Consider the following 83,528-nt stretch of genomic DNA (forward strand, 5'->3'; position numbering starts at 1 on the left):
GTCATCTACCGCGGCCTGACCGGTGAGCGCTCCGTCCACCTGGCGGACTTCCCCAAGGTCGAGGACTACCCCGCGGATGTGGACCTGGTTTCTGCCATGGACGCCACCCGCGCGGTGGCATCGGCTGCGTCCTCGGTGCGCAAGGCCAATAAGCTGCGCAACCGCCTGCCGTTGCCGAAGCTCACAGTTGCCTTCGCGGGCTCGCAGAGCCTGGCGGACTTCGCAGACATCATCCGCGACGAGGTCAACGTCAAAGAGGTTGAGCTTACTGATGATGTCGATTCCGTCGGCACCTTCCAGGTGGTCTGCAACGCCAAGGTTGCCGGTCCGCACTTGGGCAAGGATGTCCAGCGCGCCATCAAGAACCTCAAGGCGGGCAACTACGAGCGCCGCGGCGATGAGGTCGTGGTTGACGGGGACATCGTCTTGAGCCCTGAGGAATATACCGAGCGTTTGCAGGCGGCGAACCCGGACTCCACGGCTCGCATCGAGGGCTTGGATGGCCTCGTCGTTCTGGACACTGAGGTCACCGAGGAGCTCGAGGCAGAAGGCTGGGCCGCCGATGTCATCCGCGGCCTGCAGGATGCCCGCAAGAACTCCGGCTTCGACGTATCTGACCGCATCTCCGTGGTCCTTTGCGTTGCCGAAGATAAGAAGGAGTGGGCGCAGCGTCATGCTGACACCATCGCAGGCGAAGTGCTGGCTACGGAGTTCTCCGTGGTCACCGAGCCGCTTGCCGATGCCCACGATATCCTCACCGGAGTCACCGCCACCGTAGCCAAGAACTAAGAGCGCACAAAGCTTAAACGTTAAGCGGCCCTGCCTGATGCTATCTACAGCGTCCGGCCGGGCCGCTTTGCGCTTATCAATCAGTGCGTCCAATATGCGCAAGAATGAAAATAAAACAAGAGATGGGGCTGTGCACTTTGTTTTTAGGGGGCTGGAGAAGCTGAAGTAATCGTGGTCTTAGTTTAGCGAGGACGCCATTGCCAACCTTGACAGCATGCATGAAAGCCGTGTTCATTAAGTGATCTCGCACACTTTTTCGGTTTGCCACTTTTGAGTGAAAAATCAATATGGTTTACTAATCCTGCGTTTAAAAACGTAAATAACACGATAGGGGTCGTGTTATCCCGCTTTCTGCGGTGTCCGCCTCCCATGCTTTGCATTCTTTGAAAGTAAATCGTGGTGTGTAGAGGACCCGTAGCTTGTTGTACCCCTTGGAGGGCTCGTATGAAACTCAATAAGCGTGTTCTCGCTTCTGCAGCTATCTCTGCATCTCTCATGGCTACCGCTGTTACTCCAGTCGCCTGGGCTGCTGGTGAGCATCTTAACTGCGTACAGAACTTTCGGGCCGGCGTTGATGCTGATATCAATGCCAACGTTGCGCAACATTTGCGGCGTAGCTGTAATTTGAGCGTGGACCAGATCGTTCGGCTGAATGTTGAAGATATGAAACAGGTCGTTAGGGAGTTTAAGAAGGGCGGTGCTCCTCTTTATTCCGAAGAAGAGTTGAACCGTCTGTCGCCTTCTTACGTCGTCGCTTTAGCAAAGGATATCGACGTTTCTTCCGGTGATACCGGCAAGGGGCCCGCTGATGGCGAGCAGCAGTCCGGGCCTCCTCTTTCGGTGAACGAAGTCAAAGCAGGGGACAGGGAAGTTACTGGCTCGGTGTATTTGCTCCCAGGTCAGCAGAAGACAATTCAGGCACATTTTCCAAGCCGGATCGTTTCGACTAAAGTGCTAAAATCTGACGAAAAGCCTGGTGAAGGGGGCAAAACCGCTGAAGGTAAAGTTGTCACCTTTAAATTCGGTGTTCCTGAAGAAATTCAATTAAACGCCGGAGATGAAATAATGGTTACTCGGTTCCTTGCTGCCGCAGAAGAGGCCACTAACAAGGACTTACCCGTTAAAGTTATTGTTAAGCCTGCAGAAAGTGGTAAGTCTCCGGGCGATGGTGTCCCTGGCTCTGGAGGGGGCAGTTCTAATTTTGGCAATATCTTTGGCGGAATTGGTGGCTTTGCTAGTTTGGCTGCTGTGATGGCAGGGGTTGCTAAAATTTTCAACCAGAACTCAAGTCTCGGTCGTCTCTTGCAGCCACTCCGTGACCTTTTGTCGCAGTTTAATATCAAGTTCTAATCCCGTCTGGATTAGCGGATATACGGATGCTCGATGCCCTGACTAATGCTTCAGGCATTAAATAAAACCGGAGCACCTCTTTGCAGGGTGCTCCGGTTTCTATTTGACGAATAGGGTCAGGAAAGCGGGTTTTGATTGTTTAATTTAAATCTCGTGCTACCTGAACGGCCTTATGTTTTGCAGCGATTATGCGACCCAAGCTGAGTTTGATCCTGCATGTGTCGTAGGAGTCGAAGTAAAAGGTGTCGGCCTCTGTTGAGTAGTACCCATCTCCTGCGATTGTTTTGTTGCACTAAAGGCGTGGTCATAAAGTGATCTCGCACACTTTTTCGGTTTGCCACTTTTGAGTGAAAAATCAATATGGTTTACTAATCCTGCGTTTAAAAACGTAAATAACACGATAGAGGTCGTGTTATCCCGCTTTCTGCGGTGTCCGCCTCCCATGCTTTGCATTCTTTGAAAGTAAATCGTGGTGTGTATAGGACCCGTAGCTTGTAGTACCCCTTGGAGGGCTCGTATGAAACTCAATAAGCGTGTTCTCGCTTCTGCAGCTATCTCTGCATCTCTCATGGCTACCGCTGTTACCCCAGTTGCTTGGGCTGCTGGTGAGCATCTTAACTGCGCACAGAACTTCCGAGCCGGCGTCGATTTTGATGCTCGCATCAATGCCAACGTTGCGGAGCATCTGCAGCGTAACTGCAAGTTGAGTGTGGGTCAGATAACTGAGCTAAGTGTTGGCGAAATGACACAGACAGCTAAGGAGCTCCTGGGGAAGGACAACACTCCTCTTTATTCTGAAGAAGAGTTGAAGCGTTTGTCACATTCTGAGGTTGTCAGGGAAGCGCGGATCAATGGCGCTTCCGACGATGATGGCAAAGGGCCTACTGAAGGCGGACAGCAGTCTGAGGCTCCTCTAATGGTGAATGATGTCAAGGCAGGGGACAGGGAAATCACTGGCTCGGTGTTTTTGCTCCCAGGTCAACAGAAGACAGTTGAAGCTGTTTTCCCAAGCTTCAGGACTTTAACTACGGACGTACAGCTTGAGGAAAACTCTGTTGAAGAGGGTGGAGCCTCTAATGGTAAGGCTGTCACCTTTAAATTCGACGTCCCTGAAGGAATTACCTTAAAGGCAGGTGAAACACTATTCTTTAGTTCGCTATATGATTCCTTCGCTCCGGACGATCGTAAGAGCAAATCCATACCAGTAGTTGTTAAGCCTGCGGATGTGGCTGAGGAAGAGCGTCCAGATTCTGGGGACTCTGAAGGCGAATTCCCGTTTGCTGTTACCGCGGAAGTAAATGACATCAAGGCAGGAGACAAAAAGGTTACCGGTAAGGTTCGTTTGTACCCAGGCCAAGAGGTGGAAATTGAGGCTTCTTTCCCCAGCGGAAAGATTCAGACGACTGTCGTCAAGCTAGAGAAAAAGTCTGCACAGAAGGGCCAAGTTCCTGAAGGTGAGTTTGTCTCGTTCGAAATCGATGTACCTGCGGACGTCAAGCTAATGGCAGGTGACAAGGTAACTGTTTCCCCAGTTCCTCACGTCACGGATCCGAAAACCGGTGAAAGCAACAGCGTAGAGCTCATCGTGAAGACTGCTGATAAGGGCAGCGAGTCGCAACCCGAGCAGGCCCCTGGTAACGGTAATGGCAAGGGCAAGGAGGGAGGCAGCGGTTCCACAAAGCCGGCACAGCCATCGGTTCCGGGCGCTGAAGGCACCCCTGGTGCTGGAGAGGGTAGCTCTAAGTTCGGCAAGGTCTTTGAAGTAATTCCTGGTTTGGCTGCTTTGGTTGAAGGTGTTGCCAAGTTCTTCAACAAGAACTCGGGCCTCGCTCGTCTCTTGCAACCACTGCGTAACTTCTTTTCACTGTTCAAGTTCTAATCTTGTTTGAATAAGCAGATGGGCGGATTAGTGTGAGCTTGATGCTCAGACTCGGCTACTGGCAGTGACTAAACCGGAGCCCTCCATGAGGAGGTGCTCCGGTTTCTGCGTTTTCTGGCCGAATGTTGCGGGTCTTGGCTTAGCGCACTGGGCCGGGAAGGTGGGCGCGCCAGCCGTGAATCACATTGATGAGGCAGCACATGGCCAGCAGGGAGCCGATGAGGAATAGTGCAGTGAAGCCTATGTAGGGCGCGAGCGCGCTAAAGGCCATGGGGATAAAGAAGCCGGTATAGGACACGGAATAGAACACGGCGGTAAGGCCGGCGAGGTCATCTTTTCCGGCGATACGCTGGACCTCGGAAAGACCGGCGACAAGTGCTAGGCCATAGCCAGCGCCCATGACGGCGGCGCTGGTGATGCCGAGCGGGAGGGAAAGCGTGCGTGCGGCGATGGCGCCGAAAATGGTACCGACGGTAATGACGGCCATGGCAACGGCGGAGGCCCGGGCGGAGCGGTGGGTGTCAATGACCTTGCCAAACATTTGGATGCCAACCCCGCAGCCCAGCGTAATGACGGTCATGAGGCCGGAAAAGGCGATGGGGGCATCGCCGGCGGAATCGGAAAGCAGTTGCGGCAACAGGGCATAGGCCGCACCCGCGCAGCCGAATACCCAAGGGGCGACGGGAAGGACGATGCGGGAAAAGCGGCGGTGCGCAGCGGATGGAATGTGCAGCATGTGCAGCATATCGCGGATGCTTAATTCCAAGAATGTGTCTTTGACCGTCTCGCCGCGGGGTGGACGGGTTTCGGGGGTTCTCAATAGCCAGACCGCGGTGATGACGGTGAGCAGGATGTGCAGGACATAGGCAAGGTGCGTGGGCCACGGTCCCCATTGGGCTAGTACCGAGGCCAAGGCGGCGCCAATGAGGAATCCGACGGTAAGGCACATTGATGCCCGGCGCGGTCCTGCGGCGGGGTCACCGCCGGACCGGGTGATGAGCTCGGAAATCCAGGTGGAACCGACCACCATGACGATGCCCAGGGCGAGGCCGCACAGTACGCGGCCGGCGGCAATGATGAGGGGTTCTTCGGGAGCGATGGATAGCAGGAACGACCCGGCCAGGGAGAGCGGTGCCGCGGGCAGCATCGTGGGCCGGCGGCCGATGTAGTCCGAGAGTGGTCCGGAGATGAGCAGTGCGGGCACGATACCGATGACGTAGGCCGCTAGAAGGCCGTTGACGGTGACCTGTGAGAAGTGGGATTGCTCGCGGTACATCACGAGCAGAGGAGTAAATTCATTGCCGCCCCAGGCAACGGCGACCATGCTGCCGGCGACGGGTAACCAATCGCGATTGGCGGTGTCTTGACTCATAGTTGATCCTTCGAATTCTTCAGGTGCGAGCGGAGTGCGGAGAGGTAGTCGGGCAGGTTGGCGGTGAGGAGGGCATCGGCAAGCGTGCGGTGCTGGTCGACGAACGCGCGGGCCCGTGCCACATTGCGCCCGATGGCGGTGGCGGTAAAGCGCTGCTGGCGCTCGCGCAGCTGGTGGCCCACGTTGGCCAGCAGGCTATTGCCGGCGCTGTCCATGATGATTTGGTGGAATTGGGCATCTAGGCGCGTGTATTCGCGGAGGTCCTCGGCATCCAGTGCGGCGTCTTGGGCCGCGATGTTTTCGTGCAGGCGCTTGGCGATGCCCCCGCGTTCTTCCTCGCCCAGCTGGCAGATCTTCTCGGCACTGTGGGCATCGACAAGCAGGCGGGCCTCGTAGACCTCCCGGATTTCTTGGGGGCTAATCGGCACGACCAACGCGCCGCGCTTGGGATAAAGCTGCAAAAAGCCCTCGAGCTCCAGGCGCAGGAAAGCCTCGTGGGCTGGGGTGCGGCTGACTCCTACCTCGGCTGCGAGTGCGGCCTCTGACAGCATCTGCGAGGAATCGATGGTGCCGTCGATGATCCTTTCTTTGACTAATTCATAAACCCGCTCCGCGGCAGGCTGCATGCTTGTATCGCTCATGCATACATCTTGCATACAAGATAGTTTAAGCGTCAACCTATTCCCAATTCTGGGGCTGGAGTGTCTTAGACTGGAAGGCATGCAGCGTTGGGTCTTACACATCGATATGGATGCGTTTTTTGCCTCCGTCGAGCAAATGACCCGACCGACTTTGCAGGGCCGGCCGGTGCTCGTCGGTGGGGTCGGCGGCCGCGGGGTCGTCGCCGGGGCATCCTATGAGGCGCGCGAATACGGTGCGCACTCGGCGATGCCGATGTATCGCGCCCAACAATTGGTGGGCCTGCGCGCGGTGGTGGTAAGCCCGCGCCGGGCGGTGTATTCGGCGGCCTCGCGCCGGGTATTTGAGATCATCTCCCAGCACGTGGAGGTGATTGAGCAGCTCTCCATCGATGAAGCCTTTATGGAGCCAGAGGCATTGGTGGGTGCGACGGCGGACGAGGTGCAACAGTGGGCGGATGGCCTGCGCGCGCTCATCCGAGAGGAAACGGGCCTGCCGTGCTCCATCGGGGCGGGCTCCGGCAAGCAATTTGCCAAGATTGGCTCCGGTGAAGCCAAGCCCGATGGCACCTATGTCATCCCAGCGGAAAAGCAGCTGGAGATGCTGCATCCGCTCCCGGTGGGAAAGCTGTGGGGTGTGGGGCCTGTCACGGAGGCCAAGCTCAAGGGCATCGGCGTGGAGACCATCGGTGCGCTGGCCGCCATGACCCAAAAGGAGGTGGAAATCTCCATCGGCAGCGTCGTCGGCGTGCAGCTGTGGCAGCTCGCGCAAGGCATTGACGATAGGGAAGTGGCACCGCGCGCGATATCCAAACAGATTTCCACGGAGCACACCTACCCCAAGGACCTGCTCACGGTTGCCGATGTCGATGCGGCAATTACCCGCGCGGCCGAGGGCGCACACCGCCGCCTGCTCAAGGATGGCCGCGGGGCGCGCACGGTGACGGTAAAGCTGCGGATGGCAGACTTCCATATCGAATCGCGCTCGACCACCCTGGCCTATGTCACCGATGACCTGGAGGTATTGACCGCAGCCGCCTTCAAGCTGGCGCGCTACCCGGATGAATTGGGCCCCATCCGCTTGGTGGGGGTGAGCTATTCCGGCCTGGAAGCCGCGCGCCAAGACGTGCTATTTCCGGAGCTCGACCGCGAAATCGTGCGGCCCGTGCTGCCGGATAGTGACTATGAAACGGGCGTGAGCGATGACTCCCCGCCACCGGCGCCGACCACCGTGGTGGTCGAAGACGATGTGGAGGATCAGTGGCACGCCACCCAGGACGTCTACCACCCGGAATTTGGCCACGGTTGGATCCAAGGCACCGGGCACGGGGTGGTCAGCGTGCGTTTTGAAACACGTGCCACCGGACCCGGCCGCACGAAATCCTTTGCCGCCAGCGACCCCGATTTGGTGCCAGCCGATCCGCTCGATTCCTTAGACTGGCACGACTGGCTGGAAACCCAAGATTAGATAGCAACATAGCGCTTGGGGTCAGGGTTTTGCCGGAATACCTCGGCGGGGTCCGTGCCGGTGGCCAGCGCCGCGGCCAATAAGATGCGCGCCTGGCTGGGGCGGAAGGCCCACGCGTTGATCGCGCCCAGGCTATGCAGGTTCGCCCCGCCGCCGTCGCCGCCATAGGATAACGCGGTTTCCCCATACGGGGTGCGGGTGGAAATGACGACGGGGAGGCCGTCGCAGAGGGCATCGGCAACCGCGCGGCCCATGTCCCCACTCATATTGCCCGCGCCCATGGCCTCAATGACGAGGCCGACGGCGGAAGTGCGGGCGGCATCGACAAGCACGCGCCCCGCACCCGGGTAGGCAGGGATGATTTCTACTGGGTGCGGCGCTAAGGGGCGCGGCTGCAGCCGCGGGGTGGTATCCGGTACCCGAAGGGACTCAAAAGCGCGTAGGTCAGAGGTGTGCTGCTTGCGGGCCCCGCGCGCCGGGATGGTCATGCCGCCAAAACAGATGAAGACGCCGGGCCGCCCGCTAAGGGCGAGCTCGCGCGCATCGCGGAGATTGCGCGGGCCATCCGGGTGCGGGTGATCGTAGGAGCGCTGCGCGCCGGTGAGCACGATGGGCGTATTGCTTGCGCAAAAAATTTCTAGCGCCATCGCCGTCTCTTCCATCGAATCAGTGCCATGGGTAATGATGACGCCGTCAATGTCTGCGCGGGCGGTCTGCTCGTTGACCACCGCAATGAGCTCATCGAGGTCTGCGAGCGTAATAGAAGAGGAATCAAGCTGGCGAAATTCCACCACTTCGGCGTCAATATCGGCCGCGAGCTGCGCGCCGGTGACGGTGGGAACGAGGGAACCATCCTGCATCGTGGTGCAGGCAATCGTGCCGCCGGTGGCGATGAGGGCGAGATGAGTCATGCATTCCATAATAAAAGAAGACGCGCCGAGGCGGCAGGCGCGAACCAGAACAGCTGGGGCAAATGTAAACTGATGGGAGTTTATATCCCAGACGTGAGGAGTGAGAAGTGAAATTCCGCAAATTTGGTGCCGCGTGCCTCGCATTGAGCGCGGCGGCCGCCCTGTCCGCCTGCTCTTCTGATGACGAGCAAGAAGATACCACCAAGAACAGTGAATCCAGCGAATCCGCGTCCGCTGACGGCGATTCCGCGGCCCCCGCGCTGCCGTCCGCCGCTGACTTGAACGCCATCCTGGCAAAGGCCACGGACCCGGCGGCATCGCAGGAAGAAAAGACCGCCACGGTAGAAGGCGGCGAATCCGCCCCAGAGATCTTTGACACCATGGCGCGCTCCAAGGAAGAATCCGGCGCGGAATTTGCGGTCGTGGATCCCGTCCTGCCCGGCTATGACCCGCAATCCGTGCTGACCACGGTGAATTTCACCACCGCCGATGGCCAGGAGCAGACCGCGGACCAGGTGGAATTCATTTATCAGGATGGCACCTGGAAGCTGTCGAAGACCTGGGCCTGCACGCTGATTCAAAACACGGTGCCGCCTGAGCAGGTTCCGGAGATGTGTGCCGATACCGGTGCGGGCGCGCTGCCTGCCGATGAAGGCGACGCTGCCCCTGCCCAGGGCGATGCCCCCGCAGCCGGCGCAGAGCAGGCGCCTGCCGAGGCCCCCGTAGAGGCCCCCGCCGAGTAAATCCTGTTACTCAGAAAACGCCAGCTCCGTCAGGCTTGATTGCACGACGCGCAGGTCTGAATCGGCGGTGCCGTAGGTTACCTTCGTATCGAAGGACACGTCACCGCCCACGGGGAGCGGCTTGGTCAGATCCACCGTGACGTTGCCCGAGGAATTGGTAGAAGAATCCAGCACGTCGAGTTCCTTATCCTCCAACTCCGTGCCCGCGGCCTGACCTTCGAAGGATAAAGCGCCCAGGGTGGGGCGTTGTTCCACCTCGACGGATAGCGTGACGCGGTCACCATCGATGGACTTGACCGTATAGCGTGTCGTTTGCAGGAGCGTGGATTCCCCCGTGACGCGCGAATCCACCGTCCACGTCGCGCCGGTGCCCACCTCTTCCTCTGGGAAGACGATGGGCAGCGCGGTCAGCTTCATGATGGCCTGTTCGACGGTGCCGCGCGCCTCATCGCTCGCGTCCTGCGGGGCGGCCAAGCGCAGGGAATTCATCTGGCCGTTGTCTTGGCCGCGCCAGCCAAATTGGAACCCAGAAGCAGAAGAGATATCGGTATCGCCGGAATAATCCGGATCCCCCGCGGTGACAAACGCGTTGCGCGAGGCCGGCAATTGATCCTCGACGTCCTCGGTGGCTTTATCCACGGACGCCGAAAGCGGCAGGGTAGTGGTCTCCTTATCCACATCGGCGGCCTGGAAATCGGCGGCGGCGGATTTATTCAGCAAGTCCTGCGAAAATCCCTCCGTGGCGCGGTACGTTACCTCCTGCGAGGAGTCGATGTCGTGATATTCCAGCAGTTTCTTCTCACCGGTTCCGGCCTCTTCGACGGTCAGGCGAGGGGCATCGATAGTCAGGCCGACTGGCTGCTCCACGGCGGGGCCGGGGGTCTCATAAGAACAGGCGCTTAGCGCTACGGCGACGGCGGAAAGGGCTGTAAAAACTTTGACTCGAAACACGCTTACCAAAATACCGGACGCTCCGGATTAGAATGATGTGGGTGAGTCAAAAACGAAGGAGTAAGACAGGACTTATCGCCGCGTTGGTCATCGCCGTGGCGGTTGTGGATCAAGCCGTAAAACAACTCATGCTTACCGTCCTGACGGAGGGCGAGCCGCATTATTTCATCGGGGACTGGTTCAGGTTTAACCTGCTCTTTAACCCCGGCGCGGCGTTTTCCATCGGTGGCGAGGGATCGACCTGGCTGTTTACCACCATTCAATTGGCGTTCGTCTTAGGCGTTGCCATCGCCGCCCCGCGCATCCACAATACGGGCCAGGCGCTGGGGCTGGCGCTCATTGCCGGCGGGGCATTGGGCAATTTTGCAGACCGCATCTTCCGCGACCCCGGCTTCTGGTTCGGGCACGTTGTGGACTACATCTCGGTCGGCTCGTTCGCGGTCTTTAATATCGCAGATGCGGCCATTACCTGCGGCGTCGTCATCTTCATCGGTGCCATGCTAATTGCGGAACGGAGGGCGGAAAATGAATAGGCAATTGCGCAGTTTCCCCATTCCAGAAGGCTTGGAAGGTATGCGTGCCGATGCCGCGCTTGCCAAGCTCCTCGGCCTCTCCCGCTCGGCTACTGCCCAGCTGTGCGCCGAGGGCGGGGTCACCGTGGATTCGCAGGAGCTGGGTAAATCCGAGCGACTGGCATCCGGCCAGGTGGTCTCGGTCCTGCTTCCGGAGCCGGAAAAGCCCCTGCTGCCGCGCGAGGAGCTGGTGGAGGGCATGGACGTTTTATATAGCGATGCCGATATCATCTGCGTGCACAAACCCGTGGGCGTCGCCGCGCACCCGAGCGTGGGCTGGGATGGGCCGACGGTCATCGGCGGGCTGCGCGCGGCAGGGTACAACGTGGCCTCGCTTGGCCCCACCGAGCGGCAGGGCATCGTCCACCGCCTGGACGTGGGCACATCCGGGGTCATGGTAGTGGCCTCTTCCGGGCGCGCCTACTCGGCGCTCAAGCAGGCATTTAAGTCCCGCACCGTGAAAAAGACCTATCACGCGGTGGTTCAGGGCCTGCCCGATCCGATCGAAGGCACCATCGATGCTCCCATCGGCAGGCACCCGAAATCGGGCTGGAAATTCGCAGTGCTTGACGATGGCAAGGCCGCGGTCACCCACTACCGCCTCATCGAGGCCTTTCGCGAGGCCAGCCTCATCGAGGTGCACTTGGAAACCGGCCGCACCCACCAGATCCGCGTCCACATGTCCGCCACCGGGCATCCCTGCGTCGGCGATCCCATGTACGGCTCGAACCCGCAGCTTTCCGCCCGCCTGGGCCTGGAGCGCCAGTGGCTGCATGCGGTGCAGCTAGGCTTTACCCACCCCGGCACCGGGAAGTGGTTCGAGGCCCGCGCGCCCTACCCCGATGACCTGCAGCATGCCCTGGAGCGACTGCAGGGATGAGGAAGTTTTATTGGCGGCGCCGCCTAGCGGCACTGGTGCTGGTGCTGGTGGCGGGCGTGGTGGCTCTGGTGCTTTTTGGCACGCTGGGCACGCAGGCATCCACGCGTGTGCAAGGCGACCAGCTGGGCCCGGACGGGGAATCGCGCGCGGAGTATATTGAGCGCGTTAATTCCATGGACATCGATCCGGATGCCGCCACGTATGCACTGGTCACCTTCGATACCGAGCTGCCCCCTGTCGCCGTCGCCGCCGCGCTGACTGATATTCCGCGCATGGACGCCATCCTGATGGGCTCGACCGCGCCTATCGCGGTGCCGGAGCCTGTTGCCGGCGAGGACCGCGCCGCGGTGATTAACCGCACCTTCGACCGCATCGGTGCCTCCTACGGCCAGCGCCCCAGCGCCGTCAGCGCCGCCGTGGTGTGGGGGACGGGCGCCCAGCTTGCCGATGTCGCCTCCCTCCCCGCCGTCGCCGCCGTCGAGCCCGCGCCTGCCGATGCCGCCTGGGGTAGTTTCGCCGTGCGCCCACCCAGCTAAATTTGCCATCCTGAACGCTTCGCCGCGCGGGGTGCGGGGTGCAGGCTTAGCATCGGGGGCATGGAACACATTCGGGCATATATTGCGGCTTTAAACTCGGCGATGGATATCCTCGCCGAGGCCGCTGATATGCCCGCCTCCGAGCTGACCGCCGCCGGCATGCCGGATGCCGCCGCCGCGTCGATAGCCCACCTCTCTCAGATCTATTTCGGGCCGACCAGTTTCACGCGCCGCCAGCGTCGGGCGGTCGAGGGAGCGCGGCGCAATGGGCATTCGCTGCCGACGTTGGAGGTCATCGAAAAGCACGCCCGCCGCGCGCCCACCCAAGCCCGCGCCTGGGCCCTGCGCGCGGAGCTTACCCAGGTATCCGCCGATACCCAGGCGATGGACAAGCTCGCCCGCAAGAAGGTGCGCGCGCTGCGCCCGCCGCGCGAGCCTAAACCAGGGGTGAGGCTGCGCCGCCGCGCCGCGGGCAAACCATGGACGCTAACGATTACAGGTAGCTCCAGCCTCGTCGCGGAGCTGCATAACCAAGCAGGCACGCTTGCCGATGTCGCCGCCCTCTTCCACTCCGGCGCCTCCATCTCCACTGTGCGCACCAACGTGGTAATCCCGCTGGATAAGTTGAGCGCCATCGCGCAGGGCGATAAAGACGTCACGGTCACCATGACCAACGGAGCGCAAATTAGCGGCGCCGAGCTGGCCCAGCGCGCAATGGCGGAGGAAGGCTTTATCACTCTTCTCCACCCCGTGGAGGGGCCGGTGAACCTGTACCGCATGCAGCGCGGGGCAACGTGGAAGCAATTTATGATGGCCGCCGCCGAAAACCCCGTCTGCCCGGCGCGCGGGTGCCACCGCCCAGCCGATGAGTGCCAAGTCCACCACATTTATAGCTGGGCCGGCGGCGGGTGGACCAATGCCAAGAACCTCACCGTCGCGTGCCCGCATCACAACGGCCGCAATGACGACGACCGCGCCGCCCGTCCCCGCAATGGCCGCTTCGAACGCGTGCACAGCGGCGTGCGGTGGATTAAACCCTGGCAGCCGCCACCGCCGGACCTCGTCGATACCGGACCCAGTTAGCTCACAACGTTGAGCCGGGCCCCAACCCTCAGCGGCGACTTTCCCGCCCGCGAATTCCTAAGCGCCGAGCTCATCCACAGCGCATTTCTGCGTGCCGTTTTTCGCGCTGCGCACTCCTGTGCGCAGCGCCCCGTTGCCGCGCGCTTTTGCACACCCCTCTTCCACACCGCTAACTTTTGCGTGCCGTTTTCTCGCGCCGTGCACTACTGCGCGCGGCTCACGCACCGTCTTTCGCGCTGCGAATTTCTGCGCGCAGGTTTACCTGCGCCGCGCACTCTTGCGCGGCGCGTTGTGGCGAACGCGGATGAGATCTGCAATGTAGATGCTGACTGCTACGCCTATGATGCCGAAGCCAATCCACCGGTGTGTGGAGAAGTGCTCTTGGGTGACAAAGAGTGCCCACAGCATCTGCATGATGGGGGTGAGGTATTGGAGCATGCCGATCGTCGACAAGCGCAGCGTCTGCGCGCCCTGGGCAAAGCACAATAGTGGCAGCGCGGTAATAAGGCCGGCGCTGATTAAGAGCAGCATGTGTGGCGTGCCTTCCGTGACGAAGGTGCCTCGGCCTGCCTGTTCAATCCACACGATATAGGCAATGGCAACGGGGGAGACCACCAAAGACTCTGCCGCGACCGAGACCGCCGCCGATACCCGCACCTGTTTCTTGATAAGCCCGTAGATGCCAAACGATGCCGCCAACAACAGCGAGATATACGGCGCCTGTCCGGTAAAGAAGGTCAGATACAGCACCGCGATTGCCGCCACGGCGACGGCGGTCGCCTGCCATGGGCGCAGCTGCTCCTTTAAGAGGATCATGCCGAGCGCCACCGATACCAGGGGATTGATGAAATATCCTAAAGCGGCATCGGCTACGTGATCGGTATTAATCGCCAGCACATAGGTCCCCCAATTGACCGTGATGAATACGCCCCCGGCGGCAAGCCAGCCCCATGTGCGCTTGGACAAGCGCACCATTTCGCGCCAGCCGCCGTTGCAGATTAAAAATGCCGTGACGATAACCGCGGTCCACAACACGCGGTGGGCGAGGATTTCCAGCGGCGTGGCCGGCAGCAGGAGCGGGAAGAACGCGGGGAAAAATCCCCACATGATGTATGCGGCAAGCGTGTAGATCATCCCCGCATAATATCGTCATCTTGACCGCCCCGCTAAGATGACCGCATGGCCAAAAATTCCTCCTTCGTCCACCTGCATAACCATACCGAGTTCTCCATGCTGGACGGCATGGCCAAGGTCGATATGTTGGCTGATGAGGTGGTCAAGCAAAACATGCCCGCCGTGGGCATGACAGACCACGGCAATATGTATGGATCCGATGCCTTTTACAAGCGCATGACCAGAGCCGGGGTGAAACCCATCATCGGCATCGAGGCCTACATGGCCCCGGAATCGCGCTTTAATAAAAAACGCGTGTTGTGGGGCACTCCGGATCAAAAGCGCGACGATGTCTCCGCCTCGGGTGCGTATTTGCACCAGACGATGATCGCGGAAAACGCCACCGGGCTGCGCAACCTGTTCACGTTGTCCTCGCTCGCCTCCTACGAAGGCCAGCTGGGCAAGTGGCCGCGCATGGATGCGGAGCTCATCGCTGAGCATGCTGATGGCATCATCGCCACCACCGGCTGCCCATCCGGCGATGTACAGACCCGCCTGCGCCTCGGTCAATTCAATGAGGCCCTCGAGGCCGCGGCCATGTGGCAAGACATCTATGGCAAGGACAACTTCTTCTTGGAGTTGATGGACCATGGGCTGGACATCGAAAAGCGCACGCGCGATGGGTTGCTCGAAATCGGCCGCAAGCTGGACCTGCCGCCGCTGGTGACCAATGACTGCCACTACGTGCTGGAATCCCAGGCGCCGGCGCACGAGGCCATGCTGTGCGTGCAGACCGGTAAGACGTTTATGGACCCAGACCGCTTCAAGTTCGGCGGTACCGGCTACTACATCAAGTCCGCCGCGCAGATGCGCGATACCTGGGACGACCTGATTCCGGATGGCTGCGATAACACCCTGTGGATTGCCGAGCGCGTGCAGGACTACAGCGAGGTGTGGGAGGAACACACCCACGACCGCATGCCCATTGCCGATGTCCCCGAGGGCCACACGCCCACCTCCTGGCTGACCCACGAGGTGATGGAGGGGCTGCAGCGGCGGTTCCCCGGGCGCGAGGTGCCGGAGGACTACATTGAGCGCGCCAAGTACGAGATTTCCGTGATTGAGATGAAGGGCTACCCGTCCTACTTCCTCATCGTGGCGGAGCTTATTAAGTACGCGCGTTCTGTAGGCATCCGTGTGGGGCCCGGCCGTGGTTCTGCGGCGGGCGCGCTCGTGGCCTACGCGCTGACCATTACCAATATTGATCCGCTGGAACACGACCTGCTCTTCGAGCGCTTTTTGAACCCCGAGCGCCCGTCCGCCCCCGATATCGATATCGACTTCGACGATCGCCGCCGCGGCGAGATGATTACCTACGCCGCCGAGCGCTGGGGAGAGGATAAGGTAGCCCAGGTCATTACCTTCGGCACGGTGAAAACCAAGCAGGCCATTAAGGACTCCGCCAAGGTGCACTTTGGCCAGCCCGGCTTCCAGATGGCCGACCGCATCAACGGCGCGCTGCCCCCGGCGATTATGGCGAAGGATATTCCGCTGCGGGGCATTACTGACCCCGACCACGAGCGCTATTCCGAGGCCGCCGAGGTCCGCCAGATGGTGGAAACCGACCCGGATGTGAAAAAGATTTATGACACCGCGCGCGGTTTGGAAGGCGTCGTCCGCCAGGCCGGCGTGCACGCCTGCGCGGTGATTATGGCCTCCGTGCGGTTGATGGACCACATCCCGATGTGGAAGCGGCCTGCCGATGGCGCCTATATCACCGGCTGGGATTATCCCGCCTGCGAGGCCATTGGCCTGCTGAAGATGGACTTTTTGGGCCTGCGCAACCTCACCGTTATTGGTGATGCCATCGAAAACATCAAGCGCAACCGCGGCGAGGAAGTGCAACTCGAGCAGCTGCATGCCGATGACCCCAAGGTCTCCAAGGTCTATGACTTGCTCTCGCGCGGGGATACCTTGGGCGTGTTCCAGCTGGACTCCGGCGGTATGCAGGAGCTGCTCAAGCGCATGAAGCCTACCGGCTTCAAAGACATCGTGGCCTCCTTGGCCCTGTACCGCCCCGGCCCGATGGGCGTGAATGCTCACTGGGACTACGCCGACCGCAAGAACGGGCGTAAGGAAATCACCCCGATTCACCCTGAGCTTGAAGAGCCGCTGAAGGAAATCCTGGATGAGACGTATGGTCTCATCGTCTACCAGGAGCAGATCATGCGCATCTCGCAGAAGGTGGCGAACTACACCGCCGGCGAGGCAGACGGCTTCCGTAAGGCGATGGGTAAGAAAAAGCCCGAGGTCCTAGCCCAGCAGTACGATAAATTTTGGGGCGGCATGCAAGAAAATGGCTACTCCAAATCCGCCATGGATGCCCTGTGGGGGACCATCGAGCCCTTCGCGTCGTACGCGTTTAACAAGTCCCACGCCGCGGGCTACGGGTTGGTCTCGTTCTGGACGGCCTACCTCAAGGCCTACTACGCACCGGAATACATGGCAGCGCTGTTGACCTCTGTGGGCGATAAGAAGGATAAGTCCGCCATCTACCTGTCGGATTGCCGCCACTTGGGCATTAACGTTTTGCCGCCCTCGGTCAATGAATCCGAAGAGGACTTCCAGGCTGTGGGCGAGGATATTCGCTTCGGCATGGGCGCTATCCGCAATGTGGGCTCGGAAGTCGTCGAATCCATCATTGCTTCGCGCAAGGCAAAGGGGGCGTTTACGTCCTTTAGTGATTACCTTGACAAGATCGATTTGGCAGCGTGTTCCAAACGCGTGACCGAGGCGCTGATTAAGGCCGGTGCCTTTGATGATTTCCAGCAGCCGCGCAAGGGCCTCATGCTGATTCACGAGGACGCCGTCGATGCCGTGCAGACCACCAAGAAGGCGGCGGATAAGGGGCAATTCGACCTCTTTGCCGGCTTTGGCGGTGGCGACGATGCCTCCTCGGAGGGCGCCTTTGCCATTGATGTGCCGGACGATTCATGGGATCGCAAGCACGAGTTGGCGCTAGAACGAGAGATGCTGGGGCTCTACGTCTCTGGCCACCCACTCGACGGGTTCGAAGAGGCCCTGGCTGCACAGACCAATACGCCGTTGACCAAGATCCTCAACGATGAGGTGCACAATGGGCAGGAACTCATCATCGGCGGCATCATTTCCGGTGTGGACCGCCGCTTTTCTAAGCGCGATGGTTCCCCGTGGGCGATTGTCACGGTAGAAGACCACAACGGCGCGCAGGTAGAGATCTTGGTCTTTAACAAGGTCTACTCGCTGGCAGCGCCGCATATTGTGGAAGACAACATCATCTTAGCGCGCGTCAACGTGAAGGTGCGCGATGAGCGCCGGTCGCTGTTTTGTTCCGATATTCGCGTTCCCGAGCTGGGGCCAGGCGGTGGCGCGAGCCTGCCACTGCGCCTGACCATGCGTACAGACCAGTGCACGATGGAAAATATCGCCCGACTCAAGCAGGTCTTGGTTAAAAATCACGGTGAGTCCGATGTCTACCTTGAGCTTGTCGAGGGCGACCAATCCACCACCATGGTCCTCGGTGAGCACCTCCGCGTGGAACGATCCGGCAACCTCATGGGAGACCTGAAGGCCACGATGGGCGCAGGTATTTTGGGATAGAAACTCCTCCTGCACCTTTTACATACACTGTTACCGCAGTCCAGGGAAAGCAATATCGCTGCACCTGCGGTGACAGCAGAAAACGCCCGCTTCTGTTTCAGAAGTTGGCGTGCCGTCCATGGGTCGGATTTGTGAAAGCGCACAAGTTCCCGCGCGGTCACCGCTGGCAATGTAGTACAAGAGGAGCAGGCAGGCGGTGGCTGGGGAGCTGATCGCGCGCCCCAAATGCCACCGCTTTAATACCGAAATCTACGGAAGTAGCTGACGGACCGGTTCTGGAAGCATCTTATAGAATTGATCGGCTACCTGCGGCATGAAGTGTAGAACACCGCTCAACATGGCGCCGAGGGCAATGACGCCAGCGATGATTCCAACGCCCTTCGCGATGCTGCTGGAGCCGTCTCCCGGCAGCCATGCCCCGGGAGCATCGTCAGGAGCGTCGCCGTCTTCATCGGAGGCGTTGTCGCCTTCGTCCTCGGAGCCGCCTACGAGATCGGCGACAGAGAAGACCGTGGTGGTGCCGGATACCTCGTTGCCGGCGATCAGGAGGGCATCGTCGGTAGGAGAGTCTTCCTTGCTAACGAATGCTAGCCCCTCGGGGCCCAAGCCGCCGGCCAACCTGGTGGCGGCGGCATTGTCCTCGTCATAGTCCACGGCGAAATCGCGGTTATTGCTATAGGTGACGAACTCGGCATGAGCGGGGTCGGTGACGTCATAGACAAAGATGCCGCCCACGCGCTCCATACCGGTGAAGGCATAGGTTCGGTCACCAACTGTTCCAATCGTCAGAGCTTCCGGTTCGGGGCCTTTATTATTGGAGCGATCGTCAAAGTCGGGATCCTCATTATCGGCATTGAAGTTAAGTCCCTCGATGTCCTTGGTGATTTTCTCGAAGTCGGAGCCGGAATCGAAGACGACGTTGCCCTCGGCATCGTAAATGCTAAAGGAGCGGGACCCGTAGGAATACAGGCCATCGAAGCAGCCCTTTTCCTCGTTCCATCCAGAGGCATTACTCAACTTTAGGTTGCCGGCGTATTTCTTGTCCTCGATGCCTTCTGGCAGGTCGACAGAATCACAGATCTGGCCCTCTTCAACAAGATCTTTCAGCTTGACCTCATCGGTATAGCCGCCCCATTCGCGGGCATCGCCCTCATTGGCGGTGGCGAAGTAGGTCTCGCCGTTGGTCTGGAAGGCGCCAATCGAATCCGGCATGGACAGGCCATGCACAGGGATCGTGCGCAGCTTTGCCGCGCCGTCCTTATTGGAGGGATCAATGGGGACATCTGAATGGTCCGCGATGTGGGCGGGCAACACCTTGTCTACGGTGGCGGAGGCAATATCGACCACTGCGATAGCGTTATTTTCTTGCAAGGTGACATACGCCTTGCCATCGGCGGAGGAAATATACTCCGGCTCAAAGTCAAGCGAAGGCTTGTTGTGGTGGTTTGCTGGGCCGAAGACGCGAATGGACGGGTCAAGTTCTGCATCTGCGCCATCGAAGGCGCGGAAATCGGCGGTGCGAACATCGGCAACAGAGGGGGCCGCAACGCCGTCTGGCAGGGAAATGACGGACACGGTTCCTTCTGGGGCTTTTGCGTATTCGGTGCCGTCGGAGTTGAGCTCATCGGATGGCTCGCCCTCATTAGCGGTCAATGCATAGGCACCGTCTTTGGTGATGTGCACGTTATCTGGCAGCGCGCCGAGCGGCACGCGGCCAAGCTCTTGGTCGGAGGTGGCATCGAAAATCAAGGCTTCGCCGTTTTCGGTCTTGTCTGCCTGCTGCACGGCGGCGACGGCGAGGCCATCAGGGCGCACCGCCACGGAGTTGATCTCCTTATCGCCGCCGGCGGAGACCTCAGCAACCTTATTAGGATTGGTGGGGTCGGAGGCGTCCAGTATATCCACCTTGCCCGATTGCGCATTCACCGTGAGAATACGCTGGGAGGCGGCGTGGTAGGCCACGATTTCGGCTGCTGATTTGCCCATCACCCCGGCTTCATACGAGCCGATGGGGCTTAGCTTTACCGCAGCATTGTCGGCGGAGTGTTCTACAACATTATCGACGATATGCGCGTTGGCAGCAGGGGCGCAGCTGAGCACAAGGCAGGCGGCCATGCCGATGGAGGTGCGCTTAAACATAGAGAGAGTCCTTTCTTGTGGAGCACTCCATTATCTCGATCCCACGTAACCGTTGCGCTAAACCGGAATGAAATATAGGTGAATCGGTCGAGCACTAGGTAGGGCGGGTAGACTCTGCAATCATGACTGAATCGACCATCCACGCATCCGATATCCAGCAGGCGCAGGCACGCATCAGCTCCGAAATCGCGCCGACGCCGTTGCAGTATTGCCCCCGGCTTTCTGCGGAAACGGGCTGTGAGGTCTATTTAAAGCGCGAAGATCTCCAGGACGTGCGCTCGTATAAGATTCGCGGTGCGCTCAATAGCATCTCCAGTCTGTCGCAGCAGGAGCGGGAGCGGGGCATCGTGACGGCATCGGCTGGCAACCATGCACAAGGCGTGGCCTATGCCTGCCGCACCATGGGGATTCCGGGCAAGATTTTCGTCCCAGAGCCCACACCCATGCAAAAGCGCGACCGCATCCACGTGCACGGCGGAGACCAGGTGGAACTCGTCGTCGTGGGTGCCAACTTTGACGAGGCCGCGGCCGCCGCGCATGCCGATGCCGCCGAGCGCCACGCCACCTTCATCGAGCCCTTCGATGCCCGCGATACCATCATCGGCCAAGGCACTGTCGCGGCGGAAGTCTTGGCGCAGCTTTCGGCAAAGGGCGCCTCGGTCGACACCATCGTCGTGCCCGTCGGCGGCGGCGGGCTGATTTCTGGCATCACCTCCTATATGGCGGATATGGCACCGCACGCCAAGGTGGTAGGAGTGGAGCCGGAAGGGGCGGCATCGCTAAGAGCAGCCTTCCGCAACGGCGGGCCGGTGGCACTAGACAGCGTGGATCCGTTTGTCGATGGCGCGGCAGTCAAGCGCCTGGGCTCGCTGCCGTATAAGATTTTGGAGGCCAACCAAGAGCGCCTGCACTGGGACACGGTCTCTGAGGGGGCGGTGTGCACGGACCTGCTCAACCTGTACCAAAATGAGGGGATTATCGCCGAGCCCGCGGGTGCACTGTCCGTGGCTGGGCTGCAGCGGGTGCCGCTGGAGCCGGGTTCGACGGTGGTCTGCGTGATTTCTGGGGGCAATAATGACGTGTTGCGCTACGCCGAAATCATGGAGCGCTCGCTGGTGCACCGCGGCCTGAAGCACTACTTCTTGGTCAATTTCCCGCAGGAACCGGGCCAGCTGCGCCACTTCTTGTCTGAAATCCTGGGGCCCAGCGATGACATCACGCTCTTCGAGTACCTCAAGCGCAATAACCGCGAGACCGGTGCCGCGCTGGTGGGCATTCAGCTTAGCCGCGCCGAAGACTTAGCAGGGCTGAAGGAGCGGATGGCCGAGTCCAAGATTTCGGTGCAGCACCTGCAGCCGAATACCCCCGAGTACGATTTCTTGGTTGCCTAATGCGCGATTCGTATCGGCGTCCCACCGGCCAGGTGGAGCACGAAATTGAGATCAAACGCTCGCGATTTATCACCTTGATCGGCCGGGTGACGAATGAGGAAGAAGCACGGGCGTTTATCGATGCCGCCCGACAGCGCTTTCCCGATGCCCGCCACCACTGCTCCGCATATGTCTACCACGTCGACGATGCGAACCCCGCGGAGCGTTCCTCCGATGATGGCGAGCCTTCCGGGACGGCCGGAAAGCCCATGTTGGATGTGGTAAAGGGCTCTGGAATGCTTGATATTTGTGCGGTGGTCGTGCGCTACTTCGGCGGTATCAAGCTGGGCGCGGGCGGCCTCGTGCATGCCTATGGCGGGGCGGTTAGCGAGGCCATGGAGAAGGTCGAGGCGGTCACCCGGGCACGCCGGGAGCTTTATACGGTGGAATGCCCGCACGCCACGGCTGGGCGTCTCGAGGCGGATTTGCGCGGGCGCGGCATCGATATTACCGACACCGAATACGGCGCAGCCGTGACTTTTACGGTCGCCGTGCGCCCGGGTGGGCTCGATGAGCTCCAGGCGATGCTCGCCGCGCTTTCCCAAGGTGAAATCAGCGCGCGCGAAGCAGGTTCTGCCTGGGTTGAGGTATGATCTGGGTCATGACTATGCAGCAGCGACCGAATAACCCCATTGCGCAGCGTAAGCAGCAGGTGCGCAAGCACTCCCGCAACGCCGTTATTTCCGTTGCCGGTGGTGTCGGCGCAGGAGTCGTTTTAGGTGTGCTTTCTGCTAGTTTTGCCGCTTGGATGATTTTGGGCCTTATCATCGCCGTGGTAGGCGGTGGATATAACTGGTTGAAGATCCGCAAAATCGTCAACGAGAACCACAATAATTATTAATGCCTACCCCGCAGCCAAGCGGCCGCCCCGTCCGCATTGATGCTTGGGTATGGGCGGTGCGCATGTTCAAAACCCGATCCGCCGCAGCCACCGCGGTGCGCGCCGGGCACGTGAAAATAAACGGTGAAGCGGTAAAACCCGCCCAACAAGTCGTACCAGGCGATAGGGTGCGCGTGTGGCGCAACCACCACGAGCACGATTTGGAGGTGCTGGCTACCGTTGCCAAGCGCGTGGGCGCGCCGGTGGCGCGCACCTGCTATACCGATCACGCGCCGTCGCCACCGCCCAAGGAATTCCAGCCCGCGGTGCCGGTTCGCCCCCGCGGCGCGGGCCGGCCGACGAAGAAGGAACGCCGCGATATGGAAAAATTCCGCGGCGGGTTCCGCTAGGAGTTGGCACGCAGCGCCTTAAGGCGCGCGTTCAGGCGGCGCCGACGCCCGGCGCGGTCGCCCGATTCGGCGGTGGCCTCGATGTGCTGCTTGCCGAACTTGTTGAGCAGCAAATCATCGATAAGGCGCACTTGGCCGGGCCGAAAGCGATAGCGCATGGTGTCGTGGACGTGGGCAATGGCGTCATCGTCAAGCAGCTGCTCGAGCTGGTCTAAGGATCGGATATCGTTTTCCTCCAAGATTTCCGCGAGGAAGCGGTAGTGCTCCGAGCGTGAAAGCGGGAAGCGATTGCCCAAAATGATGGCTAGGACGCCAGGTAAGGTTTCCGGGGTAAGCTCCACGTCCGTATCCGCCTCCGTGCGCGGGGCTTTGAGCGCGGCGATCTCATCGAATTGCTGATCAGCCAATTCGATGAGGCCGGCGGCCAGCGTAAATAGGCGGTCCACCTCCGGCGAGGGCGGGGTAGGGCCTTGCTTATAGCGGATATCGTGCTCGAATTCCGCCCATGCGTGCTGCAGAACGGTGCGAATTTGTACCTCAAAGGTCCAGCCCACGAAATCGGCGAGCTCCTCCATCGCCGCCGCACTATCGTCGGTCACGGTGAGCACCAGGTGGTGGGAGCCGTACCCAAAGCCGCCGGAAATGCGGGTCTCGGCCGCCTTATCCACAGAGCGCACGACCTTGAAGGACTCGCCCAGCACGTCTAGCGCATTGGGAATGGTGGTGGAGTGGTACAGGGTGACGCGCACGCCCATGACATCGTGGATATCGTCCCACGGGGTGGGGTAGATGAAATCGCCGCCTTCACCCCGCTTCTTGGCCTTGCGCTTGAGTGAGGACCACGCCTTGACGCGGGTGGATACCCGGTCAAAGATGATGCCGGCGTCATTGAGCAGATCCTCGATGGCGGTGCGAAAATCCTCCGCCGCCGTGGGGTGGCTGCGGGTCCAGGCATGGTACTGATTGCTCAGCCGCGACATCCTGCTTTCCGCCATGGTGCTCCTCTCATAATTCGCGGGGAAATCCGTTAGACCATACTAGCGGGCGCGAATGTAAAACGGTGCGATGGCGGGGAAGTTGTTCGGCGGCGGTGTGGGCGAGGTCGCGGGCATATTCATCGGGTAGGTGGGCGAAGACAAAAACCGTCGCGGAATCCGGCACCAGGTAGGTCAAAGAATGCGAACGCATGAGGCGACGCATGTGTTTATCCAGCACGGTGAAGGTTTCTGGGTGCGCTAACCACGAAGAAATCGGGGCGCCGTGGGAGCGGACTTGCAGGCCGCCATAGGGCGCTGCGGCAGGCAGGGCGCAGTGGGCAGGGCGAGTCCAAAAGCGCAGGCCCTGCGAGTCGAGCGCGGCGCGCTGCAGATTCAGCGAGGCACAATTCCACGCCTGGCGGGTCGAGACATCCAGGTCCGCGAGGCCGCGGTGGCTGAGCCGGCGAAAAGTGCGCTGCCCGGGAAAGACCAGCGCCATCGACAGGTTGGGGGAGAGCTGGATGGTGGCGAGGGAGTCGCAAAAGCCGTCATCGGAAAGCCGCTGGTGCTTAATCCACGACCGTGCGAATAGCGCCGGCAGCAAATTAGTGGTGGTGGGGCGGGGTGCGTCGAGCGTAAGGGTCATGGCGATTTCTCCAAGGTAGTGCGTATCCGCCCTTATAGGACTGGAGAAATGGCCGGGTGGTTCCCTGCGGGTTTAAAAAGGCGGCTCGGCGTCGAGCTCCAGCTCGGAAAAGAGCTGGGCGCCGGTCCACATGGTGATGTCCTGGCCCTTTTCTTGCAGCTCTTCGGCGCGCTTTTCCTTGGAGGTCTTCTTCGCCCATTCGCCGACGACGAGCAGCGTAGTCTTCTTGGTGACGTTTTTGCCCACTTGCCCACCGCGCTTGGCGATGCCCTGCCACAGCAGCCCCTTATCGTATGGATCGAAATCGCCGGTCAGGGTGACGTGCTGGCCGTAGAGTGCGCCTTGAGGATCGGCGTCGGGGTTGGGTTCTGGGATGGTATCCGGGGTGGCAACGGCCTGCCACGGCGCCCGGTTGGGCGAAACGGGTTTCTTGCTACTTCCCGCGGACCGGGTGGAATCGCGGAAATCGGTGCCGGCGCCCAGATCGTCGCCGGAGGTGGGCGCAGTATGCGCGCGCAGGACCGGCAGGATGGCCGAGGATTCGAGGCGGCCGAGGCGAAACTCGCGGCTGGTAAAGAGATCGGTGATGCTTCCGGTATGCCCGAAGCGTTGGGCCAGCGCCGTGATGATGGTGCCGGCGGCGCGGGCGTCCTCGGTGGCATCGTGGTGGGTAAAAGAGGCACCGCCTAGGTGTTTCACCACGGTGGGAAGCTTGTGGTTGGCCACCGAGATAACACCTTGCTTGGAAGCGTCGCGGGACAAAGCGAGCGAACAGGCCAGCGGGATGGTGGGGACATCGGCCCCGGCTGCCAGCAACCCGGAGCGCAGCGCGGATGAGTCGAATTGGACATTGTGCGCGACGATGACATCGCTGCCGATGAAGTCAAAGAGCTCTGCGGCCGCTGTGGCAAAGGGCATTGCTCCTTCGACATCGGCGGCAGTAATCCCGTGGATGGAGATATTGATTTCGGCAAAGTGCTCCAAACCAGGGGGAGGGGTGCACAGCCACGACTGGGACGCGGTTTCTTGGCCATCGCGGTAACGCACGGCACCGATCTGGCAGATGGATCCCCAATTATCATTGGCGGTTTCTACATCTACCGCAACGAAATCAAGCCCTGGGTTTTCTTCGCTAGCGGTTGGGGTTGTAGCTGCTGCGGGTTCGGGAGCGGCTGCTGCTTCCGCCGGTGCGGCGCCCTTTTGTGCCGCCTCAATGGCGCGCGCCACGCGGTGGGGATCCTGGTGCGGCGCGAAGGCAATGCTGCCGGCACTGCCTAGGGACAGCGAACCAAAACCGGTGGCGGTGGGTTCGTGGACGCGCAGGTCATCGATGGCATCGAGCGCGATTTCTGCGGTGGCAGGCGCGCCCAAGCTGCGGGAGAGCAGGCTGCGGTGAAGCACGATTTTTTCCGCAGTGACATCGATGAATACGCCATGCGCGGGATACGACACGAAAATGGCCTTTCTTCTGAGGTGACAATCTAAAGAGGGCTGCTGCACAGAGATCGTACTCGCTTGTGCTGATGGGAAATCCGCCGCGGGGGTGAAGAGTTTTAATCCGCCCCGCTGTGCTGCAAACCGGCATTGATAATCTGCACGCCATGCACCAAATCGGCGCGATAGTCGGCCGCGGTGGTCCCGCCGGTGGTTTCTAGCAGTTGGCGCTGAGATTGCTCGAGCAGCGTGGCGCCTAGGACGAGGTGAACTGCAGAAAGGGCAGCGGCCTTGCGAGCAGTATCATCGAAATCGGGGCAGGTGGCGGAGCTAAACTGCGCGACGAGGTGATCCCATGCCGGGGAATCAGGCTGGGAGAGCCCAGCTATGGCAACCTCCGCTCCATCGCGGCGGGCCAGGAGCAATTCGCGCAGGTGCAGGCTAATCTCTTCCAGCGTGGAGCCGGCGACGGGGGCGATAGTATCTTCGGCAAGAGCGGCAATGAGCGCCTGCTTATTGGCGATATGCCAATACAATGCGCCTGGAGCAACGCCGAGGGAGGAAGCGACGCGGCGCATGGTGACATCGGCAAGCCCATAAGTATTCAATAGGGTCGTGGCGGCCTCGATGATGCTCTCGCGATGTAGTTGCACAGTGGAAATTGTACGTGTTTCAGCGCGGCAAGGAATAGCTCACAGGTACTTTTAAGACTGCAATAATGTCTCTTGCAAACTTGCATTGTTAGGATTGCGGGGACAACAGAACCCGTCGTGAGGCGGCTTCGCATTCGAAAGATTGATTCAGGAGCTCTCCCTTGTCCTTTTTGACCCCTGCAAAGAAGTCCCTTTTCGCGGTCGCTATGGTTGCCCCGCTTGCCTTAGCTGCATGTAGCTCGGACGATGAGGACGATTCGACGAAGACCACGTCGTCTTCGCCTGCTACCACGTCCTCTGAGACCTCCGCGAAGGAATCGGCGAAAAAGTCTGAGGACAAAGACGCCGATAAGGACAAGAAGGAAGAAAAGGACAAGAAAAAGGTCGCCGAGGACCCTAAGGAGAAGGGTGAAGAAGGCGGCAATGCGGGCGCCAACGCAAACCCCATTGAGAATGGGGACGATCCCTTCGCCAACGCCCAGGACATCAAGCCCATTGAAGGTGGGCACGAAGCAAGCGATGGCGATAAGCAGGCCATTGAGCAGTTGGTGCGCGGACAGCATGAGATTGACAATGTCAAGGACTACTTTGGCTACATGCCAGCACATGCCTGCAAGGCCGTGCGCGAAGGCGAGTCCGGGGATTTTCAGCAGTACCTCAACTACGTCGATAGCCTGCCCAACCAGTCCTTTGCGGAATACGCAAACTCCATGCGCCAGCAAAGCCAGGGCAATGCCAAGATTAACGAGTTTGCCAACCAGCTAGAGGCCATCCCTACCTCCACCAAGCTGGAATCGATCAATGACGTTGTGGTCAATGGCGATGATGCCTCCGCTACCGTGAGCGTGTCGAACCCGGAAGGTACCGATACCTCCACCGTTCGTTTCCGCCGCGAGGACGGTAACTGGACCTTCTGTAACTAAATTGTCTTTCCACCAAGCTCGCTTGCCCCGCACTCTCGGTTTCGGTGCGGGGCTCCTGGCGTGTTCCCTGTTCGTTTTCGGCATCTGTGGCGCGCTTTGGGGGTTTATGCGCCCTACGATGACCGGGCATGCTGTTGACGGTGGCGGCTACGCCATTGAAGCGGTGGGCAACGCACAATTCGTCGCGTTTATGACCTTTGCACTCGTCACGGGTTTCTTGGGGCTGTGCCTCGGACTGGCTGCATTTTCCCAGCGCCGCGGGCGCGGTCTCACGATGCTGCTGTGGGTAGGGCTATGCGCGCTTACCGGTGCGGCTTCCTTCTACGTCTTTGGTGGCATCACCGCAACGCACCCGCCGGAGAACCCAGGGGACGTCGTGGAATTTGCGCCGAATTTTTCGCCGGCCGTGGCCTGGGCGGTAGCCCCATTTTTGGCCATGTTTTCCTACTGGTGTACCGCGTTTATTAGCTCCGACGCGGACTGGGAAGCTGCCGGCAATGAGTCCGCTCAAGAGGCCAGTGCGCAACGTGAAGTAGTTACGCCCACTTAACCGGGGAGCTGCCACAGAATTCTCGCGCGATGTCATCGATTGCGTGCAGGATCGCATCGAGGCTGTGGCTTAAAACCCGCAGCAGTTGGCCTTGGTTAAGGCCCGCCCCGGTCAGGGTCGGCACATCGACATGGATATGGAGGCCGTCGTCGGTGGAGCGGCAGTAGGCCGTGGCGCTGTGGTCCGCTCGGTTCCAGTCATTGCAGATCAAAAACAAACGGGTGAAATCGTCCTCATCCGCATTCAGATCCCACCGGCCTGTGATGATGAGGCTTGGCCCAGAGTCGAGGGTAAAGGTGCAAGCGATGGAATTGACTAGGGCAAATAGGCAGATTTCCCCATCGCTATGTAAGCGGTCGATGCCTATTTGTGGCAGAGCGGCGGCAAGGAGATCCAAAGTGAACGCGGGCTGTATAGCGGCATCGTCTGGAGCGAGCACAAGTTCTGGTTCTTGGGCCAGGGTGGGAAACTCGCGCGTCGCCACGCTGATGAGTACCTCTGCGCCGTTGAGTGCGGCGGGCACAAAAGCGGCCAATTGATCGTGCGTTGGTGCAGTTCCAGTACTGAAGTGGCTCTGCCCACTCAGCACTAGCGAACCTGCCTCGTCATAGTCCAGCACGGCGGTGGGGTAGAGGCAATCGGCATTCCACGCGGTGATAAATCGGGACAGCGCGGCGGCCTCGCCCAAGTCAACCGCGCCGCGCAGAGTGGTGTGCAGGTGGATAACCACATCGTCGGCCTGCGATACAAATACCAGCGTGGACCCCTCCTGCCCATGGGAAATGACGAGTTCCCCAGTAGGTAGCGCCCAATAGGAATAATCAAGCTCGCGGACGATGGCGCGCAGGTGCCGCTCAAGACTGGTGGATTCAAATTCGCTCATCATGCACCGCACACTCGCCTTCGCTGAAAGTTGATCTGAGTCTATCGTTCAAGAGGGTGTCCCCGCGGCGCTTTGGGCGATAGTATATTGGTTTGTCTACAGATATAGCCCACGGTGATCAACCAGAAAGTGAGCCAGGAATGCTTCGAACCATCGATCTCCGCGGTCAACAGCTCCGCCCCGCCACGCTGCGCCGCGTCCTTCCGCGCGGTGGCACCGATGTCAATTCCGTTATGGGCACCGTCGTGCCGATGGTGAATAAGGTGCGCGACGAAGGCGTCCAAGCGGCGTTGGATTATGGGGAGCAATTCGATGGGGTGCGCCCGTCGTCCCTGCGCGTGCCCCAGGCGGAACTGGAGCGGGCCGCCGAAGATCTTGATCCCCAGGTGCGCTCGGCCATCGAGGCCTCCATTGCGCGAGTGCGCCGCGTGCATGCTGACCAAAAGCCGGATCCGCACACGACGCAGCTGGCACCCGGCGCCACCGTGACAGAGGTATTCCGCCCCATCGAGCGCGTTGGCCTCTATGTTCCCGGCGGCAAGGCGGTCTACCCGTCTTCAGTCATCATGAATACCGTGCCAGCGCAAGAGGCCGGTGCCTCCAGCTTGGTGGTCGCCTCCCCGCCGCAAAAAGATCACGGAGGATTGCCACACCCTACGGTCTTGGCCACGTGCCACATGCTGGGCGTGGAGGAAGTTTGGGCCGTTGGTGGCGGCCAGGCGGTAGCGCTTTTGGCCTACGGCGATGCGGACGAAGACGTAGAGCCCGTGGACATGATTACCGGGCCGGGCAATATCTTTGTCGCGGCGGCGAAAAGGGCGGTGCGCGGGGTGGTCGGCACCGATGCGGAGGCTGGCCCGACCGAAATCGCCATTTTGGCGGATGAGACCGCGAACCCTGTCTACGTTGCCTATGACCTCATCTCTCAGGCGGAGCATGATCCGATGGCGGCAAGCGTGTTAATTACGGCATCGGAAAGCGTGGCTCAGCAGGTAAATCAGGAGGTTGAGCGCCGCTATACGGCAACGGAGAACTCCGCCCGCGCCGCCGAGGCTTTAACGGGCGAGCAATCCGGCATCGTGCTGGTGGATTCCGTGGACGCGGGCATCGCCGTGGCGAATGCTTATGCCGCCGAACACCTAGAAATCCACACCGCGGAGCCGCACGCGGTGGCAGAGCGCATCAACCACGCCGGCGCCATCTTCGTCGGGGCGTATTCCCCGGTGCCCTTGGGGGACTACTCGGCCGGTTCCAACCACGTGCTGCCTACCTCGGGCACGGCGCGGTTTTCGGCTGGGCTTTCTACCCACACCTTCCTCCGGCCGGTCAATCTCATCGATTATGACCGCGGCGCCCTGGAAGAAATCGCCCCCAACGTCATTGCCTTTGCTAATGCCGAGCGCCTTCCCGCCCACGGGGAGGCCATTCGAGCCCGATTCGAGGAGAAATAAATGGCCCAGCTACATGACCTACCGCTGCGTGAGGAATTGCGCGGCGAGACCGCTTACGGTGCCCCGCAGCTGCGGGTGGCCTACCAACTCAATACTAACGAGAATCCTTTCCCGCCTTCGCCCGCGCTTGTCGATGCCCTCGTGGACGAGGTCCGCCGCTGCGCCAGCTCGCTCAACCGCTATCCAGAGCGCGATGCGGTCGAACTGCGCACCGAGTTAGCCCGCTATGTTTCGCAGCAAACCGGAGTGGATGTCACCTACGAGCAGGTCTGGGCAGCCAACGGTTCCAATGAGATCCTGCAACAGCTTTTGCAGGCCTTCGGCGGGCCTGGGCGCAGCGTGCTGGGATTTACGCCGTCATATTCCATGCACCCGATCCTTTCTGCTGGTACCCACACGCGTTTTATCGAGTGCCCGCGCGATGAGAACTTCACCATCGACATGGAGCGCGCCTTGGCGGCGGTGGCCGAGCACCAGCCCGACGTCATCTTTGTTACTACCCCGAATAACCCCACCGGCGGGGTAACCAGCCTGGAGGATATTGCCGCGCTTATCGATGCCGCCCCCGGCATCGTCATCGTCGACGAAGCCTACGCCGAGTTTTCTTCCTCGCCGTCCGCGACGAGCCTGTTAGAAAAATACCCCACCAAGCTCGTGGTCTCGCGCACGATGTCGAAGGCCTTCGACTTTGCCGGCGGTCGCTTGGGTTACTTCGTGGCGGACCCGGCCTTTGTGGAGGCCATCATGCTGGTGCGCCTGCCGTATCACCTGTCCGTCTTATCCCAGGCAGCGGCCACTGTGGCGCTGCGCCACAGCGCAGATACCCTCGCCACCGTGGCGACCATCGCCGCCGAACGCGACATGGTGGCAGGGCGCCTGCGCGAGATGGGCTATACCGTCATGCCGAGCGAATCGAATTTCCTTTTCTTTGGCAATTTTGCAGACCAACACCGCGTGTGGGAACAGTTCTTGGACGAAGAGGTGCTCATCCGCGATGTAGGGATCGACGGGTACTTGCGTGTGACCATCGGCCTGCCAGAAGAAAATGCGGCCTTTCTGGCTGCGGCGGAAAAGCTAGCGACTACAGTAGGAGCGGATACTTCAAAGGAGTGAGATATGACAAACCGTGTGGGGCGTGCCCAAAGAGCAACATCGGAATCGGATATCACCGTTTCCATCGACCTAGACGGCACCGGGAAAAGCGATATTTCCACTGGGCTGCCGTTCTTTGACCATATGCTTACCGCATTTGCCACACACGGTCTATTTGACCTGCGGGTAAAGGCTACTGGTGACGTGGAGGTTGACGCCCACCACACCGTGGAAGATACCGCCATCGTGCTAGGCCAGGCCCTGCGGGAAGCCGTGGGGGACAAGGCCGGGATTCGCCGCTTCGGCTCCCAATTACTACCCATGGATGAAGCGCTGGTAGAGGCGGTAGTGGACTTTTCGGGCCGTGCATACTTCGTGATGGATGGCGAGCCGGAACACCTGCAGTGGCAGATCATCGGCGGGCACTATGCCACGGTGATTAACCGCCACTTCTTCGAATCCCTGGCCACGCACGCAGCCATTACCCTGCACGTCAACGTGCGCTACGGCCGCGATCCGCACCACGTGACCGAGGCGGAATACAAGGCTGTAGCCCGCGCGCTGCGCGCTGCCGTGGACCAAGATCCGCGCCAGACTGGCATCCCTTCGACGAAGGGAGCCCTGTAGCCCGTGCAGTTTATGATCCTCATCCTGTTTTTGGTGGCAGGCCTCTTGGTAGGAGGGGCTTGGTCCGCGTATCAGCAGGACTCGAAGTTTTTTACGGTCGTCGCCGCGCTTTTAGCCGTTATTACCGTGGCCGCGGCCATCGCCTGGATGGTTGGAGGCTTTAGTAAATGAGCGAGTCCCAAGAGACCAATATTTGGAAGGTGCCCGGCTATACGCCGACGATGGTAGCCATCGCAGCCGCCTTTGGCGCCTGGTCCATCCTGCTTCCCGTGGTGCCGCTGGCCGTCATTGATTCTGGCGGTTCCGCGACCTTGGCGGGTGGATCCACCGGTATCTTCATGGCCTTTACCGTAGCCACGCAGATCATGTCCCCGTGGCTATTGCGCCGCTGGGGTTACCGGCGCGTGATGGCGCTATCCGCTTTTACCCTAGGCGTCCCGGCCTTTGGCCACCTGCTGGGCACCGACGCCTGGATCGTCTTGCTATTTTCCGCCATGCGCGGGGTGGGCTTCGGTGCCCTCACCGTGTCCGAATCCGCGCTGATTGCAGAGCTCTCCCCGGTGCGTCTGCTAGGCAAGGCCACCGGCATGATTGGTGTATTTACAGGCTTGGGGCAGATGATCTTCTTGCCGCTCGGCTTGTTCATGGCGGATTCGCTAGGGTACGCCTCTACCTATATCACCGCCGGTCTCATCGGCTTCTTGGGCTTTGCTATGTGCCTGCGCATTCCCAAGATCAAGGTCACCTTGGCCGAGGATAATGACGAGGAAGTCAATATCATCCGCGTTCCCACCTGGAAGCTGGTATTGGTCCCGGCCCTGGCCTTGACCACTTTCTCCATGAGCTACGGCGCCATTTCCTCTTTCTTGTCCCCCGCAATGCAGGAGCTCGATGCCGCAAAGGGCGCCAGCCTAGCCGGTGTCATGCTTTCCATCGTGGGCGGCGCGGCGATGATCTTCCGGTATTTCGCCGGCGTGGTCGCAGACCGCACGGGGGCCCCAGGTAGCTTGTACATTCCAAGCCAGATCATGGCGATCATCGGCGTCGGGACGATTTCCCTGACCCTGTTTATGGAAAGCTCCATCTGGTGGCTGGTGCTCGGCGCCGTTCTTTTTGGTGGCGCATTCGGTATCGCGCAAAACGAGGCCTTGCTATCCATGTTTGACCGGCTGCCCCGCGAGCGGGTTTCAGAGGCTTCGGCCATTTGGAATATTTTCTACGATAGTGGCACCGGCTTGGGTTCGACCCTGCTCGGTGCCATGGTGGCAGGCTACGGATACGACGGTGCTTTCGGAGCGGGGGTTGCGATCCTCATCGCCGGGTTGCTCTTGACCACGGCGGACTTCATTCTGGGCCGGACTCGCATCAGCGATACCAACGATATCCGCACCCGGTTGCGTCGAATGCGTAAGGTATAGCCCATGACAAAATCAGTGGTGTTATTGGACTACGGCGCGGGCAATATTCGCTCCGCCCAGCGTGCCCTCGAGCGCGTCGGGGCGGAGGTAACCGTCACGGCGGATCCTTATCAGGCCCTCGAGGCGGATGGTCTGCTGGTTCCCGGCGTGGGCGCGTTCGATGCCTGCATGAAAGGGCTTAGGGCAGTGAATGGGCCAAGGGTCATCGGCCAGCGCCTAGCAGGGGAGCGGCCGGTCATGGGCATTTGTGTGGGCATGCAGGTGCTTTTCGATGCCGGCGTCGAGCACGGCATCCACTCCACAGGCTGCGGCGAATGGCCAGGGACAGTCGAGCGCCTGCAGTCCGACGTTTTGCCGCATATGGGCTGGAATACCGTCGAGATGCCGGATGACAGCGCCATGTTTGCTGGACTTAATGCCGACGAGCGATTTTATTTCGTGCATACCTACGGCGTTCGCCGCTGGGAATTAGAAACCGTCATTACCCGCCCGCCGCTGGTGAGCTGGTCCACGCACGCCGGGGATTCTTTCGTGGCGGCGGTGGAAAATGGCGCTCTCTGGGCTACGCAATTCCACCCCGAAAAATCCGGAGATGCGGGCGCGCAGCTATTGGAAAACTGGATGCAGACTCTCTAGGTAGGATGAAACCATGACTTTTACGCTTTTGCCCGCAGTCGATGTCGCCGGCGGAAAAGCCGTGCGCTTGGATCAGGGAGAAGCCGGCACCGAAAAGGTCTACGGCGCCCCGCGGGACGCCGCACTCGAGTGGCAGCGCCAAGGCGCCCAGTGGCTGCACTTTGTTGACCTCGATGCTGCCTTTAATCGCGGTTTCAACCACGAGCAGATGGCGGGGATTACCCAAGAACTCGGCATTAATGTCGAGCTAACCGGCGGCATCCGCGATGATGCCGGGGTAGAGCGCGCGCTGGCCACTGGCGCGAACCGCATCAATATTGGCACCGCCGCCTTAGAAAACCCAGAGTGGATAGAAAAGATCCTGGGGCAGTATGGCGAGAAAGTTGCCGTGGACTTGGCGGTGCGCTTAGAAGATGGCGAGTGGCGCACAAAGGGTAATGGCTGGGTCTCAGATGGCGGGGATCTCTGGGAGGTACTCGAGCGCCTCGATGCCGCTGGGTGTCAACGCTTTGTGGTTACGGACGTGTCAAAGGACGGGACGCTGACTGGGCCCAATGTGGAATTACTGCGCGAGGTAGCTATGGCAACCGATGCCAAGGTGACCGCCTCCGGCGGCATTTCCTCCCTGGCAGATCTTAGCGAGCTGGCCCGGTATGAAAATGAGGGCATCGATTCGGCCATCATTGGCAAGGCGTTATATGAGGGAAACTTCAGCCTGAATGAGGCGCTAGCGGCGGTGGCAGAGGTAGAGCCGCTTCCCGCAGAGGTGCCCATCGATCCTTATGACCCCGAGGAAGAGTAAACAATGATGGATCCGCGCGAGTTGGTGGCCTTCGCGGAGGCGGCCGTTGACCAAGTCGAACCCATCTTTCGATCCGGCATCGGGGCGCCACCGGCCCACTTTAAGAGCCGGGGCGATTTCGCCACAGAGGTGGACTTGGCCATCGAAAAGCAGCTGCGCGAAATCTTGCAGCAGATGACCGGTATCCCGGTCTATGGGGAGGAATCCGGCGGAAGCATCCATGACACCGTGTGGGTGGTCGATCCAATCGATGGGACCGCAAATTATTCCGCGGGCAATCCCATGGCCGGCATCTTGGTTGCCCTAGTTCACGAAGGCCAGCCGGTTGCGGCCATCTCAGATTTTCCTCTTTTAGGCAGGCGCTTGGTTGCCAGCGATGGATCGCCGCTGCGCTCTGCGGGTGGACCATCCGGCGGATTCGGTGGAGGGGAGGAGTCCCCAGAATTCGATGATGCCCGTGGGCACATGGGGTGTTTTTCCAACCTGCCCACCGCGGCGTTCCACGAGCTGCGCGAAACCGGCTTGCGCCCACGCATCACGGGCTCAGTGGGGCTAGATAATGCCTTCGTTGCCCAGGGAGTTTTTGACGGTGCCGTCAATTTCTCGCCACACCCGTGGGATAACGCGGCGGGAGCGCTCCTTATCAAGGCAGCCGGAGGCATCGTCACGGATCCGGAGGGCAATCCGTGGACCGTGAAGTCGCGGGGTATGGTCTCTGGTACCCCGCAGGTGCACGAGACAATCCTGAAAATCCTATCTCACCACACAAATTAATCCCACCCCACCGACCTGTGAAGGAGTAAGCCCCGCATGGCTGTAGCCGTTCGCATAATCCCGTGCCTTGATGTGGATCAAGGCCGCGTAGTCAAGGGCGTGAATTTTGCTCACCTGCGCGATGCAGGAGACCCCGTGGAATTAGCCGCACGCTATGAAGAATTGGGCGCAGACGAACTGACTTTTCTTGATGTCTCCGCATCCAAGCACGGCCGGTCCACCATGCTCGATGTGGTACGCCGCACCGCCGATCAAGTCTTTATCCCCCTCACCGTGGGTGGGGGAGTGCGCAGCGTTGACGATGTTCGCGAGCTCTTGCGCACTGGCGCGGATAAGGTATCGGTCAATACCGCCGCGATAGGCAATCCCGACCTGCTGCGCGAATTGGCAGAAGTCTTTGGCTCGCAGTGCATCGTTTTATCCGTGGACGCACGGCGCACCGACGCGCCGCATGCACCGTCGGGGTTTGAAGTCACGACGCACGGCGGGACGACATCGGCTGGCATCGATGCAGTGGAATGGGCCCGGACCGGCGCCGAGCTGGGCGTAGGGGAGTTCCTTTTAAACTCCATGGACGCTGATGGCACGAAGGCCGGATTCGACCTCGAACTTTTGCGCGTGGTGCGGGAAGCAGTGAATATTCCCGTCATTGCCTCCGGTGGAGCGGGCGCGGCAGCGGATTTTCCACCCGCCGTTGAAGCGGGTGCCGATGCCGTCCTGGCCGCCAGCATTTTCCACTTTGGGGAGGTAGAAATTGGCGAGGTCAAAAAGGCCCTGGCGGAGTCTGGCTACGAGGTGCGCCGATGAGCAATCCCGCAGACTTTGAACTAGACCCACAGATAGCTGCGCTGCTCAAACGCAATGAGCAAGGGCTCGTGCCAGCCATTGCCCAGGCCGATTCCGGCGAAGTGCTGATGCTTGCCTGGATGGATGACCACGCGCTGGCCCACACGCTGGCCACACGCAAAGGCACGTACTTCTCGCGCTCGCGCGGCGAGTATTGGATTAAGGGCGAGACCTCAGGACATACGCAGGACGTACTCGGTGTGCGCCTTGATTGCGATGGCGATACCATCTTGCTGACCGTGCGCCAGCGCGGTGCCGCGTGCCACATCGGTGACCGGACCTGCTTCGATGCGACAGTTCTTTTAGGGGATGATTCCTAATGACGAGGCGACTTGGCCCACTCCTTATCGCGGTGGGCACGGCAGTGCTGTGGTTTTCTTCCCGCAGCACCTGGGTAAAAGCGGTAAGCGAGGACGATAAATCAGGCTCAGCAACCAATGAGATCGTAGGGTCCGCCTGGTCCCTAGAGCTTATGGCCTTGACGCTGGTCCTCCTCGCCGGTGTACTCGCGGGCCTAGCGTTGCGCCGAACGGGGCGCCGCATCGTGGCCATCGTGTGCGCCCTCGCCGCTGCAGGCGCCGCGTGGAGTCCTATTAGCCTGCTGACCAGCGGCGCCGATGCCGAGCGCGCGCAAAAAATATTGCAAGGCGCGTCCGCAAATGAAAACGCGGTGGATTCTGCCGCAATTTCTGATTGGGCGACCGTCATTTCCACGGAAATCACCAAGCTCGGCCCCATCGTCGCCATTATCGGGGCCGCACTGGCATTTTTCGGCGCCGTACTCTTGGCCCAGAACCCAGGCAAGGACAAGGTCAAGGCGTCGAGCAAATACGAAACCCCTGCCGCCCGCCAAGAAAAGCTGGCGGAAGATTTGGAGACCTCATCCGATTCCGGCCGTGTGATGTGGGACGCGCTCGATAGCGATATCGACCCGACTGATGTGAGCCGTAAATAGCCCCGTTCGCGCAGCACAATTTCCGGAAACGCCCCGAATAGCGTTAATCTAAGTGTGATTTTAATCGCGCTTGGAGGGAGGTGCTCATGCCCACACCCATTGCCGTCGATCACCTGGTCGCTGGGGTGTTAGAGGATGTCGCCGCGCGCGAAGCCCGCGTTTCTTTCCAAGATATAAAGGCGCGCTCACGGGACATGGAGCCTCCCCGCGATGCCCGCGCAGCCCTTTTAAAACCCGGTTGTTCAGTCATTACTGAACTTAAACGTGCCGTTCCTTATACCGGGGAAATCGCCCACGTGGGCTCGGCCGAGCAGATGGCCGAATGGGCTCGCACCTTTGAGAACTGCGGCGTGCATTTGATGGCCTGCCAGACGGATACGCGGCGTTTTAATGGATCGCTTGAGGATATGGCGGCCGCGCGCGCTGCCATCGATATCCCGATGATGGCGCGCGATCTCATCGTGGATCCGTACCAGATTCACGAGGCCCGCTGCTTTGGTGCCGATGCGATCCCGCTGCAGGTCGAGCTTTTAGAACAAGCTCGATTGGAAGCCCTCTTGGACCGCGCGGAATCGCTGGGGATGACCGCCATCGTGGAGGTGCGAACCTGCGGGGAGGTCAACCGCGCCATCAAGGCCGGCAGCAGTGTCATCGCGATCAATGCGTGGTCCCTTGCCTCGGATGAGATCAACCGAGAGGCCTTTAACGATATTGCCCCGGGGCTACCGGAATCGATCCTGCGCATCGCCGTGGGCGGGGTGAATAATGCCCGCAACCTTTTCCACTATGCCTCCCGCGGAGCGGATGCGGTACTGGTCGGCGAATCCGTCATGGCGGCTCAGGATCCCACCGCCTTGGCACGCTCTTTGGTGGCTGCGGGCCAACACCCAGCCTGCCCCTCGCGTAAAAGTCCCTAGGAAAAATCACCCCAAACTAGCTCAAGGGCACGCTGATAAGGCACACTATCTACGTGCATACTCAGAATCTTGCAAATATTCCCTCTCCGCCGCAGGGCGTGGTGTGGCATCTTGGCTCCATTCCGATCCATGCGTATGCGCTGTGCATCATCGCCGGCATCCTCGTGGGTATGTGGATGACGTTGAAGAGGTACACAGCCCGGGGCGGCAATCCCGATACCGTGTGGGATGCAACCATCGTCGTTATCCCCGCGGGCATCGTGGGCGGGCGGATCTATCACGTCATCACGGATAACCAGAAGTACTTCTGCGATACCTGCAATCCCGTCGATGCCCTCAAGGTCACCAATGGTGGTCTCGGCATCTGGGGCGCGGTCGCCTTAAGCGCCGTAGCGCTGTGGGTAATGTTTCGGATTAAGAAGATCCCCCTGGCACCGTTTGCGGACGCGGTGGCGCCTGGCCTCATCCTTGCCCAGGGCATTGGCCGGCTGGGTAACTGGTTTAATCAGGAACTCTACGGCCGGCCGACCGACGTTCCGTGGGCGCTGGATATTTACTACCGCGTCGATGAAGCGGGGGAATACGCCCCGGTTTACGGGCACTCTACCGGTGAGGTGATCGCTTCAGTGCACCCAACGTTTTTGTATGAGCTCATCTGGAACGTGCTGGTGTGCCTGTTCCTGTTGTGGGCGCACAAAGCATGGAAGCTGGGCCGCGGACGGGTATTCGCCCTCTACGTCGTGGGCTACACGCTGGGCCGCTTTTTCATCGAAGGCATGCGATCTGACGAAGCCACCGAAATTTTTGGCGTCCGTGTGAACCTCATCGTCTCCGCCGTTGTCTTTATCGCCGGTCTCATCGTCTTCTTCTTGCTGGACAGGCAGCGCAAGGGCCCCGAAACCCCAGCAGAAGTCGACCCGCGTTACCACCGCGAGCAGGCCGAGAGCGCTGCGGAAGATGGCGTCGAAGAAGACGAGAAACGCGTGGGAACCCCGCGTGCTCAAGGCACCTCGGGCACAGCAAGCGGCCGCTAATGACCGGTTATGTGTGATCGTGTCCGATTGCCCTAGTTAAGGCGCCAAAAAATTGTGGCCTGTCGGCGCGCGAGGGAGTAGGTTGGGGGTTGTTCAATTTCCCCGATGGAATAGGCCAATAATGCTGGATAGAAGAACCAAAATTGTCTGTACTCTCGGCCCCGCGGTAGCTAGCGGGGACGGAATTTTGCGCCTTGTAGAAGACGGCATGAACGTCGCGCGCCTTAACATGTCGCACGGCGAGCATGCGGACCACGAAGCCAATTACAAGTGGGTCCGCGAAGCCACCGAAAAGACCGGCCGGAACGTAGGTATCTTGGCCGATCTCCAGGGCCCTAAGATTCGCCTCGGCCGCTTTAAGAACGGCGAAGAGCAGTGGGATAACGGTGAAATCGTCCGCATTACTGTAGACGATGTAGAAGGCACCCACGACCGCGTATCCACCACCTACAAGGGCTTGGCAGAAGACGCAAAGCCTGGCGATCGCTTGCTTATCGATGACGGCAAGGTCGCCGTCGTCTGCAAGGAAGTAGACGGCAATGACGTGGTGTGCGAGGTCACCGAGGGTGGCCCCGTATCCAATAACAAGGGCGTGTCCCTGCCCGGCATGAGCATTTCGGTGCCGGCATTGTCTGAGAAGGACATTGAGGACCTGCGCTTTGCCCTGCAACTCGGTGTGGACTACATTGCGCTGTCCTTCGTGCGTTCGCCTGCCGATGTCGACAAGGTCCACGAGATCATGGACGAGGAAGGCCGCCGCGTGCCGGTCATCGCCAAGCTGGAAAAGCCGGAGGCCGTCGATGCCCTCGAATCCATCATCTTGGCCTTCGACGCCGTGATGATTGCCCGCGGTGACTTGGGCGTTGAGGTTCCGCTGGAAGAGGTGCCACTATTCCAGAAGCGAGCTATCCAGATTTCCCGCGAGAACGCGAAGCCGGTCATCGTGGCCACCCAGATGCTGGATTCCATGATTGAGAACTCCCGCCCGACCCGCGCGGAGGCTTCCGACGTGGCCAACGCTGTGCTCGACGGCGCCGACGCGGTGATGCTGTCCGGCGAGACCTCCGTGGGCGCGGATCCGCACAACGTCGTGCGGACCATGTCGCGCATCGTCAAGCGCTCCGAGACCGATGGCCAGGTCCCGCCGCTGGCGCACGTCCCGCGCACCAAGCGCGGCGTGATGTCCTATTCCGCCCGCGATATTGCAGAGCGCCTGAACGCCAAGGCCATCGTTGCCTTTACCTCTTCCGGCGATACCGCAAAGCGTGTTGCTCGCCTACACTCTGACCTGCCACTGCTGGTATTTACCCCGAATGAAGATGTGCGCTCCCAGCTGGCGCTGACTTGGGGTGCAGAGACCTTCTTGAGCCCCGACGTCAAGTCCACGGATGAGATGATGGAGGCCATCGATAAGTACTTGCTGGACTTGGACGAGTACGACGAGAATGACTTGGTTGTCGTCGTTGCAGGTACCCCTCCGGGAATCTCCGGCAATACCAACATGATTCAGTGCCACATTTTGGGAGAAACCATCAAGGACTAGCGCACTGAAAAATCCTCCGCGCCCCACACTCCAGTGAAAAGGGGGACGCGGCGGATTTTTTATGTTGAGTTAAGCGCCCAGGTACGCCAGCACCGCTGCATGGGCGGCCTGGGTGGAGGCCTTGACCGTGGGCTCGTAATCCGGCAGGAAGTTGGCCTGGTGGTTGACCGGGGGATCGGCCAATTCGGCATCTGGGGTGCACCCTACGTGCCAAAAGACGTACGGCACGCCCCATGCCTGCGGGAGGTAACAAAAGTCTTCAGAAGCGGTCGAGGGCGAGGCGGTAACGGATGATTCTCCGAAGGTGGCAGTAAAGGCCTCGTCGATGGGCGAATACGCGGCGGCATCATTATCGGTGACCTCGCCGTGCGCGTAGTACTCGAAGGTGGGGTCTTTTTCGCAGCCGGAGGCCATGCACTCGGCTTTTACCATGCGCTCTAAGGAGGCATAGACCTTTTCTGCCAGGGCTGGATCATAGAAGCGGGTATTGAGCACGAGCTCGGCGGAATCCGGGATGATGTTATTTTTATCGCCGGAATGCAGCTCGCCTACAGAAATGACGAAGAACTCGTGCGGGGCTACCTCGCGGCCGACGATGGCCTGGAGCCGAGTGACGATCATCGCCGCAATATAGGTTGGGTCGATGGAATTATGCGGCATGGAGGCGTGGGCGGATTTGCCAAAGATGCGGATGCGCAGGGAATCGCAACCGGCCATGATGGGGCCGGCGGTATGGCGCACGGTGCCGGCGCGGCCGGGCATGATGTGTTGGCCCAGGCAAATATCGGGGCGGGGGATGCGCTCGGTGAGGTTATCGGCGATCATGTATTTCGCGCCCATGGATGATTCCTCCGCCGGCTGGAACAGGGCGAGGAAGGTGCCGGACCAAGTGTCGCGGGAGGCATCGAGAAGCGCGCAGGCACCGAGCAGGGCGGTGGTGTGCATGTCGTGCCCGCAGGCGTGCATGTAGTCATTGGTCGAGGAATACTCCACGCCGGTGGCTTCCTTGACCGGCAGGGCATCGAAATCGGCGCGCATGAGCGCGGTGGGTCCATCGCCGTTGCGGAAAATGGCAACCATGCCGTGCCCGCCGATGTTTTCTTCTACTTCGCAATCAAACGCCGCCAACTTTGCGCGGATGCGCGCCGCGGTGCGTTCCTCCTCGTGGGAAAGCTCGGGGTGGCGGTGCAGATCTTCGTAAAAATCCCGTTGCCACGCCAGGTCAGTATCCGCAGAGTGGACCACGGAAGCGATGTTTGTGGAATAAGACATAGTTTTCATCCCTTTGGTTAGGGTAGGGTCAGCTATATGCCGACTATTCAATTCGATGTATTGGTTCCAGATGAGCAAGCGGACCGCGTGGAGGAAATTTTTACCACTGCCACCGATAAGCTGGTAGCGGGCGGATCGCTTGCCTCCGCCGAGGTTACTCGCCCAGCAGATCCCCAATTCCCTGAGGGCTTGGAGGAACAGCTGCAGCAAAATTATCGCGATGAACATGAAGAGCGCGATTTAGAAGGCGCGCACGCTCACCGTTACAACATTGCGGTGGAGGGGGCGACCGGATCTGTGAACCAGTTGGCTATGGTGCTGTCGCGCTTGCTCACGCCGCACGCTGTATTGCCCAAGGACCACGTGCTGCTGGAGGATGAATTGGCACATGAGCGCCCGGCCATCTTTCCGTGGACGGTCGAGATTCGCCCTTAGCCCAGCTGCTTAACGATGTCCCGGGCAGCCCTAGCCAGCTGCTCCGGCATCCCACCTTCTTGGTCTAGCTCCGCGGTGAAGTGCTCGGTGTCCTGATTGATGGCCCCGGCAATGATGCCGACCGGGGTAGAGGACTCCGCCGCCAAGTCCGCGACGGTGCCAACGACCTTGCCGGTTAAGGATTGCTCATCAAAGGCGCCTTCCCCGGTGATGACGAGGTCTGCTTGAGAAATGGCATCAGCGAGGCCGAGGGCCTTCGCCACGTGGGCCCCGCCAGAAACGACGCGGGCGTGCTCATCGGTGCCCCATAGGGCGCGAGAAAGCCAGGTAAGCCCGATAGGAATGCCGCCTGCTGCACCGGTAAATTCCGTCTCTGGATCTGTACCGGTGACCTTGCACAATTGGAGCAGTGCCCCGGCAAGCAGCGCTACTTGTTCGCCTTCCGCGCCTTTTTGGGGTCCGTACATGGTGGCAGCCTGCATGGCCTCAGCCCGGGTATCGGCCAAGAGCGTGAAATCAACCATGCCCGCTTTGATATTTAATTGCGCGGTATCGATGGAATCGAGCTGCACCAGTGGGGCACCGCCCTTGGGTAGGGCATAGCCGCGTGCGTCGTGGGCGGCGGCGCCAAGGGCTGCAAGGATGCCCATACCGCCGTCAATGCTGGCCGTGCCGCCAAGGCCGAGCACGATGGAGGTGGCGCCGCGGGATTGGGCATCGGCAAGCAGCACGCCCGTGCCATAAGAGTCCGCGTGGAGGGGATCGAGCGCGTCGCGGACCGCGGGCAGCCCAGTGGCGGCGGCGACATCGATGAAAGCCGTGTGCCCAGCGAGGAAATACTGCGCCTCGGTCAAGCGCCCCACCGCATCCGTTGTGGGCAGGGTAATGGTCTGGGTTTCCTGCCCGCCCGCCGCGGCGGCCTGGGCCAGCACTTGGGCGGTGCCTTCCCCGCCATCGGCCATCGGCAAGGTGGTGACGGTGGCGGTGGGGTAGTGCTGGCGGATTCCATTGGCTATTCCGGCTGCGGCTTCCGTGGCAGAAGCGGTACCTTTAAAAGAGTCAGGCGCGACAACAATATGCATGCCCGCGATTATAAAGCCCGCGACCCGCGCGGCGGCTTTTTGCTAGGAATCCGAACGTTCTACAGAAAATATTTACCTTTATCGTCGCAGGTAAAAGCGGGTAAGTGGGGGAGTGAGAAATAATTGTACTTGCATTATCGGTAGATTGATAGGAAACTGGTTCCTGCTAGTCAAACTCCACGAGAATGGGATTTATACACTATGTCTGTTGATAGCCAGATTTCTGAGTACTACGACAAGCTACTCAAGCGCAACGCCGGTGAACCGGAATTCCACCAGGCGGTGTCCGAGGTGCTGGATTCGCTCAAGATCGTCCTGGATAAGGACCCACACTACGCAGACTACGGTCTGGTTGAGCGCCTGTGTGAGCCAGAGCGCCAGCTCATCTTCCGCGTCCCATGGGTTGATGACAACGGCGAGGTGCAGGTCAACCGCGGTTTCCGTGTGCAGTTCAACTCCGCACTCGGCCCGTACAAGGGCGGCCTGCGTTTCCACCCCTCGGTAAACCTGGGCATCATTAAGTTCTTGGGCTTTGAGCAGATTTTTAAGAACTCCCTGACCGGCCTGCCCATCGGTGGCGGCAAGGGTGGCTCCGACTTTGACCCGAAGGGCAAGTCTGAGCAGGAAGTTATGCGTTTCTGCCAGTCCTTTATGACCGAGCTGCACCGTCACATCGGCGAGTACCGCGACGTTCCTGCCGGCGATATCGGCGTCGGCGGCCGCGAAATCGGCTTCCTCTTCGGCCAGTTCCGCCGCCTGACCACCCAGCACGAGTCCGGCGTCCTGACCGGCAAGGGCCTGACCTGGGGCGGTTCCTTGGTGCGTACCGAGGCGACCGGTTTCGGTGCCGTCTACATCACCGAAGAAATGATGAAGACCCACGGCGAGTCCTTCGACGGCGCCAAGGTCATCGTGTCTGGCTCCGGTAACGTTGCCATCTACGCCGCCGCAAAGGCGCAGGAATTGGGCGCTACCGTCGTAGCGATGTCTGACTCCTCCGGCTACATCTCCACCCCGAATGGCGTGGACGTTGAACTGCTTCGCGATGTCAAGGAAGTTCGCCGCGAGCGCATCTCCACCTACGCCAAGGAAGCTGGCAACGGCGTGGAGTTCCACGAGGGTGGCAATATCTGGGATGTCCAGGCAGATGTTGCACTTCCGTGTGCAACCCAGAACGAGCTCGACGGCGAATCCGCTAAGAAGCTCGTCGAGGGCGGCGTTCGCTACGTTGCAGAGGGCGCTAACATGCCGTCTACGCCGGATGCAGTACACGTATTCCAGGACTCCAAGATCAACTTCGCACCCGGCAAGGCTGCCAACGCCGGTGGTGTGGCAACCTCCGCACTGGAGATGCAGCAGAACGCATCCCGCGACTCTTGGTCCTTCGATTACACCGATGACCGCCTGCACGGCATCATGAGCAACATCTTCAAAAACATCGACAACACGGCCAAGGAATACGACCGTGAAGGCGACTACGTGGCTGGCTCCAATATCGCCGGCTTCAAGAAAGTGGCTGACGCCATGCTGGCACAAGGTGTTATCTAAACTCCCTTAACCCACGCTCCCCATTTCTCCGCATGCGCGGGGAGGTGGGGAGTTTCTGCATTGTTGCGAGGACACGGCAGCCGTATGCGCCTGTGCCGCGGGTATGTGGAAGGAAAATGGGTTAATCGCACACGGGAAACGGATCGAACTCAGAGGGCTTTGGCCTGCGTTGCACCGGCCTGAGGATCCAAGGCGCGCCCTCCACACAATGCAGGGTGCTGCGTTGTAGAATTCCCAGCATGTACCGTGTCTTTGAATCCCTTGATGAATTAGTTCAGCATTTGGAGCAAGCTTCTGGCTTTCCCATGACCTCCAATTGCTTGGTCCCCCGCCATGAGATGCTGGCGCTTCTCGATGACCTGCGCAACGCGCTGCCCGTAGAAATCGACGACGCGCAGGACGTTTTAGACAAGCAAGACGAGATTATCCGCGGCGCCGAAGAGCGCGCAGATAACACCATTAATGAGGCGTCTGCGGAGGCCACTGACATGGTGAACCAGGCGCGCCAAGAGGCCGATACCACGGTCGCGCAGGCAGAAGAACATGCCCAGCGGCTGGTGGCCGATGCCGAGGCGCGCGCCCAGGCCACAGTTGAGCAAGCCCGCGCAGATGCAGACCGCACCATTGCGCAGGCAAACGAGGAATACGAGCGCTCGGTGGCGGAGGGCCGCCAAGAACAAGAGTGTTTGGTCTCCGAGTCTGAGGTCGTCCGCCGCGCCAACGAAGAAGCCAACCGGATCGTGGAAACCGCATACACCGAATCCAACCGGCTGCGCACGGAGTGCGATGACTTTGTAGATAGCAAGCTCAGCGAATTTGAAAGTTCCCTCAGCGGCCTCCTGCGCACCGTAAACTCTGATCGTTCCGCGCTGCGCGGTGGGGCCGGCGTGCGCTCTCGCGGCGGCGACTCCCTGCCGTCCACTAACGCTGGGTCCCCTCGCGGTGGTGCTACTGGTGGTACCGGTGCTGCACGCTATGGCGGCGACGACGGTTACGAGCGCCGCTATACCGAGCGCTAAAGGCTTAAATTACAAGGCACGACGCTTAAGAAAGTCCTGTTGCACGGGTGATTTGCTCAAATCGCGTCACCGTGTAGCAGGACTCATTGTGCCTGTGGGAGGCTAGACCGAGCTGCGCGAGGTGGAGTAGCGCGGCGTGGGGGATGATGAGGGGGCATCGGCAAGCGTGGCATCAGCAGCATTCGTAGCAGGGTGAGGGCGCTGGTTTTGGACTGCCACGAAGGCCACGATCCCTGCGCTGACCAGGCCGGGGAAGAGGAAGGTGACTAGCGCCGTGGTGAAGTAGGAGGTTAGCGAGGTCATCGAGCCGCTCATAAAGTCTTGGGGGAAGAACATCGCGCTAAGACTAATAACTGCGCCTGCGGTAAGGAACATGGCGCCGACGCTAAGCAGCGTGCAGGCAAGGGCTTCGCGCGAGAGCCAGGTGATGGCGGCGGCGCTGGCGGAAAATACGAGGGCGCCGGTAAGCACCGTGAGGTCGAGGCCGGAGGGGATGACCAAAATCGCGCCGGCAATCAGCCCCGCGCACATGCTGAGGATAAGGGCGGAGGACAGGCGCAGGCCCTTGTCGCCGTAGATGCCAGAGTGGTCAGCCTTGGGCAGGCGGTGGAGGACTGCCCCAGAAATGACCAAGAAGGTGGCGGGAAGGCAGCACAACACTCCGAATCTAGGAGCGATAGCGCTCAAATCTCCTGAGGCCGCGGCCAAGTTGTAAGTCATGCTTTCAGGCTAAGGCCGCCGCGGCCTGCGGGAAAGGGAAAACCGGCAAGCCATAGCGCTTTATGCCCAAACCTTCAGTTTCTTGCCAGAAAATGCGGTCATGCCAGCAACTACGCGGAGTTTGCGAGGCAGGGTAGACTACCAACTGTTATGACATCTCCATTGAAGTTCGATGTGGGCGATTTATTAAACGCCCAAGGCGCTGACGCACTGCCGGAACAACGCACCCAGACGGGCCCTGCACCGGAAAGGATCGGCGTGGAAATGATCGCCATCCCTAAAGGCGAAGATCTCACCGTTGCCGCAACCCTGACCCCGCTGGGCTCAGGGGTGTTGGTTGATGCGGATATCTCCGGTGTTCTCACTGGCGAATGTGCGCGCTGCTTAAAAGAGCTACACCCGCAGCTGGATCTGCACGTGACTCAGGTCTTTGCCGCCGATGAGTCCTTTGTCAGCGGCGATGAAGCCGATTCTGACGATGCCGGTTCGGGCGATGAAATTCCCGAAATCCAAGACGATGAGCTGGATCTACTCCAGGCGGTTATCGATGAAGCCGGCCTGAATCTTCCCTTCGCTCCCGTCTGCGAAGACGGCTGCGATATCCAGACCCCAGAGGGTGTGACCACCGGAATCTCCGGGGAAGAAGAGGAAGCGGAGAAGATAGACCCGCGCTGGGCAGGTCTGGAGAAATTCCTATGAGCCGCAAGAAGAAGCTAACGGGGCAAGAGGCGTGGGAAGCTACCTTTGCGGCGGTCGATCACACCCCGCTCTTGGAATCGCTCGACGTTGCCCTGGAACCGGACAATCTGCGCTTGGCGCTCACGCACCGTTCTTTTGCCAATGAAAACGGGCACCTGCCTAATAACGAGCGCCTTGAGTTTTTGGGCGATGCCGTCTTAGGGCTATCGGTGGCCGCGAAACTTTACGTGACGTATCCATCGCGCCCCGAATCCGATATCTCTAAGATGCGCGCGTCCATCGTCTCGCGCTATGGGCTTTCCGATGTCGCGCGTGAAATCAACCTAGGCCCGCATATCCTACTGGGCAAGGGCGAACAGTCCACCGGTGGACGCGATAAGGATTCCATCCTTGCGGATACCACCGAGGCGATTTTCGGCGCCATTTATCGCGAGCACGGCTTTGAAACCGCCCGTGATGTGATCCTGCGCCTCTTCGCGGAAAAGATCGATAATGCCTCCGTCAGTGGCCGTCACTTGGACTGGAAGACCACTTTGCAGGAGCTGTGTGCCGAGCTGAAGGCACCCATGCCGGTGTATTCTGCTACCGCTACCGGCCCAGAACACGATCAAACCTTCAGCGCGGTTGCCACCGTCGCCGGGCTGACAGTGGGGCACGGACAGGGCCACAATAAGAAATTAGCGGAACAGCAGGCCGCGCAAGAGGCATGCCAAACCCTGCGCGAAACCCCGTTGCTGGTGCAAGGGACCGCTCATAAAGAAGGCTAAATAATGCCAGAGTTGCCCGAAGTAGAATCGGTGCGCCGCGGGGTGGAAACCTACGTCGTGGGCAAGGAGATTACGGCGGTAGACATTGCGCACCCGCGGGCGAATCGTGGCCAAGATGCACCACTCGCGGGCCTTGTAGTGGGCAAGGAAATCGCCGCGGTCGCCCGCCGTGGCAAATTCATGTGGCTGGAATTCGTGGGGGAGGACCCGATGGATAGCCACCGCGACGTGCTTTTTATTCACCTAGGCATGTCGGGGCAGCTGCGCATCGGCCACACCGACTCCCCGCATCGCCGCATCACGGTAGAGCTCAGCGATGGCACCGAGCTGCACTTCGTGGATCAGCGCACCTTTGGATACTGGCTGTATGCGCCGTGGTCCAAGATTTCGCATATCGGCTTGGATCCATTGGAACCCGATTTTGATATCGCCAGCGCCGCGCGCCGCCTGCGGCAGAAGAAAACCGCGGCAAAAACGGCGCTATTGGATCAAACGCTGGTATCTGGCATTGGCAATATCTACGCAGATGAAGCGCTGTGGGCAGCACGTATTTCACCGCGCAAGAAGGCTTCTGTGCTGCGTCAGAAAGACGCGGTGGCGCTATTAAGCGCGGCGCAGACCGTGATGTCGGCCGCCCTCAAAGCGGGGGAACCAGCTTTGATTCTTTGTACGTTAACGTCAATGGTGAATCTGGCTATTTCGCGCGCTCGCTTGCCGCCTATGGCCGCGCTGGCCAGCCATGTTCCCGCTGCGGCACACCTATTGAGCGGTGTGTAATCGGGGGACGCTCGAGCCATTATTGCCCCCACTGTCAATAAGCCTGCACCCGTGAGATTCACGTTGTGCACCTTTAGGCAGTAAATTAATTCGCATGGAATTTCTCGAAAATGTCGTCACGACATTTAACGATGGCGTGTGGACATACATCCTGCCCTGGCTGCTCATCGGCGCAGGCCTGTTATTTGGCGCTCGCACCGCGGTGGTGCAGATTCGCAAGGTACCCGATATGCTGCGCGCCGTCGTCGAGCGCCCCAAAGGCGACGATGAGGATGAGGGCGCAGGCAGTGGGGGAATCTCCGCGTTTAAGGCATTTACCATTTCTGCGGCATCGCGGGTGGGTACCGGCAATGTGGCCGGCGTCGCGGTGGCCATCTCCGTAGGTGGGCCTGGCGCCGTCTTTTGGATGTGGATCATCGCCCTGCTCGGTGGCGCGACCGCCTTTGTGGAATCCACCCTGGCGCAGCTGTGGAAGGTGCGCAATGGTGATACGTACCGCGGCGGGCCGGCCTACTACATGAAGCGCGGCCTGGGCTGGGGCCCGCTCGGCGTTCTTTTCTCTATTGCCATCGTCTTTACCTTTGGCTTGGTCTATAACTCTTTCCAGACCAACGCGATCGCTGAAGCCGTGGCCTTTTCCTTCGGCCGCGAAGACGATGCCACCTTTGGATCTATCGTTGGCATCATTATCGCGATTGCCGCGGGCCTCATCATTTTCGGCGGCGTGAAGCGCATTGCGAACATTACTCAGGTAGTCGTTCCGTTTATGGCCCTGGCGTACCTGCTCATCGGTGGCTTTGTGGTCATTACGAACTTTGACAAGGTCCCGGGCATGCTGGGAGATATCATCGGCCATGCGCTGGGCTTTAAAGAAATCGCCGGCGCGGGTATCGGTATCGCGATGATGAAGGGTATCCAGCGCGGCCTGTTTTCTAATGAGGCCGGCGAGGGTTCTGCCCCTAACGCGGCGGCTACCGCCACCGTCTCCCACCCGGTAAAGCAGGGCTTGGTGCAGACCCTGGGCGTGTACTTCGACACCATCGTGGTCTGTACCATTACCGCCTTCCTGATCCTGCTTGGCCCGGAAGTTGCCTACGGCGAAGAGGCCGAGGGCGTATCGCTGACGCAGGCGGCCTTGTCCGCCGAGGTTGGCCACTGGGGAATTCACTTCGTCAGCTTCATCTTGTTCTTCTTGGCCTTTTCTTCCATCTTGGGCAACTACTACTTGGCTGAAGCCAACCTGGAATACCTCACCACCAATAAAACGGTGCTGCAAATCTTCCGCCTCGTGGTGCTGTTCTTCGTTTGGTTCGGCGCCGTCGGTTCTTTGCCCTTGGTCTTCGCCTTGGCGGATACCGGTGCGGCGACGATGGTGATCCTGAATATCATCGCCATTGTCCCGCTATCCGGCGTGGCCATTCAATTGCTAAAGAACTTCAACGAGCAGCGCAGTAAGGGAATCGATCCGGTCTTCCACCGCGATATGCTTCCGGATGTGCCCGGCATGGAGTGCTGGGACGGCTCCGATCCCGTGACCCGCCGCAGCGATGCTGATCGCAAAATCTTGCGCGATCGCGGCGAGGCCGATCGCTATTAATGAGGAAGGTGCAGTGACATGGAAAGAATGACCGCCTTTGTGCACGGCAACGTGCAAGGAGTGGGCTTTCGCTGGTGGACGCGCTCGCGCGCCCTGGAACTAGGCCTTGCTGGGCATGCGACCAACCTGGCAGATGGCCGCGTGCAGGTTGTTGCTGAGGGCCCGCGCACCGAGTGTGAGAAGCTCTTGGAACTGTTGCAAGAGGAACCGAGCACCACCCGCCGTCCGGGAAGCGTCGATCTCGTGGTTGAGCAGTGGGCGGCTGCGAAGGGTGAAAGCGGCTTTGTCGAGCGCTAATAGCCAACCCAATGCTTGCTATAACTCGTGTCTTAACGGCTTGCTAGACTATCCCAAATGCACCTGAAATCGCTGACGCTCAAAGGCTTTAAGTCATTCGCGTCGGCGACGTCTCTCAAATTTGAGCCGGGCATCTGCGCCGTCGTCGGCCCGAACGGTTCCGGAAAGTCCAACGTGGTCGATGCCCTTGCGTGGGTCATGGGAGAAGCCAGCGCAAGGACCCTACGCGGCGGCAAGATGCAAGACGTCATTTTTGCCGGGGCAGGCGACCGCAAGCAATTGGGCCGGGCCGAGGTCACGCTCACCATCGATAATGCCGATGGTGCACTGCCCATCGAGTACTCCGAGGTCTCTGTAACCCGCCGCATGTTCCGCGACGGCGCGAGCGAATACGAAATCAACGGGGCAAAGGCCCGGTTGATGGATATCCAGGAACTGCTTTCTGATTCCGGCATTGGCCGGGAAATGCACATCATCGTGGGGCAGGGCAAGCTTTCTGAAATCCTGGAATCGCGCCCCGAGGATCGCCGCTCCTATATCGAGGAAGCCGCCGGCGTCCTCAAACACCGCCGCCGCAAAGAAAAAGCCCAGCGCAAACTTACGGGCATGCAGGCCAATTTGGATCGCCTGCAAGATTTGACCGATGAGCTGGGAAAACAGCTCAACCCCTTGGCGCGGCAGGCAGAAGCCGCCCAGCGCGCGGCGACGGTGCAGGCAGATGTACGCGATGCGCGCCTGCGCTTGGCCGGAGACCGCATCGTCGGCTTGCGGCAAAAGCTTTCCGATGCCGAACGCACCGCGACGGCCCTATCCACCCAGGTAGAAGAGACCACGGCACAGCTCGAAGAGGCGACCGAGCACCAAATGGAGCTGGAAACCCAACTAGAGGAGGTCAACCCGCAGGCAGAAGCCGCCCAAAAACTGTGGTTTGATCTCTCCACCCTGTCCGAGCGCATTGCGGCGACCCAGCGCATCGCAGAGGAGAGGGCGGATAATGCCGGGTCCCAGGTCGCCTATGCCGGCCAGGATCCGGATGATCTTGAGGCCAAGGCGACGCGTGCGGACGAGGAGCACGAGGAGCTCTTGGAAGCGGCAGAAGAAGCTGCGGAGCGGTTGGAAAGCATCCGGGAGGAAGTAGCGGAGCGTCGGCAAGCATTCGAGGCCGCAGAGCACGAACATATGGCGCAGGTGCGCGCTATTGCGGACCGCCGCGAGGGCGTCGTGCGCCTTTTTGCCGCCGAGGAAAAGGCCGCGGGGCAGGTGTTCAGCGCGGAAGAGGAATTGGCGCGGCAAGAAGAGGCCGTGGCCTCGCTGCAGCAACGCACTCAGAACGCGCAGGCAGAAGCCGCTGAGGTAGCGCAGAAGCTGGATAATTATGCTGCGGAGCGCCAGCCTTTGGAGGAAGCGCATACGCGGGCTGCCAGCGAGTCGGGCGCTGCCGATAAGCGCTTGGACCAGCTCCGCGATGCCCAGCGCGAGCGCGAGCGCAGTGTCTATACGCTGCAGTCCCGCATCGATACGCTATCCCAGACTATCCCTGAGCCGGTCGAGGTAGGTGAGGAATTCCAGCCATTGGCCGCATACATTTCTACGACCTACGAGTCAGCGGTTGCGGCCGCCTTGGGCACCTTCGCTGAAGCACAGGCGGGTCAGCTGACCGAAGGGTTGATTGCGGATTTGGAGAAGGGCCCGCGCTCGGCGCTGCTGGATGCGGCAACGACCGCGCCTGCAAGCTCATGGCGCGTCGATGCCGATCTTCCGCCGCAGACCTCCTGGCTGCTGGATCACATAACGGTCCAAACTGCGGTTTCGACGGCATTGCACCGGCTGCTTGCCGATGTCGTCCTCGTCCCCGATATTGCCCACGGCCGGCGGCTCGTCTCCGATGATCCGCGCCTGCGTGCCGTGACTGCTTCCGGCGTCGTCATCGGCGAAGGGTGGGTCGAGGTCGGTACCGGATCCTCGTCTACCGTGGAGGTTTCCGCTCGCATCGCGGAGGCCGAAGAGGAGCTAGAGCAAGCCAATCAGGCCCTAGACGAGCTCTCCGGCACCCTGGAGGGAGCAAGGATTGCTGCCGAAGATGCCCGCGTGACGGCCGCGTCCGCCAAGGCAGCATTGCGGGAGCACGATACCGAGGTCGATGCCTGGAAGCGCGATCATCACCGCCTAGAGAAGCAATACGAGGCGAATAAGGCGGAGCTGGAAAAGTCCGCGCAGCGCGCCACCGAGATCGAGATCCGGCTGCAGAAAGCCAACCAAGAGCTTGCCGATGCCCGCGATAGGCTCGCCCGCGTCGATGCCGACGATCAACCAGATGAGCCCTCGTCCGCCGATAGGGATGCCGCCTCGGCGGCGCTGGAAGAAGTTAAATCCATGGAAATGGAGGCCCAAGTCGCGGCCCGCTCGGCGCAAGAGCGTGTGGGCCAAGTTGCCGGCAAGGCCGATAGTTTGCGGCGCCAGGCCCAACACGAGCGTCAAGCGAAGGCCCGCCATGAACAGGCCATGGCCCGCCGCAAGGCGCAGGGGCAACTGGCATCGGCAGTGACACGGCACGCACAGGATTTGGCCGCGCGGGCAAACCAGCTTTTAAGTCGCGCCACCTCTGAGCGCGATGAGTTTGTACACGAGCGCAACTCTTTAAATTCCCAATTGCAGCAGGCCAAGCAGGCGGTATCGGCCGCACGCCAAAATAGTGACCGGCTAACGGCGCGGGCGCACGAAGCAGAGCTGGCTCGCTCACAGGCGCAGGTGCGCCTAGATGAAGCGGAGAAAAAGATTGGCGAACAGCTGGGTATCGCCATCGCTGAACTCTTGCGCGATTTCACCCCGGGCGAAGACTTTGACCGCAGCGCGGAAAAGTCGCGGCTGCAGCAGGCGGAAAAGGATTTGAACTCCTTGGGCAAGGTCAACCCCTTGGCCTTGGAGGAATATAAGGCGCTGGAAGAGCGCTACAGCTACCTGTCCACGCAGCTCGATGACGTCATCCAAGCCCGGAAGGATCTCGCCGGGGTAATTTCGGATGTGGATAAGCAAATCCTGCAGCTCTTTACCGATGCCTGGCGGGATGTGGAGGCAGAGTTTCCCAAGGTATTCAATACCCTCTTCCCGGGTGGGGAGGGCCGGTTGATCCTTACCGAGCCAGAAGACATGCTCACCACCGGCATCGAGGTAGAAGCCCGCCCGCCCGGTAAGAAGGTCAAGCGCCTATCGCTGCTTTCCGGCGGTGAGAAATCCCTTACCGCACTGGCCATGCTCGTGGCTATCTTCCGCGCGCGCCCCAGCCCGTTCTACGTCATGGATGAGGTCGAGGCAGCGCTTGATGATGTGAACCTGCGCCGGCTTATCGCCTTATTCGAGGAGTTGCGGAAGGATTCCCAGCTCATTGTCATCACGCACCAGAAGCCCACCATGGATGTGGCCAATGTCCTCTATGGCGTGACCATGCGCGGCGATGGCATCACCCGGGTCATCTCCCAGCGCATGAATCCAGCCGGACTCGCGCCGGGAGCCGAGCAAGCAAGCCAGGATGCAACGCGGCTTGGAGTTGATGCGCCGCAATCAACGGAATAAAAGATTTCCCCTCCCTTATGTGCCGCAAGCCCGAAAGGCTGGCACTATAGAGACATGAATTCTTTATGGTTATGGATCGGCATAGCAATCGTTGTCATTGTGCTGATTGTCGTCTTTATTGCAATCGGCAAAAAGCGCGGTGAATCGAAGAAGGTTTCTTTCGAGAAACCCAAGGAAGAAGAGCCAAAGCAGCTAACCCAAGAGCAAAAGTCCGGCAATTACCAGGCGAAGTCTGGCTTCAACTTTGCCCCAGCGGGCGCGAAAGAAACCGAGAAGGTAGCGCAGGAGAAGCCACAGCAGGCTAAGCAGGAGCAGCAGCCGGAAACTTCGGAGCAGTCGGAGCCCACCGCCACCGATATCGCAAACGCCCAGCTCAACGGTGAAGAGCCGCCGACAGCCAAGCGATCTGCACCGGCTAAGGATAAAGGCACTGCACCCGAAAAGGAGGCCCAGCAGGAAGAAACGCAGCGCCAAGAACCTGCAGAAGAGGGCGGCGTAGCCAAGCAGGATAAGGACACAGGAAAAGACGACGGCGCTGGCGATGAAGCTGAGGCCGATTCCGAGACCAAGCCTACGGTGGATAAGTCCGAGGGTAAGGGTGTTGCCGGAACGGCCGCTGCCGCTGCAGCCGCCACTGGAGGAGTCGGTGCCGCTGCTGCCGCCTCTGGTGACCGCCAAGAATCCGCCGCAGATAACGAAGCGGATAAAGAACCTGCAGATCAGGCAGAGGACCAATCTGATAAGCCGGATTCCGCGCAGGCTTCCACACCTGCTTCTGGTGAGAAGGAAGCAGAAGAAAAAGAAGCAAAGGGCAGCGAGCAATCCGCCCCAGCTGCTGCCGAGAAACCTGCGGCAGCGAGCGCAGGCGAACGCGGCGAGCCGGACCATGAAGAAAAAGCCCCAGAAGACGTTGTATCCGTCGAGGCCGCCGAGGTAGAAGATGAATCGCCGGTTTTTGACGCGGTAGTAGATGATAAAGACGCAGATCACATCGAAGAACGAGTCGATAACCACGAGGAAGCCGAAGAAGCCGCAGCTGCAGCCGATGCACAAACGGATGCTGCGGAAGCGGCCAAGGAACAAACCCCTGTACCAGATGGTGAACCTGCTGCGGCGGGCCAGCCCACCGAGGACATCGCTCCGGCGGGAGGCCGCCTCGGCCGACTGCGCGGCCGCCTCTCTCGTTCCCATAACGCCATCGGCCAAGGACTGATGGGGATCCTTTCCGCCGGCGATCTGGATGAAGACGCCTGGGAGGAAATTGAAGATACCCTCATCATGGCGGACCTCGGCACCAAGTCCACGATGAAGGTCACCGATTCTTTGCGTGACAAGATCGCTGAGCGTGGCGTGTCGAGCGAAGAAGAAGCACGTGCGATGCTGCGTGAATGCCTCATCGAGGCCTGCCACCCAGAAATGGATCGCTCCATTCGCGCGATGCCTAATGACGGCAAGCCGGCCATCGTGATGGTCGTGGGTGTTAACGGCACCGGTAAGACCACCACCACCGGTAAGCTCGCCCGCGTCCTCGTATCGATGGACCACAGTGTCTTGCTGGGTGCGGCAGATACTTTCCGCGCCGCAGCGGCTGACCAGCTAGAAACTTGGGGGCGCCGCGTGGGCGCCGAAACCGTGCGCGGCAAGGAAGGCGCAGACCCTGCCTCCGTGGCCTTTGATGCTGTGGCCACCGGTGTGGAGCAGCAGGTCGACGTCGTCTTGGTTGATACGGCCGGCCGCCTGCACACCTCGACCGACCTGATGGATCAGCTGGGCAAGGTCAAGCGCGTTGTAGAAAAGAAGACCGAGGTTGATGAGGTCCTCTTGGTCCTCGACGCCACGGTGGGCCAAAACGGCCTGACACAGGCCCGCATTTTCCGCGAGGTCGTGGACATCTCCGGCGTAGTGCTCACCAAGCTCGATGGCACGGCGAAGGGCGGCATCGTCTTCCAGGTGCAAGAAGAATTGGGCGTTCCAGTCAAGCTTGTGGGCTTGGGCGAGGGCGCCGATGATCTTGCACCATTCGAAGTCGAAGGATTTGTCGATGCCTTGTTAGGCGAGAAATAGGGACTCCTTCAACCGGCTTAGATAACTCCCCAGGACCCCGGCTGCTTACAAAAGCGAGAAAGCCGCGGGCGCTGGGGAGTTTTCTCTCGCCTATGTGCCGTGCATGTATGCCCCGCGAGCATGGGATGCCCTGAATTACTGTGATCTGGATTGGGTTGGTGAGCAATGGTAATCTGGTAGGGCTGTATTTAGTGATTTGGTGCGAAATTCGCACCAATCCAAGACCAAGGTTCGTGAGGCAAGTATTTCGTGACGCTACTTTTTGCTGTCCTCCTTGCGGCATTGGCAGTGATCTTGGCACCGGTGACCGTAAAGGTCATGGACCGACAGGCAGGCTATCCATTAGCTGGCCTTTTTCTCATTGCGGCGGTGCTCATTGCTAAGGATTTTTCTGCCATTGCAGCGGGAGAGGAACTCAGTTTCCAAGCCACCTGGGTACGCGATTTTATTGCACCGGGGGTTGACGTAAGTTTCGCTCTGCGTGGAGATGCATTGAGCATCTTCTTCGCCATGTTGGCTCTTGTCATTGGCGCTGTCGTGTTGACGTACTCGGCAGCCTATCTCCCTAAAAACGAGGGAAATACGAGCTTTTATACACTGATGACGGCATTCACGCTGTCCATCTTGTTACTGGTTCTGGCCAATGACGTTGTTGTCCTATTCCTCGCCTGGGAGCTTGTCTCCTTGGCATCTTTCATGCTCATCGCGCGTTCTGGCTCTGGGGGAGAGGCAGGTTCCCAGCGCACCTTAATTCTGACGTTTATCGGTGGCCTTACGCTATTGACGGCATTAGGCATTGCCGCAGTGACCACTGGTTCGACCACCATTTCTGAGATCCTCGCATCCTCGGTATGGGATGAACGACCAGGTGTGACCGCAAGCGTTGCCGTGCTAATCGCGGCTTCTGCCTTTACCAAGTCCGCTCAATTCCCATTCCACTTCTGGCTGCCAGAAGCCATGGCCGCCGCTACGCCAGTCTCGGCGTTCCTGCATGCCGCGGCCGTGGTCAAGGCGGGCATCTACTTGCTCATTCGCTTCTCCACGATCTTTTACGACGTCGCGGTGTGGAACTGGGTGCTCATCGTCGTCGGTATGGGTACGGCGGTTATGTCCGCGGTATTTGCGGTGCAAAAGACGGACCTGAAGAAGCTGACCGCTTATTCCACCGTGTCCCACTTGGGTTGGATCGTCGCCACTATCGGTGTGGGCACCCCGTTCGCTATCGGTGCGGCACTGGTACACACCTTGGCACACGCGCTCTTCAAGTCCTCGCTGTTCATGCTCATCGGCGTCATTGACCATGAAGCAGGTTCGCGCGATATCCGCCGCCTTGGCCCGCTGTGGAATAAGATGCCGTGGACGTTTGGCTCTGTAGTCATCGGCGCCGCATCCATGGCTGCGGTACCTCCGCTGCTGGGCTTTGTGTCCAAGGAAGGCATGCTCACTGCCTTTGAGGATGCCCCCATTGGCGGCGCAGGCCAAGCAATCTTGCTTGCCGTGGCAGGAATCGGTGCCTTCTTTACCTTCACCTACTCAGCAAAGATCGTCTTCGGCGCATTCTTCGATGGGCCACGGTCCATGGACGATGTCCACGAAGCCCCAGTTTCCCTGTGGCTTCCTGCAGCGCTACCGGGCTTTATGTCCCTGCCGCTCGTCTTCGTCCTGGGCATTTTCGATGAGCCTTTGGAGCATGCCGTTGGCGCCGTGGGCATGGAAACGCATGCTCACCTTGCGGTATGGCATGGAATCAACGTGCCATTTATCATTTCGGTCCTCGTGCTGGTAGCCGGAATTGCGGCCATCTTTGTCCGCAAGAAGATGTGGCCGGCTTTCGAGGGACGCAACTTCATGCCGCGCAGCGGCAACGAGCTCCTGCAAAGCCTGCAAGATGGCTGCGCCAAGCTCGGCCAGGTATTGGGCAAAATGTCCGATTCCCACAATCCGTCTCGCCACATTTTGCCGATTGTCATCGTGGTTATTGTTCTTGCTGGTACTACGTTGTTCGGCGAGGGAGTCGACGGCGTACCGCTGCAACCGCGCGTCGATGGGCTAGACAACCCGTGGGACCTGCTGCCATTGGGCATTATTGCGTTGTCCGTATTCGGGCTGGTGCGCACCAAGAACCGCCTTACCGGCGCCGTCATGATCGGCATTGCGGGTACAGGCGTTACCTTGCAGATGTTCCTCTTGGGCGCACCGGATGTGGCACTTACCCAGTTCATGGTGGAAGCACTGTCTGTGGTCGTCATGATGATGGTGCTGCGTTACCTGCCAGAGACCTTCCAGCCGGTTACGGATAAATCTCGCAGGGTGGGCTCCATCGGCATCGCCGTATTGGCCGGTGTTGCGGCCTTCCTCGGAGTCTGGGGCCTGATGGGTCGGCACGAACGCTCGGACCTGGCGCTGTGGTACCTCGACAAGGCACCGGATATCACGGGTGGCGATAACGTCGTGGCCACCATCATCGTGGAATTCCGTGCACTCGATACCTTGGGCGAGCTGTCCGTGCTGGGCATGGCCGCCGTCGTTATTGCAGCCATTACCACCACGCTGCCGCGCTTCCCGTTCAGCTCGGGCACGCGCCCGGCGCCGTTCGGCCAGTCACAGCTGAACTCCGTGCCGCTGCGCAAGGGAATCAATATTGTCATTCCTTTGCTCATCATCATGTCCGTCATCGTGTTCTTCCGCGGACACAATTCTTCCGGCGGTGGATTCCCAGCTGCGCTCATCATGGGTGCGGCCATCGGACTTACCTACCTGTCCCGCGGCTCCGATGAAATTGTCTTCGGCCGCATGACCCCCGTGCACCTTACCGGTATTGGCATCATTACCGCGCTGTTGGCAGGCTTTATTGGCTACTGGCACGACGGCTTTGGCAATGGTGGTTTCCTTACCGCCTTGCACGGTGAGGCCCTTGGCCAGCACTGGACGACGTCCCTCATCTTCGACCTCGGTATTTATCTGGCGGTGCTGGGTATGCTCACGATGGCCATCAATGCCTTGGGTGGCTACCTCAGGCCTGGTACCGAGCGGGACTACCTGCCATGGGTCCATGATGATGACTCGGCCCTGCCGGCGACGCCGCGGATTGCCGTTGAGGATGCGGACGATCCGTACCCAGACCCAATCAACCCGTCGACGGATCCGCTGGCTTTGCTCAGCCCCAAAGAGGCAAAGACAAAGACAAAGCAACGTCGCCGTTCTAACGCCAACCGAGGAGGGGAGAAGTAATGATTCTCGCGTTAACAATCGCCATCCTCATCGGTGGCGCCGTCTACCTCATTCAGCAACGCGGCTTGGTCCGCATTGTATTGGGCATGATGGCATTCGGCCACGGTGCCAACCTGACCTTGTTGGCCACTGGCGTGTACTCCTACCGAGGTGAAGCCTTTCCCTCGGAAGTCCCCCATGACCAGATGGCCGATCCGCTACCGCAGGCATTCGTTCTAACGGCAGTTGTTATCTCCATGGCAACCTCGACCATCCTGTTGACCATGGCCGCAATGGGCAAAAACGATGACACCGATGTGGTGGAACCCGTCGATGACAACACCATCGACCACGCATTTTCTACCTTGGGCCGCGATGCCCAGAATCGAGCAATCTTGGAAGAATCCGCAAATGAGCTCGATCGCATTGGCCGAGTAGACCACGACACCCCTGTGGCTGAGCGCGGGGTACAGAGGAAGAAGGAGGATGAAAAATAATGGCTGATGTTGTAGCCCAACTTCTTCCGCTTTTCCCGGCAATTCCCCTCATTGCCGCGGCTCTTGCCTTGCTGGCGCCGTGGCGCGCCGTCCGCGATGCGATCATGCTCATCATCCCTGGAGTCGGTGTCTTCGCCGGCCTGGGGCTGTTGATCTACACCATGAACAATGGGGTAGTGGCACATACCGTGGGCCTCTACGTAGGCAATGTGGGTATTCCTCTCGTGGCGGATGCCTTCTCCGCGCTGATGATCATCACCACGATGATCGTTGCCTTTGGCGCCAACTGGTTCGCCATCGTGGGCGGGGAGACTAAATCCCGTTATTACCCTTCGCTCACGCTGATTCTTATCACCGGTGTGTGCGGTGCGCTCCTGACCGCTGACCTCTTTAACTTCTTCGTGTTCATTGAGGTCATGCTGCTGCCGTCGTACGGCCTTATCACCATGTCTGGTACGTGGTCGCGCCTGGCAGCTGGTCGCGCGTTCGTCCTCGTTAACCTTTTCGCCTCCACGCTGCTGGTGGTTGGTGTCGGTTATATCTATTCCGTCACCGGCTCGGTTAACTTGGCCGCCCTGCAGGGAGCCGCCGCCGGCAACGGCCCGGTGACCGTCGCTGCGGGCATTATTCTCATTGCGATTACCGCCAAGGCTGGCGTATTCCCAGTGCAGTCCTGGCTGCCGCGTACCTATCCTGGAACGTCGGCCGCGGTGATGGGGCTCTTTTCCGGCTTGCACACGAAGGTTGCTGTGTACATGCTTTACCGGCTGTACGTGCAGCTTTTCGATCTTGAGCAGCGGTGGAACGTACTCATCATCGTCCTCATGCTGATCTCGATGATGATCGGCGCCTTTGGTGGTCTGACCGAAAAGACGATTCGCCGCGTGCTGGGTTACCAGATGCTCAACGGTATGCCGTTCATCTTGGTGATGCTGGCCTTTACCTCGGAAGACCCAAGCCGCGCTCTGGCCGCCGGTATCATGTACACGATTCACCACATGGTGACCGTTGGCTCGTTGATCCTGGCGTCCGGTGCTATCGAGGAAACCTACGGTACGGGTGATTTGACCAAGCTATCCGGCCTCGCGCGCCGCGATACCATTATCGCCTGGATTTTTGCCGCCGGTGCCTTCTCTGTGGTGGGCTTCCCGCCATTCTCCGGCATGTGGGGCAAGCTCATGATCGTCTTCGAGGTTGCCCGCAATGGCGGCGCTTGGGCCTGGATTGCGATTGCCGCCATCATCATCGCCTCCTTCGCGGCATTCTTGGCGATGTTGCGCGTCTGGCGCGAAGCCTTCTGGGGACACGATCTGCCCTCGGACAAGGTTCCCGATGAGCTCATCATCCGCAAGAAGCTGATGGCGCCTTCCGCAGCGCTCATCTTGGTCTCGCTGGGCATGTTCATTTTCTCCGGCGTGGTTATTGATGCGGTGGAAACCGCAGCCGAACAACTGCTGGACACGACGGCTTATACTGACACCATCTTGGGCGATGACTCAGCCGCACTACCTAATATCAATGACATTCAGGAGGGCCGATAAATGCATGCCGTAGCTTATGCACTCTGGCTCATCAAGGAGATTTTCGTTGCTGGGTTCACCCTGGCGATGTCAGCATTTAAGCCCGATAACGAATACCACCCGGTGATCATCCGGTACCCACTGCGCGTTACCAGCGCCTGGGAGATTTTCTGGTTCACCTCTTCCATTACCGCTACCCCAGGCACGCTGTCTTTGGGGCTCCGCGAACCACCGCGGAAGGGCTTGCCCCGCATCGTGCTAGTACAAGCGGTACAGGGTTCCGATCCTGCAGCGATCGTCGCTGACTTGGCCGATATGGAAGAGCATTTGGCACCGCGCGTGAAGAGCATCGACTATGGCGTTCCTGGGCAAGGGGATACGACGGAGCTCGATGAGGCTTTCTATGAATTCCCCTTGGATACGCTCGGCCGCTATATGCGCTCACCGGATCTCGCGCGGGCGGAGGACACTCCGCTTTCGGAGAGCCAGGCGGACGTCGAAAAGCCCAAGCACCTCGCCCGGAAAATTCAACGCAGGAAGGAGACCGACCGATGATTGATTTTGCAACATTGTCCCCATTCGGTTGGGTTGTACTAGTGTGCGTGTTCATCATGGGCGGGGCCGCTTGGTGCGGGGTGCTATTGGCGCTGCGCACCCGTGACGAGCTCACCCGCGCGGTGATGTCAGACATCGTCTTTTACGGCATGATCTGCATGTACCTCGGTTGGTCAATGATCAACAATTCCCCACTGGCCTATGACATTGCCCTGATTGGCGCCATCGCGGCCGGTATTTTGCCGACCTTGTCTATGGCACGCATTATTTCGAAAGGTCGGCGATAAGTCATGGCTGTTTACGAGATTATTGCTTCGGTTCTGCTCATTGTGGCCACCATCCTCGTGGTGGCAACCGTGGTCTCTTTGTGGCGCGCGCCGGATGCCTTGACCCGTGCCAACCTGATGGGCCCGACCGTGGGTTTGGCGGTGCCGCTTATTATCCTCGCCAAGCTAGTGGTGGATTTTGGGCAGGATGGCTTTTCACTAGGCCTCCTTATCAAGGGCCTCATCGCGTGCTTTGGTGTCTGGATTATTGGCTCGGTGGGTTCGTTCTACCTGGGGCGTTCCATCTACGGTGTTGCGGTTACTGACGTTAAACACGCCAAACACAATAATGAGAAAATTCAGACCGTCTACGCTGATGAAGACGAAATCTAGGGTTATCTTTCCCTAGTGTGCAGCGCGGGTTCGTACTTTCTCCATGGAGGATGTACGGCCCGCGTTTCTCCTGTGCTGCCGGGGTGTTTAACGCAGTGGATGCAGTTGTAATTGCAGATCGTCACCGTAATTCGGGCACATTCGGAAGTTGGGCGGGGCTAGACTGGAATGCAGCATATCCGCGCCAGGTTTGGCCGCTGAATTTTACTTTTCTTCAGGAGGATTAAATGAAACTTATTACCGCCATTGTGAAGCCGTTTACTCTGCCGGATATCCGGGAGGCATTAAAACAGCAGGATGTCCACGGCCTTACCGTGACCGAAAGCCAGGGCTTTGGGCAGCAGAGCGGGCACAGCGAGGTCTACCGCGGTGCCGAATACGCGACGGACTTTGTACCCAAGGTGAAACTAGAAGTTTTGACCGCTGATGACCAGGTGGAAGAGCTCATTGATGCCATCGTGGAAGCCGCTTATACCGGCAAGATTGGCGATGGCAAGATTTGGATTACCCCGGTAGAAGACGTCATCCGCATCCGCACCGGGGAGCGCGGCGAGACCGCCCTTTAAGCACACATGGTGACAGCATCCGCTCTTCGTAGGGAGGCTTATGCCGCGGCGGTGCGCGTACTCCAGGGTTTGGACCTGCCGCCGCACACGGCGCTAGCAGCAACCGGCTCTGTGGCCCGGCAGGAGATGACTCCCTATTCCGATATTGATGTCATCCTGATTTTCCCGGAGGACCACGAGCCAGACCCCAGCCAGGTAGAAAAATTGTGGTACCCGGTGTGGGATGCCAAGTATCGGTTGGACTTTGCCCTGCGTACCCCGCAGGAGTGCGCGGAGATTGCCCTGCAGGATGCCTCGGCTGGCTTCGCTCAATTGGATCTGACGTATATCGCAGGCGATAAGCCGCTTGTCGATGACGCCCGTCAGCGCCTCCTGCACGCGTGGCGGCGGCAGCTGCAGCGGGGCTTTGATAGCTTCGTCGATATCGCCATCGCCCGGTGGAACCGCTCCGGCGCCGTTGCCACCATGACCAACCCAGACTTAAAAAACGGGCGTGGGGGATTGCGCGATATTCAGCTCCTGCGCGCTTTAGCCCTGGGAAACCTGTGTGATCTGCCCGCGCTGGAGGAAGAGCGGCGGCTGCTACTCGATGCCCGGACCCTGCTGCACGTCAAGGCTCGCCGCCACCGCGATATTTTGGATCCGGACTTTGCCGCAGATGTTGCTGATGAATTGGGCTTTAGCAGCCGCTATGAGCTCACCGCGGCGTTGGTTACTGCGGCCTCTGCGGTCGACGAGGCGGTAGAGCGTAGCTTGGCCACAGCCCGCGGCGTTTTGGGTAGCCGCAGCGCTGGTCCGGCGCAGGGGCGAGACCGCGTGCGCAGGCCCCTTGACGTGGACGTCGTGGCTGATGGTGCCGTTATCTCCTTGGCCCGCACACCCAATCGTGCAGACCCATGGCTGTTGACCCGAGTCGCGGCGGCCGCAGCGCGGACAGGCTATTCCGTCTCCGCAACGACATGGCGGGTACTGCAGGAGCTGCCGGCTCCACCGGAGCGGTGGCCGCGGGCGGCCGTGGATGACTTTTTCGCCATTTTGTCTTCGCCGTCTCATACCCCGCGGGTGATTGCGGAGCTGGATCGCTATGGGCTGTGGGAGCGCTTGGTCCCAGAATGGGGTCATGTGCGCGGATTACTGCCCAGAGAACGCAGCCACATGCATTCTGTTGACTACCACCTCGTCGCCACCGTCACGCGCTGCGCCGAGGTGCGGACCTCGGTGGCGCGCCCGGATCTGCTCCTCCTGGCCGCGTTGTACCACGATTTAGGCAAGGGACATGACCGCCCGCACGAGCAAGTAGGAGCAGAGATGGTGGCGCGGCAGGCCGCGCGCATGCGCTTTAATCTTGCAGATATTTCCCGCGTGCAAACCGTGGTGGCAGAGCATACGAGCCTGGCGCGATTGGCAGCGACGATGGATCCGAGTTCGGATGCCGCGCGCGATGCCCTATTGAATGCGTGCCATTATGATCAATTGACCATTTCGCTGCTCGAGACCTTATCCAAGGCGGATGCCTTATCAACAGGCCCTGGCGTGTGGTCTGCTCGCACCGCACAGGCGCAGGCCCTTATCGTCGCCCGCGCTTTGGAAGCGAATAAGCCGCGCATAGTCACCCGCCCCTTAGTCCGTGTTCCGCAGGACGAGTATGGGGTAGGGCTTGCGGTTGATTGGCAGGAGGAAGTGGTCACCGTGACCTCGTCCGGTGCCAATAAGGCAGAGTTTAAGCGCATTTTTGCGCTGATTTCAGCCTTGGGGTGGACGATTGTGCGGGCCAATTTCGTACAGGGTGATGCTGGTAGCTATCAGGCGGAGTTTGTCATCCGCACTGTGCAAAAGACGCTCACAGAGGCCGCGGAACCGGATAGGTTTATCCAGTCCTATAATTCGCGTACGTACAAAGAGCTTCCCGATATCGCAGGTGAGCCCACGACGGCGGCCTTTAACGTGGGCGGTATTTTGGAGATTCGTACCGTCGAGAGAATAGGTGCATTGGGCTATTTGGTGGAGTCTTTGCCGGAGTTTATGTGGCTGCGCCATGAGATCCTGGGCGCCACGATGATTGTGCATGTGTTCTTTGGAGCTTCGGTTTCGCGCGCCCAGGTGGTGGGGAATGTGACCAGGGCCCTGGCTAGGGACTAAGATTGAATAATTGAACTTTAGATCGATCTAATTTAAGGGAGCGCATCCGTAGTGTTTGACTCACTATCAGACCGCCTACAGTCAGCCCTGGCGGGCCTGCGCGGCAAGGGCAAATTAACTGAGGCGGATATCAACGCCACGACTCGTGAGATTCGTTTGGCCTTGCTGGAAGCTGACGTTTCTCTAACGGTGGTGCGCGGGTTTATCAAGCGCATCAAGGAACGCGCCCGCGGCGCGGAAGTATCTGAGGCGCTCAACCCCGCCCAACAGGTGGTCAAGATCGTCAATGAAGAGCTCATTGAGATCCTAGGCGGAGAAACCCGCCGGTTGAACTTGGCCAAGAATCCACCGACCGTCATCATGCTGGCCGGTCTGCAGGGTGCTGGTAAAACCACCTTGGCCGGTAAATTGGCCAAGCACCTCACGAAGCAGGGGCACACCCCGATGCTCGTGGCCTGTGACTTGCAGCGCCCAGGAGCCGTGCAGCAGCTGCAGATCGTCGGCGAGCGCGCGGAAGTCCCGACCTTCGCTCCAGACCCAGGTACCTCCCTGGATTCCAATGACCACGAGATGGGTACCTCGCACGGGGACCCGGTGGACGTCGCCAAGCGCGGTATTGCTGAAGCAAAACAGAAGCAGCACGATGTGGTCATCATCGATACCGCCGGCCGCCTGGGCATCGATGAAACCCTGATGACACAGGCGCGCAATATCCGCAATGCCGTAAATCCGGATGAAGTCCTGTTCGTCATCGACTCCATGATTGGTCAGGACGCCGTGCAAACGGCAGAGGCCTTCCGCGATGGCGTGGACTTTACCGGCGTGGTTCTCACGAAGCTGGATGGTGACGCCCGCGGTGGTGCAGCGCTGTCCATTCGTGAGGTGACCGGTAAGCCGATTTTGTATGCCTCCACCGGTGAGAAACTCGATGATTTCGATGTCTTCCACCCAGAGCGCATGTCTAGCCGCATCCTGGGAATGGGTGACCTGCTCTCCCTGATTGAGCAGGCGGAAGCCACCCTGGATCACCAGAAGGCCGAAGAAGCAGCCTCTAAGCTTGGCTCCGGCGAGCTCACGCTGAATGACTTCTTGGACCAGATGCTGATGATCCGCAAGATGGGTCCAATTGGCAACCTGCTGAAGATGATGCCTGGCGGCAAGCAGATGAATGAGATGGCCGCCATGGTGGATGAAAAGCAGCTGGATCGCATCCAGGCCATCATCCGCGGTATGACCCCAGAAGAGCGCGAGAACCCGAAGATCTTGAACGCGTCGCGCCGCAAGCGCATCGCCAATGGTTCCGGTGTAAGCGTTTCTGAGGTCAACCAGCTCATTGAGCGATTCAACCAAGCCAAGAAGATGATGTCCAAGATGGCCGGCCAATTTGGCATGGGCGGTGGCGGACGTTCTGCCACCAAGAAAAAGCCAAAGGGCCGCAAGGGCAAAAACGGCAAGCGCAAGAAGGGCAAGGGCGGCGGTGGCAACCGCGGCCCCAAGATGCCGGGTGGTATGCCAGGAATGGGCGGCGGTATGCCGTCGATGGAAGAGCTACAGCAGCTGCAGCAGCAAATGGGCGGTGCCGGCGGTGCCGGTGGCCTTGGCGGTGGAAAGATCCCCGGCATGCCCAAGATGCCCAAGGGCATGGAGAATATCGACCTCGATAACCTCAACTTTGGCAAGGGCAAAAAGTAGCCGCGCAGAGACATAAATAGAAGGTGGCCCATGACCTCTCAGGTGATGGGCCACCTTTGTGTGTGCCGTCGCGGGGGAGCGTCTACACCGGGTCGTTTTCCAGGGTATTGGGATACGGCACCGGGTTGGCGCGCCGCGTGCCACCGGTGGTGGGGGCAGCTGGCGATTCCTCTAGTGCTGCCTCTGCCTCTTCCGGGGAGATTTCTGGCGCCTCTTGTTGGACCTTTTCACCGTTCAAGAAGGGCGTGAGGGCTTCTCGGATCATCGGCATCGCGGAATCAGCAAAGGCGTTGGTGATGTGGTGCATATCGCGGTAGACCATGGTGTTGCCGATGATGACCGGGCAATCGCCATTAGCATCGCAGAACCACGGCGCGGTATCGAGGGACAGCATGTTTTCGTACTGCGATAGAACAACGGCACCTGGATCGTAAGGTTGGTAAACCTGCTCAAACCGCATGCCGCAGCCCACAGAGTCCTCAGTGGCAACGTAGCACTCATCGAATTCGCGCGGCTCCCCGTCCTCATCGAATCCCCACGGGTTATCGCGGAAACCCAGGAAGGGGATATCGCGCTTGGATAGTTCTTCCCAAAAGGCTTGGTAGCCGGCGGGGACAGCGTCTGGGCCATGCCCGAATTCGTTTTGCGGGCGGGTGGTATTGGAGATAACCAACTCTGGCTGGGCTTCGGCAATGCGGTCCATGACCAGTTCACCCCACTCGGCGCATTCGGGGCTGACCGTGACGTCATCGCCAAGCTCGATGGGGCAACCTTGGCGCAAGAGGGGAACCAGCTTGAAACCCATCTCTCGGCCGAGGCGGTCGAGGGCAGACGAGTATTGCTCCGCGTGGGATCCTCCCACCAAATAGACTTCCTTTTCGGCAGTAGTGTCGCCGAAAATGCAGGGGGTCTTGCCGTCCCTGCGCGTTTCAAAGAAGAAATCAGCGGGCTGGCTATCGGGCACGAAGCACCAGTTTGCAGCAACCGGCGGCTGGATTCCTCTAGCCACGATGGGATCAGGTTTGATCTCTACGCCATCCGGCGGGGTGATGTCATTGATGAACGTGGTAGCGCCGGGATATTGCTGGGGGTTGAGCATTTCCGCGTCGGCGATATTAAGGGTGCGCAGCCACAGCGGCTGAATGAGAAGCAGCGCCGTGACGCAGCTGGCGACCACGACGCCGCCGATGGCCCGACCGGCACCGGCACGGGTGGACAGACTGGAGACTGCCTTGTGGGCTGGAAGATCCTCTGCCAAGGGTCGCTTGCGGTGCTGGCGCAGGGGACGCTCGATGAAGCGATGCGTGATATCTGCAAGCAGCAGGGAGATGGCAATAATAATGATGCCCAGCCACCACGACGGGGTCTGCTGGCCCAAGTACGAGGTGGACAAAATAAGCAGCGGCCAGTGCCATAGATACAGTGGATAGGCGACATCGCCTAGCCAGCGCGCCTTTTTAGAGGCCATGGCCTTGGAGATCTTGCCGCCACCGCCCAAGATGATGAGCACGGCACCGCCCAAAGGCAAAAGCGAGAGCGGTCCTGGGTAGGCGGTGGTCTCTGCGATGATGGCGCCGGTAAAGACCAGCATGAAAAGGCCAAGGCCAGTAAACAGATCATAAAAACGCGCAGGAATCTTCCATGCAGAACCGTAGATGGCTAGAACCGCACCAAGGGTCAACTCCCAGGCGCGTGACCACGTGGAGTAGTAGTTTTCTGGAGTTCCGTGTAGCCCATGGCGCGAGGCATAGGCAAAGGAAATGATGGTCACCACGATGAGGATGGGGCCGGCGATTTGGTTGACCGTGGGGAAGCGGCTTGTGCGCAGTGAAGATTGCTGCGGGCGCCATTTCATTATCGCAGCCAGGATGAGGGCAAAGGCAATGCCCATCAGGTAGAACTGGCCCTGCACGGACATCGACCACATATGCTGCAGCGGGGAAGTATCGGCGGCGGCCGCAGTGTAGTCAGCGTGTTGGCGCGCCAGCTCCCAGTTCTGGTAGTACAGCATGGTTGCCGAAATTTGCTGGGTAAATTCAGTGCGCATGAGCTGCGGCGTGAAAAGGCGCACGAAGATATACGTCACACCGATGACCAAAACAAGGCTTGGTACCAAGCGGCGCAACGTGCGCCAGATTGGCCACCATGGGTTCAATGACGCGTTGGGCTTGCCGGCATAGCGCAGCTGTGAGCCTAAAAAGAAGTAACCGGAAAGCAGTAAAAAGACATCCACGCCGCCGGAGACACGACCGACAAAGACGTGGTAGATAACTACGAGGCCAATTGCGATACCGCGCAGACCATCGAGGTCATAGCGGTATCGAAAGTTGCGTGGAGAATCATTTGTCATAAAACGTCATTTCGTGCGCTTGCTCATGGGGAAACAAGCGTGGCGTACTTCTAAGCCTTCTGGGTCAAAGGTTTACGTTCGGCTAATCAGGTTACTCTTTAATGGTCTCGGAGGCATAACGAGGCAAGGTAGAATGCGGGAGACGCGGAGATTTTAAAATACTGCCTGCACACGCTAAAATGGTTCGGGTTATCGCAGTGGTGTGAACTGCTGACGATAATGAGACGTTTCATTCTGCGTAACACCGTTCCCGTCTACGGTCGGCCGGTACGTCACGCGCAGATAAAATCCAAGGGTTGAACCGGCGTGCTAAAAAGCGCGTGTCTGAACTGCCCAGTGACTAGAAAAGGAGCCATCATGGCTGTCAAAATTAAACTGCAGCGCGTAGGTAAGATCCGCGCCGCTGAATACCGCGTAGTTATCGCTGATGCTCGTACCCGCCGCAGCGGCAAGGTCATCGAGAACATTGGCATCTACCACCCGAAGGAAGAGCCTTCCCTCATCAAGATCGACTCCGAGCGCGCACAGCACTGGCTGTCCGTTGGTGCACAGCCTACCGAGCCTGTCTTGGCACTACTGAAGGTCACCGGTGACTGGCAGAAGCACAAGGGCCTGCCGGGCGCAGAAGGCACCTTGAAGGTTGCCGAAGAGAAGAAGTCCAAGCTGGACCTCTTCAACGAGGCGCTGGCTGAGGCTAATAACGGCCCAACCATCGAGGCCATCACTGAAAAGAAGAAGGCCAAGGAAGAAGCAAAGAAGAAGAAGGAAGCTGAAGAGGCTGCTGCAGCTGAGGCTGCCGCTGCTGCTGCCGGCGAGGCAGACGCTGAAGCAGAAGCTTCTGAGGAGTCCGCAGAGTAATCTGCTCGGTCTCTAGCGCCCTTTACTGATTAGGGCGCTGTGCATAAGCTTCATCCCCCACCTGTCATCGTTGCATTTATGCGCGATAACGAGTGGGGGATTTTGCGCGCTCGGCCAGCGCGCGGCCGCCACTGAGGCTAGTGGCTAGCGCTATTCAGAGCGTGGCCGCAATTCGGGGTAATTGGCGTATACATCGCCTGGATCTTTAAAATCCATCCCGCGCAAGCTGCCTGCGACGACGGGTTTGAATAGCTGATAGATTTCCTCCCGCGGCAGTTTAGACAGGGGCCCGTCAATGGCAAGTACGGTAAACCCGTGGACGGCGGACCAAGACAGCAAGCTATTGTGTAGGAAATACTCTTTATTGGGCGTTTGGCCTTGGGCTTGGGCGTGACGGGCCAAGAGATCGAAGTAGCGCTGAATCAGATTCAGGTGCTCGCTTTTTGGATCATCGGGAGTTGAGGAGTCTACGCCGAGCATAAAACGAAGCGCCTTCCACTCCAACATGCAACGGAAGAAGTTCGTTTCATCCAAGGCAAATTCGAGGTAGGCATACCCAACCTGCACGAGGTGATCGGGGAAGGCGAGGTTGCCAGCTTTATCGGTGGTGTGGTGAAGGCGGCGCACGAGCTCGTCGGTGGCTAGTTCGGCTACCTTATCGTGCAGTTCTTCCTGATCCTTAAAGTGCCGGTAGGCCGAGGTGGGGGATACTCCTGCCGCGCGGGTGACGGCGCGGATGGTAATAGCCTCGGGGCCTTTTTCCTTTCCTAATTGCACGGCGATCCGTAGCAGCTCGTCGTGGAGGTTTCCGTGGTGGTAAGGCTTGTTATGAGACTGCGATGTATCCAAAATCTGTCCTAACGGTGTGTGTATTCCAATTAGCCTGTAAGCATCGTTAAAAGCATTAGTGCCGGTTGCCCGTCTGACTGTTCTGTCGGTGAGTCCGAGTTCACATCCGGTAGGGGTGCGGCAACGCTATGCACTATATAGGCGGGTAAGTGCACAATGTTACCTGGGGCTAGTGCGACCGTGTTCTCCCCACAAGTGAAATTCACTTCGCCGCGTATCGCCTGCACGGTGATAGGGTGGGCGGCTTTGTGATCTGGCAGGGATTGACCAGGGGCAAAACTGAAAAGGATCAGGTTTGCGCGCTCACCGTTTAAGACTCGCTTGACCCCAGGGCGCTCACGTTCAGGATCAGTGGGAGGTGCCAAAGCCACCAGATCAAGGTCGATCAAGGGGGAGTTCGGTGCCTCCTGATGCGCGCTGCGAGGATCGGAGGACGGGTGGGGAGAGTCGTTCATGCTTCAAGCGTAATGCCTAAGAGTGAGATTGTGGGGAGCGCGGCAGGAAATAAGAGCAACTGGGTGTATGCGGTAAACTCTGCGCCATGGAATTGATGATTGGGCGCGTCATTAAGTCGCATGGGATCAAGGGAGAAGTGGTGGTAGAGCCCACCACCGATGAGCCTGAGGTGCGCTTTGCGGTGGGAGAAACACTGCGGGGAAGGCAGGGCCGCAAGGGACACGAGTTGACTATCTCTGCGGTGCGCAGCCATAAAGGCAGGCTTTTGGTGACGTGCAAGGAAATTGCCGATCGCACACAGGCGGAAAGCCTGCGAGGCACCCAATTTTTCGCTGCCCCATTAGAGAATGACGACGAGGGCTTTTATGACCACGAGCTCGAAGGCCTGCGCGTTATCCACGAGGGGGAAGACATCGGCTCTGTGACCTCCGTCGTGCACGGGCCTAGCCAAGATCTCTTAGAGGTTGAGCTGGCTTCGGGCAACTCCGCCTTGGTGCCCTTTGTCCATGCCATCGTCCCCGAGGTCGATGTGGAAGCCGGCACGTGCACCATCCAACCCCCAGAAGGGCTGTTGGATCTATGAGGCTCGATGTCGTGACCATCTTTCCGGAATACCTGCAGCCGCTGCGCCATGCCCTTTTAGGCAAGGCAATCGAGCAGGGCCGTCTTGAGGTGGGCGTGCACGATCTGCGGCAGTGGGCTACAGATGCGCATAAATCGGTCGATGACTCCCCCTTTGGTGGCGGCCCAGGAATGGTCATGAAACCTGAGGTATGGGGCCCTGCGCTTGACGATGTCGCACTCGGGACCACCGCCCCCACCCTCGACTCCTCCCTGCCGCACCTCAACCGCCCACGCCACGATGAATTAGAAGGTGTCGAAGCCCAGGCGTATGACGCTGAAGCGTCACAAGGCGAGCCAGATAGCGAGAACGAAGATGGCGATCTCCCGCTGCTTCTCGTTCCCACCCCGGCTGGGGTGCCGTTTACCCAAGCGGATGCGCGGGCATGGTCCACCGAGGAACATATTGTTTTTGCCTGTGGGCGTTACGAGGGCATCGACCAGCGCGTGGTTGAAGATGCAAAGAAGCGCTACCGCGTTCGGGAAGTATCCATCGGGGATTATGTGCTCATTGGCGGGGAGGTCGCCGTATTGGTGATCGCAGAAGCCGTAGTCCGCCTTATCCCCGGGGTATTGGGCAATAAGCGCTCGCATGAAGAAGATTCCTTTTCAGATGGCCTATTGGAAGGCCCGAGCTATACCAAACCGCGGGAGTGGCGCGGGCTTGCAGTGCCGGAGGTTTTGACCTCTGGAAATCATGGGCTGGTAGATCGGTGGCGCAGGGAACAAGCGTTGGAGCGCACGTGGCAGCGCCGCCCGGAGTTATTGGATCAGGTGGAATTGAGTAAGGCGGATAAGGCATTTGTAGCGCAATTGAGCGAGCGTGAACCGAAAGGCAAGGCACAGTAGTGCGGGTGAGCGTGGATCTTTCTGTGCTGATGAGCCAGGAAGAATGGGAAGAAAGCCTGGCTGGTATGCCGGAGAAACTGCGCGACGCAGGTTTTGTGCCGGTAAATATTTTTGCCACCGTAGTTTCCCCGTCGCCGCCGAAAGCTAGCCCATTGGCCCTGGAATATGAATTCAGCAATGGAACCGCGGCGGAGGGCACGCCGCTGTGGCGGGTCATCGTCAATGGCGATACCACAGCAGCCCTGCCCTCCCTCGCGCCGATGGTTGCTGAGTGCTTGCCGGCCACCGCGGCGTGGTTGGGAAGTACAGAAATCGGGCATACCGAATTCGCGTGGTCGGCCGAGCCGGTATGGAGCGTTGAATCCAGCGAAGAAAATTAGGAAAAGTCGCTAGAGAAACTTGTATCGGTGCTGGGTAGTGCTACTGTAAGTGCAGCACACACTCGCATTTTTACTTGCTCTCCAAGGACTCTCTCGCATGACTTCTCCCAATGGAAATGATTTTGGCGGATACAACCAACAGCCGCAGTACAACCAGTACCCCGCGTATTCTCAGCCGCAACAAAGCCGCGGGAATGGGGCCATGATTGCGGCGATCATTTTGGGAGTTGTGGCACTTCTTGCCATTGCCGCTGCGGCAGTCTTTTTCGTGCAGGGAAATGGCGATAATTCCAACGCCACCGCGCAGGAAACCCAATTTCAGCAAAAGGCGGACTCCACAAGCGTTGATGACAAGGACGACGAGAAGTCGTCGGGTAGTGAAGCTACCGTGACCAAGACTGAGCAGGCACCTGCGCCCGCCCCAGCACAGGCACCTGTAAGTAGCGGCAATGGGCACTCGTGGGGCGACTACACGAGCTATTACGCTGCCACCAGTAAAACGTCAGAGGCATTTGCAAAAAATGTCTACAACACCTTTATGAATAACTGGGTGTCCGGTGGCGGAACGGATGTCACCTTGAGCGTCTATTCACCGACTACCGGTGGTACCTATACGATGTACTGCTCCGGGAACTCCTCGCGGGTGAGCTGCTCTGGCGGCGATAGGGCCCAGGTAGTCATCCACTAAAATAGCGCGTCTTTTGCTCCTCTTCTTCCTGCTTGTAGCGTGCGGGAGAGAGAGGATTTTTGTGTGTCCGGCGGTGGCAGGCCGGGGCGGTGGACAAGGCATGCGGTAGATTGGGTGGGTCCCGTACCAAGCTTTGAAATAGAAGTGTGAGGAATCTACGTGAATATTGCGGCCACCATCGCGGCGGAGATCGGCGCTCAAGAAACCCAGGTTTCGACGGCGCTGAAGCTCCTTGCGGAGGGAAATACCGTGCCTTTCATTGCGCGCTATCGCAAGGAGGTCACGGGTGGTTTGGATGATGCCCAACTGCGCACCATCGAAGAGAGGGCCACCTACCTGCGCGAGCTAGAAGAGCGCAAAGAGACAATCCTTGCCGCCATCGATGAGCAAGGCAAGCTTAGCGATGACCTGCGCAGCCAGATCCTTGCCTGCGATACCAAAGCCCGGCTTGAGGATTTGTATCTGCCGTATAAAAAGCGGCGCAAGACAAAGGCGGATATCGCGCGCGAAGCCGGCTTGGAAGAGCTGACCGACATATTGATTGCGCAGCCGCAGGCCCAGCCGGAGGAACTGGCACAGGGTTTTCTTACGGAAGGTTTCGCGGATACCAAGAAGGCGCTAGAGGGGGCGCGCTCCATTCTTATCGATCGCTTCGCGCTCGATGCAGACTTGGTAGGCAGTGTGCGCGAGCGCATGTTTAACCAGGGTGCCATGCAGGCGCAGGTGGTGGAAGGAAAGGAAGCCGAGGGGGCGAAGTTCAAGGATTACTTCGACTTCAACGAACCTTTTTCTTCGCTTCCTTCCCACCGCATTCTGGCACTCCTGCGCGGGGAGAACGAGGGAGTGCTGCAGCTGCACCTCGATGCCGGTGACGACGCCGACTACGAGAACCTCATCGCGGATCGGTTTGAGTTGGAACGCAGCTCCGCGTGGTTGGATAACGCCGTGCACTGGGGATGGCGCACCAAGCTGTATGTTTCTTCCAGCCTAGATGTGCGCATGCGCTTGAAAGAAGTAGCAGAAGAAGGCGCGCTCAAGGTCTTTGCCACGAACCTGCGCGATGTGCTGCTTGCCGCCCCCGCGGGCCAGCGCGCCACCATCGGCCTTGACCCGGGCTACCGCAACGGCACCAAATGCGCCGTGGTGGATAAAACGGGCAAGGTGCTCGATACCACCATCGTCTATCCCCATCAGCCGCAAAACCAGTGGTCGCAGGCGGTACAGACCCTGTCCACACTGTGCGCGCGGCACTCGGTTGACCTTATGGCCATCGGCAATGGCACTGCCTCCAGGGAAACAGAAAAGCTCGCGCACGAGATTGCTGACCTGCTCAAACAGGCTGGGGGTCAGCAGCCAACGCCCGTCGTGGTCTCCGAATCCGGCGCATCGGTCTACTCCGCATCGCAGCTGGCGGCGGAGGAATTCCCCGATATGGATGTCTCGCTGCGCGGGGCGGTCTCTATTGCCCGGCGCCTGCAGGATCCGCTGGCAGAGCTGGTGAAAATCGATCCTAAGGCCATCGGAGTGGGCCAGTATCAGCACGATGTGAACCAGACGTCGCTGGCCCGGACGTTGGATGGCGTGGTAGAAAGCGCCGTCAATGGCGTCGGCGTCGACCTCAATACGGCCTCAGCGCCGCTATTGGAGCGCGTGGCGGGTGTTAACCCCACCATCGCCGCCAATATCGTGGCCTACCGCAATGACAATGGCTCTTTTGCTACCCGTAAGGAGCTGAAGAAGGTGCCGCGCTTAGGCCCGAAGGCCTTTGAACAATCCGCCGGCTTCCTGCGCATTAATGGGGGAGCGGACCCGCTCGATGCGTCGGCGGTTCACCCCGAGGCCTATCCCATCGTGACAAGGATTGCGGAGCAGACGGGGCTGGGCATCGGCGAGCTCATTGACAATAACCGGGTGCTGGACAAGCTGGATCCCGCCGATTTTGCGGACGAGACCTTCGGTATCCCTACCGTGAGCGATATCATCGCCGAGCTAGATAAGCCGGGCCGCGATCCGCGCCCTGAGTTTAAGACCGCCACCTTTAAAGAAGGCGTACATAAGGTCTCTGACCTTAACCCCGGCATGGTTTTAGAGGGCACGGTCACCAACGTGGCGGCCTTTGGTGCGTTTGTCGATGTCGGCGTGCACCAAGATGGACTCGTCCATGTCTCTGCCATGAGCCATCAGTTCGTTTCTGATCCCCATGAGGTCGTGCGCTCTGGCCAGGTGGTCAAGGTCAAGGTGATGGAGGTTGACGTTGATCGCCAGCGCATCGGCCTGTCGCTGCGGCTGGATGATGAACCAGGCCAGCCTGCACGGAAGCGTCGCGGCGGCGATTCGCCGCGCGGATCCGGCAAACGCGGCGGTCAAAAGCCCTCGCGCGCAGCAGGGAAGAAGGGTGGCCGCAACTCCGATCGTGGAGGTTCCCGCGGGCGCCCGGCAGCCAAGGGGACCATTGCCGATGCCCTGAAGAAAGCCGGCTTCTAACTTCTCTGTGCAGTGGCCTACCGGCACCGCAGGGTGGGCCGCTGCCTGAGGCCGCGGTGGGGAAAATATCCCCGCCAACCGCGCATGCGCCGAAAAATATGACCGCCACTTCGCAGTCGATGCGGACTCCCGCGCCTATTAATGGTAAGTTTGGCAAAACTAAGTAAATGGCGTCCTTCTTTTCCTGTTTCAGCGAGGCACTGCTGAGTAGAGCGGGGCAAGGGGGACGCTGAACTACTGCCATAAGGAGACAACTATGAGTCGTGCGGCCGATAGCGGTCAAGGTGCCGGGGACACCGCAGAGATGCCTTCGATAAGCGGCGAGGAACCCAAGGGTCGGGGAGTGCTGGGCTGGCACCGCCTCTTGGATTGGCGCCCGCGCAGCGCTTTGTCGCGGGTGCTTATCGTATTCCTCCTCGTTGCTCCCATCATCGTGGCCGGAACCATGATGTGGGCTATGTGGGATCCATCCAAGTACATGCGCAATATTGACCTTGCCGTGGTTAATGAAGATGCGGGCGTGGATAAGCAGGGCAAGCACACCAACTATGGCGACCAGGTGGTCAAGGGCTTGCTGGATACCGATTACCTCAACTTCTCTGAGGTCAATAAGAACGACGGCGATGAGGGCCTGGTCAAGGGCAAGTACTTGATGGTGGTGACGATCCCGAAGAACTTTTCCGAACAAGCCGTCACCATTATCAGCGAAAAGCCCGAAAAGCCTGAGATAAACTTCGCTACCAATGACTACTACGGCACGAATGGCTCAGTGATTTCCTCCAGCCTCATTCCGCAGGTGCAAACCAGCGTGGAAAACGCCATTTCCAAAAAGTACGCTGACCAGGTCATCGAAGGGCTTACTAAGTTGAGCGACGGCCTGAACAATGCCGCGGACGGCGCGGGGCGACTCGATGAGGGCGTCGGCAAGCTGCAAGAGGGCGGCGGGCGCGCGATTGACGGAATCAATAAGCTCGACAACGGTGCGGGAACGCTTAATAACGGCACGGCCGAGCTCCTCAACGGAACGACGCGGCTCAATGATGGCGTCGGCCAGTTGAATGATGGTGCGGGCCGGCTGAGCGATGGCGCCGCGCGCCTCGATGACGGTGCCACCCGGCTTGCCGATGGCTCCGATAAGCTCCTTGCCGGTACCGGCCGCCTCGCCGATGGTGCGGGCCAAATCGATGCCGGTGTCAATCAGCTCACGGGCATGCTCATCCCCGTGCTGAAACAAGCCCAAGCCGTGGTGCCTGGTCTTACCCAGCTGGTAGACATTCTGCGCGGGCTCGGCATGACCCAACAAGCAGACCAGCTTTATTCGCTCGTATCCAAGCTTGATCCCGCATCGAGTGGGAATATGGTGGGGCAGCTGGAAAAACTTTCCGCAGGTACCGGCCAGCTGCACTACAACCTGTCCGATCCGCAATCGGAATATCTGGGCGGCCTTACCACCCTGAACGGCGGGGCACACCGCCTGTCTGATGGCATCAAGGAACTGCGCGGCGGAGTCGGGAAGCTTAGTGACGGTACCTCGCAGCTGCAGGACGGCGCGTCCCGCCTGCAGGATGGCGCATCTCGCCTCCACGATGGCACGGGCGCGCTTAAGGAGGGCACCGGCCGGCTGGCAGAAGGCGGAGCTGAGCTGAAGGGCGGCATGGATCGCCTCAAGGAAGGCTCTGGCGAACTATCCACGAAGCTTGCCGAAGGTGCAGCTAAAGCTCCCACCGTTTCCCGTCCTGAGGATTCCGCGCAAAATATGGCGGTACCCATCAACTTCACCGCATCCAATGTCCACCCCGTGCAAACGGTGGTAAACCCAGCGGACCCGACCGAGAAGAATATTACCGGCGGCGCCTCCATGCTCTTCGTACTCGTATTCGGCTTCCTCGTGATGCTGCTGCTGGCGATGACGCTGCCGTACTACATGGCGCGTAGGGGAGTCCGGATAACTAGCCCTGCCCGCAGCGTCTTCGGCGCCTTTGCCGCGCTGACCGGGCTGAACTTCCTCGTACTAGCGTTTATGGCCCTGATGTCTTCTACCCTGGGATGGCAGCCGGCAAGTTGGTCCATGATCGCGCTCGTACTTGCTGCGATATCCGCTGTAGGTGCTGCGACCTACCAGTTCTTCCTGGTTACCTTCGGGCGCAAGATTGGTTCGATCTTTGCCGCCGGCGCCTTCGCCCTGGGCGTCATGGTCTTTGGCGGGGTATGGCCGGTCGTGGCGATTCCGCGTGCGCTGAGCCTGCTGCACCCCTTCCATCCGATGTCCTACGCCAAGGATGCCTTTACCCGCGCCACCGATGGCATTCATGATGGAACGTTCTGGAGCGGGATTATCATCCTCTTTGGCATCACGGTGATTGCGGTGGGGGCCTCGTACCTCGTCTTCCGAGCACGGCACCTGGGCACGGCGAAGATCCTCGATGAGCACCATTCCCGCTTCCGCTCTCCCATGCCTGCCTAAGCTGCGCCCGGCCCGTTCGCCCCAGGTAGGGTAGTAAATCTGCGAAGCAGAGGAATTTGGAATTGGCCGGTTCCTATGGAAAGATAGTCCATCGTTCTATGTAACGGGCACGAACCGGTCAGGCTTCAAGCCGCCAGGGTCCTCTGTCCCAAACTGAAAAGGAATATTGGTATGACCAACATTATCGACAAGGTCGATGCAGCACAGCTGCGCGACGACATCCCGTCCTTCCGCCCCGGCGATACCCTCGACGTCAATGTCAAGGTTATTGAGGGTAACAACGAGCGTGCACAGCTCTTCAAGGGCATCTGCATCCGCCGCCAGGGCTCCGGTATTCGCGAGACCTTCACCGTGCGTAAGGTGTCCTTCGGTATCGGCGTAGAGCGTACCTTCCCGGTTCACTCCCCGAACCTCGAGTCCATCAAGGTCTCCCGCCGCGGCCGCGTCCGCCGTGCGAAGCTGTACTACCTGCGCGATCTGCGCGGCAAGAAGGCTCGCATCAAGGAGCGTCGCTAGTTCTAGCGCCGCTGCGCGCAGCGTTTCTCTCCCTTCCTTTCCCACATCCACAGTGCCGGGAAAGGGAGGGAGATTTTTATTGCGTTCTCTTCAAATCATTTCGATTTCCTGTGAATTGCCCCGCAGTCACGGGAGCTAATCCGTATTGCGGGCATGCAGTTGCTAGGATCTGACGGGTGAATAACGAAAGCATCTCGCAGGGCAAAGAAGCGGCCACGGAGAAGGTAGCCACGGAGAAAAAACAAATGCCGTGGTGGCTGGAGACTCTCGTGGTCGTCATTTCCGTGCTGGTGGTCGTGGGGCTATTCCAAAACTTCATTGGCCGCCAATACGTGATTCCCTCAGGATCCATGGAGCCGACACTGCACGGCTGTGAGGGATGCACAAATGACCGCATCTTTACAGAAAAGGTCTCCTACTACGGCGATAAGGGCCCAGAGCCAGGAGACGTTGTGGTCTTTAAGGGCACGGACGACTGGAACGGGAGTTACGTGTCTCCGCGCTCATCCAATTCCGTCATTCATGGCATCCAGGATGCGTTGAGCTTTATTTCCCTGGCACCGCCAGATGAAAATACCCTGGTCAAGCGCGTTATCGCCACCGGTGGGCAGACGGTGTCGTGCCAAGAGGGCGATCCCGCCGTCATGGTGGATGGCAAGCCCATCAACCAGGACTACGTACAGGATCCGCCGACCTACCCAGTGGATGAGTCGACCGGATCGGAAGCCTGCGGCGGCCCGTATTTCGGCCCAGTGAAGGTGCCCGAAGAGAATATCTGGGTCATGGGGGATAACCGCACCGCGTCTGCTGATTCGCGCTACCACATGGGTGATAATTTCCACGGCACGATCCCCGTAGAGAATGTGCGCGGAAAGGTGCAGTTCGTATTCTGGCCGTTCAACCGCATTGGTGGGGTCGATGACCCAGACATCCAAAGCTAAGCCGCAACATCAGCGCCTGCGCACCCGCGATTTCCTCGCACCGGTCATAGGCGGCTTCGTGCTCTTAGTCCTACTTCAGGCTTTCGTCGGCCGGATGTATGTCATTCCCTCCGCGTCGATGGAACCCACGCTGCATGGCTGTACTGGCTGCGATAATGACCGCATCGCGGTGCAGAAGATGAGCTATTACTTCCACGACCCAGATCCAGGCGATGTCGTGGTTTTTGAAGGACCCGAATCCTGGAATACCGAATTTGAAGTTCAGCGGTCCGAAAACGTGCTGGTGCGCGGTGCCCAAAATGCCCTTGCATCCGTGGGGCTTTTGCCCAATGGGGAAAATATCCTGGTCAAGCGCGTTATCGCTACCGAGGGCCAGACGGTCAAGTGCGAAGAGGGCGATTCCGCGGTGATGGTGGATGGCGCACCGATAGATCAGAGCTTCACGTTGGATCCTCCCGAGATTCCGGTGGATCCTGGCTCCGGCTCGCAGGCTTGTGGCGGCGAGTACTTTGGCCCCGTGACCGTCCCGGAAGGCAATATGTGGGTCATGGGGGATAACCGCACCAATTCCCTTGATTCCCGCGCGCACATCGGAGATCACCTGCAAGGCACCGTGCCGGTCGATAATGTGCGCGGCAAGGTAGAAGCCGTGGTCTTGCCCGTATCGCGCTTTGGTGGCATCGACGATCCGGATATCCAGAATGCGGCGGCTTAAACAGCAGCGCACCTTTGAGGTGGCGCTGGCCCGAGCGGGGCTCGGCCCCGTCGCTGGGGTGGATGAAGCCGGCCGCGGTGCGTGCTGCGGCCCCATCACCATCGCCGCCTGCATCCTGCCCGAGCGCATCGTGGGAGAATTGGATACCTTAACCGATTCCAAGAAGCTCACGCCCCGCCAACGAGAAAAGCTCTTTCCCATCATTAAAGACAAGGCTGTGGACTGGTCGGTGGTCCATATTGCGGCAGGGGACATCGACAAGCGCGGCATCCAGCACGCGAATACCTCAGGCATGCGCAGGGCGGTAGCGCGCCTGGACAAGCGCCCAGGCTATGTGCTTTCCGATGCCCTCTATATCCCCGGCCTTACCCAACCTCACCTGCCCATTATTGGCGGGGATGCGGCGGCGCGATGCATTGCGGCGGCAAGCGTGTTGGCCAAGGTAAGCCGGGATCACCTCATGCGGGATCTGGATGAGCGTTTTCCGGGCTATGGCTTGGCTGGGCATAAGGGCTATGGCACCAAGGCGCACGAGGCCGCGATTGCCGCTTTGGGGGCGAGCCCGGAACACCGCATGAGCTACAGCAATGTGCAGCGCGCCCATGCCCAATTCACTGCGCGTGCCTAGCGAAAATTGTGGTTTCTGCGCGCTAAGCTAGGGCGAGCTATCCCATCTTTTGGAGGTCCACAGTGAGTGCAGAGGAACTCGAAAACTACGAGGCAGAGGTAGAGCTGTCCCTTTACCGCGAATATCGCGATGTCGTCAGCCAGTTTTCTTATGTCGTAGAAACCGAGCGTCGTTTCTACCTGGCCAATGCCGTAGAACTGATTCCCCATACCGCCGGGCCCGATGTGTACTACGAGGTGCGCATGTCCGATGCCTGGGTATGGGATATGTATCGTTCCGCGCGCTTTGTGCGCTACGTTCGCGTCATTACCTACAAGGACGTCAATATCGAGGAATTGGATAAGCCGGATTTCATCATGCCGGACTAGGGCTTAGCGCGCCTGTCAACTCGGCGCCCGCTGCATTCCGCCGCAGCTGTGGATAACTCTTCGTGATGTCGAAGTTATTCACAGCTGCGGCGGTTTTCTGGTTTTCGGGCTTGTAGCCTGCCCGCATCCTGCGGTGTTCTGTGCGTGCAGTACAAAACAGCACGAAAGAAAAGGACACCGCACATGCAATTTGCATCAGATAAACACTTGGCCACGAAACATCCTCGGTATAGACAACTGGGGTTGCCCGCAAATCGTGGACACGTTGTTAAGCTGCTTAGGGGTTAAGCAGCGGCTTTCTTATTACCATTTTGATCAGCGAGCTGGGCTTCGAAATCGACGGGGCTTACCATCCCGATGGCTGAGTGGCGACGGCGCCGGTTGTAGACAATCTCAATCCAGCGGGCCACCGCCTTCCCGGCTTCGTCACGGGTTCGCCATTTCCTCCGGTCATAGAATTCGGTCTTCAATGTCGACCAGAACGACTCGGCCATCGCATTGTCAAAGCAGACACCAGTACGGCCGACCGATTGAGCAATACCTAGTTGCTGGCAAACATTCCACAATTGTTCACTCGTGAACTGAGTGCCACGATCTGCGTGGAATACCAAGCCATCGGGTACGTCACCACGCAGGGTATAAGCCATGCGCAGTGCACGTTCAACCAGGTAAGAATCCTGCACACTATCCATGGACCAGCCGAGGACTCGGCGGGAGTGTCCATCGCGGATAACGCATAGGTACAGCCAGCCCTCATTCGTGCGTAGATAGGTAATATCCGACATCCATATC

General features: G+C 59.5%; 77 protein-coding genes and 1 pseudogene (1 of these 78 only partly in view). 61 read left to right on the plus strand and 17 right to left on the minus strand.

The genetic code is table 11. The annotated features are described in order from the left end of the window. The 3 genes from ileS to ABRP66_RS03235 form a co-directional block, all read left to right on the plus strand. Positions 1–789: the final stretch of an isoleucine--tRNA ligase gene (gene ileS / locus ABRP66_RS03225; protein WP_284769523.1), read on the plus strand. It extends 2,376 nt beyond the left edge of the window; 789 of the gene's 3,165 nt are visible here — the last part of the coding sequence; the start codon falls outside the window, past its left edge; its stop codon occupies positions 787–789. A gap of 444 nt (positions 790–1,233) precedes the next feature. Continuing rightward, on the plus strand, positions 1,234–2,139 hold the full coding sequence (locus ABRP66_RS03230) for a hypothetical protein (RefSeq protein WP_284851956.1): 906 nt from the start codon (positions 1,234–1,236) through the stop codon (positions 2,137–2,139). Between the two features lie 517 nt (positions 2,140–2,656). Continuing rightward, positions 2,657–4,018: a hypothetical protein gene (locus tag ABRP66_RS03235; protein WP_349838325.1), complete on the plus strand. Its 1,362-nt coding sequence runs from the start codon at positions 2,657–2,659 to the stop codon at positions 4,016–4,018. 139 nt (positions 4,019–4,157) lie between these two features. On the opposite strand, the gene ABRP66_RS03240 is transcribed toward ABRP66_RS03235, so the two are convergent. Then, positions 4,158–5,390, minus strand: coding sequence for an MFS transporter (locus tag ABRP66_RS03240; RefSeq protein ID WP_284769526.1), 1,233 nt, complete (start codon positions 5,388–5,390; stop codon positions 4,158–4,160). Then, on the minus strand, positions 5,387–6,031 hold the full coding sequence (locus tag ABRP66_RS03245; protein ID WP_284769527.1) for a GntR family transcriptional regulator: 645 nt from the start codon (positions 6,029–6,031) through the stop codon (positions 5,387–5,389). The genes ABRP66_RS03240 and ABRP66_RS03245 overlap by 4 nt, the downstream gene beginning before the upstream one ends. A 79-nt stretch (positions 6,032–6,110) precedes the next feature. On the opposite strand from ABRP66_RS03245, the gene ABRP66_RS03250 reads away from it, so the two are divergent. Next, complete coding sequence (locus ABRP66_RS03250; protein ID WP_349838326.1) at positions 6,111–7,496, plus strand: DNA polymerase IV; 1,386 nt, start codon at positions 6,111–6,113, stop codon at positions 7,494–7,496. Here ABRP66_RS03250 and ABRP66_RS03255 read toward each other — a convergent pair. After that, positions 7,493–8,407 carry an asparaginase gene (locus ABRP66_RS03255; protein ID WP_284851959.1) on the minus strand — a complete coding sequence of 305 codons (915 nt, stop codon included), beginning with the start codon at positions 8,405–8,407 and terminating at the stop codon, positions 7,493–7,495. The genes ABRP66_RS03250 and ABRP66_RS03255 overlap by 4 nt on opposite strands. 107 nt (positions 8,408–8,514) lie before the next feature. On the opposite strand from ABRP66_RS03255, the gene ABRP66_RS03260 reads away from it, so the two are divergent. Continuing rightward, positions 8,515–9,150 (plus strand): WKL family lipoprotein, encoded by a 636-nt coding sequence (locus tag ABRP66_RS03260; RefSeq protein ID WP_284769530.1) that lies wholly within the window; start codon positions 8,515–8,517, stop codon positions 9,148–9,150. A 6-nt stretch (positions 9,151–9,156) separates the two neighbouring features. On the opposite strand, the gene ABRP66_RS03265 is transcribed toward ABRP66_RS03260, so the two are convergent. Continuing rightward, entirely contained in the window at positions 9,157–10,101 is a 945-nt protein-coding gene (locus ABRP66_RS03265; protein WP_284851960.1) for a hypothetical protein, read from the minus strand. 32 nt (positions 10,102–10,133) lie between these two features. On the opposite strand from ABRP66_RS03265, the gene lspA reads away from it, so the two are divergent. From lspA to ABRP66_RS03285, 4 genes are read left to right on the plus strand one after another with little or no spacing between them, the layout of a single operon-like run. Next, positions 10,134–10,634, plus strand: a complete 501-nt coding sequence (lspA, locus tag ABRP66_RS03270; RefSeq protein ID WP_284851961.1) for a signal peptidase II — start codon at positions 10,134–10,136, stop codon at positions 10,632–10,634. After that, the gene (locus ABRP66_RS03275; protein WP_284769533.1) at positions 10,627–11,553 is read left to right on the plus strand and encodes an RluA family pseudouridine synthase; all 927 of its coding nucleotides are present in this window, start codon (positions 10,627–10,629) and stop codon (positions 11,551–11,553) included. Before lspA ends, ABRP66_RS03275 begins: the two co-directional genes overlap by 8 nt. Beyond that, the gene (locus tag ABRP66_RS03280) at positions 11,550–12,089 is read left to right on the plus strand and encodes a hypothetical protein (RefSeq protein ID WP_284795990.1); all 540 of its coding nucleotides are present in this window, start codon (positions 11,550–11,552) and stop codon (positions 12,087–12,089) included. Before ABRP66_RS03275 ends, ABRP66_RS03280 begins: the two co-directional genes overlap by 4 nt. 60 nt (positions 12,090–12,149) lie before the next feature. Further along, a complete protein-coding gene (locus tag ABRP66_RS03285; protein WP_284795991.1) occupies positions 12,150–13,172 on the plus strand; it encodes an HNH endonuclease signature motif containing protein in 1,023 nt (340 codons plus the stop codon). A 258-nt stretch (positions 13,173–13,430) separates the two neighbouring features. Here ABRP66_RS03285 and rarD read toward each other — a convergent pair whose 3' ends face one another. Then, a complete protein-coding gene (rarD, locus tag ABRP66_RS03290) occupies positions 13,431–14,306 on the minus strand; it encodes an EamA family transporter RarD (protein ID WP_284795993.1) in 876 nt (291 codons plus the stop codon). A gap of 45 nt (positions 14,307–14,351) precedes the next feature. Between rarD and dnaE the strand changes: the two genes are divergently transcribed. After that, positions 14,352–17,924 (plus strand): DNA polymerase III subunit alpha, encoded by a 3,573-nt coding sequence (gene dnaE / locus ABRP66_RS03295; protein WP_284782227.1) that lies wholly within the window; start codon positions 14,352–14,354, stop codon positions 17,922–17,924. Positions 17,925–18,173: 249 nt separating this feature from the next. On the opposite strand, the gene ABRP66_RS03300 is transcribed toward dnaE, so the two are convergent. Beyond that, the gene (locus ABRP66_RS03300) at positions 18,174–20,063 is read right to left on the minus strand and encodes a choice-of-anchor I family protein (protein ID WP_284782225.1); all 1,890 of its coding nucleotides are present in this window, start codon (positions 20,061–20,063) and stop codon (positions 18,174–18,176) included. Between the two features lie 122 nt (positions 20,064–20,185). On the opposite strand from ABRP66_RS03300, the gene ilvA reads away from it, so the two are divergent. From ilvA to ABRP66_RS03320, 4 genes are read left to right on the plus strand one after another with little or no spacing between them, the layout of a single operon-like run. Continuing rightward, positions 20,186–21,454, plus strand: coding sequence for a threonine ammonia-lyase IlvA (gene ilvA / locus ABRP66_RS03305; protein WP_349838327.1), 1,269 nt, complete (start codon positions 20,186–20,188; stop codon positions 21,452–21,454). Next, on the plus strand, positions 21,454–22,086 hold the full coding sequence (locus ABRP66_RS03310) for a YigZ family protein (RefSeq protein ID WP_284782223.1): 633 nt from the start codon (positions 21,454–21,456) through the stop codon (positions 22,084–22,086). The genes ilvA and ABRP66_RS03310 overlap by 1 nt, the downstream gene beginning before the upstream one ends. A gap of 8 nt (positions 22,087–22,094) precedes the next feature. After that, the gene (locus ABRP66_RS03315; protein WP_349838328.1) at positions 22,095–22,334 is read left to right on the plus strand and encodes a hypothetical protein; all 240 of its coding nucleotides are present in this window, start codon (positions 22,095–22,097) and stop codon (positions 22,332–22,334) included. Then, positions 22,334–22,723 carry an RNA-binding S4 domain-containing protein gene (locus tag ABRP66_RS03320; protein WP_284782221.1) on the plus strand — a complete coding sequence of 130 codons (390 nt, stop codon included), beginning with the start codon at positions 22,334–22,336 and terminating at the stop codon, positions 22,721–22,723. The genes ABRP66_RS03315 and ABRP66_RS03320 overlap by 1 nt, the downstream gene beginning before the upstream one ends. On the opposite strand, the gene ABRP66_RS03325 is transcribed toward ABRP66_RS03320, so the two are convergent. The 4 genes from ABRP66_RS03325 to ABRP66_RS03340 form a co-directional block, all read right to left on the minus strand. Further along, the gene (locus ABRP66_RS03325; RefSeq protein ID WP_023017266.1) at positions 22,720–23,718 is read right to left on the minus strand and encodes a GTP pyrophosphokinase; all 999 of its coding nucleotides are present in this window, start codon (positions 23,716–23,718) and stop codon (positions 22,720–22,722) included. The two genes, ABRP66_RS03320 and ABRP66_RS03325, sit on opposite strands and share 4 nt — an antisense overlap. Positions 23,719–23,728: 10 nt before the next feature. Then, positions 23,729–24,346 carry a hypothetical protein gene (locus ABRP66_RS03330; protein ID WP_284782218.1) on the minus strand — a complete coding sequence of 206 codons (618 nt, stop codon included), beginning with the start codon at positions 24,344–24,346 and terminating at the stop codon, positions 23,729–23,731. A gap of 72 nt (positions 24,347–24,418) precedes the next feature. Further along, positions 24,419–25,798, minus strand: coding sequence for a 3'-5' exonuclease (locus tag ABRP66_RS03335; protein ID WP_349838329.1), 1,380 nt, complete (start codon positions 25,796–25,798; stop codon positions 24,419–24,421). A gap of 101 nt (positions 25,799–25,899) precedes the next feature. Beyond that, positions 25,900–26,433, minus strand: coding sequence for a TetR family transcriptional regulator (locus tag ABRP66_RS03340; protein ID WP_284795996.1), 534 nt, complete (start codon positions 26,431–26,433; stop codon positions 25,900–25,902). Between the two features lie 161 nt (positions 26,434–26,594). On the opposite strand from ABRP66_RS03340, the gene ABRP66_RS03345 reads away from it, so the two are divergent. Further along, complete coding sequence (locus ABRP66_RS03345) at positions 26,595–27,356, plus strand: hypothetical protein (RefSeq protein WP_284795997.1); 762 nt, start codon at positions 26,595–26,597, stop codon at positions 27,354–27,356. Positions 27,357–27,474: 118 nt separating this feature from the next. Next, positions 27,475–27,906 carry a hypothetical protein gene (locus ABRP66_RS03350; protein ID WP_349838330.1) on the plus strand — a complete coding sequence of 144 codons (432 nt, stop codon included), beginning with the start codon at positions 27,475–27,477 and terminating at the stop codon, positions 27,904–27,906. On the opposite strand, the gene ABRP66_RS03355 is transcribed toward ABRP66_RS03350, so the two are convergent. Beyond that, positions 27,893–28,792 carry a YbjN domain-containing protein gene (locus ABRP66_RS03355; RefSeq protein ID WP_349838331.1) on the minus strand — a complete coding sequence of 300 codons (900 nt, stop codon included), beginning with the start codon at positions 28,790–28,792 and terminating at the stop codon, positions 27,893–27,895. The two genes, ABRP66_RS03350 and ABRP66_RS03355, sit on opposite strands and share 14 nt — an antisense overlap. A 137-nt stretch (positions 28,793–28,929) precedes the next feature. Between ABRP66_RS03355 and hisD the strand changes: the two genes are divergently transcribed. From hisD to pyk, 14 genes are all read left to right on the plus strand, one after another. Further along, positions 28,930–30,240 (plus strand): histidinol dehydrogenase, encoded by a 1,311-nt coding sequence (hisD, locus tag ABRP66_RS03360; protein WP_284784640.1) that lies wholly within the window; start codon positions 28,930–28,932, stop codon positions 30,238–30,240. Further along, positions 30,241–31,353 (plus strand): histidinol-phosphate transaminase, encoded by a 1,113-nt coding sequence (locus tag ABRP66_RS03365; RefSeq protein ID WP_349838332.1) that lies wholly within the window; start codon positions 30,241–30,243, stop codon positions 31,351–31,353. A gap of 3 nt (positions 31,354–31,356) precedes the next feature. Continuing rightward, the gene (gene hisB, locus ABRP66_RS03370) at positions 31,357–31,959 is read left to right on the plus strand and encodes an imidazoleglycerol-phosphate dehydratase HisB (protein WP_284864411.1); all 603 of its coding nucleotides are present in this window, start codon (positions 31,357–31,359) and stop codon (positions 31,957–31,959) included. A 12-nt stretch (positions 31,960–31,971) separates the two neighbouring features. Then, the gene (locus ABRP66_RS03375) at positions 31,972–32,130 is read left to right on the plus strand and encodes a CG2302 family histidine operon protein (protein ID WP_034659193.1); all 159 of its coding nucleotides are present in this window, start codon (positions 31,972–31,974) and stop codon (positions 32,128–32,130) included. Continuing rightward, on the plus strand, positions 32,127–33,377 hold the full coding sequence (locus ABRP66_RS03380) for an MFS transporter (protein ID WP_284782202.1): 1,251 nt from the start codon (positions 32,127–32,129) through the stop codon (positions 33,375–33,377). The genes ABRP66_RS03375 and ABRP66_RS03380 overlap by 4 nt, the downstream gene beginning before the upstream one ends. A 3-nt stretch (positions 33,378–33,380) precedes the next feature. Continuing rightward, entirely contained in the window at positions 33,381–34,013 is a 633-nt protein-coding gene (gene hisH / locus ABRP66_RS03385) for an imidazole glycerol phosphate synthase subunit HisH (protein WP_284849997.1), read from the plus strand. A gap of 13 nt (positions 34,014–34,026) precedes the next feature. Next, positions 34,027–34,815: a bifunctional 1-(5-phosphoribosyl)-5-((5-phosphoribosylamino)methylideneamino)imidazole-4-carboxamide isomerase/phosphoribosylanthranilate isomerase PriA gene (priA, locus tag ABRP66_RS03390; protein WP_349838333.1), complete on the plus strand. Its 789-nt coding sequence runs from the start codon at positions 34,027–34,029 to the stop codon at positions 34,813–34,815. Between the two features lie 3 nt (positions 34,816–34,818). Continuing rightward, positions 34,819–35,589, plus strand: coding sequence for an inositol monophosphatase family protein (locus ABRP66_RS03395; RefSeq protein ID WP_349838334.1), 771 nt, complete (start codon positions 34,819–34,821; stop codon positions 35,587–35,589). A 36-nt stretch (positions 35,590–35,625) separates the two neighbouring features. Then, the gene (gene hisF, locus ABRP66_RS03400; RefSeq protein ID WP_349838335.1) at positions 35,626–36,396 is read left to right on the plus strand and encodes an imidazole glycerol phosphate synthase subunit HisF; all 771 of its coding nucleotides are present in this window, start codon (positions 35,626–35,628) and stop codon (positions 36,394–36,396) included. Further along, the gene (gene hisI / locus ABRP66_RS03405) at positions 36,393–36,755 is read left to right on the plus strand and encodes a phosphoribosyl-AMP cyclohydrolase (RefSeq protein ID WP_349838336.1); all 363 of its coding nucleotides are present in this window, start codon (positions 36,393–36,395) and stop codon (positions 36,753–36,755) included. Before hisF ends, hisI begins: the two co-directional genes overlap by 4 nt. After that, on the plus strand, positions 36,755–37,390 hold the full coding sequence (locus tag ABRP66_RS03410) for a TIGR02234 family membrane protein (RefSeq protein WP_284782199.1): 636 nt from the start codon (positions 36,755–36,757) through the stop codon (positions 37,388–37,390). The genes hisI and ABRP66_RS03410 overlap by 1 nt, the downstream gene beginning before the upstream one ends. Positions 37,391–37,476: 86 nt before the next feature. After that, positions 37,477–38,307 (plus strand): indole-3-glycerol phosphate synthase TrpC, encoded by an 831-nt coding sequence (locus tag ABRP66_RS03415; RefSeq protein WP_349838337.1) that lies wholly within the window; start codon positions 37,477–37,479, stop codon positions 38,305–38,307. Positions 38,308–38,360: 53 nt separating this feature from the next. Then, positions 38,361–39,341 carry a prolipoprotein diacylglyceryl transferase gene (gene lgt / locus ABRP66_RS03420; RefSeq protein ID WP_284784482.1) on the plus strand — a complete coding sequence of 327 codons (981 nt, stop codon included), beginning with the start codon at positions 38,361–38,363 and terminating at the stop codon, positions 39,339–39,341. 124 nt (positions 39,342–39,465) lie between these two features. Continuing rightward, the gene (gene pyk / locus ABRP66_RS03425; RefSeq protein WP_284769797.1) at positions 39,466–40,884 is read left to right on the plus strand and encodes a pyruvate kinase; all 1,419 of its coding nucleotides are present in this window, start codon (positions 39,466–39,468) and stop codon (positions 40,882–40,884) included. A gap of 69 nt (positions 40,885–40,953) precedes the next feature. Here the strand turns inward: pyk and ABRP66_RS03430 are convergent, their stop codons facing one another. After that, positions 40,954–42,156 carry an amidohydrolase gene (locus ABRP66_RS03430; RefSeq protein ID WP_284782195.1) on the minus strand — a complete coding sequence of 401 codons (1,203 nt, stop codon included), beginning with the start codon at positions 42,154–42,156 and terminating at the stop codon, positions 40,954–40,956. A gap of 36 nt (positions 42,157–42,192) precedes the next feature. Here ABRP66_RS03430 and ABRP66_RS03435 point away from each other — a divergent pair, with 36 nt between their 5' ends. Beyond that, complete coding sequence (locus tag ABRP66_RS03435) at positions 42,193–42,591, plus strand: hypothetical protein (RefSeq protein ID WP_284769562.1); 399 nt, start codon at positions 42,193–42,195, stop codon at positions 42,589–42,591. Here the strand turns inward: ABRP66_RS03435 and ABRP66_RS03440 are convergent. Further along, on the minus strand, positions 42,588–43,673 hold the full coding sequence (locus ABRP66_RS03440; RefSeq protein ID WP_349838338.1) for a glycerate kinase: 1,086 nt from the start codon (positions 43,671–43,673) through the stop codon (positions 42,588–42,590). The genes ABRP66_RS03435 and ABRP66_RS03440 overlap by 4 nt on opposite strands. Before the next feature lie 201 nt (positions 43,674–43,874). Here ABRP66_RS03440 and gdhA point away from each other — a divergent pair, with 201 nt between their 5' ends. Further along, a complete protein-coding gene (gene gdhA, locus ABRP66_RS03445) occupies positions 43,875–45,221 on the plus strand; it encodes an NADP-specific glutamate dehydrogenase (protein ID WP_349838339.1) in 1,347 nt (448 codons plus the stop codon). Between the two features lie 239 nt (positions 45,222–45,460). Then, positions 45,461–46,240 (plus strand): SPFH domain-containing protein, encoded by a 780-nt coding sequence (locus ABRP66_RS03450; protein ID WP_349838340.1) that lies wholly within the window; start codon positions 45,461–45,463, stop codon positions 46,238–46,240. Positions 46,241–46,342: 102 nt separating this feature from the next. Here ABRP66_RS03450 and ABRP66_RS03455 read toward each other — a convergent pair whose 3' ends face one another. Further along, complete coding sequence (locus ABRP66_RS03455) at positions 46,343–46,960, minus strand: hypothetical protein (RefSeq protein ID WP_284853303.1); 618 nt, start codon at positions 46,958–46,960, stop codon at positions 46,343–46,345. A gap of 150 nt (positions 46,961–47,110) precedes the next feature. On the opposite strand from ABRP66_RS03455, the gene ABRP66_RS03460 reads away from it, so the two are divergent. The 16 genes and pseudogenes from ABRP66_RS03460 to ffh all read left to right on the plus strand — a co-directional run bounded on the left by ABRP66_RS03460 (position 47,111) and on the right by ffh (position 67,569). Next, complete coding sequence (locus ABRP66_RS03460) at positions 47,111–47,659, plus strand: YceD family protein (protein ID WP_284853302.1); 549 nt, start codon at positions 47,111–47,113, stop codon at positions 47,657–47,659. Next, the gene (rnc, locus tag ABRP66_RS03465; RefSeq protein WP_284769568.1) at positions 47,656–48,426 is read left to right on the plus strand and encodes a ribonuclease III; all 771 of its coding nucleotides are present in this window, start codon (positions 47,656–47,658) and stop codon (positions 48,424–48,426) included. Before ABRP66_RS03460 ends, rnc begins: the two co-directional genes overlap by 4 nt. Before the next feature lie 3 nt (positions 48,427–48,429). After that, positions 48,430–49,244 (plus strand): annotated as a pseudogene (gene mutM, locus ABRP66_RS03470) (bifunctional DNA-formamidopyrimidine glycosylase/DNA-(apurinic or apyrimidinic site) lyase). A gap of 53 nt (positions 49,245–49,297) precedes the next feature. Continuing rightward, positions 49,298–50,800, plus strand: a complete 1,503-nt coding sequence (locus ABRP66_RS03475) for an alanine/glycine:cation symporter family protein (protein WP_349838341.1) — start codon at positions 49,298–49,300, stop codon at positions 50,798–50,800. Between the two features lie 18 nt (positions 50,801–50,818). Then, positions 50,819–51,097 (plus strand): acylphosphatase, encoded by a 279-nt coding sequence (locus tag ABRP66_RS03480; protein ID WP_023022945.1) that lies wholly within the window; start codon positions 50,819–50,821, stop codon positions 51,095–51,097. A gap of 57 nt (positions 51,098–51,154) precedes the next feature. Next, positions 51,155–54,667 carry a chromosome segregation protein SMC gene (gene smc / locus ABRP66_RS03485; RefSeq protein WP_349838342.1) on the plus strand — a complete coding sequence of 1,171 codons (3,513 nt, stop codon included), beginning with the start codon at positions 51,155–51,157 and terminating at the stop codon, positions 54,665–54,667. A 54-nt stretch (positions 54,668–54,721) separates the two neighbouring features. Next, positions 54,722–56,731 carry a signal recognition particle-docking protein FtsY gene (gene ftsY, locus ABRP66_RS03490; RefSeq protein ID WP_349838343.1) on the plus strand — a complete coding sequence of 670 codons (2,010 nt, stop codon included), beginning with the start codon at positions 54,722–54,724 and terminating at the stop codon, positions 56,729–56,731. A gap of 249 nt (positions 56,732–56,980) precedes the next feature. Next, a complete protein-coding gene (locus tag ABRP66_RS03495; protein WP_284864401.1) occupies positions 56,981–59,962 on the plus strand; it encodes a DUF4040 family protein in 2,982 nt (993 codons plus the stop codon). Next, a complete protein-coding gene (locus ABRP66_RS03500; protein WP_284769575.1) occupies positions 59,962–60,438 on the plus strand; it encodes a sodium:proton antiporter in 477 nt (158 codons plus the stop codon). The genes ABRP66_RS03495 and ABRP66_RS03500 overlap by 1 nt, the downstream gene beginning before the upstream one ends. Next, positions 60,438–61,979 (plus strand): monovalent cation/H+ antiporter subunit D family protein, encoded by a 1,542-nt coding sequence (locus tag ABRP66_RS03505; protein WP_284769576.1) that lies wholly within the window; start codon positions 60,438–60,440, stop codon positions 61,977–61,979. The genes ABRP66_RS03500 and ABRP66_RS03505 overlap by 1 nt, the downstream gene beginning before the upstream one ends. Then, on the plus strand, positions 61,980–62,513 hold the full coding sequence (locus ABRP66_RS03510; protein WP_005278609.1) for a monovalent cation/H+ antiporter subunit E: 534 nt from the start codon (positions 61,980–61,982) through the stop codon (positions 62,511–62,513). Next, positions 62,510–62,800, plus strand: coding sequence for a cation:proton antiporter (locus ABRP66_RS03515; protein WP_284853295.1), 291 nt, complete (start codon positions 62,510–62,512; stop codon positions 62,798–62,800). The genes ABRP66_RS03510 and ABRP66_RS03515 overlap by 4 nt, the downstream gene beginning before the upstream one ends. A gap of 3 nt (positions 62,801–62,803) precedes the next feature. Then, a complete protein-coding gene (locus ABRP66_RS03520; protein WP_005283678.1) occupies positions 62,804–63,172 on the plus strand; it encodes a Na+/H+ antiporter subunit G in 369 nt (122 codons plus the stop codon). A 227-nt stretch (positions 63,173–63,399) separates the two neighbouring features. Next, positions 63,400–63,738 carry a P-II family nitrogen regulator gene (locus tag ABRP66_RS03525; RefSeq protein ID WP_349838344.1) on the plus strand — a complete coding sequence of 113 codons (339 nt, stop codon included), beginning with the start codon at positions 63,400–63,402 and terminating at the stop codon, positions 63,736–63,738. Positions 63,739–63,744: 6 nt separating this feature from the next. Continuing rightward, positions 63,745–65,877 carry a [protein-PII] uridylyltransferase gene (locus tag ABRP66_RS03530; protein ID WP_284853294.1) on the plus strand — a complete coding sequence of 711 codons (2,133 nt, stop codon included), beginning with the start codon at positions 63,745–63,747 and terminating at the stop codon, positions 65,875–65,877. A 51-nt stretch (positions 65,878–65,928) separates the two neighbouring features. Continuing rightward, entirely contained in the window at positions 65,929–67,569 is a 1,641-nt protein-coding gene (gene ffh, locus ABRP66_RS03535; RefSeq protein ID WP_284769578.1) for a signal recognition particle protein, read from the plus strand. Between the two features lie 82 nt (positions 67,570–67,651). Here the strand turns inward: ffh and ABRP66_RS03540 are convergent, their stop codons facing one another. Then, a complete protein-coding gene (locus ABRP66_RS03540; RefSeq protein WP_284805802.1) occupies positions 67,652–69,919 on the minus strand; it encodes an acyltransferase family protein in 2,268 nt (755 codons plus the stop codon). A 357-nt stretch (positions 69,920–70,276) separates the two neighbouring features. Between ABRP66_RS03540 and rpsP the strand changes: the two genes are divergently transcribed. Beyond that, on the plus strand, positions 70,277–70,777 hold the full coding sequence (gene rpsP / locus ABRP66_RS03545; protein WP_005283672.1) for a 30S ribosomal protein S16: 501 nt from the start codon (positions 70,277–70,279) through the stop codon (positions 70,775–70,777). Positions 70,778–70,927: 150 nt separating this feature from the next. Here rpsP and ABRP66_RS03550 read toward each other — a convergent pair whose 3' ends face one another. Then, positions 70,928–71,626 carry a TetR/AcrR family transcriptional regulator gene (locus ABRP66_RS03550; protein WP_284853293.1) on the minus strand — a complete coding sequence of 233 codons (699 nt, stop codon included), beginning with the start codon at positions 71,624–71,626 and terminating at the stop codon, positions 70,928–70,930. 541 nt (positions 71,627–72,167) lie between these two features. Here ABRP66_RS03550 and rimM point away from each other — a divergent pair. The 11 genes from rimM to ABRP66_RS03605 all read left to right on the plus strand — a co-directional run bounded on the left by rimM (position 72,168) and on the right by ABRP66_RS03605 (position 82,736). Continuing rightward, a complete protein-coding gene (rimM, locus tag ABRP66_RS03555) occupies positions 72,168–72,665 on the plus strand; it encodes a ribosome maturation factor RimM (RefSeq protein ID WP_284853292.1) in 498 nt (165 codons plus the stop codon). After that, entirely contained in the window at positions 72,662–73,552 is an 891-nt protein-coding gene (gene trmD, locus ABRP66_RS03560) for a tRNA (guanosine(37)-N1)-methyltransferase TrmD (protein WP_284851982.1), read from the plus strand. Before rimM ends, trmD begins: the two co-directional genes overlap by 4 nt. A gap of 5 nt (positions 73,553–73,557) precedes the next feature. After that, a complete protein-coding gene (locus ABRP66_RS03565; RefSeq protein WP_284796006.1) occupies positions 73,558–73,932 on the plus strand; it encodes a hypothetical protein in 375 nt (124 codons plus the stop codon). Between the two features lie 97 nt (positions 73,933–74,029). Further along, positions 74,030–74,620, plus strand: a complete 591-nt coding sequence (locus ABRP66_RS03570; RefSeq protein WP_284782175.1) for a hypothetical protein — start codon at positions 74,030–74,032, stop codon at positions 74,618–74,620. A 159-nt stretch (positions 74,621–74,779) separates the two neighbouring features. After that, the gene (locus ABRP66_RS03575; protein WP_349838345.1) at positions 74,780–77,104 is read left to right on the plus strand and encodes a Tex family protein; all 2,325 of its coding nucleotides are present in this window, start codon (positions 74,780–74,782) and stop codon (positions 77,102–77,104) included. A 256-nt stretch (positions 77,105–77,360) separates the two neighbouring features. Further along, entirely contained in the window at positions 77,361–79,568 is a 2,208-nt protein-coding gene (locus ABRP66_RS03580) for a YhgE/Pip family protein (RefSeq protein ID WP_349838346.1), read from the plus strand. 171 nt (positions 79,569–79,739) lie between these two features. Beyond that, on the plus strand, positions 79,740–80,084 hold the full coding sequence (gene rplS / locus ABRP66_RS03585) for a 50S ribosomal protein L19 (protein ID WP_005278655.1): 345 nt from the start codon (positions 79,740–79,742) through the stop codon (positions 80,082–80,084). A gap of 245 nt (positions 80,085–80,329) precedes the next feature. Next, complete coding sequence (lepB, locus tag ABRP66_RS03590; RefSeq protein ID WP_284782257.1) at positions 80,330–81,025, plus strand: signal peptidase I; 696 nt, start codon at positions 80,330–80,332, stop codon at positions 81,023–81,025. Further along, positions 81,003–81,740 carry a signal peptidase I gene (lepB, locus tag ABRP66_RS03595; RefSeq protein ID WP_284796010.1) on the plus strand — a complete coding sequence of 246 codons (738 nt, stop codon included), beginning with the start codon at positions 81,003–81,005 and terminating at the stop codon, positions 81,738–81,740. The genes lepB (ABRP66_RS03590) and lepB (ABRP66_RS03595) overlap by 23 nt, the downstream gene beginning before the upstream one ends. Next, complete coding sequence (locus ABRP66_RS03600) at positions 81,718–82,368, plus strand: ribonuclease HII (protein ID WP_284769799.1); 651 nt, start codon at positions 81,718–81,720, stop codon at positions 82,366–82,368. The genes lepB (ABRP66_RS03595) and ABRP66_RS03600 overlap by 23 nt, the downstream gene beginning before the upstream one ends. A gap of 62 nt (positions 82,369–82,430) precedes the next feature. Then, positions 82,431–82,736 (plus strand): DUF2469 domain-containing protein, encoded by a 306-nt coding sequence (locus tag ABRP66_RS03605; RefSeq protein WP_005278666.1) that lies wholly within the window; start codon positions 82,431–82,433, stop codon positions 82,734–82,736. Between the two features lie 284 nt (positions 82,737–83,020). Here ABRP66_RS03605 and ABRP66_RS03610 read toward each other — a convergent pair. Next, on the minus strand, positions 83,021–83,528 hold a 508-nt coding region (locus tag ABRP66_RS03610; protein ID WP_349838347.1), incomplete at its 5' end, for an IS3 family transposase.

Source organism: Corynebacterium sp. KPL2680 (assembly GCF_040225675.1).
Classification (GTDB): domain Bacteria; phylum Actinomycetota; class Actinomycetes; order Mycobacteriales; family Mycobacteriaceae; genus Corynebacterium; species Corynebacterium rhinophilum.

Coding starts and splice junctions, on each gene's coding strand:
- ABRP66_RS03230 (WP_284851956.1), top strand. CDS start 1,234: ATGAAACTCAATAAGCGTGTTCTCGCTTCTGCAGCTATCTCTGCATCT.
- ABRP66_RS03235 (WP_349838325.1), top strand. CDS start 2,657: ATGAAACTCAATAAGCGTGTTCTCGCTTCTGCAGCTATCTCTGCATCT.
- ABRP66_RS03240 (WP_284769526.1), bottom strand. CDS start 5,390: ATGAGTCAAGACACCGCCAATCGCGATTGGTTACCCGTCGCCGGCAGC.
- ABRP66_RS03245 (WP_284769527.1), bottom strand. CDS start 6,031: ATGAGCGATACAAGCATGCAGCCTGCCGCGGAGCGGGTTTATGAATTA.
- ABRP66_RS03250 (WP_349838326.1), top strand. CDS start 6,111: ATGCAGCGTTGGGTCTTACACATCGATATGGATGCGTTTTTTGCCTCC.
- ABRP66_RS03255 (WP_284851959.1), bottom strand. CDS start 8,407: ATGACTCATCTCGCCCTCATCGCCACCGGCGGCACGATTGCCTGCACC.
- lspA (WP_284851961.1), top strand. CDS start 10,134: ATGATGTGGGTGAGTCAAAAACGAAGGAGTAAGACAGGACTTATCGCC.
- ABRP66_RS03275 (WP_284769533.1), top strand. CDS start 10,627: ATGAATAGGCAATTGCGCAGTTTCCCCATTCCAGAAGGCTTGGAAGGT.
- ABRP66_RS03280 (WP_284795990.1), top strand. CDS start 11,550: ATGAGGAAGTTTTATTGGCGGCGCCGCCTAGCGGCACTGGTGCTGGTG.
- ABRP66_RS03285 (WP_284795991.1), top strand. CDS start 12,150: ATGGAACACATTCGGGCATATATTGCGGCTTTAAACTCGGCGATGGAT.
- rarD (WP_284795993.1), bottom strand. CDS start 14,306: ATGATCTACACGCTTGCCGCATACATCATGTGGGGATTTTTCCCCGCG.
- dnaE (WP_284782227.1), top strand. CDS start 14,352: ATGGCCAAAAATTCCTCCTTCGTCCACCTGCATAACCATACCGAGTTC.
- ABRP66_RS03300 (WP_284782225.1), bottom strand. CDS start 20,063: ATGTTTAAGCGCACCTCCATCGGCATGGCCGCCTGCCTTGTGCTCAGC.
- ilvA (WP_349838327.1), top strand. CDS start 20,186: ATGACTGAATCGACCATCCACGCATCCGATATCCAGCAGGCGCAGGCA.
- ABRP66_RS03310 (WP_284782223.1), top strand. CDS start 21,454: ATGCGCGATTCGTATCGGCGTCCCACCGGCCAGGTGGAGCACGAAATT.
- ABRP66_RS03315 (WP_349838328.1), top strand. CDS start 22,095: ATGACTATGCAGCAGCGACCGAATAACCCCATTGCGCAGCGTAAGCAG.
- ABRP66_RS03320 (WP_284782221.1), top strand. CDS start 22,334: ATGCCTACCCCGCAGCCAAGCGGCCGCCCCGTCCGCATTGATGCTTGG.
- ABRP66_RS03325 (WP_023017266.1), bottom strand. CDS start 23,718: ATGGCGGAAAGCAGGATGTCGCGGCTGAGCAATCAGTACCATGCCTGG.
- ABRP66_RS03330 (WP_284782218.1), bottom strand. CDS start 24,346: ATGACCCTTACGCTCGACGCACCCCGCCCCACCACCACTAATTTGCTG.
- ABRP66_RS03350 (WP_349838330.1), top strand. CDS start 27,475: ATGACCGGGCATGCTGTTGACGGTGGCGGCTACGCCATTGAAGCGGTG.
- ABRP66_RS03355 (WP_349838331.1), bottom strand. CDS start 28,792: ATGATGAGCGAATTTGAATCCACCAGTCTTGAGCGGCACCTGCGCGCC.
- hisD (WP_284784640.1), top strand. CDS start 28,930: ATGCTTCGAACCATCGATCTCCGCGGTCAACAGCTCCGCCCCGCCACG.
- ABRP66_RS03365 (WP_349838332.1), top strand. CDS start 30,241: ATGGCCCAGCTACATGACCTACCGCTGCGTGAGGAATTGCGCGGCGAG.
- hisB (WP_284864411.1), top strand. CDS start 31,357: ATGACAAACCGTGTGGGGCGTGCCCAAAGAGCAACATCGGAATCGGAT.
- ABRP66_RS03375 (WP_034659193.1), top strand. CDS start 31,972: ATGATCCTCATCCTGTTTTTGGTGGCAGGCCTCTTGGTAGGAGGGGCT.
- ABRP66_RS03380 (WP_284782202.1), top strand. CDS start 32,127: ATGAGCGAGTCCCAAGAGACCAATATTTGGAAGGTGCCCGGCTATACG.
- hisH (WP_284849997.1), top strand. CDS start 33,381: ATGACAAAATCAGTGGTGTTATTGGACTACGGCGCGGGCAATATTCGC.
- priA (WP_349838333.1), top strand. CDS start 34,027: ATGACTTTTACGCTTTTGCCCGCAGTCGATGTCGCCGGCGGAAAAGCC.
- ABRP66_RS03395 (WP_349838334.1), top strand. CDS start 34,819: ATGATGGATCCGCGCGAGTTGGTGGCCTTCGCGGAGGCGGCCGTTGAC.
- hisF (WP_349838335.1), top strand. CDS start 35,626: ATGGCTGTAGCCGTTCGCATAATCCCGTGCCTTGATGTGGATCAAGGC.
- hisI (WP_349838336.1), top strand. CDS start 36,393: ATGAGCAATCCCGCAGACTTTGAACTAGACCCACAGATAGCTGCGCTG.
- ABRP66_RS03410 (WP_284782199.1), top strand. CDS start 36,755: ATGACGAGGCGACTTGGCCCACTCCTTATCGCGGTGGGCACGGCAGTG.
- ABRP66_RS03415 (WP_349838337.1), top strand. CDS start 37,477: ATGCCCACACCCATTGCCGTCGATCACCTGGTCGCTGGGGTGTTAGAG.
- ABRP66_RS03430 (WP_284782195.1), bottom strand. CDS start 42,156: ATGTCTTATTCCACAAACATCGCTTCCGTGGTCCACTCTGCGGATACT.
- ABRP66_RS03435 (WP_284769562.1), top strand. CDS start 42,193: ATGCCGACTATTCAATTCGATGTATTGGTTCCAGATGAGCAAGCGGAC.
- ABRP66_RS03440 (WP_349838338.1), bottom strand. CDS start 43,673: ATGCATATTGTTGTCGCGCCTGACTCTTTTAAAGGTACCGCTTCTGCC.
- gdhA (WP_349838339.1), top strand. CDS start 43,875: ATGTCTGTTGATAGCCAGATTTCTGAGTACTACGACAAGCTACTCAAG.
- ABRP66_RS03450 (WP_349838340.1), top strand. CDS start 45,461: ATGTACCGTGTCTTTGAATCCCTTGATGAATTAGTTCAGCATTTGGAG.
- ABRP66_RS03455 (WP_284853303.1), bottom strand. CDS start 46,960: ATGACTTACAACTTGGCCGCGGCCTCAGGAGATTTGAGCGCTATCGCT.
- ABRP66_RS03460 (WP_284853302.1), top strand. CDS start 47,111: ATGACATCTCCATTGAAGTTCGATGTGGGCGATTTATTAAACGCCCAA.
- rnc (WP_284769568.1), top strand. CDS start 47,656: ATGAGCCGCAAGAAGAAGCTAACGGGGCAAGAGGCGTGGGAAGCTACC.
- ABRP66_RS03475 (WP_349838341.1), top strand. CDS start 49,298: ATGGAATTTCTCGAAAATGTCGTCACGACATTTAACGATGGCGTGTGG.
- ABRP66_RS03480 (WP_023022945.1), top strand. CDS start 50,819: ATGGAAAGAATGACCGCCTTTGTGCACGGCAACGTGCAAGGAGTGGGC.
- smc (WP_349838342.1), top strand. CDS start 51,155: ATGCACCTGAAATCGCTGACGCTCAAAGGCTTTAAGTCATTCGCGTCG.
- ftsY (WP_349838343.1), top strand. CDS start 54,722: ATGAATTCTTTATGGTTATGGATCGGCATAGCAATCGTTGTCATTGTG.
- ABRP66_RS03500 (WP_284769575.1), top strand. CDS start 59,962: ATGATTCTCGCGTTAACAATCGCCATCCTCATCGGTGGCGCCGTCTAC.
- ABRP66_RS03505 (WP_284769576.1), top strand. CDS start 60,438: ATGGCTGATGTTGTAGCCCAACTTCTTCCGCTTTTCCCGGCAATTCCC.
- ABRP66_RS03510 (WP_005278609.1), top strand. CDS start 61,980: ATGCATGCCGTAGCTTATGCACTCTGGCTCATCAAGGAGATTTTCGTT.
- ABRP66_RS03515 (WP_284853295.1), top strand. CDS start 62,510: ATGATTGATTTTGCAACATTGTCCCCATTCGGTTGGGTTGTACTAGTG.
- ABRP66_RS03520 (WP_005283678.1), top strand. CDS start 62,804: ATGGCTGTTTACGAGATTATTGCTTCGGTTCTGCTCATTGTGGCCACC.
- ABRP66_RS03525 (WP_349838344.1), top strand. CDS start 63,400: ATGAAACTTATTACCGCCATTGTGAAGCCGTTTACTCTGCCGGATATC.
- ABRP66_RS03530 (WP_284853294.1), top strand. CDS start 63,745: ATGGTGACAGCATCCGCTCTTCGTAGGGAGGCTTATGCCGCGGCGGTG.
- ABRP66_RS03540 (WP_284805802.1), bottom strand. CDS start 69,919: ATGACAAATGATTCTCCACGCAACTTTCGATACCGCTATGACCTCGAT.
- rpsP (WP_005283672.1), top strand. CDS start 70,277: ATGGCTGTCAAAATTAAACTGCAGCGCGTAGGTAAGATCCGCGCCGCT.
- rimM (WP_284853292.1), top strand. CDS start 72,168: ATGGAATTGATGATTGGGCGCGTCATTAAGTCGCATGGGATCAAGGGA.
- trmD (WP_284851982.1), top strand. CDS start 72,662: ATGAGGCTCGATGTCGTGACCATCTTTCCGGAATACCTGCAGCCGCTG.
- ABRP66_RS03570 (WP_284782175.1), top strand. CDS start 74,030: ATGACTTCTCCCAATGGAAATGATTTTGGCGGATACAACCAACAGCCG.
- ABRP66_RS03580 (WP_349838346.1), top strand. CDS start 77,361: ATGAGTCGTGCGGCCGATAGCGGTCAAGGTGCCGGGGACACCGCAGAG.
- rplS (WP_005278655.1), top strand. CDS start 79,740: ATGACCAACATTATCGACAAGGTCGATGCAGCACAGCTGCGCGACGAC.
- lepB (WP_284782257.1), top strand. CDS start 80,330: ATGCCGTGGTGGCTGGAGACTCTCGTGGTCGTCATTTCCGTGCTGGTG.
- lepB (WP_284796010.1), top strand. CDS start 81,003: ATGACCCAGACATCCAAAGCTAAGCCGCAACATCAGCGCCTGCGCACC.